85 protein-coding genes and 2 tRNA genes (2 of these 87 cut by a window edge) are annotated in these 115,343 nt (G+C 66.2%); 35 read left to right on the plus strand and 52 right to left on the minus strand.

Going from position 1 to position 115,343, the window contains the following annotated elements; translation table 11 throughout:
- On the minus strand, window positions 1-1,430 hold the 5' portion of the coding sequence (locus CXB49_RS15970) for a heavy metal translocating P-type ATPase (RefSeq protein ID WP_101709318.1). The gene continues 916 nt to the left of window position 1, outside the view; only the first 1,430 of its 2,346 coding nucleotides appear in the window; its start codon is at window positions 1,428-1,430; the stop codon falls past the left edge of the window.
- 126 nt (window positions 1,431-1,556) lie between these two features.
- Here CXB49_RS15970 and pncA point away from each other — a divergent pair, with 126 nt between their 5' ends.
- Window positions 1,557-2,189 (plus strand): bifunctional nicotinamidase/pyrazinamidase, encoded by a 633-nt coding sequence (gene pncA / locus CXB49_RS15975; protein ID WP_101709319.1) that lies wholly within the window; start codon window positions 1,557-1,559, stop codon window positions 2,187-2,189.
- Window positions 2,190-2,246: 57 nt separating this feature from the next.
- Here pncA and CXB49_RS24295 read toward each other — a convergent pair whose 3' ends face one another.
- The 8 genes from CXB49_RS24295 to dnaQ all read right to left on the minus strand — a co-directional run bounded on the left by CXB49_RS24295 (window position 2,247) and on the right by dnaQ (window position 8,659).
- Window positions 2,247-2,684, minus strand: a complete 438-nt coding sequence (locus CXB49_RS24295; protein ID WP_255409572.1) for a CorA family divalent cation transporter — start codon at window positions 2,682-2,684, stop codon at window positions 2,247-2,249.
- Window positions 2,660-3,310, minus strand: coding sequence for a CorA family divalent cation transporter (locus tag CXB49_RS24300; RefSeq protein ID WP_255409573.1), 651 nt, complete (start codon window positions 3,308-3,310; stop codon window positions 2,660-2,662). The genes CXB49_RS24295 and CXB49_RS24300 overlap by 25 nt, the downstream gene beginning before the upstream one ends.
- Before the next feature lie 7 nt (window positions 3,311-3,317).
- Window positions 3,318-4,811, minus strand: coding sequence for an exopolyphosphatase (gene ppx / locus CXB49_RS15985; protein WP_233493106.1), 1,494 nt, complete (start codon window positions 4,809-4,811; stop codon window positions 3,318-3,320).
- Window positions 4,812-4,951: 140 nt separating this feature from the next.
- Window positions 4,952-5,656, minus strand: coding sequence for a phosphate signaling complex protein PhoU (gene phoU / locus CXB49_RS15990; RefSeq protein ID WP_101709321.1), 705 nt, complete (start codon window positions 5,654-5,656; stop codon window positions 4,952-4,954).
- A 113-nt stretch (window positions 5,657-5,769) separates the two neighbouring features.
- Window positions 5,770-6,429, minus strand: coding sequence for a ribose-5-phosphate isomerase RpiA (rpiA, locus tag CXB49_RS15995; protein ID WP_101709322.1), 660 nt, complete (start codon window positions 6,427-6,429; stop codon window positions 5,770-5,772).
- Between the two features lie 326 nt (window positions 6,430-6,755).
- Window positions 6,756-7,232, minus strand: coding sequence for a 2-C-methyl-D-erythritol 2,4-cyclodiphosphate synthase (gene ispF, locus CXB49_RS16000; protein ID WP_101709323.1), 477 nt, complete (start codon window positions 7,230-7,232; stop codon window positions 6,756-6,758).
- A gap of 28 nt (window positions 7,233-7,260) precedes the next feature.
- Window positions 7,261-7,944, minus strand: coding sequence for a 2-C-methyl-D-erythritol 4-phosphate cytidylyltransferase (gene ispD, locus CXB49_RS16005; RefSeq protein ID WP_101709324.1), 684 nt, complete (start codon window positions 7,942-7,944; stop codon window positions 7,261-7,263).
- A gap of 1 nt (window position 7,945) precedes the next feature.
- Window positions 7,946-8,659 carry a DNA polymerase III subunit epsilon gene (gene dnaQ, locus CXB49_RS16010; protein ID WP_101709325.1) on the minus strand — a complete coding sequence of 238 codons (714 nt, stop codon included), beginning with the start codon at window positions 8,657-8,659 and terminating at the stop codon, window positions 7,946-7,948.
- 819 nt (window positions 8,660-9,478) lie between these two features.
- Between dnaQ and CXB49_RS16015 the strand changes: the two genes are divergently transcribed.
- Window positions 9,479-11,140, plus strand: a complete 1,662-nt coding sequence (locus tag CXB49_RS16015; protein ID WP_101709326.1) for a DUF6178 family protein — start codon at window positions 9,479-9,481, stop codon at window positions 11,138-11,140.
- Between the two features lie 52 nt (window positions 11,141-11,192).
- Here the strand turns inward: CXB49_RS16015 and CXB49_RS16020 are convergent, their stop codons facing one another.
- From CXB49_RS16020 to CXB49_RS16100, 18 genes are all read right to left on the minus strand, one after another.
- On the minus strand, window positions 11,193-12,455 hold the full coding sequence (locus tag CXB49_RS16020) for a beta-ketoacyl synthase N-terminal-like domain-containing protein (protein ID WP_255409614.1): 1,263 nt from the start codon (window positions 12,453-12,455) through the stop codon (window positions 11,193-11,195).
- 38 nt (window positions 12,456-12,493) lie between these two features.
- Window positions 12,494-12,745, minus strand: coding sequence for a phosphopantetheine-binding protein (locus tag CXB49_RS16025; protein WP_101709328.1), 252 nt, complete (start codon window positions 12,743-12,745; stop codon window positions 12,494-12,496).
- 56 nt (window positions 12,746-12,801) lie between these two features.
- Window positions 12,802-14,229 carry an MFS transporter gene (locus CXB49_RS16030; RefSeq protein ID WP_158300905.1) on the minus strand — a complete coding sequence of 476 codons (1,428 nt, stop codon included), beginning with the start codon at window positions 14,227-14,229 and terminating at the stop codon, window positions 12,802-12,804.
- Between the two features lie 125 nt (window positions 14,230-14,354).
- Window positions 14,355-15,743 carry a PfaD family polyunsaturated fatty acid/polyketide biosynthesis protein gene (locus tag CXB49_RS16035; protein WP_158300906.1) on the minus strand — a complete coding sequence of 463 codons (1,389 nt, stop codon included), beginning with the start codon at window positions 15,741-15,743 and terminating at the stop codon, window positions 14,355-14,357.
- Window positions 15,698-15,958 carry a 4'-phosphopantetheinyl transferase superfamily protein gene (locus CXB49_RS24485; RefSeq protein WP_369826497.1) on the minus strand — a complete coding sequence of 87 codons (261 nt, stop codon included), beginning with the start codon at window positions 15,956-15,958 and terminating at the stop codon, window positions 15,698-15,700. The genes CXB49_RS16035 and CXB49_RS24485 overlap by 46 nt, the downstream gene beginning before the upstream one ends.
- Window positions 15,885-16,421: a 4'-phosphopantetheinyl transferase gene (locus CXB49_RS23660; protein WP_158300908.1), complete on the minus strand. Its 537-nt coding sequence runs from the start codon at window positions 16,419-16,421 to the stop codon at window positions 15,885-15,887. The genes CXB49_RS24485 and CXB49_RS23660 overlap by 74 nt, the downstream gene beginning before the upstream one ends.
- Window positions 16,415-17,413: an acyltransferase domain-containing protein gene (locus CXB49_RS16045; protein ID WP_158300909.1), complete on the minus strand. Its 999-nt coding sequence runs from the start codon at window positions 17,411-17,413 to the stop codon at window positions 16,415-16,417. Before CXB49_RS16045 ends, CXB49_RS23660 begins: the two co-directional genes overlap by 7 nt.
- Window positions 17,410-18,270, minus strand: coding sequence for an ACP S-malonyltransferase (fabD, locus tag CXB49_RS16050; RefSeq protein ID WP_101709333.1), 861 nt, complete (start codon window positions 18,268-18,270; stop codon window positions 17,410-17,412). Before fabD ends, CXB49_RS16045 begins: the two co-directional genes overlap by 4 nt.
- 34 nt (window positions 18,271-18,304) lie before the next feature.
- A complete protein-coding gene (locus CXB49_RS16055) occupies window positions 18,305-19,084 on the minus strand; it encodes an enoyl-CoA hydratase-related protein (protein ID WP_101709334.1) in 780 nt (259 codons plus the stop codon).
- 15 nt (window positions 19,085-19,099) lie between these two features.
- Entirely contained in the window at window positions 19,100-19,870 is a 771-nt protein-coding gene (locus CXB49_RS16060; RefSeq protein ID WP_101709335.1) for a polyketide synthase, read from the minus strand.
- A complete protein-coding gene (locus CXB49_RS16065; RefSeq protein ID WP_101709336.1) occupies window positions 19,867-23,247 on the minus strand; it encodes a beta-ketoacyl synthase N-terminal-like domain-containing protein in 3,381 nt (1,126 codons plus the stop codon). The genes CXB49_RS16060 and CXB49_RS16065 overlap by 4 nt, the downstream gene beginning before the upstream one ends.
- Entirely contained in the window at window positions 23,247-27,779 is a 4,533-nt protein-coding gene (locus CXB49_RS16070; RefSeq protein ID WP_101709337.1) for a beta-ketoacyl synthase N-terminal-like domain-containing protein, read from the minus strand. The genes CXB49_RS16065 and CXB49_RS16070 overlap by 1 nt, the downstream gene beginning before the upstream one ends.
- Window positions 27,776-34,594, minus strand: coding sequence for an SDR family oxidoreductase (locus CXB49_RS16075; protein WP_101709338.1), 6,819 nt, complete (start codon window positions 34,592-34,594; stop codon window positions 27,776-27,778). Before CXB49_RS16075 ends, CXB49_RS16070 begins: the two co-directional genes overlap by 4 nt.
- A 17-nt stretch (window positions 34,595-34,611) precedes the next feature.
- Window positions 34,612-44,094 (minus strand): SDR family NAD(P)-dependent oxidoreductase, encoded by a 9,483-nt coding sequence (locus tag CXB49_RS16080; protein WP_158300911.1) that lies wholly within the window; start codon window positions 44,092-44,094, stop codon window positions 34,612-34,614.
- A gap of 10 nt (window positions 44,095-44,104) precedes the next feature.
- Window positions 44,105-46,753 carry an SDR family oxidoreductase gene (locus tag CXB49_RS16085; protein WP_158300912.1) on the minus strand — a complete coding sequence of 883 codons (2,649 nt, stop codon included), beginning with the start codon at window positions 46,751-46,753 and terminating at the stop codon, window positions 44,105-44,107.
- A gap of 140 nt (window positions 46,754-46,893) precedes the next feature.
- Window positions 46,894-48,126, minus strand: a complete 1,233-nt coding sequence (locus tag CXB49_RS16090) for a hydroxymethylglutaryl-CoA synthase family protein (RefSeq protein ID WP_101709341.1) — start codon at window positions 48,124-48,126, stop codon at window positions 46,894-46,896.
- 741 nt (window positions 48,127-48,867) lie between these two features.
- On the minus strand, window positions 48,868-49,311 hold the full coding sequence (rnhA, locus tag CXB49_RS16095) for a ribonuclease HI (RefSeq protein WP_101709342.1): 444 nt from the start codon (window positions 49,309-49,311) through the stop codon (window positions 48,868-48,870).
- 10 nt (window positions 49,312-49,321) lie between these two features.
- Complete coding sequence (locus tag CXB49_RS16100) at window positions 49,322-50,086, minus strand: methyltransferase domain-containing protein (RefSeq protein ID WP_101709343.1); 765 nt, start codon at window positions 50,084-50,086, stop codon at window positions 49,322-49,324.
- Window positions 50,087-50,099: 13 nt separating this feature from the next.
- On the opposite strand from CXB49_RS16100, the gene gloB reads away from it, so the two are divergent.
- Window positions 50,100-50,867 carry a hydroxyacylglutathione hydrolase gene (gene gloB / locus CXB49_RS16105; RefSeq protein WP_369826499.1) on the plus strand — a complete coding sequence of 256 codons (768 nt, stop codon included), beginning with the start codon at window positions 50,100-50,102 and terminating at the stop codon, window positions 50,865-50,867.
- Window positions 50,868-51,068: 201 nt separating this feature from the next.
- Window positions 51,069-52,934: a LysM peptidoglycan-binding domain-containing protein gene (locus CXB49_RS16110; protein WP_233492831.1), complete on the plus strand. Its 1,866-nt coding sequence runs from the start codon at window positions 51,069-51,071 to the stop codon at window positions 52,932-52,934.
- Window positions 52,935-52,985: 51 nt separating this feature from the next.
- On the opposite strand, the gene CXB49_RS16115 is transcribed toward CXB49_RS16110, so the two are convergent.
- Window positions 52,986-54,029: an FUSC family protein gene (locus tag CXB49_RS16115; protein ID WP_101709345.1), complete on the minus strand. Its 1,044-nt coding sequence runs from the start codon at window positions 54,027-54,029 to the stop codon at window positions 52,986-52,988.
- A gap of 4 nt (window positions 54,030-54,033) precedes the next feature.
- Complete coding sequence (gene dtd / locus CXB49_RS16120) at window positions 54,034-54,486, minus strand: D-aminoacyl-tRNA deacylase (RefSeq protein ID WP_101709346.1); 453 nt, start codon at window positions 54,484-54,486, stop codon at window positions 54,034-54,036.
- Window positions 54,487-54,596: 110 nt separating this feature from the next.
- Between dtd and yaaA the strand changes: the two genes are divergently transcribed.
- The 6 genes from yaaA (at window position 54,597) to CXB49_RS16150 (ending at window position 59,427) form a co-directional block, all read left to right on the plus strand.
- The gene (gene yaaA / locus CXB49_RS16125) at window positions 54,597-55,370 is read left to right on the plus strand and encodes a peroxide stress protein YaaA (protein WP_101709347.1); all 774 of its coding nucleotides are present in this window, start codon (window positions 54,597-54,599) and stop codon (window positions 55,368-55,370) included.
- A gap of 58 nt (window positions 55,371-55,428) precedes the next feature.
- A complete protein-coding gene (locus CXB49_RS16130; protein ID WP_101709348.1) occupies window positions 55,429-55,800 on the plus strand; it encodes an N-acetyltransferase in 372 nt (123 codons plus the stop codon).
- Window positions 55,801-56,417: 617 nt separating this feature from the next.
- Window positions 56,418-57,464, plus strand: coding sequence for a hypothetical protein (locus CXB49_RS16135; protein WP_101709349.1), 1,047 nt, complete (start codon window positions 56,418-56,420; stop codon window positions 57,462-57,464).
- 27 nt (window positions 57,465-57,491) lie between these two features.
- Window positions 57,492-57,875: a hypothetical protein gene (locus CXB49_RS16140; RefSeq protein ID WP_101710735.1), complete on the plus strand. Its 384-nt coding sequence runs from the start codon at window positions 57,492-57,494 to the stop codon at window positions 57,873-57,875.
- Window positions 57,876-57,966: 91 nt separating this feature from the next.
- Window positions 57,967-59,016, plus strand: coding sequence for a hypothetical protein (locus CXB49_RS16145; protein WP_101709350.1), 1,050 nt, complete (start codon window positions 57,967-57,969; stop codon window positions 59,014-59,016).
- Window positions 59,017-59,043: 27 nt separating this feature from the next.
- Window positions 59,044-59,427, plus strand: a complete 384-nt coding sequence (locus tag CXB49_RS16150) for a hypothetical protein (protein WP_101709351.1) — start codon at window positions 59,044-59,046, stop codon at window positions 59,425-59,427.
- Between the two features lie 377 nt (window positions 59,428-59,804).
- Here CXB49_RS16150 and CXB49_RS16155 read toward each other — a convergent pair.
- The 5 genes from CXB49_RS16155 to CXB49_RS16175 all read right to left on the minus strand — a co-directional run bounded on the left by CXB49_RS16155 (window position 59,805) and on the right by CXB49_RS16175 (window position 65,082).
- A tRNA-Met gene (locus CXB49_RS16155) sits at window positions 59,805-59,881 on the minus strand.
- A gap of 455 nt (window positions 59,882-60,336) precedes the next feature.
- The gene (locus CXB49_RS16160) at window positions 60,337-60,960 is read right to left on the minus strand and encodes a VC0807 family protein (RefSeq protein ID WP_101709352.1); all 624 of its coding nucleotides are present in this window, start codon (window positions 60,958-60,960) and stop codon (window positions 60,337-60,339) included.
- A gap of 125 nt (window positions 60,961-61,085) precedes the next feature.
- Window positions 61,086-61,271 carry a hypothetical protein gene (locus CXB49_RS16165; protein ID WP_101709353.1) on the minus strand — a complete coding sequence of 62 codons (186 nt, stop codon included), beginning with the start codon at window positions 61,269-61,271 and terminating at the stop codon, window positions 61,086-61,088.
- Between the two features lie 342 nt (window positions 61,272-61,613).
- The gene (metG, locus tag CXB49_RS16170) at window positions 61,614-63,683 is read right to left on the minus strand and encodes a methionine--tRNA ligase (RefSeq protein WP_369826501.1); all 2,070 of its coding nucleotides are present in this window, start codon (window positions 63,681-63,683) and stop codon (window positions 61,614-61,616) included.
- A 145-nt stretch (window positions 63,684-63,828) separates the two neighbouring features.
- The gene (locus CXB49_RS16175; protein WP_101709355.1) at window positions 63,829-65,082 is read right to left on the minus strand and encodes an MFS transporter; all 1,254 of its coding nucleotides are present in this window, start codon (window positions 65,080-65,082) and stop codon (window positions 63,829-63,831) included.
- Window positions 65,083-65,350: 268 nt separating this feature from the next.
- Here CXB49_RS16175 and apbC point away from each other — a divergent pair, with 268 nt between their 5' ends.
- The 8 genes from apbC (at window position 65,351) to CXB49_RS16215 (ending at window position 75,445) form a co-directional block, all read left to right on the plus strand.
- Window positions 65,351-66,502: an iron-sulfur cluster carrier protein ApbC gene (gene apbC, locus CXB49_RS16180; RefSeq protein WP_101709356.1), complete on the plus strand. Its 1,152-nt coding sequence runs from the start codon at window positions 65,351-65,353 to the stop codon at window positions 66,500-66,502.
- Window positions 66,503-66,510: 8 nt separating this feature from the next.
- Complete coding sequence (murI, locus tag CXB49_RS16185; RefSeq protein ID WP_101709357.1) at window positions 66,511-67,290, plus strand: glutamate racemase; 780 nt, start codon at window positions 66,511-66,513, stop codon at window positions 67,288-67,290.
- 43 nt (window positions 67,291-67,333) lie between these two features.
- A complete protein-coding gene (locus CXB49_RS16190) occupies window positions 67,334-67,777 on the plus strand; it encodes a ribonuclease domain-containing protein (protein WP_101709358.1) in 444 nt (147 codons plus the stop codon).
- The gene (locus tag CXB49_RS16195; RefSeq protein WP_101709359.1) at window positions 67,768-68,046 is read left to right on the plus strand and encodes a barstar family protein; all 279 of its coding nucleotides are present in this window, start codon (window positions 67,768-67,770) and stop codon (window positions 68,044-68,046) included. The genes CXB49_RS16190 and CXB49_RS16195 overlap by 10 nt, the downstream gene beginning before the upstream one ends.
- A 400-nt stretch (window positions 68,047-68,446) precedes the next feature.
- Complete coding sequence (locus CXB49_RS16200) at window positions 68,447-69,682, plus strand: dicarboxylate/amino acid:cation symporter (RefSeq protein WP_101709360.1); 1,236 nt, start codon at window positions 68,447-68,449, stop codon at window positions 69,680-69,682.
- Between the two features lie 118 nt (window positions 69,683-69,800).
- Window positions 69,801-69,890 (plus strand) — tRNA-Ser (locus CXB49_RS16205).
- A gap of 385 nt (window positions 69,891-70,275) precedes the next feature.
- Window positions 70,276-74,430, plus strand: coding sequence for a response regulator (locus CXB49_RS16210; RefSeq protein WP_158300913.1), 4,155 nt, complete (start codon window positions 70,276-70,278; stop codon window positions 74,428-74,430).
- Window position 74,431: 1 nt separating this feature from the next.
- A complete protein-coding gene (locus CXB49_RS16215) occupies window positions 74,432-75,445 on the plus strand; it encodes a two-component system response regulator (protein ID WP_101709362.1) in 1,014 nt (337 codons plus the stop codon).
- A 45-nt stretch (window positions 75,446-75,490) separates the two neighbouring features.
- Here CXB49_RS16215 and CXB49_RS16220 read toward each other — a convergent pair whose 3' ends face one another.
- Both CXB49_RS16220 and aroC read right to left on the minus strand, forming a co-directional pair.
- On the minus strand, window positions 75,491-76,909 hold the full coding sequence (locus CXB49_RS16220; RefSeq protein ID WP_101709363.1) for an EAL and HDOD domain-containing protein: 1,419 nt from the start codon (window positions 76,907-76,909) through the stop codon (window positions 75,491-75,493).
- A gap of 52 nt (window positions 76,910-76,961) precedes the next feature.
- Window positions 76,962-78,062: a chorismate synthase gene (gene aroC / locus CXB49_RS16225; protein ID WP_101709364.1), complete on the minus strand. Its 1,101-nt coding sequence runs from the start codon at window positions 78,060-78,062 to the stop codon at window positions 76,962-76,964.
- 164 nt (window positions 78,063-78,226) lie between these two features.
- On the opposite strand from aroC, the gene eat reads away from it, so the two are divergent.
- The 3 genes from eat to eutC are packed head-to-tail and all read left to right on the plus strand — an operon-like array spanning window position 78,227 to window position 81,833.
- The gene (gene eat / locus CXB49_RS16230; protein WP_101709365.1) at window positions 78,227-79,648 is read left to right on the plus strand and encodes an ethanolamine permease; all 1,422 of its coding nucleotides are present in this window, start codon (window positions 78,227-78,229) and stop codon (window positions 79,646-79,648) included.
- A complete protein-coding gene (locus CXB49_RS16235) occupies window positions 79,645-81,027 on the plus strand; it encodes an ethanolamine ammonia-lyase subunit EutB (protein ID WP_101709366.1) in 1,383 nt (460 codons plus the stop codon). Before eat ends, CXB49_RS16235 begins: the two co-directional genes overlap by 4 nt.
- Entirely contained in the window at window positions 81,024-81,833 is an 810-nt protein-coding gene (eutC, locus tag CXB49_RS16240) for an ethanolamine ammonia-lyase subunit EutC (protein WP_101709367.1), read from the plus strand. The genes CXB49_RS16235 and eutC overlap by 4 nt, the downstream gene beginning before the upstream one ends.
- Here eutC and CXB49_RS16245 read toward each other — a convergent pair.
- The 9 genes from CXB49_RS16245 to CXB49_RS16285 form a co-directional block, all read right to left on the minus strand.
- Entirely contained in the window at window positions 81,812-82,630 is an 819-nt protein-coding gene (locus tag CXB49_RS16245; RefSeq protein ID WP_101709368.1) for an AraC family transcriptional regulator, read from the minus strand. The two genes, eutC and CXB49_RS16245, sit on opposite strands and share 22 nt — an antisense overlap.
- Before the next feature lie 40 nt (window positions 82,631-82,670).
- Window positions 82,671-83,858, minus strand: a complete 1,188-nt coding sequence (gene manA, locus CXB49_RS16250; protein WP_101709369.1) for a mannose-6-phosphate isomerase, class I — start codon at window positions 83,856-83,858, stop codon at window positions 82,671-82,673.
- Complete coding sequence (gene ptsP, locus CXB49_RS16255; protein ID WP_101709370.1) at window positions 83,855-86,347, minus strand: phosphoenolpyruvate--protein phosphotransferase; 2,493 nt, start codon at window positions 86,345-86,347, stop codon at window positions 83,855-83,857. The genes manA and ptsP overlap by 4 nt, the downstream gene beginning before the upstream one ends.
- 45 nt (window positions 86,348-86,392) lie before the next feature.
- A complete protein-coding gene (locus CXB49_RS16260; RefSeq protein ID WP_101709371.1) occupies window positions 86,393-86,686 on the minus strand; it encodes a PTS fructose transporter subunit IIB in 294 nt (97 codons plus the stop codon).
- Between the two features lie 21 nt (window positions 86,687-86,707).
- A complete protein-coding gene (locus tag CXB49_RS16265; RefSeq protein ID WP_101709372.1) occupies window positions 86,708-87,748 on the minus strand; it encodes a PTS fructose transporter subunit IIC in 1,041 nt (346 codons plus the stop codon).
- A 122-nt stretch (window positions 87,749-87,870) separates the two neighbouring features.
- A complete protein-coding gene (locus CXB49_RS16270; RefSeq protein WP_101709373.1) occupies window positions 87,871-88,500 on the minus strand; it encodes a 2OG-Fe(II) oxygenase in 630 nt (209 codons plus the stop codon).
- Between the two features lie 163 nt (window positions 88,501-88,663).
- Complete coding sequence (locus CXB49_RS16275) at window positions 88,664-89,935, minus strand: RidA family protein (RefSeq protein ID WP_101710736.1); 1,272 nt, start codon at window positions 89,933-89,935, stop codon at window positions 88,664-88,666.
- Between the two features lie 698 nt (window positions 89,936-90,633).
- Window positions 90,634-91,554, minus strand: a complete 921-nt coding sequence (locus CXB49_RS16280; protein WP_101709374.1) for an alpha/beta hydrolase — start codon at window positions 91,552-91,554, stop codon at window positions 90,634-90,636.
- A gap of 58 nt (window positions 91,555-91,612) precedes the next feature.
- Window positions 91,613-92,815 carry an MFS transporter gene (locus CXB49_RS16285; RefSeq protein ID WP_158300914.1) on the minus strand — a complete coding sequence of 401 codons (1,203 nt, stop codon included), beginning with the start codon at window positions 92,813-92,815 and terminating at the stop codon, window positions 91,613-91,615.
- Between the two features lie 73 nt (window positions 92,816-92,888).
- On the opposite strand from CXB49_RS16285, the gene CXB49_RS16290 reads away from it, so the two are divergent.
- Entirely contained in the window at window positions 92,889-94,595 is a 1,707-nt protein-coding gene (locus tag CXB49_RS16290) for an ABC transporter substrate-binding protein (protein WP_158300915.1), read from the plus strand.
- A gap of 116 nt (window positions 94,596-94,711) precedes the next feature.
- Window positions 94,712-95,137 carry an Hsp20/alpha crystallin family protein gene (locus tag CXB49_RS16295; protein WP_101709376.1) on the plus strand — a complete coding sequence of 142 codons (426 nt, stop codon included), beginning with the start codon at window positions 94,712-94,714 and terminating at the stop codon, window positions 95,135-95,137.
- Between the two features lie 65 nt (window positions 95,138-95,202).
- On the opposite strand, the gene pepN is transcribed toward CXB49_RS16295, so the two are convergent.
- On the minus strand, window positions 95,203-97,821 hold the full coding sequence (pepN, locus tag CXB49_RS16300) for an aminopeptidase N (protein WP_101709377.1): 2,619 nt from the start codon (window positions 97,819-97,821) through the stop codon (window positions 95,203-95,205).
- A gap of 94 nt (window positions 97,822-97,915) precedes the next feature.
- Window positions 97,916-99,709, minus strand: coding sequence for a M61 family metallopeptidase (locus CXB49_RS16305; RefSeq protein WP_101709378.1), 1,794 nt, complete (start codon window positions 99,707-99,709; stop codon window positions 97,916-97,918).
- Window positions 99,710-100,170: 461 nt separating this feature from the next.
- Here CXB49_RS16305 and ccoN point away from each other — a divergent pair, with 461 nt between their 5' ends.
- From ccoN to CXB49_RS16335, 6 genes are all read left to right on the plus strand, one after another.
- Complete coding sequence (gene ccoN / locus CXB49_RS16310; protein ID WP_101709379.1) at window positions 100,171-101,595, plus strand: cytochrome-c oxidase, cbb3-type subunit I; 1,425 nt, start codon at window positions 100,171-100,173, stop codon at window positions 101,593-101,595.
- Window positions 101,596-101,611: 16 nt separating this feature from the next.
- Window positions 101,612-102,226: a cytochrome-c oxidase, cbb3-type subunit II gene (gene ccoO / locus CXB49_RS16315; RefSeq protein WP_101709380.1), complete on the plus strand. Its 615-nt coding sequence runs from the start codon at window positions 101,612-101,614 to the stop codon at window positions 102,224-102,226.
- 3 nt (window positions 102,227-102,229) lie between these two features.
- Entirely contained in the window at window positions 102,230-102,421 is a 192-nt protein-coding gene (locus CXB49_RS16320) for a cbb3-type cytochrome c oxidase subunit 3 (protein ID WP_101709381.1), read from the plus strand.
- Entirely contained in the window at window positions 102,418-103,347 is a 930-nt protein-coding gene (gene ccoP, locus CXB49_RS16325; RefSeq protein ID WP_101709382.1) for a cytochrome-c oxidase, cbb3-type subunit III, read from the plus strand. The genes CXB49_RS16320 and ccoP overlap by 4 nt, the downstream gene beginning before the upstream one ends.
- A 108-nt stretch (window positions 103,348-103,455) precedes the next feature.
- Window positions 103,456-104,889, plus strand: a complete 1,434-nt coding sequence (gene ccoG, locus CXB49_RS16330; protein WP_101709383.1) for a cytochrome c oxidase accessory protein CcoG — start codon at window positions 103,456-103,458, stop codon at window positions 104,887-104,889.
- A gap of 3 nt (window positions 104,890-104,892) precedes the next feature.
- Window positions 104,893-105,426 carry a FixH family protein gene (locus CXB49_RS16335; RefSeq protein ID WP_101709384.1) on the plus strand — a complete coding sequence of 178 codons (534 nt, stop codon included), beginning with the start codon at window positions 104,893-104,895 and terminating at the stop codon, window positions 105,424-105,426.
- Between the two features lie 33 nt (window positions 105,427-105,459).
- Here the strand turns inward: CXB49_RS16335 and CXB49_RS16340 are convergent, their stop codons facing one another.
- Window positions 105,460-105,807 (minus strand): hypothetical protein, encoded by a 348-nt coding sequence (locus CXB49_RS16340; protein WP_101709385.1) that lies wholly within the window; start codon window positions 105,805-105,807, stop codon window positions 105,460-105,462.
- Window positions 105,804-106,280: a YbaK/prolyl-tRNA synthetase associated domain-containing protein gene (locus tag CXB49_RS16345; RefSeq protein WP_101709386.1), complete on the minus strand. Its 477-nt coding sequence runs from the start codon at window positions 106,278-106,280 to the stop codon at window positions 105,804-105,806. Before CXB49_RS16345 ends, CXB49_RS16340 begins: the two co-directional genes overlap by 4 nt.
- A 467-nt stretch (window positions 106,281-106,747) precedes the next feature.
- Between CXB49_RS16345 and CXB49_RS16350 the strand changes: the two genes are divergently transcribed.
- The 5 genes from CXB49_RS16350 (at window position 106,748) to CXB49_RS16370 (ending at window position 112,003) form a co-directional block, all read left to right on the plus strand.
- Entirely contained in the window at window positions 106,748-108,124 is a 1,377-nt protein-coding gene (locus CXB49_RS16350; RefSeq protein WP_101709387.1) for a peptide MFS transporter, read from the plus strand.
- Between the two features lie 127 nt (window positions 108,125-108,251).
- On the plus strand, window positions 108,252-109,721 hold the full coding sequence (locus CXB49_RS16355) for a glycosyltransferase family 39 protein (protein ID WP_101709388.1): 1,470 nt from the start codon (window positions 108,252-108,254) through the stop codon (window positions 109,719-109,721).
- Window positions 109,722-109,735: 14 nt separating this feature from the next.
- Window positions 109,736-110,749, plus strand: coding sequence for a glycosyltransferase family 2 protein (locus tag CXB49_RS16360; RefSeq protein ID WP_101709389.1), 1,014 nt, complete (start codon window positions 109,736-109,738; stop codon window positions 110,747-110,749).
- Window positions 110,746-111,135: a GtrA family protein gene (locus tag CXB49_RS16365; RefSeq protein WP_101709390.1), complete on the plus strand. Its 390-nt coding sequence runs from the start codon at window positions 110,746-110,748 to the stop codon at window positions 111,133-111,135. The genes CXB49_RS16360 and CXB49_RS16365 overlap by 4 nt, the downstream gene beginning before the upstream one ends.
- 55 nt (window positions 111,136-111,190) lie before the next feature.
- Complete coding sequence (locus CXB49_RS16370; protein ID WP_101709391.1) at window positions 111,191-112,003, plus strand: ChbG/HpnK family deacetylase; 813 nt, start codon at window positions 111,191-111,193, stop codon at window positions 112,001-112,003.
- A gap of 4 nt (window positions 112,004-112,007) precedes the next feature.
- On the opposite strand, the gene CXB49_RS16375 is transcribed toward CXB49_RS16370, so the two are convergent.
- On the minus strand, window positions 112,008-112,682 hold the full coding sequence (locus CXB49_RS16375; protein ID WP_101709392.1) for a TIGR01621 family pseudouridine synthase: 675 nt from the start codon (window positions 112,680-112,682) through the stop codon (window positions 112,008-112,010).
- A gap of 50 nt (window positions 112,683-112,732) precedes the next feature.
- Window positions 112,733-113,212 carry an acyl-CoA thioesterase gene (locus CXB49_RS16380; protein ID WP_101709393.1) on the minus strand — a complete coding sequence of 160 codons (480 nt, stop codon included), beginning with the start codon at window positions 113,210-113,212 and terminating at the stop codon, window positions 112,733-112,735.
- A gap of 145 nt (window positions 113,213-113,357) precedes the next feature.
- Between CXB49_RS16380 and CXB49_RS23965 the strand changes: the two genes are divergently transcribed.
- On the plus strand, window positions 113,358-114,071 hold the full coding sequence (locus tag CXB49_RS23965; RefSeq protein ID WP_199406704.1) for a putative metalloprotease CJM1_0395 family protein: 714 nt from the start codon (window positions 113,358-113,360) through the stop codon (window positions 114,069-114,071).
- A gap of 105 nt (window positions 114,072-114,176) precedes the next feature.
- On the opposite strand, the gene CXB49_RS16390 is transcribed toward CXB49_RS23965, so the two are convergent.
- On the minus strand, window positions 114,177-115,343 hold the final stretch of the coding sequence (locus CXB49_RS16390) for a heavy metal translocating P-type ATPase (RefSeq protein WP_101709394.1). 1,188 nt of this gene lie beyond the right edge of the window; the window shows 1,167 of its 2,355 coding nt (coding positions 1,189-2,355); the start codon falls outside the window, past its right edge; the stop codon is at window positions 114,177-114,179.

A 115,343-nucleotide genomic window follows, 5' to 3' on the forward strand; every position in this document is an offset into this window, starting at 1 on the left:
TTGCCGGCCTGCTCCAGCGCCGCGGCGTTGCGGAACAGAATGCCGCGCCGCGCGCCGTTGCCGACGCCGACCATCACCGCCGTCGGCGTGGCCAGGCCCAGCGCGCACGGGCAGGCGATCACCAGCACCGCCACCGCGTGGATCAGCGCCGTCGTCCAGCTGCCGAGCAGCCAGCCGCTGAGCAGGAAAGTCAGCAAGGCCACCGCGCTGACCGCCGGCACGAATACCGCCGAAATGCGGTCGGCCAGCCGCTGTATCGGCGCCTTGCTGCCCTGGGCGGCCGCCACCATGCGCACGATCTCGGCCAGCTGGGTGTCGCCGCCGACGCCGGTGGCGCGCACCTTCAACATGCCGTCCTGATTGCGGGTGGCCGCGTAGACCTTGTCGCCGGCCCGCTTGGCCACCGGCCGGCTCTCGCCGCTCAGCATGCTCTCGTCCAGCCAGGCCTGGCCGTCCACCACCTCGCCGTCCACCGGCAGGCTGTCGCCGTGGCGCACGACGACGATGTCGCCGCGCCTCAGCTTGTCCACCGCCACCTCGACCAGCTCGCCGTCGCGCTCGACGCGGGCGGTCTTCGGCGCGAGCTTCACCAGCGCGGTGATCGCCGCCGAGGTCTTGCCCTTGGCCCCGGCCTCCAGCAGCTTGCCCAGCAGCACCAGCGTGATCACCGCCGCGCTGGCCTCGAAATACACATGCTGGCCGGGGATGTCCCACAAGGTCACCGCCGCCGACAGCAGCCAGGCCATGCTGGTGCCCAGCGCCACCAGCACATCCATATTGGCGACGCCGCCCCTCAAGGCCTGCCAGGCGCCGCGATAAAAACGCCAGCCGACGACGAACTGCACCGGCGTCGCCAGCGCCAGCTGCCACATCCTCGGCAGCCAGCCGTGGTGGCCGCCGGCGAACATCGTCGCCATCTCCACCATGAAGGGCAGCGTCAGCAGCGCCGACGCGGCGAACCAGGCGAGCTCGCGGCGATAGCGCGCCGCGGCCTCCGCCCCGCCGCCGCCATCCTCGCGCGGCGACGGCTCGAAACCGGCCTTGCGCACCGCGTCCAGCACCCGGTCGCGGTCCGCCAGGCCCGGCAGGAAATCCACCCGGGCCGATTCGGCGGCGAAATTAACGCTGGCCGCTACGCCGGGCAGCCGGCCCAGCGCTTTTTCCAGCCGGGCCGCGCAGGCGGCGCAGCTCATGCCGCCTATGTCCAGCTCCAGCGTCTGGCGCGGCACGTCGAAGCCGCAGCGGACGATGGCGTCCACCAATTGCCGCGGGTCGGTTTGATCGGGATCGTAGCGCAGTTGCGCGCTTTCATTGGCGAAACTGACCGTCGCCTCGACGCCGGCGATGCGGTTCAGCTGCTTCTCGATGCGGGACGCGCAGGCGGCGCAGCTCATGCCGGCCACCGGCAGCGTCAACAGGGATGGTGTCATCGCGTCCTCCTGCCTTCTTTATACCCCCATGGGGTATATAAGGCAAGCGCGGCAAGACCCCGGCCCCTTTACCGGCGGACGCGCCCGTGTTAACAAGACGGAAGACGACAACAACAAGGTAGTCCCATGCCCCTGAAACGCTATGGTGCCGACTGCGCGCTGCTGGTGGTCGATGTGCAGAACAGTTTCTGCCCCGGCGGCGAACTGGCGGTGCCGGGCGGCGACGAAGTGGTGCCGCTGATCAACCACCTGTCGCTGTTGTTCGAAAACGTGGTGCTGACCCAGGACTGGCATCCGGCCGGCCACGCGTCTTTCGCCAGCAGCCATCCCGGCGGCCAGCCGTTCCACAGCGTGACGCTGCCCTACGGCGCGCAGACACTGTGGCCGGACCACTGCGTCGCCGGCAGCCCAGGCGCAGCCTTCCACCCGGAACTGGAAACGGAGCATGCGCGGCTGGTGCTGCGCAAGGGCATCCACGCCGGGGTGGACAGCTATTCGGCCTTCGTCGAGGCCGACCGGACCACCGTCACCGGCCTGGCCGGCTATCTGAACGCGCTGGGCGTGAAGAAGGTGTGGCTGGCCGGGCTCGCCACCGACTTCTGCGTCGCCTGGAGCGCCATCGACGCCTGCGCTGCCGGCTTCGAGACCTTCGTCGTCGAGGACGCCTGTCGCGCGATAGACATCGACGGCTCGCTGGCCGAGGCCTGGATGCAGATGCGCCAGGCCGGCGTCATCCGGCTGCGCTCGGACGAGGTGTGACGCCGAAATGAAAACGGGGAGAACCGCTCTCCCCGTTTTGCCTTCCCCGCCAATGGATCAAATCCATCGCCGCTTCCAGAACCACCAGCTCATTCCGGCGGAAATGCCGCCCATCGCCAGCAGCACGATGAAGTAGCCGTAGTGCCACTTCAGCTCCGGCATGTACTCGAAATTCATGCCGTAGATGCCGGCGATCAGCGTCAGCGGCATGAAGATCATCGTGATCACCGTCAGCACCCGCATCTGCAGATTGAGCCGGTGCGACTGCGTGGACAGATACAGGTCCATCATGTCGCCGACCATCTCGCGGTTCATTTCCAGCGATTCCAGCACATGGACCACATGGTCGTAGGCGTCGCGCAGATAGATGCGGGTGTCTTCGCCGAAACGCTCCTCGTCGCCGCGGTTCAGCGACAGCAGCACTTCGCGCAGCGGCAGCAGCGCGCGCCTGAGCTTCAGGCAATCGCGCTTCAGCCGCTGGATCTGGCGCAGCACGCCGTTGTCGCGGCCGGCAGCAGCTGGCCGTCAGTGCGCTCCACCTTGTCGTTGAACTGGCCGAGCACGCCGAAGTAGTCGTCGATGATGGCGTCCAGCAGCGAATAGGCCAGATAGTCGGCGCCGCGCCGGCGCAAGGCGCCGCGGCCCTTGCGCAGCCGTTCGCGCACCTGCTCGAACACCCCGGTCGGCTTTTCCTGGAACGACAGCACGAAGCCGTCGCCCAGCACCAGATACATCTGATCCGACTGCAGCCGCCCGCCCTGCTGGTAATCGAACACGCGGCAGGCCAGGAACAGATAGTCGTCGTAGTCTTCCAGCTTAGGCCGCTGGCGGGCGTTGAGAATGTCTTCCTGCACCAGCGGGTGCAGGCCGAAACGCTCGCCTATCGCCTGGATGGCGGCGACGTCGCTGAGGCCGTAGACATTGAGCCACAGCACCTCGCCGCGGCGGCGGTAGTCCGCCAGGTCGACCAGCGGCAACTCGGCCAGTTCTATCGCCTCGTCGGCGCAGAAGTCGAACAGCGACAGCGCCGTGCCCTTGTGCTTGGGCTCGCCGACCGGCAGCAGCGTGCCGGCCTGTTCCCCCAGCGTCGGCAGCCTCTCCTTCAGTTCCGGATGGCGCATCACCGGCCTATTTCTGTACGATGTCGAGCTGGAAGCCGACATTCTTCCACTGGCCCACTTCCTGGCGGAAGCTGCTGGCCGACAGCGGATTGGCTTCCAGCCAGTCGCCGCTCAGCAACAGCGTGAAGCCGCGCGCGTGCTGTTTCAGGTCCAGCTCGGCCGGCAGCACGACATTGATGCGGCTGCGGTAGAACAGCACCGCCACCCGCAACGCCACCACCGCCTGCCACAACGCCGGCTGGCTGATGTATTGCGCCATCTTGCCCATGTCCCCGCGGTGGCCCAGCACGATGGCGGCCAGCGTGGCCTGTTCGCGCTTGGAGAAGCCCGGCATGTCCGCGTTCTGCAGAATGTAGGCGGAATGCTTGTGGTAGGCGGTATGGGCGATGGTCAGGCCGATCTCGTGCAGCTTGGCCGCCCAGCAGAGCCGCTTCAACATGTCCTGGTCGACGTCCTCGCCGGCCAACATCCGGTACAGCCGCTCGGCCAGCAGATTGACGCGCTCGGCCTGCTGCGTGTCCGCGTGGTAGCGGCGCTTGAACAAGGCCACCGTGCTGTCGCGCATGTCCTTCTCCCGCTGCCGGCCCAACAGATCGTATAGCACGCCGTCGCGCAGCGCGCCCTCGGTGACGATCATCTTTTCGACCTGCAGCTCTTCGAACACCGCGATCATGATGGCGAGGCCGCCGGCCAGCACCGGCGCGCGATCGGCCTTCAGGCCGTTCACCTTGATCGCGTCTATGCTGCCCTGCTCGATCAGAACCGCGCGCAGCTGCTCCATGCCGGACAGCGTGATGTCTGAGCGGCTCCAGTCGTTGATCTCCAGCACGTCCCGCAGTGAACGAGCCGTGCCGGAGGTGCCGACGGCGAGCTGCCACTCGCTGGGGCGGTATTCGTGGCGGATGCGCTGGATCTCGTTGCGCGCCGCCAGCACCGCGTCGCGGAAATTGCCGCGGGTCAGCTTGCCGTCCGGGAAGAAGCGCAGCGTGTAGCTGACGCAGCCCAGCGGCAGGCTTTCGGTGACCAGCGCCTTGTAATGGCTGCCGATGATGAATTCGGTGGAGCCGCCGCCGATGTCGACCACCATCCGGCGTTCCTTGGTGTCCGGCAGCGAATGGGCGGCGCCCAGATAGATCAGCCGCGCTTCCTCGCGTCCGGCGATCACCTCTATCGGGAAGCCCAGACGCTCCTCGGCCTCGGCGATGAAGCCGGCGGCGTTCTTGGCGACCCGCAGCGTATTGGTGCCGACGACGCGCACCTGGCCGGGCAGGAAGCCGCGCAGCCGTTCGCCGAAACGGGCGAGACAGGCCAGCGCGCGGGCCTGGGTGTCGTCGTCCAGATGTTTGTCGGCGGTCAGGCCGGCGCCGAGGCGCACGGTCTCCTTCATGACATCCAGCGTGTACAGCTGATCGTCCACCACGCGGGAAACCTGCAGCCGGAAGCTGTTGGAACCCAGATCGATGGTGGCCAGCACGGTGAGTGGGGGCGTGGCGTGTGTCAAAGACACCCCTTTTCTTGTTCGGTTGCGCCCGCGCGGGCGCCTCGGGGCGAACGTCGCCCGGCGCGCCCGGCAAGCAAAATGGCGGTAACCGCGAGATGTTACCGCCATTTTACGTCCAGCGTCATGTCCGGCTCGCCAGGCTAGCGTCCCAGCGACTCGCGCTTCTTGTCTTCCAGCGTGGTGTGGCGGATGTCCTTGCCCTTCACCAGGTAGACCACGTATTCGGAGATGTTCTTGGAGTGGTCGCCGATGCGCTCTATCGCCTTGGAGATGAACAGCGTGTCGATGGACATGCTGATGGTGCGCGGATCTTCCATCATGAAGGTGATCAACTGGCGCAACTCGGACGCGAAGTTCTCGTCCAGCCGCTGATCCTCCTCGGCCAGTTCCAGCGCGGCGCTGGTGTCCAGGCGGGCGAAGGCGTCCAGCGCGCGGCGCAGCATCGCCAGCGCCACTTCGGCCATTTTCTCGATCTCGCGAAAACGCGGCATCTGGAAGCGCTCGGACTGGTGGATGGTCTTGCCCATCCGCGCGATCTTGGCCGCCTCGTCGCCGATGCGCTCCAGGTCGGTGATGATCTTGATCACGGTGAAGACGATGCGCAGATCGCTGGCCGCCGGCTGGCGGCGGGCGATGATGTGCAGGCAGTCGTCGTCGATGCCGACCTCCATCGCGTTGACCAGCGCGTCCTCGGCCATCACCTTGTCCAGGCGGACGACGTCGCCGGCCATCAGCGCGTCGATGGCCGACAGGATCTGTTGCTCCACCAAGCCGCCCATTTGCAGCACCCGGGTCCGGATGGTTTCCAGTTCCAGGTCGAACTGCTTGGAAATGTGTTCTGCCATGTTTGCCTCGGGCTCTCGCGGAAAGGGTAGATTGTAAGACAGTGAGATGACAGTCGCGTGACATGCCATCTTTGCCCGGCCGCGTCCAGCCGGCCGGCCGGGCCGGATTTGCCTCAGCGCAGCACTTCGACGCCGCCCTGCTTGCCCAGCACCAGCACGTCGGCGCGGCGGCGGGCGAACAGGCCGCAGGTGACGACGCCGGCGATGTGGTTGATGGTTTCCTCCAGCGCCACCGGCTGCATGATCTGCAGGCCGTGGACGTCGAGGATCAGGTTGCCGTTGTCGGTGAACACGCCCTGGCGCAGCTCCGGATGGCCGCCCAGCTTGACCAGTTCGCGCGCGACGTAGCTGCGCGCCATCGGGATCACCTCGATCGGCAGCGGAAAGGCGCCCAGCATCGCCACATACTTGTTCTCGTCGGCGATGCAGATGAACTCGTCGGCGACGCCGGCGACGATCTTCTCGCGCGTCAGCGCCGCGCCGCCGCCCTTGATCATGTGCAGATGATGGTTGATCTCGTCGGCGCCGTCGATATAGACCGGCAGCTTCTCCACTTCGTTCAGGTCGAACACCGGGATATGGTGCGCCTTCAGACGGGCGGTGGACGCTTCGGAACTGGACACCGCGCCGCGGATGCGCCCCTTGATGCCGGCCAGTTCCTCAATGAACAGGTTGACGGTGCTGCCGGTGCCGACGCCGATGATGGCGTCCTCCGGCACGAATTCCAGCGCCTTCTGCGCAACGGCGAGTTTCAGTTGATCCTGAGTCAGCATATGGGGCCTCCTGGCATGGGTATGGATTCCGCCGGTCTCCGGCTGCGGCGGCGATGCGCGATTATCCCACAAGCGGCCGGCGCAGGCATGTCGCCAAGGATCAACAATCCAAGCGGCGGATGCGGAAGCCGCCGATCAAACCGCTGAGCCAAGGCGCACCGACGCAGGCAGTACGCATCGTACGACAAGGAGGCGCAGGATAAGGCACTCAAGCGGCGGATGCGGAAGCCGCTGATCAAACCGCTGAGCCAAGGCGCGCCGACGCAGGCAGTACACATCGTACGACAAGGAGGCGCAACGCAGGCTCAGCGGTTTCAGCAGCGGCGCTAGACAGGCATCAGCAGGCAGGCGGCCTGAGCCTCTATCGCCTCGCAGCGTCCGAGATAGCCCAGCTTCTCGTTGGTCTTGCCCTTGACGTTGACCGCGCCGACATCCAGCCCCAGGTCGGCGGCGATATTGGCGCGCATCGCGTCTATGTGCGGCGCCAGCTTGGGCCGCTGCGCGATCAGCGTGCTGTCCACATTGACCGGCCGCCAGCCGGCGGCGCGCACCCGCGCCGCGGCCTCGCGCAGCAGCGCGCGGCTGTCGGCGCCGCGGAACTCGGCCGCTGTGTCGGGGAAATGACGGCCGATGTCGCCGAGCGCCGCGGCGCCGAGCAGCGCGTCGGTGATCGCGTGCAGCAGCGCGTCGGCGTCGGAATGGCCGAGCAGGCCCTTCTCGTGCGGAATCTCCACCCCGCCGAGGATCAGCGGGCGGCCTTCCACCAGCTGGTGCACATCGTAGCCTTGTCCGATACGGAACATATGCGTCCTTCCGCCTTGCGGCGTTCAATCACTGCGCGTCGCGCGCGGCGAGTATCGCGCGCGCCAGCGCCAGGTCGCGCGGATAGGTGACCTTGAAATTCTGCGCGTCGCCCTCCACCAGCTGCGGCTTCAGCCCCAGCCGCTCGATGGCCGACGCCTCGTCGGTGATGTCGGCGCCGCCGCCGTCCAGCGCCCGGCCCAGCGTGCCGGCGCGGAACATCTGCGGCGTTTGCGCCAGCCACAGGCCGTTGCGCGGCACGGTGGCGCTGACCCGGCCGTCGCCGTCGGCGCGCTTGACGGTGTCCGGCACCGGCAAAGCCAGCAGGCCGCCGACCGGATGGTCGGCCAGCGTGGCGATCAGCCTCTCCGTCGCCGCCACCGACAGGCAACAGCGCGCGGCGTCGTGCACCAGCACCCAGTCGTCGTCGGCGCAGGCGAGCGCCGTCAGGCCGGCCGCGACGCTGTCGGCGCGGCTGGCGCCGCCGACGCGATGCACCGACAGCTTGGGCAGTTCCCAGGAGAAGTCGTCGAACCATTCGTCCTGCGGCGAGATCACCACCGCCACCTCGTCTATCGCCGGCACCGCCGCCAGCGTGGCCAGCGTGTGCCACATCAGCGGCTTGCCGTTCAGCTGCAGGTATTGCTTGGGACTGGGCGCGCCGAAGCGGCTGCCGGAGCCGGCGGCCGGCACCAGCGCGATCATTCTCGCCATTTCAGCCCTCCGCCGCTGCCGGCGCCTCCAGGCCGCGCCACAGGCACTGCCCCTTCACCGCCTTGTCCAGCGCGTCCAGATAGGCCTGATGCTCGGCCAGCTCGTCGGCGCTGGCGGCCAGCACCGTCAGCGGCTTGCGCTCGAACTGGATGGCGCCGGCGTCGCCGCCCGGCAACTCCACCTCGATGTCCATCGCCAGGCTTTCCTGCCCGCGCGTCATCCACAGATACACTTCGGACAGCAGTTCGCAGTCCACCAGCGCGCCGTGCAGGGTACGGTTGGAACGGTCGATCTCGAAGCGGTCGCACAGCGCGTCCAGGCTGTTGCGCTTGCCCGGGAACATGTCGCGCGCGTCGCGCAGCGTGTCGATCACGCCGCTGCACAGTTTGCCGATCGGCTCCATGCCCAGCTTGGCGAATTCGGCGTTGAGGAAGCCCACGTCGAACGGCGCGTTGTGGATGATCAGCTCGGCGCCGCGCAGGAAGTCGGCGATCTCCTGCGCCACCTGGCGGTACACCGGCTTGCCGGCGAGAAACTCCAGCGAAATGCCGTGCACCCGCTGCGCGTCCGGGTCGATGTCGCGTTCGGGATGGATGTAACAGTGCAAATGCTTGCCGGTCAGCTTGCGGCCTATCATTTCCAGGCCGGCGAATTCGATGATGCGGTGGCCCTGCTGCGGATCGAGACCGGTGGTTTCGGTATCGAGAATGATCATTCGGTTGGACGTCAAATGTAAATTCCAATCTATCCAATGCATACGCAACCGTCTCATTCTACCACTTGCGATGGCTGTCCATATCGCGGCGTCTCGGCAAGGCGCCGCTCCCCGCCGGGGAATGGGAATGACAATTTCGTAGAAGTCCGCGCGGCGGGACAGTCGCGGCGGGCGCGGTCCGGATTCCGCGACGGCCGGCCGGGCACGCGGCCTCGATGACCTTGCGATCAGCGCCTAATCGCGTTGCCGAAGCGTTCGCCTCCGCGGCGGCCAGGTTCGAGCGCGCCGCGATCCGGCATCCCGGCGATTCCCCTCCACGCCGCAAAATCCTGCGCCGGCCGATTCAATAAAAGACGATTTATTCTAGCACAAACCTTTTCTTGCCAATTACCTGACAGAAAGAACAGCTAGCATATTGCTCAGCCCTGCCTTTCAATAAGCGCCACGCTTCAGTACAAAACAATCAGGCGAATCGGAATGAAAGGAATCATTCCATTCCAGGCCAGGAAAAAACGGCTTCATTAAATCATCATTACAAAATCAGCCAATAAATCATTCGACCAATCAATCAGCCAATCACGACCTTAGAGCCTGTTTACGATCTTTTTACGAGCATCGCAGCCCAGCCAGCAGGTCAGATGCAAGGCGGAGGGCGTAGGCCTTGGTGATTCCAAGGTCCAGCCCGACAACGCCGCAGATGGCCTGCTGGCTGGGCTACCCTCCGATGCCGCAAAAAGATCGTAAACAGGCTCTTAGATTCAAATATCGACCGTAATTAAAGACATATCGATTACTGGATCCATTCTTTCGGACCATGCCATGAAAAAAACGACCAAGCTCGACAAACGCCTATCGACCGCCCCATTGCACAGCGGCAGCGAGCTGATTCGTCAGATCGCCGGCAGTCCGCAGCTGGCCACTTATATTCAGAAGCTGCCCGCCTACACGCTGAACAAACTGATAGAGACGGTGGGGCTGGAAGACAGCCAGGAAATATTGGCCCTGGTCAGCGCGGAGCAATTGAAAGAGGTGCTCGACATCTCGCTATGGCATGGCCAGGGCCTGGGGCAAAGGGAAGAGCTCGACATCGACCAGTTCATGCGCTGGATCGAGACGCTGCGCGAAGATGAAGACATGCTCGCGCCCCGACTGATCGCCCTCGGCGAGGATTTCATCGTGGTATGCCTGGCCAGATTGATATCGGTGGTGGACAGGACGGTCGCGACGCCGGAAGACGACGGCGGGATTTCCATCGACAATTATCAGGTCTTCCCCAAGATCGAAAAGCACTGGCACGTGGTTGTCGAGATGCTGCTGAACCTGTCGCGGCATGCCGCCGACTTCCTGCTCCGCGCGCTGGCGAGATGCGACTTCACCCCCAGCGTCGGCCGACAGAACCAGGAGGAGGAGGGAGAGGAAACGGCGCTGCTGGAAGAGGACCTCACCGGCGAACGCGTCGACGCGCGCTCGGCTTCCGGCTACGTCGATCCGGTCAGCGCGACGCTGTTCCTGATGTCGGCGAAGACACAGCCGCTGGCGTCCCTGCTCAGCCAGCGACACTACGACGTCAACACGGCCGATTTCCTCGAAAAGCAGCGCCAGCGGCTGGCGCTTGCGTTCCGGCCGCCGTCTCCGGCGCCCGACGCGGGCAGCCCTCCCCCGCTGCTCGCGGCCGCAAGCCCGGCGCCCGACCATCCGCAGCCAAGCGAGGCGGAAAGCCGCGAGGCGTTCGCGGCCCTTGACGCCATTCTCCGCAACGCCGGCGTCTTCCCGTCCGAGCAATCGGCAACGCGGCTGCTGACCAGCGATGCCGAACCGCAGCGCTCGCCCTCGTCCTCCTTGCTGACAACGGCCTTGTCGCGCCTTCGGCCGGACATCGCCTCCGAGAGGATGGCGGAGCTGGCTTATCTGTCCAATATCATGATGTCGGGCGCCACCGTCCAGGGGAAAACGATCACGGAAATGGAGGCGGCTCAAATCGTCAGCGCGACCGGCAATCTCGGCGCCTGCTATTTGGCCGAACAATGGGGGGAGGATGCCGCCGGCGCCGGCGCCCGACTACAGCGCGAGCTGGAAAAAGCGCCCGGCGTCGTGCGTCTGTTCCAGATCGGCTATCAGCTGCTTTGCTCGATTCCGGTCCGCTGCGCCGAAGCCATCATTCGCTCCGCGCCGCAAAAACAAGCGTTGCTGGACGAATTCGACTACGAGTACGAGGAAGAGATCGCCGCCCCGTACGACATCATGAAACTGGTAAGGGAAAACCGCTACGGCGAAGCGAAAATGCTGACCGACAATCTGCCGGCCGAATTTCACGGCTCGACCATCGCCGTCCTTCGGACCCTGATCGATGCGACGCCCTGCTTTCCCCACGTGCTAGAAGCGCAGGCGGGATCGAAGAACATTTATGTAAAGAAGGGCTATCGCCATATTTCGACGATGGAGGACATCGCGAAAATCCACGCCTTTCTGCTACGGCTGTAGCCATCCCGGAGCGACCCGGCCAGCCTCGCTTCGCGGCGGCCGGGCCCAAGGCTCAGCCGCTTCCGATCGACAGGGACGGCGAGGCGAGAACCAGGCTGGTATTGATTCCGCCGAAGCCGAATGAATTGCTCATCGCGATCCGGACTCCGATGTCTCGGCTATCGGGCCCCAGCAGCGCGCACGCATGCTCGATCGGCTCCGTCAAATTCAGGTTCCCGTGCAGGAAACCGGCATTGATCTGAACCAAGCAAGCCAGCGCCTCCACCACGCCCGCCGACCACAGGCAATGCCCGCTGATGCTTTTGGTCGAGTTGACCAGCACATTCGGTCCATGGGCGCCGAATGCCCGCTCAATGGCTTTCAGCTCGGTGATGTCGCCCAGACTGGAGCTGCTGCCGTGGGCATTCACGTACTCGACGGCGTCGACGGGCACCCCGGCGTTGGCCAGCGCGCGCCGCATAACGCCGGCCTCGCCGGCGACCGACGGATTGGCGCCGCGGTTGCCGTCTAGCGACATCGCCCCGCCGAGAACGCGCCCCAGCGCCGGCGCGCCGCGGGCGAGCGCGTGGGACTCGGCCTCCAGCACCAGGCACGCGCTTGCCTGCCCGGGAATGAAGCCGTTGTGGCGCCGATCGAAGGGGCGGCAGGCCCGCTCGGGCTCGTCCAGATAGGCCTCGCCGCCAAGGGCGCCCAGATTGGCGAATGCCTGCAACTGGAACGGGGACAGCTCGGCCAGCGCGCCGACCACGACGCAGACGTCGGCGTCTCCGCTGCGGATCAGCCTCAAGCCGTTCAGTATCGCGACGTTTCCGGAGGCGGAGGCCCCGCCGACCGCATAGCCCTCCCCCTGCATGCCGAACACCTCGCTGACGCAGCCGATCAGATCGGAATCGAGCATCTGGATGGCGGCGGACGGACTCAGATAGGCGGGTTCCTCGGCAAAGCGCTCCGACCAGCCGGCTTCAAACGCGTGCGACAGATTCTGTCCGCCGACCACCAGGGCCGTGCGCTCGCCGCCGGCTGGAAAGCCCGCCTGGCACCACGCCTGCGCGACGGCCAGCAAGCCGGCCTGCGCCACCCGCGTCGATCGGCCGCCGACTTTTCGCAGGCGGGCCGCCAGCGACGGCTCGGCCTGCAAGGCCGATGGCAGATGCTCGTCCAGGCGGAAAGGCTCCAGTTCCGCCATCACATAAGCGGGGCGCGACGACGGCGCGGCGCGCACCGCGCTGAAACGGCCGCGTCCATTGCGCAGGGCATCGGTGAAGCGCTCCACGCCGATGCCCGCCCCGCCGACAATGCCCATTCCTGTGACCACCGCATGGCGGCCGCCAGACGGCCGGCCTCCGCTGGCCGTCAAGCCCGAACCTCGGTCTTGCCGTGGAGGATATCGACCAGCCCGCCGATATTCTTCGCCTCCCGCAATTCCAGCGCGGAAGCCTTCACCCGCAATGCCGCCATGCTGCTGACGACGATCTCGGCCCTGTCGACCGAATTGGCGCCCAGCTCGCTCAAACTGCGTTCCGGCGTCACCAGCGAGGCGTCCAGATCCGGCAGCGTATCCAGGATTACCTCTTTCACCGCGGCAAATACGTCATCTTTGGTCATACCCAGCGTTCCTTGCGTGAAGATAATTGACATACGGCAACGTCCTCGCCCGCCATTCAACCGCTTGGCGCCACGGATGCCACCGCTCTCTTTCGACATAACGAGCTTTGAACCGACAATGCCAGGACCAACAAGGTCAGCACCGTCAAACCGATGAATACTTCGCGCAAGGCATCGACTTGATGCTGCGCCAGCGCGCGCGCGGCGCCCTCATGGATGAAGACGCGCCACGACCAGATGATGCCCACCAGGGCCACGCCTATGGTCTGGCCCATCAGCCGCGTCATCGCCAGCAAGCCGGACACGATGCCGGCATGCCCGGCCTCGGCCGCGGACATGATCAAGGCGTTGTTCGGCGACTGGAACAAACCCAGTCCCAGGCCGACGAGGACAAACTTGCAGGCGAATTCCAGCGATGTGGAGTGCGTGGACAGGGTTGAGGCGGCAACGAAGCCGATCGCCATGATGATCAGGCCGACGGCGATGACGCGGTGCGCGCCGAAACGGTCCGCCATGATGCCGGAAACCGGCGCGGCCATCGTCAGCACCAGCGGCGTGATGGCAAGCAGCAAGCCCGTTTTGGCGACCGCGAAGCCCAGCACGTTCTGCAGGTAGAACGGCAGCAGCAACAAAGTCGCGGCGATGCTGACCGAGCTGAGAAACGCCGCCAGCAAGTTCAGGCTGAGGACGGCGTTGCCGAATAAGCGCGCCTCTACGATGGGATGCCCGCTGCGGCGTTCAATCCAGACAAACACCAGCCACATCAGAACGGCGGCGAGCCAGATTCCGCCGCCGCCAAGCGCATCGAGAAATCCCAGCTCTCCGGGTGAAAGCGCAAGCAGCGATAGCGTCAATGCCGCGACCAGCGCCGCCGTTCCAGCCAGATCAAACGGCGGACGCTCGCTTGGCCGGTCTCGATTGAGGTGCTTGAACGCCACGGTGGCGGCACCGACGCACAGCGGGATATTGAGCCAGAAAATGGAGTGCCAGCCCAGCACGGCAATCAGCGCGCCCCCCGCGCTGGGCCCGATGATCACCCCCAGGGCGACCACGGCGCCCATGATGCCGAATGCCCGCCCGCGCTCGCCGGCCGGCACCAGCTCGGTCACCAGCGCCGGGCCGAGCGCCAGGATGATGGCCGCGCCAACACCCTGCACGACGCGGCTGAGCAACAGGCTGGCTATCGATGCCGGCATCGCGCAAGCTGCCGATCCGACGCCGAAAATCACGATCCCCGCCACATAGATGTTTCTTTTCCCCACCACGTCGGCCAGGCGTCCCATCGGCAGCACCAGGGCCGTCAGCGCCAACATGTACGAGAGCACGACCCAGCGGGCCAAACCGAAATCGACATGGTAGGCCTGCGCGATGGTCGGAAGCGCGATGTTCACGGCGCTGCTGTCCAGCATGGCCATGAAGAGGCAGATCAGCACTGCCGCCATTCCCCCCCGCTTATGGCCAGATACCTTGCTGTCGCTATCCATATTGCCTCCTGAAACCCGGCGACGCCGGGACTGTATTCGCCATGCCGACCGGAAGCGTCGTTCCGCCCGACGGCATGGCGCCTGAATTCGAATCCTCATCGCCCGGCCGCCGGCGGCGGCGATGATCATCCGGCGACGGCATCGGCGTTTCGGCTCAAGGCATCGTGGATATATTCCTCCGCTCCTTGCAGCAAAAGCATGCCGATTTCATCGACATGGCGGCACCGCCAGTCTTCATAGCGGCTGCCCTTCACCCAGGTATTGAAAGCGCCCATCGCGGGCCCGCATTGAATTTGATAATCGGCTTTCTGCTCTTCGCCGCCGCGCAGGGCGAGACGCGTCGAATGGATGAAATACCAGCGAAATATCGCCGCCATCCTGGCTTTTGGACTTTGCTCGATCTCGGCGAGGCGCTGGGGATTGCATCTGGCGTAGTACTCCCGCGTTTCCTGCCATACCTGGTCGAAACTGCGGCGGAAATACTTTTCCTGGATCGCTTGACTCACCCTGGGCTCAAGCTCGTCCAGCGACGCATGGCGCCGGTACAGCTCATACAGTTCATTGGCGCGCGGCGGAAACAGCAGGCCGCGGCGCACCACCTGCACGCGCGCGCCCAGTTCGAACATGTCCCCCGCGGGCGCATAGCCGGTGTCGCCGATTTCGACCGTCTGCAGCAGATCCTTGACCTGGCTGCTGGTTCCGGCCTCCACCGTGCACTGGTTGATCGAGCCGGTGACGATGAAATCCGCGCCCATCAGAAAGGCCGCGGCGGCGGCCTCCGGCGCGCCGATGCCGCCGGCGGCGCCGACATTCACCCGCTGCGCGTAACGCCGCTCCCGGCAGATTCGCTCGCGCAGCCTGAGCATCGCCGGCAGCAATACCAGCAGTACGCCCCGGTCGGTATGCCCGCCGGAGTCCGCCTCCACGCAGATATCGCTGGCGACCGGCATCCGGCTGGCGATGTCCGCCTCCGAGGCCGACAAACGTCCTTGCGCCACCAGACGCCGCAGCGCGCTCTCGGGCGGCGGATTCAGAAACAGCGCCGCCACTTCCGGCTGCGATACTTTCGCCAGCACGCGCTGCCGCGCGCATGGCTCTCCGTTCCGCCCGCTGTACGCCCCCTTGAAGCGATACCAGACCAGGCTGTCATGCACCCTCATGAATGCCGATGCCTCGATATTCGGCACGCCCATCGCCAGGCACAGCTCGACGATGGAAAACTCCTGCTCCGGCTGATCCAGATTCGCCAGCAGATTGACGCCGTAAGCCTGCCCGGCCGCCAGCCGCTGCTGAATCTCCAGGATTTCATGCTCGACCCGGTCCAGCCGCATCCCGCCCGCGCCCAGAAAACCCATCATGCCCGAACGCGCCATGGCGACGACCAGATCGCCGGATGAAATGCCCTTGTACATCGAGCCGGCCACATAGGCCTGGCAAACGCCGTATTGCCTTCTGAACTCGCTGGACCCTAACATTCGATTCTTCCTTTTCCCTCTGAGAGCCGGCGCGGCCACGAGACATAAGTGAACACGATGCCGGGCAGGATGCTGTAACAGCCGTCGGCTTCGAAGCCCGCCGCTACCCGGTCGCTCAAATCGGCCAGGACGCGAAAGCGGAACGCCCGATTCCGCGCATCCAGCGCGACGATTTCGACATCAAGAAAGTCGAAATACTTGCCGACCTGCGGGTACAGGCACTTGAAGACGCTTTCCTTGGCGGAAAAAACCATCGTGCAAAACAAGCGATCGGGCCAGATCGAACCATCGCCTCTCAAAGCGCCATTCTCTTTCGCCGACGATTTGATCGCGCAGCAATCGGCAGGTCTGCTCGCCGATGATTCTCTCGGCGTCGATGCCCAGCCCTCTGGCATCGCCGGCGGACGCGACAACGGCCGCGGCCAGGCCCTCGGTATGCGTGATCGAGCCGACCAGTCCGGCCGGCCATACCGGGCTCCGGTCCTCGCCGATCGGCAATTCGCACGGCAGCGGATGCCCGGCCTGCGACAAGGCCTGCATCGCGCAATACCGCCCCGCCAGATAGGCGGCCTTCCGCCGGGCCACCGCCCCCGACAGCGACGGCGGCAGCGCCACGCCCAGGCTGGCATGGCTGGCGGGGCTGTATCGATCGCTGTCGTAAGCGGCCGCTATCAGATTGGGGACCGACAGGCCCACATCGACACGGGCCGTCAGCATGACGGCTCTGGAAATCTTCGCCCCTCGCTCGCCAGCACGCCGCCCAGCATCGCGTCGAAAACCTGCGCGTCGTTTCCATACGGGCTCATCGCGGCAAATATCGCGCGCTGCGATTGGACGCCCAATACATTCCGCGCAAAAGCGGACAAGGTTCCCGACGGGCTCAGATCGACATAGACATGCCCGGCGTGATTCGGTATCGACTGCAGGGTTTCGGCAAACCGTATCGGCGAGCGCAGGACCCGCCAGCCGTGATCGGCGTCGAAACGCGAAACCGGCGCCATGGCCGCAGAGGACCATATCGGCACCCGGGCCTGCGCGGGCTTCAGCGCCAGGCCGGCCCGAGCGGAATCGGGCAAGGCGATCCAGCTGGAATGGAATCCGTAACGAACCGGCAAGCGCTGATGGAGCGCGTTGCGCGCCTGCAGGGCCTTTTCGACCCGGGCCAGGACAGGCCGGCTGGCCGAAATGACGAAATGCCTGGCGTAGTTGACCGCCGCGAGCTCGCAATCGGCAAACAAGGCCGGTTCGGCGTCGAAGAGCTCGACGCCGTCCAGGATCGCCGTCATGCCGGCCTCATCGCAATGCCGGACGATACGGTCGGCCTGTTCCATCACGGCGACAAGCGCGTCCTCGAATTCCGCCAGGCCGGAAATGGCGGCCGCCGCGAACTCGCCCAAGCTGCACCCGACGACCAGATCGGGCGTCAGGCCCCGCTCCGCCAAAGCCTGCGCCAATGCATACTGGATCAGGAAAATGGCCGGATGGGTGTATTCCAGCTGATCGAAACTATCGGATTTTCTTCGGCAGGGATCAAAAATCACATCGAGCAGCGACTCTCCCGCGACGCCATGAAAAATCTCCTCTCCGCGCAGCAGGCAAGCGCGAAAGGCGGCGTTGGCGCCAAACAGTTCTTTCCCCATCTGGAAATACTGCGCGCCTTGCCCGCCGCATAAAAACACCACCTTGGCCCTCGATTCATTGCCGCTCATTGTTTCGAGGTCTCGCTCTTGATGATTTTCCGCAAGAACGGCGTCAGAATGGCCCGCGGCGCCACTTCCTTCCATTCCGTCACGCCCTGCCTCGCCATATAGGCGATGCTCTCCACCCAGCGCACCGGCGCGGTGATCTGCTCGACCAGATCGACCGCCACGCTGCCATTCAGATAAGGCAAGGCCCTTCGATTCGAGATCACCGGCGTATGCAAGGTGTGGAAATAAAATGGCTCGACGAAGTCTTCGAACGCCGCCCTGGCCGGCGCCATGAATCTGGAATGGAATGCGCCGCCAACACTGAGGATGTGATACGAGGCGCCCAGATTCTCAAAAACGCTCTGCGCCATTGCAATATCCTGCGTCGAACCTGAAATGACCACCTGCGTCGGCGTGTTGAAATTAGCCAGATCCACGCCATACAATCCGGCTTCCGACAATGCGTCGAGAATGTCGTCCGCCGACAAACCGACAACCGCGGCCATGCCGCCCCCGTACGAGACGCTTCCCATCAATTCGCCGCGCTTGGCAACCATGCGCAAGCCATCCTCGAAAGAAAACGCGCCCGCCGCCAGCAAGGCATTGTATTCGCCCAGGGAATGGCCGGCATAATAATCCGCCACGCCGGAACCATTGCGAGCCTCTCGCATATGGCTCAGCGCATTGACGACATAGACCGCAGGCTGGGTATACTCGGTTCGATTCAATCGTTGATCCGGATCGGTCAGGCACAGCTCTTCAATCGAATAACCCAAGATATCATCGGCGCGGTCGACCAGATCGGGAAATGCTCCAAACACTTCCGCTCCCATGCCGCGAAACTGGGAACCTTGTCCGGCGAAAATGTATGCAATCATATTGCGGTATCCTTTCAATCCGACAGCGCGCTGCTTAGTTAGATTCCCAGGGAAAAGCCTGTTTCTGGACGAAATTTCTCACGCTCGCGATAACCGACGGCATGGCGGCCAGCCGGCTGGTCTCTTCGACCGCCAGCTGTTCCATTTCCTCGTCTATCATCCACATGCTGCGGAAATACGATTTAAGATTGCCGACCGCCTCTTTCTTGACCCGATTCAATTTGATCCTGAGCCGCCTTTCCAGTTGATCGAGGTCGTCGCCCAGGTAATCGACCAATTGCAGGCGATGCGCCTCGGCGGCCGATAGCGTGTCGGTGGTCAGGCTCATGCGAAACGCGGCCTGGAAGCCCGCCCGCCGGATCAGATACGGGATGACATTGGACGGCAGCAGTCCCCACATCGCCTCGGTCAAGGTGAATTGCGATTCCGGCGTGGCCAGGACCAGATCGCTCGCCGCCACCAGGCCCACCCCTCCGGCGGTCACCGCGCCGGAAACGCGCGAGACGACGACGCACGGGCTTGTCGCGAAGCGCTTCAGCGTGCGCATGTATTTCTCGGTGCTGGCGCGCATCAGATTGATGTCGATCCGGTCCGCCAGCGCGTCCATCTCGTGGAAGTCCATGCCGGAGCAGAAAATCCCGTCTGCCCCCTCGAGCACAAGCATGCGGCAGTCCGGCTGGGACTCCGCCAGATCGAGCGCCTGGTTTATTTCCCGCAGCAGCGTCTGATTGATGGCGTTTTTACTTTCCGGGCGGTTGATCACGGCCCGCATGACGCCGCCGCCGCTCTCGAGCAATAGTGTTTCGAATACCATTTCGGATCGCGCCTTTCAGTGGCCGAAGTGGCGCTCGACCTGAGCGCGGACTTCCGGCAGTTTGAACGTCACATCGTGCATGTCGAGCTCGCGCGCGATCGCCGCGGGCAAGGCCTCGCGCAGCTCCCGCGTCAGGGTCGCCTTCAGCATCCTCAGCGAGGCCTGCGGCTTCGCCGCCAGATCGACGGCCAGCGCCAGCGCCTCTTCCAGCACCTTGGCCCGCTTGACCACCTTGAACGGCGCGCCGCGCAGACTCAGTTCCCGGCCAGTGAATCCATTGGCGCTCAACAGCATTTCGCTGGCCAGCGCCTCGCCCAGCCGGCGGGGGAGCAGGCAGGTGGAGCCGACCCCCGGCGTGAAGCCGTAGCGCATGAAGTTGGCGCTGTACACCGACTCCTCGGCCAGAATCGCGATGTCGGCGTACATGCCGAAAACGAAACCGCCGCCGACCGCGTGGCCGGCCATCGCCGCGATGGTCGGCAGCGGGCAATCGAGCAGCGCCCGGTAGAACTGCCCGATGTCGAACGTCTTCTCCCCCTCGATCAGGCTCAGCAATTCGCTGCGCGTGCCGCCGCAGCAGAAGTACTGGTCCAGGCCGGACACCACCACCACCTTGACGTCGCGGCAAGCCCCGATGTCGGCGAAGGCGCGATCCAGCCCTTCGATCAGCGCGTGGGAAAACATGTTTCTCTCGTCGTGGTCGCGCATCGAGACCTGGGCGACGCCGGCCGCCGGGTAGCTGAGCTGGACGACGCTGTCGCAAACGAGCGCAGTCTGGTCGATCATGAGCGCACCCCGCCGACCAGCACGTGGGCATTGGTCCCGCCGAAGCCGAAGGAACTGACGCCGGCAATGCGCCTGTCGTAGCCGTCGGGCCACGGCTGGCAACGCGTCGGGATGTCCAGCCTGTCATCCTGGCATTCGAGGTAGGGGTTCTTCTTCTGCAAGTTCAGATGCGGGGGGATCACGCCCTTCTGCACCGACAGCACGGTCTTGATCAGTCCGGCGATGCCCGAAGCGCTTTCCAGATGGCCGATATTGGTCTTCACCGATCCGACCCAGCATTGCCGGTCCTCCGGGCGCGCCTCGTTCAGCACCGCCCGCAGCGCGTTGAACTCTATCGGATCGCCCAGCGGGGTGCCGGTCCCGTGCGCCTCGACATAGCCGACCTCGGCCGGCGCCACGCCGGCATCGCCCAGGGCGCGGCGGACCACTGCCTGCTGGGCCGGGCCATTCGGGGCGGTCAGGCCGTTGCTGCGGCCGTCCTGGTTCACCGCGGAGCCCAGCAGGGTCGCCAAGACGCGGTCCCCGTCCCGCCGCGCGTCGGACAAGCGCTTGAGCACGACGACGCCGCAGCCCTCGCCCCGCCCATAGCCGTCCGCGGCCGCGTCGAAGGTCTTGCAGCGGCCGTCCGCCGCCAGCATGCCGGCCTGCGAGAACACCACATTCAGCTCGGGCGTCAGGATCAGGTTGACGCCGCCGACGATGGCCAGGTTCGACTCGCCCAGACGCAGGCTCTGGCAGGCCAGATGGGCGGCGACCAGCGACGAGGAGCAGGCGGTGTCCACCGCCAGGCTCGGGCCGCACAGATCGAAGAAGTACGACAGCCTGTTGGCCGCGATGGCCTGCGAGCCTCCGGTGCCGGAATAGGTATTGACGGTGTCCAGATCGGCCAGGCACAGCCGGATGTAGTCCAGATTGCAGATGCCGACGAAGACGCCGGTCTGGCTGCCGGCCAGCGACTGCGGCGCGATGCTGGCGTTCTCCAGCGCGTCGGCTGCCACCATCAGCAACAGCCGTTGCTGCGGGTCCATCGCCTCGGCCTCGATGGGCGGGATGCCGAAGAAATCGGCATCGAACTGGCTGACGTCCGGCAGGAAGCCGCCGCGCCGGGAAACCATCTTCCCCTGGGTGCCGGGGCGGGGATCGTAGAACTGGCCGACATCCCAGCGCGTGGCGGGAATCTCGGCGATGCCGTCGCGCCCGGCGGTCAGCATGTCCCAGAACGCCGCCGGACTCTCGGCGCCGGGAAAGCGGCAGGCCATGCCGACGACGGCGATCTCCTCGCCGGCGCCCGGCGTCTCGCTCGAGGCCGCCGCGGCGGGCGCCGACGGCGCGGCGCGGGGAATCGCGATGTTGCGGCCCGCGAGATGGCGGCTCAGCGCGGTCAGCGTCGGATAATCGTAGAACAGCGTCGGGCTGAGCGCCGTTTGCAGGCGATCGCCGAGGGCCGCGACCGCCGCGCTGCCCTTCAGCGAGTCCAGTCCGTAGCTTGACCACGGCTCCGCGCAGTCTATCGCCTCCGGACCGATGCTCAGCGCCGAGGCCAGCACCGCGCGCAGCTCCCGCTCTATCTGCTCCGCGCTGAATCGCGCGACCGCGGCGGCGTCCTGATTGGCGGACGGCGGCTCAGCCAGGTCCGGCCGCGGCTGCGCCGTTTTTCTTCCCGCCGCCGCCAGGCTGAGCGTCTGCGCCAGATAATGCCCCTTGGTGGCCTGGCGCTGGATCTTGCCGCTAGAGGTTTTGGGCAGCGAGGCCGGCCTCAGCAGCACCACCTCGTGCGGGATGACGCCATGCCCCTCGTTGACCGCCTGCCGCACCGTCTTGACCACTTGCTCGATATCGAGGCTCGCCAGGGCCTCGCGCCTGACCTCATGCGCGATGACCAGCTTCTCCTCGCCGTCGTCCACGATGGAAAAGGCCGCCCCGCACGTCGGCTGCAGCGCCGGATGCGCCTCGGCCGCCGTCATCTCGATATCGTGCGGATGGTGGTTCTGCCCGCGGATGATGATCAGATCCTTGACCCTGGACACCACGTACAGCTTGTCTTCCCACAGGAATCCGAGGTCGCCGGTGCGCAGGAACGGTCCTTCCCGCGTGTCGCTGGTATAGGCGCCGAAGATCTCGACGTTGAGCGCGTCCTTGTCCCAATAGCCGCCGGCGACGCCGGGACCCGCCACCCAGATTTCCCCGACCTCGCCCGGCTTGCAGCTGCGCCGGGTGTCGGCGTCGGCGATGCGGACCGTCGTCTCGATGACCGGCGCCCCGCAGCTGACCACCGAGTAGGCGTCCGGATCGTCGACGAATTCCGCCCGGTTCGCCTTCAGCGCGTCGCGGGAAAGCTGGAGATAGCGAGAGCCGCCGCGGCGCTCTCCGGAAACGATCAGCGTCGTTTCCGCCATGCCGTAGCAGGGACTCAGCGCCTCCGGCGAGAAGCCGCACTCGCCAAAGGCCTCGACGAAGCGCTCCATGGTCCCCTGGTTGATCGGCTCGGCGCCGCAATACGCCGTGTGCCAACTCTTCAGGTCCAGCCGCGCCTTCTCTTCCGGCCGGATCTTCTGCGCGCAAAGCTCGTAGGCGAAATTGGGTCCGCCGGAATTGGTGCCGCCAAACTCTGTGATCGCCCACAACCAGAGAAACGGCCGCTGCACAAAGGTGGTCGGCGCCATGATCACGCCGTGCTGGCCGACATAAAGCGGGGACAGCACCCCGTCGATCAGGCCCATGTCGTGAAAGCTGGGCAGCCAGGTCACGCTGGCGCCGCCGGCCTGATAGGAGAAGGTGTCCTTCACCGCCTGCAGATTGAACAGCAGATTGCCATGGCTGACCATCACCCCCTTCGGCGATCCGGTGGAGCCCGATGTGTACTGCAGAAAGGCCAGGGAATTGCCGTGGATGACAGGCCGCCGCCAGGACGCCTCCAGGCCCGCCTCGCGCTCGCCATCGGTCAGCAGGACGCGGGTGGCCGCCAGCTTGCTCTCCCCCAGCGCGGCGTTCAGATCGTCCCGCAGCTCGGCGATGGTGAAGACCACCTTCGCGTCGGCGTCGGTGATGATGGCGGCCAGCCGGTCGAAACGGCGCTTGCGCGGCGGATAGGCCGGCACCGGCACCACCCCGCCGTACAGGCAACCGAAGAAAGCGTAGATGAAGTCCAGCCCCTGGGGGAAGATCAGCAGCGCCCGCTCGCCGCCGAGGCCCTCCCGCTGCAATTCGGCGCCGATCGCCCGGCAGCGGCGATCGAGTTCGCCGTAGGTGACCTGGCTGCGCGCGCTCTCGCTCTCGATGAATGTGTAGGCGACGGTGTCCGGCGACTCTTGCGCCCGCATGCGCAACAAGTCCACCAAGGTGCCTACCTGATGCCGCACTTGCATGAGATCGTTCATCACACTGCCTGCTCCGCGTAACGGGTTGCGTCCATGTCGGACTGGATGTGCCGCGCGATCGGTCTGAGCGTCCGCTCTTCCATGATGCTGAAGTGGTTGCCGTCGACGATGCGAATCGACAGGTTCTCGATATAGCGGGACCAACCGTTGTCCGGCTTGGCGCCCAGCCTGTTGAAATCGGCCACCGTGTCCTCGTTGATGAAGGCGTTCAGGTTGTCGATGACCTGGGCCACCTGCTCGCTGGAGTCGCGCTCGACGACTTCCCTGGCCGAGGTCTGGGCCAGCTCCATCGTCTGCTTCGCGGCGCGGGTTTCCAGTTGCTGGTTGGCCTTGAACAGAACCGCCCGGCCCGGATAGGGACGGGGCTGGTAGACGACATTGGAGATGCGTTCGACCGCCAGATTGTTCTTCAGCAGATCGCGGAACGACGCCACGCCGCCGGGCAGCATCGAATGCTTCATCACATTGTCGATGGCGACCGTCTTCTCCTGCTCGTTCATCACATAGCTGTCGAGCAGATACAGCGTCTCGACCCGCTCGCCGGCGTCGAACAGCTGCTGCGCCATTTCGAAGGCGACCATGCCGCCGCGCGACCAGCCGCCGAGGAAGTAGGGACCGCGGGGCTGCACGCCGCGGACATGCTTCAGATACAGCGCGGCCAGTTCGGTGATGGTGCGGATCGGCGCCTCGCCGCTGTAGAGGTTGTAGGACTCGATCGCGTGCACCGGCTGCCCGCCGTCCAGATAATTGGCCAGCTTGATATAGCTTTCCGCTCCCGCCCCGCCCGGATGGACCAGGAAGATGGGCGTGCCCGGCATCGCGTCGTTGAAGCTCAGCATCGCCCGGTAATGGGACGCGGCCGCCGGCGGAGGCGGCGCGGCTTCCGGCGTGCCCTTGAGCACGATCCGCGCCTTCGGCGGCTCCTCCGCCGGCGGCGCGACAGGCTTGAGCGCCGGCCGCGCAAGCGTCTCTACGGGCGCGGCGGCAGGCTGGTCGCGCACGGACGCCGGCGCCGGCGTCTCCTGGCCTGCCACCGCCAGGAACACCACGTCGACCACCTGCCCGACCTGGGAGGCCGAATACAGCGCCGCCGCGCTCAGATGCAGACCGAAGGCCTTGTTGACCGCGACCACGAACTGCATCGTCATGATGGAGTCGACGCCCAGTCCGGCCAGTTCCGCGTCCATTTCGATCTGCTCGGCCGGCAATAGCAGGATCTCGCTGAGGATCCCGATGGCCTTGGCCTCGACCTCGGCGCGATGGACCGTCGCCGCCGCCGGGCTGGCCGCGACCGCCGCCGGTATCGCCTTGACCGGGCGGGCGGCCTCCTCCGGCAAGACTTCCGGCAGGACGACGCCGGTGGCGGCCTCGGCCGGCGCGCGCGCCTGGCGGTCGAACCAGAAGTGCTCGGTCTCGAATGGATAAAGGGGCACGTCGATCGCCGGGCCCTCCGCGCCCAGCCGGCGCCAGTCCGGATTCGCGCCCTCGACATAGCATTGCGCGATCCGCATCAGTTGCCGCCGCGCCTCGTCCGCTCCGCTCGCGGCGTCAAGCGCCTGGTAGAGCGCCGGCAAATCCTCCCCGGCGGACGCCCGCGCCTTGGCGTCGGCCGACACGCCGAACGGCGTTTCCCCCCCGGCCAGCACGGCGTCCAGCGCCTGGATCAGCTCCCGCCCGGACTGCACGACGAAGGCGGCGCGCTTCTCCCAGTGCGCGCGCGTGGCGTTCAGCGTAAACGCCAGCCGCTCGAGATCCGCTTGCTCCCGCCCGTCCAGCCAGGCGCGCAGCTCGGCCAGCCGCGCGCGTTGCGACGCCTTGCTCTTCGCCGAAACGGCGATCAGCGTCCATGGCGCCGCCGCGCTTCCCGCCTGCGCCTGCGCCGCCGGCGCCTCCTCCAGCACCACGTGGGCGTAGGTTCCGCCGAAACCGAAGGAGCTGACGCCGGCGCGGCGCGGCGTCCCGTCCCGCGCCGGCCATTCGAGATTGCCGCGCGGAATGAACACCGGCCCGCGCTCGAGCTTGACATACGGATTCAGGGTCTCGAATCCGTGCATCGCGGGGATGGTCTTGTGCTGGATCGCCAGCACCGCCCGGATGACGCCGGTGATGCCGGCGGCGCCTTCCGTGTGGCCAATCTGGGCTTTCGCCGTGCCCAGCGCGCAGAAAGCCTGCTCTTTGGTGTGTTCGGCGAAGGCGGCCTTCAGCGCCTCGATTTCAATCGGGTCGCCCAGCGGGGTGCCGGTGCCGTGGGCCTCGACATAAGCCAGCGAGGCGGGGTCGATGCCGGCGCGCCTCCAGGCCTCCAGCAATACCTGGGTTTCCATCTTGACGCTGGGCGCCGTCGGCGACGGCGTATGCCCGCCATGCGCCACCGCCGATCCGGCGATGACCGCGTGGATCCGGTCGCCGTCGGCCAGCGCGCGGGCGTACGGCTTCAGCAGCACGACGCCGACCCCCTCGCCCGGCACATAGCCGTCGGCCTGCTGGTCGAACGAGTGGCAGCGGCCGGTGGCGGACAACGCGTTGATGCTGGAGAAATAACGATAGTGCCAGGAGCTGAGCAGCAGATTGACGCCGCCGACGAAGGCCATCCCGCACGCGCCCCGGCGCAGGCTGTCGCATGCCATGTCCAGCGCCACCAGCGACGACGAGCAAGCGGTGTCCAGCGTCAGGCTGGGGCCGCGCAGATCGAGGAAGAACGACGGCCGGTTCGCCAGCATGGTCGCGGCGTTGCCGGTGCCGTCGTGCGGCGCCACCGCCTTGCCCTGCAAGCACATTTCCTGCGCGTAATCGTAGAAGCAGCAACCGATGAACACCCCGGTGGCGCTGCCCCTGATCCGCGCGCCGTAGCCGGCGTCCTCGGCGGCGTGGTACAGCGCCTGCAGCACCAGGCGCTGCTGCGGGTCCATCGTTTCCGCCTCCTTGCGGGAAATGCCGAAGAAGCCGGCATCGAACGCCGCCACGTCGTCGACGAAGCTGCCCCACTTGCAGTAGGTCTTGTCGGCCTGGTTGCGGCGCTCGTCGAACCAGGGTCGATAATCCCAGTGATCGGCGGGCACTTCGGTGATCAGTTCCTTCCCGGCGACGGTGTTTTCCCAAAAGGCCCCGAGATCGGCCGCGTCGGCATACCGTCCGGCCATGCCGATGATGGCGATGCGGTCGTCGCCGCCGGCAAGCGGCGCGTCGATCCGGGAAGCGTCCTCTTTGTCGCCGGCGGCGCTTGCCGGCGCCGGACGCGCCGCCCTGGGCGCCGACGCCGGCTGAGCCGCCGGCACGGCGGCATCGCCCGGCTGGCCGGCGTGGAAATGCGCCCGGAAGGCCTCGCCGTGTTCCCGCTCGAGGAAAGCGGCCAATTCCGCCAGATTGGGGTATTCGAAGAACACTGTCGGATAAAGATCGAAGCCCAGTTCCTTCTCGATCTGCGAGGCCATCGCGATCAGGCCGGACGACTCCGCCCCGAGGTCCATGAAGTTGACGTCGGGCGCGATCGGCCCCGGCCGCCCGATCAGCTCGCTCAGCTTGCCGGTCAGATACTGCTCGATTTGCGCGCCCAGGCCGACGGCGGCGCTCGCCTCCACAGCCTTCTCCTCCGTCCGGCCGTCCTCGCGCGCCGCGCCGGTCCGGATGCGCTTGCAGGTGACGCCGACCATGTCGACCGTCACCGTGCCGTCGGCGTCCAGCAGGCGGATGTCGCACACCGTGACCTCCTCGTTGACCTTGGAAAGGCTGGCGAGGCAGTAGCACGCATTGGCCACCTGGCCATACACCGTCAGTTCGCGGATCATCAGCGGAATGAACGGCTGCGAGCGCGTCTCCGGCGGAAGCAGCACGGCGGAAGCCATGATCGCGCCATCCAGCAGCGACGGATGCAGGCTGCCGTACGGCGGCTCGGCCGCCATCTCGTCCGACAGGACCAGCCTGCCGAGGGCCTGCTCGCCCTTGACGTAAATCTTGCGCACGCTTTGCAGGGACGGACCATGGACGATCTGCTCGTTCTGGCCGTAGATTTCCCGCGCCAGCACCACCTTGGCCGGGGCCGTCATGAACGGCTTCAGGTCCACCGCCGCCGGTCGCGGCGCCGGCCGGGGGTTGAACGCCCCGCGCGCCGCCACGCTCGCGCCGTCCTCGTCAGGCGAGCGATGGCGCGCCGACGCCCGGCACAGCACGGCAAACTCCCCGTCTCCGCCCTGTTCCGACACCGAGACCGAGACCTCGCGGCCCTCCGGCAGGACGACGGGCTCGACAAAGGTCAGCCGGCGAACGCCATACGCCGCGCCATGCGGCGTCTTGGCCCGGACGAAGTCCAGCGCCAGCGCGGCGTGCGTCACGCCCAGCAGGATTCTCTGCCGCTCCACCAGGTGGTCGCGCACATAGGAATCGTGATAGGCATAGCCGCGCGCCGACGGCGACGGCCTGGCCCCGCCCTTGGCCTGCGCGTCCCGCAGCGCGCGTATCCGCTCCAGCGCCCCGGCGCTGGACAGCTCGCTGCGGCCGACCTGGGCGTAAATCTCGCGTAGCAACTCGTTTTTCATCGGTCCTGCCTCCCGCCATCAATATCAAATATCGAGTATTCGGCGCTGCTGAGCCGCACGGCCTCTTCCGCGTCTATCTCCCCGCGCTCTATCCGCTGCAGGATGTCGGCCAGAAAGCGCTCCTCCGAGCTCATGCCGCCGTCGTCCGGCCCGAACCAGAACCGCTTTCGGTCGAAACGGGTCGGCGCAAGCGGCGCGCGCGGCGCGCCGACCGCCGGCGGCGCCTCTTCGACCACCATGTGGCAATTGGTGCCGCCGAAGCCGAACGAGGAAATCGCCGCGCGCCGCACGCCGCGGCGCGGCTGCCAGTCCTGGGTTCGATCGACCGGATAAAACGGGGAAGCGGCGAACTGGAACCGCGGATGCGGCTCGTCGCAATGCAGCGTGGGAACCAGCTCGCGGTGCTGCAGCGACAGCATCACCTTGATGAAGCTGGCGACGCCCGCCGCCCGCATCAGGTGGCCGACATTGGACTTGACCGAGCCAACGCCGCAGTAGCCGGTCTCCTCGGACTGCTTCGCATAGGCGCGGGTGGCGGCCTTGATCTCTATCGGGTCGCCGAGCAGCGTCCCGGTGCCGTGCGCCTCGAAGTACGAGACGGTGTCGGCGCCGACGCCGGCCTTGGCCAGGGCCGCTTCGATCACCTCCTGCTGAGCCTCCTGGCTGGGCACAGTCAGCCCCATCGTATGCCCGTCGTTATTGACCGCCGACCCGAGGATCACCCCGAGAATCCGGTCGCCGTCGTCGACCGCCCGCTGATAGCGCTTCAGCAATACGATGCCGGCGCCCTCGCCCAGCACCAGGCCGTGGGCGTGCTTGTCGAAGACCGAGCAAACGTCGTCGTCGGACAGCACATTGGCGCGGCTGAACGAGACAAATTGCTTGTCGTCGAGCAAGAGGCCGATGCCGCCGGCCACCACCATGTCGGCGGAACCGTTGAGCAGCGCGTCGCAACCGTCGTGGATGGCGATCAGCGAGGAGGCGCAAGCGGCGTCTATCGTCTTGGCCGCGCCCTTGAGGTTGTAGAAATCGGCCACCCGGGCGGCGACCATATTGGAAATCGTGCCGACGACGGCCTTCGCCAGCTGCCGCTCCGACATCAGGCCTTCCGCCCGCTCGATATAGCTGCTTTGCGAGCAACCGAGAATGACGCCGATCCGGCCGCCGTCGACATCGGTCCGGGCATAGCCGCTGCGGTCGAACAGCTCCTGGGTCAGCTCGAGCATGATGCGCTGCTGCGGATCGATGATCAGGGCGTCCTCGTCGGAGATATTGAAGAACCCGTTGTCGAACAGGTCGACGCCGTCGATGAACCCGCCCCATTTCGAATACGACCTGCCCGCCGCCTTGTCGGCGCTGAACGAGCCGTCGACATCCCAGCGGTCGGCGGGAATCTCGCCGACCACGTGCCGGCCGTCCCTCAGATTCCGCCAGAAGCCTTCCAGCGTGGCCGCGCCGGGAAAGCGGCAAGCCATGCCGATCACCGCGATGCGGTCGTCGCGCGCCGGCGCCGCAACGGCGCGCGCTTCCTCGCGCCGCTCAGCGCCATGCGGCCCAGCGTCGGCATCGACGGCGGTGACCGGCGGCGGCGAATCGCTCGCCGCCGGAATCAAGCCGGCCGACTGCAACGCGTCCGCCAGCGAATGCAGCGTCGGGTTGTCGATGATGATGCTGGGCGGAACCACCGTGTCGAAGCGCTGCTCGATGACGGACAGTATCTTCATCATCTGGATCGAATCCAGGCCGAGCAGGTGGAACTCGGTATCGGGATCGAAATCGCCGGCCTCCAGCCTCAGCGTCGCCTGGAAGATAGCGGAAAGCTCCGCCAGGACGCCGCCGGCCGCCGCCGGCGCGGCCTGCCGCCGCTCGGCATCGGGACGCGTAGATCGCGGCTCGGGCCTGGCTTCCGGCGCTTGCCCCACGCCCAGATAGCGCGCCACCGCGTCCGCCTTGCCGCCGACCACCGCGGCCTGATGGCAGCCGCTGGCCAGAATGGCGCGGAAGGCGGACAACCCGTCCTGCGTCGCCAGCGGCTCGATGCCGAAAGCCTCTCTCAGCCGGGCGACGCCGTTCTCGTCGATCCGCATGCCGCCGTCCTGCCACAGCGGCCAATTGATCGAAACCGTATGGCCATGGCACTTGCCCTGCCGCCGCTGCGCCTCGCGCCAGAAGGCGAAGTGGTCCAGGAAGGCGTTGCCGGCGGCGTAATCCGCCTGCCCCACATTGCCCTTGATCGCCGCCAGCGAGGAAAACAGCGCGTAAAAGTCGAGATCGTGCCCCAGCGTCGCCTCGTGCAGCTTTTGCGCGCCCAGCGCCTTCGGCGCCAGGACCCGCTCGATCCCGTCCCAGGTCTTGTTGACCACCAGCGCGTCGTCGACCACCCCCGCGCTGTGAATGACGCCATGCAGCTGGCCGAAATCGCGATCGATCTTCCGCACCAGCGCCTCGAGCTGCGCCCCGGCGGCGACGTCGACGCACTGGTAATCGACCTTGCCGGCCCCCATCGCGCGCAGCGCGTCCAGCTTGGTGTCGATCAGGTCGTCCCGCACCCGGCGGCCAAGCAGAATCAAGCGGGCGCGGAATTCGGTGGCCAGCCAGCTGGCGAACAGATAACCCAGCCCGCCGACGCCGCCGCTGATCAGGTAGACGCCGCCATGCCTGGGCGCGATCTTCCCGCCGGCCTGCGCGATGGCCCCGATCCGCCGCAGCGAGGCCAGCCGTACCCGGTCCGGGCTCAGATACTCGATATGGCGCGGCGCGTTTTCCGCAAACAGCTGCCGCCGCAGAATGTTCAACAGCGCGGCCCGCGCGCGGCAGCCGGCGGCGATGCCGACCACCCGCATATCGTATTGCGGCTTCTCCCGCGGCAGGCTCTCGGCAAAGCCGGACACCATCGCGTCGAAGCACACCGCGTCGGCCTCGCTGTCGTAAGCGTGGACGATGCGGACAGCCCTGACCTTGGCCCGCAGCAGCGCCTGGGTCAGCGCGACCGTGGCCCGCAACGGCTCGAATCGCCGCTCGTCGGCGGCAGGCTGGGCGCGCCCGGCCTGCTCAAGAGACCAGAGCTGCAGCACATGCGACGGCTGGATGCCGCCGGACTCGAGGTCTGCCAGCAACAGCGTGAAATCGCCGGGCCGCGCCGGATCGAGCCGATATTGCCGCGGCCCCTCCTTGGCGAACGCCGCCCCCGCGCCGACGGCGATCACAGGCGGCGTCTCCGCCCCGGAAAACCAGGCTTGCCGGATGACGTCGGCCAGCCCGTCCTGCCCGCCCAGCACCAGCAAACCGCCAGGCGCCACGGCCTCGGGCATGGCGGCGACAAGCGCCGACTCCTCCCGCCTCGTCTCGCAGACCAGCACCTCGGGCGCGTCGCCGCCGCCCGCCGGTTGATAACGCCGCACCGCCAGGCGGCGGATCGCCAGCAACACCTTTCCGTCTTCGGCGCAGATGCGGATGTTGAAGCGGCGGATCGCGTCGCCGGACCGGCCTTCGGCCGCCTCCGGCTCGATCACCGCGTAAGCTTCCCCGGACACCGGCGCGTACAACTGGACCTCGTCCATGCTGAAGGGCAGGAAGGTGGCGTCGTCGCCGCCGGCGTCGTAGCCTATCAAGGCCTGCAGCGCGCCATCCATCAGGCCCGGCGCCAGCACGGCGTCGCCGCCCGCCCCGATCTCGGCCAGCTTGGCCACCAGCGTGCTTCCCGCCCGCCGGACCCAGCGCACGGTCTGGAAGCCGGGGCCGTAGACGATGCCGCGCCGGGCGAAGCCGGGATAGATGTCGGCGGCAGGCACGTCCTCTCGCGCGGCCCTCAGCAAGGACGCCATCTCGGACACCACCGGCCGGGCGCCGCCCGCCGCGTCGGTCCATGCGCCCCGGCAATGCACGACGGTTTCGCCGTCCTGCTCCGATACGAACTCGAAACGGCCGGGGCCCTCGGTCCGCAAGCGCAGCTCGCCGCCGGGAAACGCGAACGGCCTGATCCAGACGCAGCCGCCGAATGACGACGGCGGCTTCCCGTAGCCGGCCAGCGCGCCGCGCGCCAGCTCCAGATACATCACCGCCGGCAGGATGGGTTGGCCCGCGATCCTATGATCGGCCAGGAAAGACTCGCGCCCGGAAAACGCGAAAGCGGCGATCTGCCCGTCGGACGGCAAAGCCTTTCCGCCGGCGACCGGCGCGGCCTCGACCAGCGCGGCCCGGCCCCCGGCGTCGGCCGCGCGGCCGGCCGGTTGCGCCATCCAGCAGCGGCGCCGCTGGAACGGATAGGTCGGCAACGGTATCCGCACCGCGTTCTCGCCGGCGTGCAGCGACGCCCAGTCGATATCGAAGCCTTTGACGTACAGGGCGCCCAGCACCGCCAGCTTGCGCGCGTAAGCGTCGGCGTCCAGCGCGTCCGCCTGCCCGACCTGGGCGCTGACGATGGCGGCCATCTCGGCGAACAGCAGCTCTTCCGCGACATCCATCGTCCGGGACGGTCCGGCGCCCATCATCGCCTGCGGGCCATGGCGGCCGTTCAGCGCCTCGTCGATTCTCGGCGCCAGATCGGCCACCGACGACGCCACCAGCGCGCAACGCCAGGGGAAATGCTCGCGGCCACGGTTCAGCGTGAAGCTGAGCGCGGCCAGATCCGCCGCCTCCGCGCCCTTGTCCAGATAGGCTTTCAGCTCAGCGAGGCGCGCGGTCAGCGCCGCCTGCGTCCGCGCGGAGACCGCCACCAGATACGAGGGCTTGCGCGGCGCGGCGGACGGCGCCGCCAACCGCGGCGCCTCGTCGACGATCAAGTGCGCATTGGTGCCGCTGAAGCCGAAGGAGCTCAAGGCCGCCCGCCGGACGCCGCGGGCCGGCGCCGCCCACTCCGCCAGATCCGTCTGCACGCAAAAGGGGCTGTTGTCGAAATCGATATGCTGGTTGGTCTTGCGGTAGTTCAGCGACGGCACCAGTTGGCGGTGCTTCAGGCACAGCAGTATCTTAATCAGCCCGACCACCCCGGCCGCCGCGGAGGTGTGGCCGACATTGCCCTTGACCGAACCCAGCGAGCAGAAACCCTTTTCATCGGTAAACGACCGGAACGCCGCGGTCAGCGCCTCTATCTCGATCGGATCGCCCAGCTTGGTTCCGGTGCCGTGCGCTTCGACGCACTGGACGCTTGCCGGATCGATCGCGGTTTTTTCGTACAGCGCCTTCAGCAGCGCCGTCTGCGACAGCACGCTGGGCGCCGTGATGCCGTTGGTTTTCCCGTCCTGATTGGTGGAGGAGCCCCGGATCACGCCGTGAATGGTGCTGCCGTCCGCCAGCGCGTCGGCCAGCCGCTTCAGGATCACCACGCCGACGCCTTCGCCGGGGACGATGCCGTCGGCCCGGTCGTCGAACGGCGCGCAGACGCCGCTGGGCGACAGCATGCCCAGCCGGCTCATGCCGATATAGGACGATTCGGTCAGATAGCAAGTGACGCCGCCGGCCAGCATCATGTCGGCCTGTCCGCTGCGCAGCGCCTCGCACGCCAGGTGGATGGCGACCAGCGACGAGGAGCAGGCGGTGTTGACGGTCAGCGCCGGCCCCTTCAGGTTGAGGAAATACGAGATGCGGGACGACATCATCGAATCGGCGATGCCGGTCACGCCGTATTCGCTCAAGTCCTCGCCGGAGCGCAGGATCAATTCGTGATAGTCGTTGTTCATCACGCCGGCGTAGACGCCGGTCCGGCTGCCGCCGATATCGGCCGGCGTGTAGCCGGCATGCTCCAGCGCGTTCCAGCAGCTTTCCAGGAACAGCCGCTGCTGCGGATCCATCCACGCCGCCTCGGTCGGCGAGATATTGAAGAACAGCGGGTCGAACTGGTCGACCTCGTCCAGGAAAGCGCCCCACTTGCTGTACGTCTTGCCCGATGCGCTGGCGTCGGCGTCGAAATACTCGTCGACGCGCCAACGCTCGGCCGGCACCTCGCCGACGGCGCCGACGCCCTGGCTCAGCAATTCCCAGAAGGCCTGCGCGTCGCGCGCGCCGGGCACGCGGCAAGACAGGCCGACGATGGCGATATCGTCGGCGGCGGCCCGCGCGGGCGGACTCGCGGGCGGCGCGGGAGGCTGCCGCAGCTTGATCTCCGCGCGCGGCGGAGCCGGAACCGGAGCGGGGTCGGCCTTCGGCGCGCGCTTCGACTCGGCCTTTTCCTCGCGATGGGCCTGCCGCAAGCGCGCCGGCTGGCGCGCGGCCTCGGCCTGCGGACGAGCCAGGCCGGCGACATGCCGCGCCAGATCATCGATGCAGGGGTAGTCGTACAGCACGCTGGCGCTCAACTTCAGCTCGAACTGGCGGTTCAGGCGCCGGACCAGCTCGACGCCCAGAATGGAGTCGACGCCCATGTCCAGAAAGGTGCTTTTCTCATCCAGGCTCTCGACGTCGACCAGCAGGCACTCTGCCAGCAGTTCGCGCAATGCCCGCCGGCTGTCCGCCAGCAGCCGCGGCGCGCCGGCGGCGCCGTCCTCCTGCCGGCGCCGGGACGCGTCCGGCCGCGCCTCGACAAGCGGCTCGGCCGCCCGCTCCGCGGTGGCAACCGGCTCTGCGCCGCCGGCCTCCGGCTGCGCGGCCGGGAGGCGGCCATCATCGATATGTCGGGCCAGCAACGCGATCGACGGGTAGTCGTAAAGCACCGTGCTGCTGAAGGCCAGACCGAATTCGCGGTTGATTTTCTTGACGATTTCCACGCCGAGGATGGAATCCACCCCCAGCTCGACAAAGGTCTGCTCGGTACCGATGGAGTCCGGCTCAACCATGAGGCTGTCAGAAATAATCCTCTGCAACTGCTGGTTCATTCGCATGCTGGATACGCTCCTCTTCAGAATTTTCTCAAGCGGATTTTCGAGGAGGAGCTGTCAATGACTGACGCATGCCCTGCTCGTCCCGTGGCGACACGGGAGGAATCGACTAAGGTTTTCATGACGATCTTCGCCGGCGTCGCGATGACCGCCTCCTCGACCGGCGGCGACGGAGGCCGGATGGCGTCGAACCAATGGCGTTTCTTTTCAAACGCGTAGCCCGGCGCCGGGATGCGCAGATGCGCCTCCCCGGCGTGCACAGACGGCCAGTCCGGATCGACGCCCTGCCGATAGGCCGCGGCGATGTCTTCCAGCGAGGCCCGGTACGCTTCGGCGCCGTCCTTCAACGCGGCAAGCAAGCCGGCCACCCGCTGGCGGATGCGCTCGGCCTCGATCCTCGGCGGCTGTCCGGCGTCGGCGATCGCCGAGTCGTCCTCCAGCGCCTTCGCCAAAGCCTCCCGCAATTCGAGCGGATCGGCGGCGACGCAGGCGAAGCGGTGCCGATGATGGTCGCGGCCGCAATTCAGCGTGAAACTGAGCGCCTCCAGGTCCCGCGCGTCCCCGCTCCCGAGCCAGCCGCGCAAGTTGTCGAGCATCGCCGACAGCTGCGGGCGCTTCTTCGCCGACAGGCAGAACAGATAAGCCGGTTTGGCCCGTTCGGCCAGCGGCCGCGCCGGCGCCTCCTCCAGGATCGCGTGCGCATTGCTGCCGCCGAAGCCGAAGGAGCTGACGCCGGCCCGCCGCGGCGCGCCGGCCGGCGATTGCGGCCAGTCGGCAAGCTCGGTCGGAATGAAGAACGGGCTGCCGTTCAGATCGATGTAGGGATTGAGGTTCTGCAGATGGGCGTTGCCCGGCAGCTTGCCATGCCGCAAGGCCAGAATGACTTTCAAGAAGGCCGCCATCCCCGCCGCGGCCTCCAGATGGCCGATATTCGCCTTCAGCGCGCCCAGCGCGCAGTGCGCCTGCCGGTCGCTGGCCGCGAACGCCTTCTTGAGCCCGTCTATCTCGACCGGATCGCCGAGCGCCGTTCCCGTGCCATGCGTCTCGACATAGCCTATCGTCGCCGGCTCCACCCCGGCCCGCCTGATGGCCTCGCCGATGACCCGGGCCTGCGCCAGCGCGTTCGGCGCGGTCATCGAGTTCGCCCGACCGCCATGGTTCACCGCGATGCCCTTGATCACGCCATGGATGTGATCGCCGTCGGCCATCGCCTTGGCAAGCGGCTTCAGCAACACGGCGCCGGCCCCCTCGCCCTTGACGTAGCCGTCGGCGCGCTCGTCGAAGGTATGGCAGCGCCCGCTTGGCGACAGAATGCCCAGACGGCTGGCCACCACATAGGACTGCGGACTCAGAATCGCGCTGACGGCCCCCGCCAGCGCCATCTCGCACTCGCCGGTCCGGATGGCCTGGATCGCCCGGTTGATGGCCACCAGGCCGGTCGAGCAGGCGGTGTCCAGCGTTTCGCTCGGCCCGGCCAGATTCATGCAGAAAGAGATGCGGTTGGCCAGCATGCTGCTGTAGTTGCCGGTCGCCAGATAAGCGTGCGACTCGCCATGCTCCGCCAGCATCTGCTGGTACTCGTTGAAATTCATGCCGGCGAAAACGCCGACGGCGCGGCCGGACAGCGACCGGGTCGCGTAGCCGGCGTCCTCGAATGCGTGATGGGCCACTTGCAGGAAAATTCTTTGCTGCGGGTCCATCAGGACGGCCTCCCGCCGCGTGATGCCGAAGAACTCCGCGTCGAACTTGTCGAAATCCGGATGGAAGCCCCCCCATTTCGAGACCGAGTCCTCCACCTTGCCGCCATAGTGCTTGCGCCAGTCCCAGCGCGCCGCCGGCACCTCGGACACCAGATTCCGGCCCTGGACCAGATGCTCCCAGAACTGCTCCAGATCGCGCGATTGCGGCATCACGCCGCTGATCCCGATGACGGCGATATCGCCGCTGTCCGTCTCCGCCGCCGCCCGAGGCGGGCTGGCGGGCCGGGCCGCCTGCGGCCGGCTCGGCGCCGGTTCGACCGGCGCCGGCCGCTGAACCGGCGCATGCGATTCGGCGAGATGCGCCGCCAGCGCCTTCGGCGTTTCGTAGGAGAAGAAAATGCTGGGCATGATCTTGCACTGCAATAGCTGGCCTATCCTGTCCGCCAGCGTCTTCAAGGAGATGGAATCGAAACCCAGGTTCGAGAAGCTTTGCTCCACCTCAACCGCCTCGGCCGGTATTTTCAGGATCTCCCAGGTCAGAGCGCGCAGCTCGGCCTCGAACGGCGGGGCTTCCCCGGCCGAGCCTGCCGGCAAGGCCTCGCCGGCGGGCCGCTCGTCCCGGACGGGCGTCTCGGCGACGCCGGCCGGCCGGCTGTACTGGAAGGCCCCCGCGATGGTGCGCTCGAACACCGCCGGATCGCCGTCTATCACCGTCAAATGGGTATGGGCGGAGGCCAGGCATTGCTCGAAGGCCTGCAGGCCCCGTTCGGTCCGCAGCGGCACCAGCCCCTGGGCCTTGCGCATCCACTTGGAGAGGCTTTCCATCTGGGCCGGCGGCAACTTCATGCCGCCGTCCCGCCACAGCGGCCAGCTGATCGACAGCAGCTTGCGCGACGGCGAGGACGCCGAGTCGGCGAAACCGTCCAGGAAGGCATTGCCGAAAGCGTAGTCGGCGTTTTCCGGATTGCCGATGACCGAGGAGATGGAAGAGAACAGCAGCATGAAATCCAGCGGACGGGCGCCCAGCGCCCGGTCGAGGTTCGCCGTGCCCTGCACCTTGGCCGACAGGACCGCGGCCACGCTTTCGCGGGTCTTGCTTTCTATCGGCGCCGGCGCCCCGACGCCCGCCGCGTGCAGCACGCCGTGGATTTCGCCGAACGCCTGCTCCGCCGCCTGGACCAGGCGCAAGGCGTCGTCGGCCAGGCCGATGTCGGCCTGGACATAGATCGCGTCGCCGCCCAGCGTCTTCAGCCGCTCCAGCAGCCGGCCCGGACCGTCCTGCGGCGCCGAGCGGCCGGACAACACCAGCCTCGCCCGGTAACGGCGCGCCAGATGCTCGGCGAAGATGGCGCCCAACCCGCCGCCGCCGCCGGTGATGATGTAGACCCCGCCGTCGCGCAGCGCCGCGCCGCCGCTTCCGGGCAGCACCGGCGCCATCCGCCGCGCGCGGCGGACGCCGCCGGCGTAGCGGACCTCGGCATCGCTGCCATGCAGCCACTCCCGCCACAGACATTCCGCCAGCCCGTCCTCGTCGACCGCCGGCGCGTCGAAGGCGACGACCCGAAGCGTCAGCGCCGGATGCTCCAACACCAGCGATTTGGCGAAGCCGCCGACCGCGCGATAGGCCGGCTCGGCCGCGTCCTCCGGACCGTGGGCGAACAACACCGGGCATGCCGCCTGATGCGACAGCAGCGCCTGCGCCAGCGGCATCAGCGCGTCGAGACCGGCGCCCAGCCGGGCCGCCAGCCCCTGCTCGCCCTGCCGCGCCAACGCCCATCCGTGGATCACGCCGGCCAGGCGGCCGTGCTCGGCCAGGACCGCCGCGACAAGCCGCGCGTAGTCGTCGGGCCGGTCGGCCGCCAGCTCGTAGCAGCCGGGCCCGGCTTGACGGAAACCCGCGCCCGGACGCACCAGGATCAGCGGCGCGTCGCCGCACAGCCGGCGCCAGCGCCCGGCCGACTCCGCGTCGGCGTCGAACACGACGACGGCCCCGTCCGGCGCCGCGCCGGCCTTCAGCGGCAGGGCGGCCTCGACATACTCGCAGCCATAGTAGACCAGCGAGGTCTCCGGCTGGCCGCCGGCTGTTTTCCCGTTCCGCGCAGGCCAGTAAGCGGTCTTCTCGAACGGGTAGGCCGGCAGCGGAAGCCGCCGGAGGCCGCGCTCGCCGTGCAGTGCGCGCCAGTCTATCGATTCGCCCCGGCAATACAGCTCGCCCAGCGAGGACAGGATACTGCGACGCTGGGCCGGCGCCGTATCACGCGACTTCAGCTTGTCCAGCAGATACCCGGCGTATTCGGCCAGCATGGCCTTGCCGCCCAGCCGCTCCCCAAGCGCCGACGCCTCGCCATCGACGGGCGCCGCCAGATAATCGTCCAGCGCCTGCGCCAGCTCGTCCCGGGAGCCGACCACAAAGGCGCAACGGTAGTCGAAATGGCCGCGGGTGGCGCCGAGGTTGTAGGCCAGCTCGGCGATCGACGCCGAATCGTCCGCCGCCAGCCACTGCCGCAGATCCCCGACCCGGGAGCGCAGGGCGGCGGCGGTCTTGGCGGACAGCGGGAGCAGATGGCAAGGCCGCTCGCCGGCGTTCGCCGCCGGCGCCGGGACCGGGGCCTCCTCCACCACCAGGTGGGCATTGGCGCCGCCGAAACCGAAGGCGCTGACGCCCGCCCTGCGCGGGATGGCCTGGCCGGCCGGGTCGAGCTTGGCGCGCCAGGGCCCGGCCTCGCCGGCGATGACGAACGGCGATCCGGCCAGGTCTATGTAAGGATTGACGGTTTCGACATGCAGGCTGCGCGGAATGAACTTGTGCTGCAGCGCCAGCACCACCTTGAGCAGGCCGGCGATGCCGGCGGCCGGCTCCAGGTGGCCGATATTGGTCTTCACCGACCCCACCGCGCAGGAGCCGGCCAGCAGTGTCGAAGCGGAGGCGAAGGCCTGCTTCAGCCCGTCTATCTCTACCGGATCGCCGAGCTCGGTGCCGGTGCCGTGCGCCTCGACATAGCCTATCGTCGCCGGATCCACGCCGCCGTCGGACAAGGCCGCCGCGATCACGTCCCGCTGCGCCGCGGAATTGGGGGCGGTCAACGAGGTGCACTTTCCGCCATGGTTGACCGCGCTGCCGCGAATCACCGCCCGGATCGGATCGCCGTCGCGCAAGGCGGCGCGCAATGGTTTGAGCACCACCGCGCCGGCGCCCTCGCCCTTGACGTAGCCATCGGCCCTGGCATCGAATGTCTTGCATTTCCCGTCGCGGGACAGCATCCGCATCTGGCTCGGATAGATGAAGCCGGTCGGGGACACCATCAGGCTCACCCCGCCGGCCAGCGCCATTTCGCACTCGCCGCGGCGCAGCGCGACGACCGCGCGGTGCACCGCCACCAGCGAGCTGGAGCAGGCGGTGCTCACCACCTCGCTGGGTCCGCGCAGGTCCAGCAGATAGGAAATCCGGTTGACCAGCAGCGCATCGACATTGCCGGTCACCCGGAAGGCGTTGCGCTCGCCGTTGGCCTCCAGCAACTCCTGATATTCGTTGACCTGCTGGCCGGCGAACAGGCCGATCTTGCGCCCGCCCAGCGACAAGGGATCATGGCAGGCGTTCTCGATCGCGCTCCACGCCACTTGCAGGAACAGGCGGTGCTGCGGGTCCATCAGCTCCGCCTCGCGCGGAGAGATGTTGAAGAACTTGGCGTCGAACCGGTCGATGCCGTCGACGAATCCTCCCCATTTCGAGTACGACTTCTGTTCGTCGCCGCCGGGCTCGCCGAAATGATCTCGCCAACTCCAGCGGCTGTCGGGCACCTCGGTCACCAGATCGCGGCCCGCCTCGAGATGAGCCCAGAACGCCTCGATATTTTCGGACTGTGGCATGACGCCGGCCATGCCGATGATGGCGATGGGCTCCGCGCTGGCCTCCTCCGGCGCGGGCCGGCCGGACGGCTCCACCGATCGCGGCAACTCCGTCGCCGGCGCCCCGGCCGAAGCCGCACCGGCGCCGGCCGGCGGCAGCTTGGGCTGCAGATAAAGGGCCAGCGCGCGCAGCGAGCCATGCTGGAAGAACAGATTGGGCGTAACCGGGATGTGATAGGTCCGCGTCAGCAAGACGGCGAATTCCTTCAACGACAAGGAATCGAAGCCGAAATCGGTCAAGGCCGCGCGCGGGTCGATGTCCGACGCCCTGGCCTTCAATATCCGCGCCGCCAGCCGCGCCAGCGTTCTTTCGACATCGTCGGCGTCGACGGAGGCGGTCAAGCGCTCCGGGACCGCTTCCGCTTGCGGCGCGGCGGAGCGGACCGCCCCCACCGACGCGGCCAACAAGGCGGAGAATCTCGCCTGATCGCCCCAGGCGACGACGATATTCGGCCATCCCTTGTCCAGCGCCCGCTCGAAGGCGGCATAGCCGTCCTCGCTGGACAGCGGCGCCAGGCCCTGGCTTTTCCACATCCACTGGCGCCAGGCCTGCTCGGCCCCATCCGCCGGCCGCATGCCGCCATCGGCCCAGAGCGGCCAGTTGATCGATTGGCTCAGCCCCGCGCCCTGCCTGCGCCGTCTGACGGCGAGATAACCGTCGAGAAAGCCGTTGGCGGCCGCGTAGGCCGAATAGCCCGCCGTCGGCAACACCGCCGCCAGCGAGGAAAAACCGATGAAGAAGTCCAGCGGCAGCTGCCGCGTCGCCCGGTCCAGATTGATCGTGCCCGCCACCTTGCTCGCCAGCGCCCGGCGCATCGCCTCGGCATCCTGCGACAGGACCGGCGCCTCCCCGCCCACGCCGGCGATATGCAGCACGCCATGGATCGCGCCGAACGCCGCGATCGCGCGGCGGACCGCCTCGTCGACCTGCTCCGGCGCCGCGACGTCGCACTCGCAGACCAGCACCTCGGCGCCATCGCGCCGCAAGGCCTCTACCTGCTCCGGACTGGGCTGGCGGCGCGCCAACAACACCAGCCTGGCGCGCCAGTCCTTGGCCAGGCGCTTGCAGAACATCGCGCCCAGGGCGCCCAGCGCGCCGGAAACCAGATACACGCCCTGCTGACGCAGGCCGGCGCCTGTCGAGTCGTCGCCGGCCCGCGCGTCGCGGCTCTGCGTCCAGCGGGCGCCGTCCCGGTAGCGGACCTGCCAGGCCGTATCGGCCGACAGCGCCTCGGCCACGGCGGCCGCCGCGCCCTCCTGGCGCGACATCTCCGGCCCCAGTTCCACGCAGCGGCAGCAAAACGATTCGTGCTCGGCGAACTGGGCGCGCGCCCACGCCGACATCGCCGCCGCCGACGCCTCGGCGGCCTCCCCGGCATGGACGGCGACGACCTGGACGGCGTCGTCCGCGCCGGCGGACAGCCAGGCCTGGGCCAGCCGGGCAAAGGCGATCAGGCCATCGCCGACGGTTTCGGCCAGCGCCGCCGCATCGGCCCCGCACGCCGGCGCATGCCAGACGATGTAGCGCGGCGGCGCGCCCCGTTCGCGCAGCCGCGCGATGACGGGCGCCCAGTCGTCGGCGGCATCGACCGCGACCACCTCCAGCCGGGGCCACTGCGCCCGTATCCCCTCGGCGGCGTCGCCGGCGCCGATCAGCAACAGCGTGCCGCTCGCCGCGGGATGCTTCTCCAGGCCGGCCGAGCGGACGAATCTCGACGGGTAGAAGGCCAGCTCTCCCTGCCGCTCCGCGTCCGGAATCCAGAACCGCTCGCGCTCGAACGGATAGCCCGGCAGCGAAATCCGCCGGAAAGACTCGCCGGCGTAGTGTTCGGTCCAATCGACAGACGCGCCGGCCGTGAACGCGGACGCGGTCGCCATCAAGGCGGAATGCGCGCCGCCGCCCGGGCTCGGCGCGCGAGCGGACTCGCCGCTCGCGCTGTAATTGTCCGGACGACCGCCCGCCAGGACTGTCCGGATCGCCTCGGCCAGCTCGTCCACCGACGAGGCGATGAAGGCGCAACGCTCGGCGAAATCGCTGCCGCGGGTATTCAAGGTGTAGGCCAGATCGCCGAGCGCGACGCCGTCGCCCGCTTCTTGCAGCCAGCGCCCCAGATTGCGCAGCATGCCGGCCAGCGCCGGCTGGCTCCTGGCCGACAGGACGACGAGGCGCGGCTTGCCCACGGCCGCTCCGTCCGCCGGCAGGGCCTGCGGCTCCGGCGCCTCCTCCAGAATCACATGCGCGTTGGCGCCGCCGAAACCGAAGGAGCTGACGCCGGCGCGGCGGGCTTGCCAACCCCCCTGCCCATCGGCGCGCCGCGGCCAGTCGCCCAGGCGGGTGACGATGGACAAGCGGCTGGCCTCCAGCTTCAGATAGGGATTCACCTGCCGCACATGCAGCGACGGCGGGATTTGCTTGTGGCTCAGAGCCAGCAGCACCTTGACCATGCTGGCCACGCCGGCGGCCGCCTCGAGGTGGCCGATATTGGTCTTCAATGAGCCGATTCCGCACGGCTCGACGCCGTCAGCCTCCTGCCACGGCAAGGAGAATCGCTGAAAAGCTCCCTTGATGCCCTCGATCTCGATCGGATCGCCAAGCTCGGTGCCGGTGCCGTGGGTTTCGATATAGCCCAGCGAATCCGGGCCGAGCCGGGCGCGCTTGAGCGCCTCGACGATCACATCGGTCTGCGCGGTCGCCTCCGGCGCCGTCAACGACGAGGTGCGACCGCTGTGGCAGGCCGCGCTGCCCTTGATCACGCCGTAGATGTGGTCGCGATCCGCCAGCGCCCGCTCCAGCGGCTTCAACAGTAGCACGGCGACGCCCTCGCCCCTGACGAAGCCGTCGGCGGCGGCGTCGAAGGTGCGGCAGCGGCCGGCCGACGACAGAATGCCGAGCTGGGCAGTCACGATCTGGGCCCGCGGCGTCAGATGCAGGCTGACGCCGCCGGCGAGCGCCATTTCGCATTCGCCGCTCTGGATCGCCAGCACCGCGCGGTGGATGGCGACCAGGGAGCTGGAGCACGCGGTATCGACAGACTCGCTGGGTCCGCGCAGATTGAACAGATAAGACACGCGATTGGACAGGATCGCATGCGAAGTCCCGGTGGCGGTGTAGCCCTGGTACTCGTGCGCGTCGTGCAGCAATTCCTCGTAGCTATTGAACTGCGCGCCGGCGAAAACCCCGACCCGCCGGCCGGAAAGCAACTTCGGCGCGTAGCCGGCGTCCTCGATCGCGTGCCAGGCCGACTCCAGGAACCGTCGGTGCTGCGGATCCATCAACTCGGCCTCGCGGCGCGATATCCCGAAGAAGGCGGCGTCGAATTCGTCGACCCCGTCGATGAAGGCGCCCCAGCGCGGAATCGGCCTGGGCAAATCGTCCAGCCCCCGGTAAGGCTCGAAGTCCCAGCGCCGCGCCGGCACCTCCCCGACCAGATCCCGGCCCTCCCGCAGATTGCGCCAGAACGCCGCGAGATCGTCCGCCCCGGGAAACACCCCGTTCATGCCGATGACCGCGATGCCGTCCTCAGCCGGCGCCTCGAGCGCACGGCGCGTCCGGCGCGAACCCAGCGGCGCCAGCGCGGCGCCCCGGTAGCGGGCATACAGCGCCCCGCCCCCGGCGAGCGGCGCCGGATCGTCCAGGCACTGCGGGAATGCCGCGCCCAGATGCTCCGCCAGCGCGCTGATCGTGTCGTGGGTGAAAAACACGCTGGGCGCGATGTCGATGCCGAAGGACTCGTTGAGCCGTTTGGCGTAGATTTTCAAGGTGATGGAGTCGAAGCCCATCTCGCGCAGGCCGCGCCGGGGATCGAAAGCGTCGTCCCGGCGATTGAGGATTTCGCAGGCGATCTGGAAAATGGCCTGCTGCAGTCGTTCGGCAGATTGATTCCGCTGGCTTGTCATCGCGCTGGACTCAAGAATGGGTGTGGAAGGACTCGGACAATATCGACGAGATGCGCGCGGGATCGCCGCAGGCGGCCACGACGGCCGGCGCGTCCAGGCAAAGCGCCCGATCGAACAGCGCCAGCCCCGCATCTGTCGCCAGCGGCGTCAATCCCCAGCGGCTCCTGGCCAGCGACTCGTCCTGCCCGGACATGCGCATGCCGCCGTCGCGCCAATAGGACCAGGCGATCGCGCGTGTCGCACCCGACCGTTCCGACGTCGCGCGCTGAGCGTTTCTCAGCTCGGCGAACTCGAGCTGGAACGCGTTGGCCACCGCGTAATCGGACTGCCCGGCATGGCCGGCGACGCCGACGATGGAGGAGAACATGATGAAAAAATCCAGCGGCTCATGGCGGGTGGCCAGATCCAGCTGGACGGTGCCGGCCACCTTGGGCGCCAGCACCGCGTCGAAATCGTCGACGCTCTTGTCCGCCAGCCAGCCGTCCCGCAAGACGCCGGCGGCATGGAGCACGCCGTTGATCGGCCCGTGCTCGGCGCGAATGCGCGCGACCAGCGCCCTGACGCTGTCCGCATCGGCGATGTCGCACGGCATGTAGACCAGCTTGCTCCCCCCGGCGGTCAAGCCGGCCAGTTCGCGCTCCCGCTCCGCCGACAAGGCGGACCTGCCGGTCAACACCAGCGTCACCGGCCCCCTGCTGGCGAAGTGCTCGGCGAAAAGCCTGCCCAGCCCGCCCAGCCCGCCGCTGATCAGATAGACGCCCCGCGGCCGCAGAACCGTCGCGGCGGCGGCGGCCGCCGGCAGCCTGCCGCATGTCTTGCGGAATCGGCCGCCGTCGTCATGGCGGACCTCCGCGTCGCCGTCGTCCCAGTGGCCAAGCTCGTCCGCCAGCATCCGCGCGGCGGCGCGGGCATCGTCGCCCGATCGCCTGTCGTCGATCACTCGCGCCGTCAGTTGCGGCGACTCCTGCGTTAGGGTCTTCAACAGCCCCGCCGCGCAAGCCGATAACGGCTGCGCCGCGCCGGAGCGGTTGCGGTACCAGAACACCAGCCGCGCCGGACGCGGCCACTTCTCCAGAAGCAGGGCCTTGCCGAGCCAGAACAGCGATTTCACGCCCCGCGTCAGCTGCGCAGCCATCGCCGCGCCCAGCGGCGAGAACGCGTCCGCCGCCCAGCGATGCACCAGCGCGGAAGGAAACAGGCCGTCCTGCCGCAGCGAATCGAGCAGGCGGCGATAATCGGCGCCCCGCGCCGGGTCGATGCGGTAGGACGCCGCGCCCGTCTTGCAAAAACCCTCGCCGGGCAGGACCACCACCACTTCGGCCCGCGGATCGGCTTCGCGCATCGCGTCGGCCAGCCGTTCGTCGTTGTCGAACAGCAGCACCCCGCCGGGAAAGGCCGGATGCGGCGCGCGCAGCTCCAGCGGACGCGGCTCGTAATGCGTCAGCGCCATCACCGGCTCGGCGCCGTCGTTGTCGGCGCCGATCGGGAAAACGCCGACATCCTCCATCGCGGCGCAGATCAGCCCGTCGGCGTCGGCGATGACGATTTCGAAACCGCCGCCATCGCGGCGCGCCCTGACATGACGCGCCGCGCCGAGACGGCCCGACAGCGTCATCGAGCCTATCCGCGACACCATCGCCGGATTGGAAGATTGCCGCGCGATCCAGCACTCCAGCACTTGCAGCGCCGCCAGCAAGGCCTGCTCCGCCGTCGCCGGCTGCGGCGCGATTTCGGCGAAAGCGGCGTCGTCGCCGAAGGCGACGCGCTCCACATGGCGGAATGCCGCGTCATACTCGATGCCGGTGCCGGCCAGCAAGGCGAAAACGCCGTCCTTGGAAACCCAGGCCCCATCGCCGTCGAAGGACGCGATCGGCAAGCTGGCCGTCGGCGCCGGCCCCGCCGGCATCCGCGCCACGCCCTGCATCAGAACTTCGGACGCGCCATCGTGCTGCAGCGCGATTTCGAAATCGGCCTCCGTCTGATCGCCCTGCAGCCAGACCGCCAGCGCCTGCGGCTGATCGAGCACCAGATGCTGCGCCCAGGCGCACCGTCGCAGGCGCAGCGACGCGGGATCCGAACCCAGCGTCCGCAACGCGGCGACGGCCAGTCCGATATACGATGCGGCATGCAGCAGCGGCGTGCCCCGCACGCCATAGCCGAACGCGTCCGCCCGCCCGATGCGCTTGGCAAAACCCTGACGCCCGAGCGTGGAAACATCGCGGTCCCAAAATCCCCCTGCGGCGGCGCCGAGCGGCTGACCCCGCGGGGTTTCCGGCTGACGCACCCAAAACGAAGTCCTGGCGAACGGATAGGAAGGCAGATCGCCTATCGGTTCGCAGGCTGCTTGGATTTGCGACCAATCGATGTCGGCCCCGTCCAGATAGCACGCGCCCAAGGCCTCCAGCGCCAGCCTGCGGTCCTGCGCCTTGTCGGCGGCGGCCAGGGCGGCGATCGCCTCGGCCGGCGTCCAGCGCCCCTCCGCAGGCGTCCGGGACAAGACCGCGTCCTCGCCCCGCCGCGCCAGCGCCGTCAGCAAATCGTCAATGGACTCGACAATCCAGCAACGTCTGGTCGCATGGTGCTTGCGGCCGGCATTCAGCGTGCGGCTCAAGGCATCCAGGGAAATGTCCCGGCCCTGGCCTTGCGCCCACCGATGCAAATCCGATATCCGCAAATCCAGGTCTCTTTCATTGCGGGCGGACAGCGTGATAAGCCATATATTCCGCGCCAAAGGCGCCTGACCGGACGAGGGAGAAGAGGATTCATGCTCGGACACACGGAAGAGCAGCGTTCCCATTTTCAAGCCCACCGATATTTTCGATGATAATTGGCATCCACGCTATCCAATACCAGTCGGCCGCTTCCCTCGACATGGCTATCGTAAATTTGCTGGTATGCCGAAACATCCACCGTCAAATCCTTCACGCCAAACAGCAACTTCTCGTTCAGATCAAGCAGCGTTTCATATTCATCCAGATTCAAACCATACCGGGCATCCAGCGCCGACTTTATCTGGATGGCCTGTACTTTTTCCTGCGAGCGAGGCGTGATAATTCCGCTATAAAACTCGGAAGAACAACCCGAGCCATAAGAGAACAAGCCGATTCGCTTCGCGCCGGTCAACTCGACATTATCGATCAGACTGCATAGCGCCATAAATATGGTCGCCGAATAGATATTCCCAACCTCGACGCAATGCGCCAATGAAGGCTGCATCCGTCTTTGAAAGTCATCCTCGATCTGATTGACCGGCACGCGCAAGCTGCGCAGCATGGCGCGATGCGCGCCTTTGACCATGCCGCCAAATGGCGTATGAAATACCAGGTGCTCAAAGGAAGACAGAAAATCGACGCCCTCGACTCGGCTTTCATAATCGGCGAAGCTGTTGCTCAGGCAATCAAGATACGACATCAGCGAAAGATCGGGATCCCCTGTCTCGACGTGCACATCCGGTCGGCAGGTATCCATCACCTCATAACTGTGATAACCGTTGGCGCCAAAATCCAGTTCCAGAATTTCCGGCTTGTTGCTGACCAGCATCGCCACCGCGCCGGTGCCCTGCGAAGGCTCGGCATAGGTGAATTTGGCGGTAGCCCTGGTCACGTCGGTGGCGATCACCAGGACCTTGGCGTTGGGGGAGGCGTTGGAGGCGATGAAGTTGACCGCCATCTGCAAGGCAGCGGTTCCGCCATAGCATGCCTGTTTGATCTCAAACAGGCGGCAACGGCGATTCAAACCGAGATAATCGTGGATATAGGTGCTGAGAGACTTGCCGAAATCCAGACCGGACTCACTCGCCGTGATGACCATCTCAATCCGGTCCCGGTCTTCGGCGTCCAGTGCGTCAATCATGGGCTTGGCCGCATTGACTGCATTTGTCACCGGATCTTCGCAAGGCAGGCTGACCGACTTGCGCTCCATCAGCAGATTTGAAAATCTATGCAAGTCTAATTTGCGGTACTCGAATAGATCGTGAACGCCGATGCAAGCAAAACCAAAAAAGCTACTGATACTTTCGATGCCAATATCCATTCGACTTACCTTCCTCAATACAAAGTACCGCAATGAAGATATGTCTGATTTTGGCTGGAGAATCTGCGAGTTACTCAGGCCCACCTTTCGACTTGCAGAATCTCCCAAGCCAAAACAGAATGCCACGATCGAACAAGCATAATCAAAGATCGATAAATATTCGAGGTAGATAATACAGCCGCCAATCTTCGAACAACACCTGCCCATTCAGACAGTTGAATTAATTTAATGCATCAGATATGCCGATAATGACGAAATGATTTCCAAACAGAACGCAAGGCATTCTCCGGCATTCATTCAACAGCAATATTTCGGGAAGAATCGTGAATAAACGCGGGAGCGCTTCGCATTCGAATAAGACCGCGCATCGCGTGGAAAGTCAGGACAGCTCGGCATTTCAGCCGGCAAGAAAGAATGGCGCTCATGCTTGAGCCGCCAAATTAGAAAATCAAAGCAGAAAATAAGATATACAATCAGCCGACAAGCAATATCGGTACAGAACGAAAGAATTATTCTAGATCAAACAAAAAACCGGCGCCGTCATTCCAGGCATTGCCGATGACATCGATACCACGGATTGCCACAATCCTTCAGCGAAAATGGTCAATCCCGGCGAGCGCCGATCGGCGTCGTCCGAATATCCGGGCACCGTAAAGGGAGGTCAAACGACAAGCGGCGACCGCACCCGCCGTCGCCGCGCAAGAAAAACGGCAGCCCGCCAGGCTGCCGCTTGCTTCAGGTTCAGGCCAGCTCCGCGCCCCTGTTGGCCAGACGATCGGCCCTTTCATTGAACTCATGCCCGGCGTGGCCCTTGACCCAGCGCCACTCCACGTCCAGATGACGATTGCGCTCGGCGTCCAGCTGCTGCCATAGATCGGCGTTCTTCACCGGCTCCTTGGCCGCGGTCTTCCAGCCGCGCGCCTTCCAGCCGTGTATCCACTCGGAGATGCCCTTCTGCACATACTGCGAGTCGGTATAGACCACGACGCGGCACGGCCGGTTCAGGGCCGCCAGGCCCCGGATCACCGCCAGCATCTCCATGCGGTTGTTGGTGGTGCCCGGCTCGCCGCCGAACAATTCCTTTTCCTTGCCCTTGAAGCGCAAAAGCGCGCCCCAGCCGCCGGGTCCCGGGTTGCCCTTGCAGGAACCGTCGGTGTAAATCTCGACCTTGTCTTCGGTAGTCATGCTGTCTCGTTCAATGGCAGGACGATGCGCCGTCCCGCTCGGTTGCATCCGGGCGCTTGTGGGTGTGGTGGCGCTCGTTGCCGGCCACCACGCCGAGCGCGCCCTTGTTCTTGGCCTGCTGTTTCCAGGTCGGGGTGATCAGGCGCATGCCGCGCTGGCGCTTCACCGCCTCTATGCCGTACACCCCGGCCGCCAGCGGCCACCAACGCTCGCCGGCCTCCTCCATGAAGCCGCAGCGCGCCAGCCAGTCTTCGCGCGCGAACGGCGGCGCATAGGCCAGAAAGGCCGCGTCCTCCGGCTCCAGCTCCAGCAGCGCCAGCCAGTCTCGTATCCGCACCTGGGTGAAGAAGTTGCCGTTCCACGGCACCGAGTCCCGCCCCTGTATCAAGCGACGCACGCCCCACAGCGACAGCGGGTTGAAGCCGGTCAGGATCAGCCGGCCCTCCGGCATCAGCACCCGATCGGCCTCGCGCAATACCTGGTGCGGCTGGGTGGTAAAATCCAGCACATGGGGCATCGCCAGCAGATCCAGGCTGCGAGTCTCGAACGGCAGGCAGGCGGCGTCGCAGCGAACGTCGACCTCGCCATAGTCCGCCACCCGGCATTGCCAGGGGATGCGGTTGCCGCGCAGGCAGTCCATCTCCGGCAAGCCCACCTGCACCGCGTGGTAGCCGAACACATCGGCCGCCGCGCGCTCGAAATACGCCTGTTCGCGCTGCAGCAGGTAGCGGCCGAGCTCGGTGCCGGCCAACCAGCCGCCAAACGATTTTTTCATTGAGGAAGGCCTTATGGCAGCCATGTTTAGCGTCACCCCCATCGGGGCGTTCTCCGACAATTATATCTGGCTTTTGCAAAGCGACGCTCGCGCCGTGGCGGTGGACCCGGGCGAAGCCGCGCCGCTGTTGCGCCATCTGGAGGCGCACGGTTTGGAACTGGAGGCCATTCTGGTCACCCACCACCATGCCGACCACTGCGGCGGGCTGCCGGAACTGGCCGAGGCCTGTCCCGGCGTGCCGGTCTACGGTCCGGCGGGCCTCGCCGGCGTCGATCGCCCGGTGCGCGACGGCGACGCGGTCGCGCTCAGCTTCGGACGCGCCGAAGTGCTGGCGGTTCCCGGCCATACGCTGGACCACCTGGCATACCGGATCGACGGGGCGCTGTTTTGCGGCGACACGATGTTCGCGGCCGGCTGCGGCAGGGTCTTCGAGGGCACGCCGGCCCAGATGCTGGCCTCGCTGAAAAAACTGGCGCGGCTGCCGCCGGAAACCAAAGTTTACCCGGCGCACGAATACACCTTGTCGAATTTGCGCTTCGCGCTGGCCGCCGATCAGCATAATCCGATACTCGCGATGCGCCAGAGCCGGGATGCCGCGCTGCGGGAGCGCGGCCTGCCGACGCTGCCCAGCACCATCGCGCTGGAACTGGCCAGCAACCCCTTCCTGCGCTGCGACGAGCCGGCGGTACGCGATAGCCTGCGCGAGCGGGGCGGACGGGACGGCGACGACGAGGCCGCCAGCTTCGCCCTGCTGCGGGCCTGGAAGAACGATTTTCGCTGAAAACCACATGCCGGATACGTAACTTCCCGCAGCCCGATGCCGATTCCCTTTACAGGCGCGGCAAATGGGCTATCAACAATGAAAGCGCATGAAATTATTTGGTTTTTTCAATTGACACCCCCATAGTGCGTGTTTAGCATCAGCCGGAATCGGAATTACGGGCCTGTCTGAATGAAACGCTTTACCCCATTGGCACTCGCCGTGTCGCTCGCATTGCTGTCCGCATCCCCGGCCATGGCCGGCGCGGACGCCGCCGTCCCGTCTTCGGGCGTCGATGAAGGGCTGGCTGCCGGCCTGGACATGATGCTGCTGAACTCCAGCCTGCTGCGCAACGGCGACGACGTCTGGAAACGGGCGCGCGAAGGCTTCCAGCTCGACGAGGTGAACGCCGACGTCGTCCGCCGTCAGGAGCGTTTCTACGCCAGCCGGCCCGAATACTTCAAACGCACACTGGACCGCAGCCGCAAGTATCTGTTCCATATCATGAACGAGGTGGAACGCCGCGGCATGCCGACCGAGATCGCGCTGCTGCCCATGGTCGAAAGCGCCTTCGTCCCCACCGCCAGTTCGCGCGTCGGCGCCGCCGGCCTGTGGCAGTTCATGCCGGCCACCGGCCGCCACTACGGGCTGGAGCAGACCTGGTGGTACGACGGCCGCCGCGACGTGATGGACGCCACCCGCGCCGCGCTCGATTATCTGCAGAACCTGTACGCCCAGTTCGGCGACTGGAACCTGGCGCTGGCCGCCTACAACTGGGGCGAGGGCAATCTGGCCCGCGCGATCGCCAAAGCCCAGGCCAGCGGCCTCGAGCCGACCTACGAAAACATCCGCCTGCCGAACGAGACCCGCAACTACGTGCCCAAGCTGCTGGCGGTGCGCAACATCCTGCTGAACCCGGAAAAATACGGCGTCCGCCTCGACAAGTTCCCGAACAAGCCCTACTTCGTCACGGTCTCCACCGGCAAACACATGAACATCGACATCGCCGCCAAGCTGGCCGGCATCTCGGTGGCGGAATTCAAGGAACTGAATCCGGCGTTCAATCTGCCGGTATACGCGTACAAGGCCGGCCGCCAGATGCTGCTGCCGGCAACCAGGGCCGATCGTTTCGAGGCCAATCTGGAAAAGTGGAACAAACCGCTGCTGACCTGGGAAGTCTACATTCCCAAGGGCGACGAGAACGTCAACGCCGTCGCCGGCGACCACGGCATGAGCACCGGCCAGCTGCTGGCGGCCAACCGCATCAACGGCGCGACGCTGCGTGCCGGGCAGCCGGTGCTGGTGGCCGTCAACAAGCGTCTGAACGACGGCCAGCCGCTGGAGTCGGTCGATACGCCGCTGGCCGACACGCCGGCCGACGTGACGATGATCGCCCAGGCCGAGACCGTTCCGGCCCCGATGCCGGCCATCGCCCGGACGGCCCCGGCCGCCGCGCCCGCCGTCGTCCAGGTCGCCTCGTCCGCGCCGCCGGCTCCCGCTCCTCAATCGACAACGGTCGCGCTGGCGGCCGCGCCGCAAGCGGCTGAAGCGCTCGTCGTCGCCCGACAGGACGCCGCGCCGGCCGCGATCGACGCGTCCTCCACTCGCCAGGCGGTGCTGCTCGCCGCCGCGGCGCGCCCCGACGACGGCCCGGCCCGTTCGCTGGCGGCCCGCAGCCTCGGCAGCTATACCGTCGCCAGCGGCGATACGCTGTACAGCATCGCCCGCCGCAGCAATCTCAGCGTCGACGAGCTCAGAATGCTGAACCAGCTGAACGACAATGTGGTCCAGGTCGGCCAGCAGCTGCGACTGAAGGCCGCGATCCAGGCCGATACCCAGCTTGCCGCCGGCGACGATAACGACGGCGGCAACGAACCGGCGCTGCTGAAAGTCTCCGACAACCGTCCGACCTCGGCCCCGGTCGCGTCGACGCGCCACAGCACCGAATACGTGGTGAAGCGCGGCGACACGCTGTACAGCATCGCCCGCCGCTTCGGCGTCACCCACCACGACATCCACCGCCTCAGCGGCGGACGCCAGGCCACCCACATCCAGCCCGGCCAGAAAGTGAAGATCGTCGGCCTGTAATATCGGCCAAACAGCAAAAACGGCCCGTTTCCGGGCCGTTTTTCATTTCGCTCAGCGTCGCAGCCGGCGCACCAGGCTGCGCGCTGGTGGCGGCGCGGCGATCAGCAGCGGCAATATCAGCTGCAACTCCCTGCGCAAGGCCTCCACCGTCAGCGCCAGCTCCGCCACCAGCCAATGGCAATGCGACGGCCGCAGCATCGCCGCCGGGTTGTCGGCCTCCGGCAGCGGCTCGGACAGCAGCTGAGGCTGGTTGAAGCGCAAGGCGTGGGCGGCCCGCAGCAAGGTGCGGACGATGGCGCGGCGCGGCGAGCGGTCCTCGGCCAGCGCCGGCGTGACCGAGGCCACCTCGGCCATCCGATCGAGCAAGGTCCAGATGCCGCGCTGAAACCCCTGCACCCGCTCCAACTGCGACGAGGACAGCGACGACTCCTGCGTCACCGACGCCATCAGGCCGCGCATGCGGATCAGCCTGTCGTTGAACTGCTCCAGCGCCGCCTCGTCCACCAGCGGAAAGCGCTGGGCGATGCGGTTGTACAGCAGCGCCGCCTCGCGCAGATTGTCGGCCAGCAGAAAGCGCCAGCTGTCTATCGCCCGCAGCGGCAGCGTCGCCGCCGCCGCCATGCCGATCAGCGAACCGACCAGCACATTGCAGCTGCGCCACAGGGCCTCGTTGATCGGCTCGTCGCCGAGTCCGCCGACGATGACCAGCGTGATGCCGGTCAGCAGCGCCAGATAGCCGCCGCGGCCCTGCGCGTGCCAGGTACTCAGCGCGATCACCATCAGCATCCAGCCATAGCAGGCGTACGGCGACACGCCGTGCAACACGATGGCCACCAGGCCGGCCAGCGCGCCCAGCAGCGAACCGCCCATCCGTTCCAGCGCCTTGCGCCTGACCCCGCCCCAATGCGGCACGCCGCCCAACACGATCAATATCGTCACCAGCATCCAGCCGCCGTGCGGCATGCCGCTGGCCACCACCAGCGCCAGACCGGCCAGGAAAGCCAGCGCCACCCGCAGCACATGCACCTGTCGCGCGTAACGATTCAGATAGTAGGGCACCACCAGCACCCGCCACGACTGCTGCCAGCGACTCATCGCGCTACTCCGGATCGCGGCTGTCCAGCCAGATGGTGACCGGGCCGTCGTTGATCAGACTGACCCGCATGTCGGCGCCGAACACGCCGGTCGGCACCGGCTTGCCCAGCGCGGCCGCCAGCGCGGCGACGAAACGGTCGAACAGCGGCTGCGAGATTTCGCCGCGCGCCGCGCGCGAATACGAAGGCCGATTACCCTTCTTCACGCTGGCGTGGAGCGTGAACTGGCTGACCGCCAGCGCGTCGCCGCCGCAATCGAGCAGGCTGCGGTTCATCACCCCGTCGGCGTCGTTGAAGATTCGCAGCTGGCTGATCTTGCGCACCAGCCAGTCGATATCGTCCGGCCCGTCCGCCTCCCCCACCCCGACCAGCAGCAGCGCGCCCGCGCCGATTTCGCCGCGGGTCTCCCCCTCCACCGCAACCGCCGCCTCGCTCACTCTTTGCACCAACACCCGCATACCGGCATTCCTCGTCGTGACACTGGTTTCATTCTACCCACTCCACGGCGGCGGACGCGAGCCGTCCCGCTTCGGTACAATAGCGCCAGTCAAAGAAAAGGAACCGCCGCATGTTGATGGTCATCTCGCCGGCCAAGACGCTGGATTACCAAACGCCTCCCGCCGTCGAACAGCACAGCCAGCCCGACCTGCTGGACCACAGCGCCGAACTGATAGACGTTCTGCGCAGCAAAAGCCCGCTGGACATCGCCAAGCTGATGGACATCAGCGACGCGCTGGCCAATCTGAACGTCGGCCGCTACGCCGACTGGCAGCGTCCGTTCACCGCCGGCAACGCCAAGCAGGCGATCTACGCCTTCATGGGCGACGTCTACGAAGGCCTGGACGCCGGCAGCCTGAGCCCCGGCGCCACCGACTACCTGCAGCAACGCCTGCGCATCCTGTCCGGCCTGTACGGCGTGCTGCGCCCGCTGGACCTGATGCAGGCCTATCGGCTGGAGATGGGCACCCGGCTGGTCAACAGCCGCGGCAAGAATCTGTACGAGTTCTGGGGAAACACCGTCACCGCCAGGCTCAACGCGCAACTGGAGGCGCTGGACCAGCGCACGCTGGTCAACCTGGCTTCGGACGAATACTTCAAGTCGGTGAAGCCGAAGGCGCTGAACGCCGCCATCGTCACGCCGGTGTTCCAGGACAGGAAGAACGGCCAGTACAAGATCATCAGCTTCTACGCCAAGCGCGCGCGCGGCCTGATGGCGCGCTGGGCCGCCGAGCGCGGCGTCGTCGATCCGGAACAGCTGCGCGGCTTCGACAGCGAGGGCTATGCCTTCGACGCCGCCGCCTCCAGCGAACTGAGCTGGGTCTTCCGCCGCGACCGCGAGTAATCTGGCCAAGCCCATCCCCGGCCATTAGCATCATGTTTCTCCCAGACAGGACAAAAGCATGATAGCCGCCGGCCTCACCACCTCCGCCGGCGCCTCCGCGCTGGCCGAGCCGTTCTACCAGACAGACCTGCGCTATTTCGGTCCGGGGCGCGCCGACAGCTTGGCCTCGGCGCGCCATGTCGCCGCCAAGCTGTTCCAGCCGCATTGCGGCCTGCACGTCATGCTGGCGGAGCGCGACGGCGGCGGCAAAGACCTGATGAAGGCGCTAGCACGCCATGCACTGCGATACGACTGCCGGCGAATGGACTGGACCGCTGAACAAGGCAATGCCGCAGCGGTGGATTTTTATCGCCGCCTCGGCGCCGACATCGTCGAGGACAAGATCTATTACCACTTCGCCGGCGAGGCGCTGAAAACCTTCGCGGCCTAAGAGCCTGTTCACGATCTTTTTGCGGCATCGGCCGCTTTCTGCCGGATGCTGGGCGCGAAAACCACCGCCCGGCCAGTGGAGTCCGCGTTTTCCGAGCGGCGCGGGCAATGGCCTCGGCAGAATCGATCATGCCGCCGACAAGCAAAAACACGCGCCAACGCCTTTCCAGGCCATCCGCCTGCGCCAGCTCATTCGACTCCTGGATGGCAGACCCTCCCGCCTCTTCCCCAGCCGCCCTTCCATGCCATGGCGGCAAAAAGCCCGTCCCTGGGATGTCTGAGTCTGCCAGGCCTCGGCATGGCTTTGTCCACCTATCGCTTTGTGGCAGGCATGCGCGGGCGGGCGAAATAAAAAGTTCACTTGTAGCATTTTAGTTCTAGTGCTAACAGTAACAACAATAACTAATAAATCACCAGTGATTCGCAGACAACATAAAACGCGAGGCAGTAGTTGAGTGTGGATCATGCGTATTCCAGCAGCATGCTGGAGTCTGAAGGCGCGCAGCCGCCGGCCGCCTGATTCGCGAATGATGGGCAATGTCAGCAGAAACGAGACCCGCGCCGCCTCACACGACGAGGCGCTGCGGAATGTGACATCTCTCTTTGGAGGAAACAAAGATGAGTACGGTAACAGCGACTGCTCCAAGCTATGAAATCGATAATGGCGTACGCCACCTGATAACGCCGCAAAACCTGAACGAACTTGGTCTCACCTGGGATGCGCTGCAGACTTTCCTCGCGGCCGACGGCCTGAAAGTCGATGGTCAATCGCCGGATGGAATATCGATCAACGAATCCATCTTCGGCAACTATTCCGGCCCAAGCGCATCCACCCTGGGCTGGATGGCCTATCTGAATGTCGGCGAACCGCTGATCGAAGAACGATCAAACATCATTCAACCTCCCGCAGACGTGCTGTCCACGCGTGTTTATGTAAACCGGTCGGGAGAGGCCCGCTCGTTCGACGAGTCGGTCGAATTCTCCATTTCCAATACGATCAGCTGGTCTCTAGAAGGAACGGCTCAACTGACATTCGGCGGCAGCGCCAGCGCGGCCTTGACCGTGAAGCTGCAGCAAAGCCTGGAAAGCAGTCTTGCCAATACGACGTCAAACACGCATATCGAGCACAATCACCCGGAAGAGGAGGGCACCGAAGATCAAAGCAAAACCGCGCAAACGGTGACGACCACAACGACCAACACCGGAACGGGCTCCGCCACGGGCACCGCGGAGGTGTTCGCTCAGTTGATGCTGGGCATCACCGGTTCGGCCAGCGGATCGCTGACAACGTCATGGACATCCAGCTCCTCTCTGTCAGGCCTTATCGTCCCGGGCCGCGTGGAAACGATGGTCACGCAGCGGCGCCAGGTCAGGCAGTTCATCTACGAACTGCCAATAGACGTGGCGGGGTATGTCGCCCTGCACTATCCCAATCCGGTGCCCGTCACCGATGTCCCCCCGCAAAGCCCGACACCGGAGACGAGCAATGTGATCGCGCACAATCTCGCCGCCCTCGGCAATCTGCTGCCGGCCGGCCAGCCCTATCGGTCGCTGGGCATCGTGGAAACGGTATCAGCGCTTAATGTGGAACACTCCGTCTTTGCGACCGAGCCACTATATCCCGTGCCCGACGGGCTCAACATCGCGCGGCCGCATTACCTGTAAGCCACATCGCAGACGAGGATGACAATCATGGTCTTTGACAATATCTTCAGCACCGCGCAAACCGCTTCCCAATCAGGAACGATCGCGGAAGCCGGCATCTCCGGCTATATCCCCAGCACGCCCGCCGAATCCATCACCGTGCCGCCGCACGATCCGTCCCAACCGTTCACGCCGGGCCCGCAGGATCCGAAAATCGTGCGAGAGACCTCACCCCAGGCCTTGCTCGTATTCAATCTGATTGGCTCGCTGACTCAAACCATGGGACAGGCCGCCGGACAACAGAATGCGATCTTCAACGACCCGTCCACAACCTTGGATACTGCCGCGCCGATCGTGAGCCAAGGCGATCCGATCACCAGCAAGTACCCGGGCACCGTCCAGCAGCCACCCATCCCCACGCAGCCCGCCTGACGGACGGGCAATGTCGACAATGATGGGCTCGCGCGGCTTCATCCGATGAAGCGCTGCGGAATGTGGCATCTCTCTTTGGAGGAAACTAAAGATGAGTACGGTAACAGCGACTGCTCCAAGCTATGAAATCGACAATGGCGTACGCCATCTGATAACGGCGCAAAACCTGGTCGAACTCGGCCTCACCTGGGACGCGCTGCAGACTTTCCTGGCCGCCGACGGCCTGAAAGTCGACGGCCAATCACCAGATGGGATATCGATCAACGAATCCATCTTCGGCAACTATTCCGGCCCAAACGCATCCACACTGGGCTGGATGGCCTACCTGAATGTCGGCGAGCCGCTGATCGAAGAGCGCTCCAACATCATCCAACCGCCGGCAGACGTGCTGTCCACCCGCGTCTATGCGAATCGGTCGGGGGAAACCAGATCGTTCAAAGACGCGATCAAATTCACCGTCTCCAATACGATCAGCTGGTCTCTCGCAGGAACCGCCCAACTGACATTCGGAGGTCGCGCCAGCGCAGAGCTGGAGGAAGAGTTGCAAGCAAGCCTAGCCAGCAGTCTTGCCAATGTGACATCGACGACGCATATCGATATCCATCACCCAAAAGGCGTAGGCCACGATGACGAGAGTCAAACCGAGCAAACGGTGACGACCACGACGACCGAAACCGGAACGGGCTCCGCCAAGGGCACCGCGGCGGAATTCGCCCAGCTGCTGCTGGGCATCACCGGTTCGGTCAGCGGATCGCTGACGACATCCTGGAGTTCGGCATCCTCGCTGTCGGGCGACATCGCGGCGGCAAACCGCGTGGAAACGATGGTTACGCAGCGACGCCAGATCAGGCAGTTCATCTACGAACTGCCCATCGACTTCGCGGGGTATGTCGCCCTGCACTACCCCAATCCAGTGCCCGTCACCGATGCCCCCCCGCAAAGCCCGACGCCGGCGACGAGCAATGTGATCGCGCACAATCTCGCCGCCCTCGGCAATCTGCTGCCGGCCGGCCGGCCCTATCGGTCGCTGGGCATCGCCGAGACGGTGTCGGACCTCAATGTGGAACACACCGTCTTCGCGACCGAGCCGCTAGCTCCCGTGCCCGACGGACTCAACATCGCACGGCCGCATTACCTGTAAGCCACATCACAGACAAGGATGACAATCATGGTCTTTGACAATATCTTCAGCACCGCGCAAACCGCTTCCCAATCAGGGACGACCGCGGAAGGCGGCATCGCCGGCTATATTCCGGGCACGCCCGCCGAGTCCACCGCCGTGCCCCCGCACGACCCATCGAAACCGTACACGCCGGGCCCGCAGGATCCGAAAATCGTGCGAGAGACCTCGCCCCAGGCTCTGGACGTATTTAATTTGATCGGTGCACTGACTCAAACCATGGGGCAGGCCGCCGCGCAACAGAACACGATCTTCAACGATCCGGCCACCACCGTCGACACCGCCTCGCCGATCATGAGCCAGGGCGATCCTATCACCAGCAAGTACCCGGGCACCGTCCAACAGCCGCCCATCCCCAAGCAGCCCACCTGACGGACGGGCTCCGCCATTGGCGGCATGGCTACGCGACATGACGCCGCAACCCGGCCGCGCGCAATCGCGCGCGACCGCATTCATTCCGCAATGCGGCTCCTCAGCCCAGAGCCCGGCAGGTACCCCGCTTCGCGTCAAAACCATCGCGTGCGAAACCCGCCCCCTCCGCCTTATGCGGATCCCACGGACCATTCGGCCGACAATAGCTTGAAGACAATCGGTTTGACGAAAAGGATGCTGGAATCGTACCCCGCGAGATGCGCCGCCCAGCCTAGGGAATCCACCCCTGCCGAAGAGGCCCTAAGCCGCCGATGCGGCGCCTTCGCGGTTCGGAAATGCAAAAAGGCCAACTCCGAAAAGTTGGCCTATTGCTTTATTGGTTGCGGGGGCAGGATTCGAACCTACGACCTTCGGGTTATGAGCCCGACGAGCTACCAGACTGCTCCACCCCGCGTCTGAATTCTTTTCTGCGTCTCGTGCAGAGAAGTGAACTATACGCCAGCTAAAACTTCTCGTCAACACCCTGTGCAAAAAAAGCGTTGGCCGGGCCGCCAGGAGGCTACACATTCTTTAACAGTTGGCGACAGCAAACACATAAGCGGTCAACAAAAGACCGCTACATTGACAGCGTGGTCGGCAACGACGCGAAAGCGGCGCTGCAACCGCCTCCCGGATTCGATCTGCCAATCGGTTCAGGAAGCGAAACCGGCCCTGTGCATTTTGACGGGCGTTGCGCTCTGTCAGCGACTGCCAGCGCGGACAGATTTGGTAATGCCTGTTCTCCTAAGTGTTCATCACGGAACTTCGGGCCGCCTAGTGCGGCCCATTTTTTTTGTCTTCACTCAGGCCCAGGACTGAGCTTGATGATATCCGAATTCAATAATTAATGCCAATCAGGCACCACTTTTGTCACATTTCCGCCGCCGCGGCCAGGCCACCCGCCAGGCGTCGGCGCAACAACCAAGTCGCCGCGCACAAGCTCCCCATCACCGCGTAGCCGACCCACGGCAGCAACAGCAGCGAGCGCTCCACCGGCCAGTGCCAGGCCAACCAGCTGCGCAACAGCATTTCCAGCACCAGCCCGCAGCCCCACAACAAGGTCATCACCCGCATGCCGCGGCGAAACAGCGGCCGCTGCCACAGTTGCTCGCAATGCTCGCGCCCATCGTCCCGCTGACGCTCCATCGTCGCGCGGGCCAGATAAAACACCAGCGGCCGCGGCAGCAGCAAGGACAACAGGAAGGCCGCGCCGAACAAGCCGCCCAACAACGACTCCCGCAACAACAGCATCCGCTCGCCGCCGCCCAGCGCCATCGCCGCCAGCGACAACACGATGCCCAGCAAGACCAGCGCGCTCAAGGCGTCGACCCGGCGCTCCCGCCACAGCTCCCAGCCGCTCCACAACAACGGCGGCAGCGCCGACAGCAACAGGCCGCCCATTTCGCCCCAATGCGGCCGCGCCCAGCGATAGCACAGCCACGGCAGCAGGAAATTGACCAACAGCTCCAGCAACAGCCTGACTCGTTTAGGCATGACAAGGACATTTCTGGATAAAACCGAGAAATTGCCGCCTTTCGGCGTCGCCGTCAAGCACAAGCCCCGCATTTGCGGGGCTTGGTCTGGCATTCCGGCTCCGGACGGAGCCGGAGAAAATGGGTTCAGGCCGCGGCCTGGATGAAACCATTCGCGGGATACATCGCGCTGGCCAGGCCGAGCGCGGACTTGAAAGTCACTTCAAACATCTTGCCAACCTGGCGGATGCTGACCACTTCGTAGTGGACCACGCTGCCGCCGTCTTTATGTTCGAACACTTTGTAGCCAGGCTTCAATTGCGAGATTTTCATATCTGCTTCCCTTTTTCTTTTTTTCACTAAAAACATACACATATCTGATGTTAGTCGCCGACGTTTCCAAAAAGTTCCAGCCGGCGCGGCGACCCGGGACAATCCCTCTGCGCACTGTAGCAAGCGCTGATGACAGCACCGTGACGCCGCCCAGAGCCTGTTCAAAGTCTTTTCGCCGACAGGAAAAACGCAGTCCTCGACGACGCCCTCAAGCAGGCTCTCAATGCAAGACCCCAGCTACCAATATGGCGGCCGGGGTCCGGATAACCAAGATTCAGCAAACTACTTGGTGGTACTACCTATTTGCCATGATCTGTATCAAGCCATGGCGAGACAGGCGTGTCAACCGACACGCATGCCCGGCTTGACGCCGGCGTCGACGTCCAGCAAGAACAAGCCTTCGCCGTCGTCCAGGCCGGACGCGCAAACTATCATGCCCTGGGAGACGCCGAAGCGCATCTTCCGTTCGGCCAGGTTGGCGACCACGATGACATGGCGACCGACCAGCTTTTCCGGCTCCTGATAGGCCTTGCGGATGCCGGAGAAGATGTTGCGGGTCTCGAAGCCCAGGTCGACCTTGAACTGCAACAACTTGTCCGAACCTTCGACGAAGCCGCACTCCAGCACCTTGCCTACCCGCAGATCCAGCTTGGCGAAGTCGTCGATCTTGATGGTTTCGGCCAACGGCTCGTGCGCGGCGACGGCCGGCGCGTCTTGGGTAGCTTGCATATTCTGTTTGTTCGCTTCTATCAGTTTGTCGATCAGCACCGGGTCGATGCGCTGCATCAGGTGCTGGTAGGCATTGATCTTCTTGCCCAGCAACAGGGTTTCGGCGTCGCCCCAGGCGAGCGGCGCCACGTCCAGGAAGGCTTCCACGTCCTCGGCCAGCTTGGGCAATACCGGCTTCAGATAGATCGTCAGCAGGCGGAAGGCGTTGATCAACACGGTGCAGACATCCTGCAGCCGCGCGTCCTGGCCGTCCTGCTTGGCCAGCTCCCACGGCTTGTTGGCGTCGACGTAGCCATTGACGATGTCGGCCAGCGCCATCACATCGCGCAGCGCCTTCGCGTATTCGCGCGCCTCGTAGGCGGCGGCCAGCTCCCCGGCCGCGGCCTGCAGCTTGGCCAGAATCTCGCCGTCGGACACCTGGGCGGCCAGCACGCCGTCAAAGCGCTTGGCGATGAAGCCGGCGGAGCGGCTGGCGATGTTGATGAACTTGCCGACCAGATCCGAGTTCACCCGCGCGACGAAGTCGTTCAGGTTCAGGTCGATGTCCTCGATGCGGCCGTTCAGCTTGGCGGCGATGTAGTAGCGCATCCACTCCGGATTCAGGCCGCAATCAAGATAGCTCTTGGCCTGGATGAAGGTGCCGCGCGACTTGGACATCTTCTGGCCGTCGACGGTCAGGAAGCCGTGGGCGAACACGCCGCTCGGCGCGCGCAGGCCGGAGTAGTTCAACATCGCCGGCCAGAACAGCGCGTGGAAATACAGGATGTCCTTGCCGATGAAGTGGTACATCTCGGTCTGGCTGTCCTTGGCGAACCACTCGTCGAAGTTCAGCTTCAGCCGCTCGCACAGGTTCTTGAAGCTGGCCATATAGCCGATGGGCGCGTCCAGCCAGACATAGAAATACTTGCCTGGGGCGCCCGGAATCTCGAAACCGAAGTACGGCGCGTCGCGGCTGATGTCCCAATCCTGCAGGCCGCCGCCTATCCACTCGTTCATCTTGTTCAGCGACTCGGGCTGCAGGTGCGGCTGCACGGCGCCGTCGGCGCGGCGGCTGGAACCGCTGGTCCAGGCCTTCAGGAAGTCCGCGCATTCGCCGAGGCGGAAGAAGTAGTGCTCGGAGGTCTTCAGCACCGGCTTGGCGCCGGACACCGCCGAGTACGGGTTCTTCAGCTCGGTCGGCGCGTAGGTGGCGCCGCATACTTCGCAGTTGTCGCCGTACTGGTCCTTGGCGCTGCACTTCGGGCACTCGCCCTTGACGAAGCGGTCCGGCAGGAACATCTGCCGCTCGGGATCGAACAGCTGCTCGATGGTGCGGCAGGCGATCTTGTCGTCGGACTGCAGCGCCAGATAGACCTGCTCGGCCAGCGCCTTGTTCTCCGGGCTGTTGGTGCTGTAGTAGTTGTCGTGGCCAATCAGGAAGCCCTGGGAATCGGCGACATGCAATTCGCGCACCTCGTTCACCAGCTGCTCGGGAGTGATGCCGCGCTTTTCGGCGGCCAGCATGATGGGCGCGCCGTGGGTGTCGTCGGCACAGACGTAATAGCATTCGTGTCCGCGCATCTTCTGGAAGCGCACCCAGATGTCGGTCTGAATCTGCTCCAGCATATGGCCCAGGTGCAGCCCCGCGTTGGCGTAAGGCAGTGCGCTGGTCACCAGAATCTTGCGTTTGGTCATTCGGATCATTCCCCAGTCAGGCAATCTCAAGCGGTCGATTATAGAGACAGAACGGACAGGCGGCCATCGCGCCGCGCCGCCGCCATCGCCGCGCGGAAAAAACACAAGCCCGGAACGCGCGGCGACCGGGCTTGTGACGGCGAAGACGGTGGAATCAGGCGCTCTGGCCCGCCAACTCGCCCATGACCGGCGCCTCGCGCTCGGCCATCGCGACGCCAACCATCTTGCGCCCCAGCGCGACATAGGCCAGCGAGAAGCACAGCGCCAGCACGGCGAAACCGGCCAGGCCGCCGGCCTGGTACACCAGACGGAACAGCTCGATGCCGACGGCGTAGCCAGCCATGGCCAGCATGCTCATGCTGGCCGAGATGGTGCCGCGGCCCGCGCGGTCGGTGGCCATCAGCGCGAAACGGTACAGCACGCCGAAGGCCAGGCCCTCGCCGAAGGCCATCAGGCTCATGCCGGCCACCATCCAGTATTGCGGCGCCGAAGACAGCAGCACGCCGCCGACCATCAGCGTCAGGCCGCCGACGATAGGCCACATGCCGATCAGCGCGGAACGGCCCAGCGGCCAGCGGTCGGCGATCACCGCCAGCGCCAGATTGCCGGCGATCAGGCCGCCGAATACCGGCAGCTGCATCAGGCCGTACTCGACGGTGCTCATGTGCAGGTCCCGCACCAGCAGCACCGGCGACAACGCGATCCAGCCCATCAGCGGCAGCGCCAGCAGCGGAATGCACAGCGCGGCCAGCACGAAGCGGCCGTGGCCGAACACTTTCAGATAGTCGCGGCCCATGCTGGACAAGGGCAGCTTCTCGCCGCTGGCCTCAACGGTCTCCGGCATCTTCAGATACAGGCCGATCAACGACAGCAGCGACAAGGCGGCGATGAACAGGAAGCAACTGCGCCACGGCGCCAGCTCCACCAGCGCCGCGCCGGCCAGCGGGCCGACCAGCGGCGCGATCAGCGCCACATTGGCCATCAGCGCGGTGACGCGCACGGCGGCGGTCTCTTCGAACGATTCCTGCAGCGAGGCGTAGCCGACGGCGTTGATGAAGCACAGGCCGACGCCCTGCAACAGCCGCAGCGCGATGAAGGCCTCGATCGAGCTGACCAGATAGGTGGCCAGGCAGACGACGGTGAAATAAGCGACGCCGAACAGCAGCACCGGGCGACGGCCGATGCGGTCGGACAGCGGGCCGGTCAGCCACGGCAGCAGCGCGCCGCCGATCAGAAAGGCCGTCATCGACGACGGCGCCCAGGAGGCGTCGACCAGAAACTCGCGGGTAACCGACAGCATCGCCGGCTGGATCATGTCGTTGCAGATGTAGACGGCGAATTCGAACAGCACCAGGGCCAGGGGGAACAGCAGATTGGACAGGGTGAGCTTGGCGTGTTTGGACTGCATGAAGGGGGAGGCCTTTCCGATTCTAAAGAACAGGATCCGGCCGGACGGGGCCGAATCATGGGCGCAGCTGGCGGAAAACTTTGCGCCAAACAGACAATTCTACTGTATTCAAGGACTTTCATCAAAAAAATCTTATATAAGCGTCAACTGAACATCGTCGCCCCCTGCCTTTCCCGATCGCACAGGAGTAAGATGAGTCAATCCGGCGCGGCCCCGTTCGCGCCCCAACCCGACAACACTATTCGGCAACTCCGCTCCGGAACGCAGCATGTTCTCCAAAATCACCCGCCTGTTCAGCGGCCAAGCCGGCCAGGCCACGCAGAACGAAACCATGGCACAGCTCGAAACCCAGATTCTAGAAGCCCTGAAACCGCTGATCGACGCCAATACCGGCAAGGGCTATGTCGCGGCCAAGAACGTCAAGAACCTCAAGTGCGGCGACGCCGAGATCAGCCTGGACGTGGTGCTGGCCTATCCGGCCAGGAGCCAGTTCGACGCGGTGCGCCAGCAGTTCGAGCAGGCGCTGGCGCCGCTGGCCGAAGGCCGCGCGCTGAAGGTGGAGGTCAGCAGCCAGATCGTCAGCCATTCGGCCCAGCGCGGCGTGCCGCTGTTGCCCGGCGTCAAGAACATCGTCGCCGTCGCCTCCGGCAAGGGCGGCGTCGGCAAGTCCACCACCGCCGCCAACCTGGCGCTGGCGCTGGCCGACGAGGGCGCCCGCGTCGGCTTGCTGGACGCCGACATCTACGGGCCGTCGCAGCCGCTGATGATGGGCCTGCAGGGACAGCGCCCGGAAACGGCCGACGGCAAGCTGACGCCGCTGTCCAATCACGGCGTGCAGACCATGTCCATCGGCTACTTGGTGGATGCCGATCAGGCGATGGTATGGCGCGGCCCGATGGTCAGCCAGGCATTGCAGCAGCTGCTTAACGACACCCGCTGGGACGAGCTGGATTATCTGGTGATAGACATGCCGCCGGGCACCGGCGACGTGCAGCTGACGCTGTCGCAGAAAGTGCCGGTCACCGGCGCGCTGATCGTCACCACGCCGCAGGACATCGCCCTGCTGGACGCGCGCAAGGGCGTCGCCATGTTCCAGAAGGTCGGCGTGCCGATACTGGGGCTGGTGGAAAACATGGCGATACACATCTGCTCCAACTGCGGCCACGCCGAGCACATCTTCGGCGAGGGCGGCGCGGCCAAGATGGCGCAGGACTTCGGCGTGGAGCTGCTGGGTTCGCTGCCGCTCGATCTGGCGATCCGCCTGGCGGCGGATCAGGGCAAGCCCAGCGTCGCGGCCGATCCGGCAGGCGCGCCGGCCGAGCTGTACCGCGCCATCGCCCGCCGCGTGGCGGTCAGGGTCGGCGAGAAGGCGCAGGACTTCTCCGGCAAGTTCCCGAAGATCGTGATCCAGAACAACTGAGCCGCAGCATGATCGCAATGTACGATTCCGGCCTGGGCGGGCTGTCGGTGTGGCGCGCGGTCCGCACCGCCCTGCCCGACTGGCCGATCACCTATCTGGCCGATCAGGCCTATTGCCCGTACGGCCAGCGCAGCCGCGACGAAATCATCGAACGCGCGCTGAAGGTCGGCCGCCACCTGGTCAGCCAGGGCGCCACGCTGCTGGTGGTGGCCTGCAATACCGCCACCACCGCCGCCATCGCCGCGCTGCGCGCCGAGCTCTCCATCCCCATCGTCGGCATCGAGCCGGCGATCAAACCGGCCGCGGCGATGAGCCGCACCGGCCGCATCGCGGTGCTGGCCACCGAATACACCTTGGCCAGCGAGCGCGTCAGGACGCTGCTGGACGACCATGCCGACGGCGTCGACGTGCTGCGCCGCGCCGGCCACGGCTGGGTGGAACAGGTGGAGGCCGGCGAGCTGTCCAGCGATCGCACCCGCGCGCTGGTGCGCAGCGTGGTGGAGCCGCTGATCGGGGAAAACGTCGATCACATCGCGCTGGGCTGCACCCACTACCCGTTTCTCGAGCCGCTGATCCGCGAGATCACCGGCGACGGCATCCAGCTGTACGATCCGGCCGAGGCCATCGCCCGCCGCGTCGGCGACCTGCTGCGCCGGCACGGCTGCGACAGCCAGGGCGACCATTATTACCGCTTCATCACCACCGCGGCCGACGCCGGCGAGATGGCGTTGCGGCTGCCTCAGCTGATCGGCCATCCCTATCCGGTGGAATCGCTGCCGCTGGACTAGCCGCGCCGGCACGGCGCGGCCCACTTTCGCAATCGGACCCGCAATGAAAACAAGACTGTTATGGACGCTGCTGGCCGCGCTGAGCCTGCCGGCCCACGCCGCCCCCTCCTGCCGGGCCGCCGCCGAGCAGGTCAATCAGCAGACCGGGCGCAAGCTCGATGCCGCCGAATTGGCCGACGCGCTGCAAAGCCTGAACCGCGATGGCCGCCTGCCGGACAAATTCGTCACCAAGCGCCAGGCGCAGGCCGCGGGCTGGAAGCCGGGCCGCAGCCTGTGGAGCGTGCCCCAGTTGCACGGCAAGGCGATGGGCGGCGACCGCTTCGGCAATTACGAGAGGCACCTGCCCGCCGGCCAATGGCAGGAAGCCGACCTCAACTACAAGGGCGGCAAACGCGGCGCCAGCCGGCTGGTATTCAGCCGCCAGGGGCAGCGCTTCGTCAGCGTCGATCACTACAACCGCTTCGTCGAGGTGGCGCCATGCCGCTAAGCCAATGCGAGCTGCACGCCATCGCCAGCCTGGAACAATTGTTCGACCAGTTGAGCCGACAGCTGCCGCTGCCGCCCCACTTCGGTCGAAATCTGGACGCGCTGTACGACTGCCTGGCCAATGAGGTGCCGGGTCCGCTGCGGCTGGTCTGGCACGACGCCGCGGCGGCGGAACGGGCGCTGGGCGCCGACGTCTACGCGACGGTGCTGGACATTCTGCAGACGGTGGCCGACGAGCGCGACGACGTCGCGCTGGACATCCGTCGTTAAACGCGCTTCCGTATCGCGACAGGGCAGCCCGGGCTGCCCTTTTCATGCCTCGCCGCTGGCAAATTCAATGCTAAAGGCAATTGTTTTTGAAATAAAAATCCAATAATCATCAATCATTGGCCAGCATATTCGAATACGAAACGCAATTGGCGAAATCCTGCCAAGACAAGCTGTCGCTAACTCACTATAATCGCTAACCTTCGGCGGCTACTTCCTGTCCGACAAAAACAGGAAACAAGCCTGAAAACCTGGCTAAAAACAATAAAGTAGCTGGACCGCTGCAAGGCGAAGCATGCCGGACACACGGCGCCCACGCATGACCACCTCACCCTATCAGATGTCATGTCATGAAAATGCGACGCTCGTTTTGAATCGTCTCCAAACAGGCAGGAACAACTCAATGAAGTCGAAAAAACTTACGGTCTTTATCCTGGCCGGAATGCTGCTGGGCATTCTGGTCGGCTATCTGTTCCGTCAGTACGCCGGCAACGACGCCGCCGCCATCAAGTCCTTCGCCGATGGCATGTCCATCCTGACCGACATCTTCCTGCGGCTGATCAAGATGATCATCGCCCCGCTGGTGATCTCCACGCTGGTCGTCGGCATCGCCAAGATGGGCGACGCCAAGTCTGTCGGCCGCATCGGCGGCAAGACCATGGCCTGGTTCATCGGCGCATCGCTGGCGTCGCTGACGCTGGGCCTGATCATGGTCAACGTGCTGAAACCGGGCCTGGCGCTGAACCTGCCGCTGCCGGACCTGCACGCCGACTCCGGCATCAAGGGCAGCGCCATTTCGCTGAAGGACTTCGTCACCCACGCCATTCCCAAGAGCGTGTTCGAGGCGATGGCGAACAACGAGATCCTGCAGATCGTGATCTTCTCGGTGTTCTTCGGCAGCGCGATGGCCGCGCTCGGCGAGCGCTCCAAGGCCTTGATCGACGTCATCGACGTCGTCGCCCACGTGATGCTGAAAGTCACCAGCTATGTGATGAACTTCGCCCCGCTGGCGGTGTTCGGCGCCATCGCCGCCACCGTCGCCAAGGAGGGCCTGTCCATTCTCGGCACCTACGGCAAGTTCATGGCGGAGTTCTATCTGTCGATCGGCATCCTGTGGGCGCTGCTGATCGCCGTCGGCGTGCTGATCGTCGGCCCGCGGCTGCTGCACCTGATGGGCATGATCAAGGAGCCGCTGCTGCTGTCGTTCACCACCGCCAGCTCGGAAGCCGCTTATCCGAAGACGCTGGAGCAGCTGGAGCGCTTCGGCGTGTCCAACAAGATCGCCAGCTTCGTGCTGCCGATGGGCTACTCCTTCAATCTGGACGGCTCGATGATGTATTGCACCTTCGCGGTGATCTTCATCGCCCAGGCCTACGGCATCGATCTGACGCTGGCCCAGGAAATCTCGATGCTGCTGATCCTGATGCTGACCTCCAAGGGCATGGCCGGCGTGCCGCGCGCGTCGCTGGTGGTGATCGCCGCCACGCTGTCGCAATTCCACATCCCGGAAGCCGGCCTGCTGCTGCTGCTCGGCATCGACCACTTCCTGGACATGGGCCGCTCCGCCACCAATGTGGTCGGCAACTCCATCGCCACTGCCGTGGTCGCCAAGTGGGAAGGCGAGCTGAAGCGCCACTGAGCGCCGCCGCCGCCATCGAACGCCACCGTATCCGGTGGCGTTTTTCATGCAAGATTCCGCAACTTCAGTATTGACAGCGAGGAATGCCCAATCTAGAATGCGTTCCTCGACTGAAGCCGGAGAGGTGGCAGAGTGGTCGAATGTACCTGACTCGAAATCAGGCGTACGTGCGAGCGTACCGAGGGTTCGAATCCCTCCCTCTCCGCCAGTCACCCAATAGGATCAAGGCTCTGCTAAACGCAGGGCCTTTTTTCTTGCCTGCTCGACTTCCCCTGCTCAGGCAGACCCGTGACGTTTTCGCGCCGCGCCGAAACGCCCTTCCCATGCCGCATTACTTGGCGCGCCGCCGCCGGATGCGCAGCGTGCCATCCCCCCTCCCGCCGCTTCCCGACCACGCCATTTTTCGCCCTCCGCGTCCCAGCGGATAAAACAAGCCGCTCAGGCAGATGCAAAAATGGCTTGTCATAGACTAACTTGAATGGGTAAAGCCACTCGAATCATCTCCGGCCAACGCCGCGACGAGTGGAGCCGCGCGCCCGAGCCGCGGCGACGCATGCAGCCTGTCTCCCTCTCCGATATCGATGGAGCGCGCAATGGAAGCCAGACCGTCCAGCAGGATATTCGGTTTCGACAAGCGGATAGCATTGTACGGCCTGCTGTTATGGGGCCTGCTGGCGGCGGCCGTCACCTGGATCGCCGGCGAGCACGAACGCGAGCGCGCGCTGACCTCGATGCACAACCGTCTGGCGTCGCTGGCCCAGCTGCGGCTGGAGATGCTGAGCCAGAGCCTGGAGCGCTACAGCCAGAGCCTGCTGTTCCTGGCCGACACGCCGCCGGTGGCCGGCCTGACCCGCACCAGCCTGCACAACGACCTGGACCTCGGGGAGCAAAGCACCTCCGACCTGTGGCGCAAACGCATGGCCCTGCTGTTCCGCTCCTACGCCGTCACCGCGCCGGAGACGCTGCAACTGCGACTGATCGGCAGCGCCGACAACGCCCGCGAGCTGGTCCACGTCATCAACGGCCGCAACGGTCCGGTCGATCAGCCGCCGGCGCAACTTCAGCACAAGGGCGACACCGACTACTACCGGCAGGCGCTCCGCCTGAAGGCGGGCGAGGTCTATCTGTCCGATATCCGGCTCAGCCACGACCGCAGCCAGGACGGCAAGGAGCCGCCGTTGCCGGTGCTGAGGCTGGCCACGCCCATCTACGCCGACGGCAAGTTGTTCGCCGTGATGTCGATAAATCTGGATGCCCGCCACCTGTTGTCCTATCTCCGGGTCGGCAGCGGCGAGCGCAATGTGCGCGTCTACGTCACCAACCAGAACGGCGACTTCCTCGACCATCCGAACCCGGACAAGACTTTCGGCCAGGATCGCGGCAAGCGCTGGCGCTGGCAGGACGAATTCCAGCCATTGCCGGCACCGGACGGCCAGGACGGCCTGCAGCGCTTCCAGTCATCCGCCGGCGAGGTGTACACGGTGATGCGCCGACTGGAGCTGGCGCCGCAGCAGCACGACGGCCGCTACCTGGTGATCGCCGAGGCCCTGCCGGAATCCATCATCGCCGGCGCCGTCTCCACCGCCCGCCGCGACACGCTGCTGTCGATGTGCCTGGGCGGCCTGCTGGTGGCGGCGCTGTCCTGGGTATATCAACGCCAGCGCAATCGGCTGCACGAGCAGATTCGTCAGAACAACGCCTCGCTGGAAAACCAGGTTCAGCAACGCACCCAGGAAATCCAGCGCTACGCCGCGCTGCAGCGCGCCATCCTCAGCGACGCCAGCTACGCCATCATCGCCACCGATCAGTCTGGCCTGGTGACGATGTTCAACCCGGCGGCGGAAACGCTGCTGAGCGAGTCGGCCGACGAAGTCGTCGGCCGCCGCCACATCACCGACTGGCTGGACCTCGCCGAATTGCAGGAACTGTCGCGGCAGCTGGCGCAGGAAAGCGGCACCATCCCGGCCAATCCGTTCGAGGCGCTGGTCTCGCGCTCGCGCAGCGGCCAGTCCAACCAGCTGGAATGGACCGTCACCGCCAGCGACGGCCGCAGCGTTCCGGTCTCCATCGCCCTGACCTCGCTGCGCGACGACGACGGCAGGCTGCAGGGCTTCCTCGGCATGGCCGCCGACATCTCCGCCCAGCAGAAATACCAGCGCGAACTGATGAGCGCCCGCGACCAGCTGGGCAAGGCGGCCGAGGTGGCCGAGCTGGGCATCTGGACCTGGTGGCTGGCCGACAACGCGCTGGAGTTGAACACGCGGATGTTCGAGATGTACCGCTACCCGCCTGAGCTGCGCAACCAGGTGAACTATCAACACTGGCGGGACCGGCTCCACCCCGACGATGTCGAAGCGGTCGAGCGCGAGCTGTTCGACGCCGTGGCCGGGCGCGGCATCTACTCCCCGGTGTTCCGCATCGTGCTGCCGGACGGGCGGATTCGCTACATCCAGGCCGGCGCGCTGGTCGAGCGCGACGACGATGGCAAGCCCTGGCGCGTCACCGGCATCAACCGCGACATCACCGAACAGCACGAGCTGGAAATGACGCTGCGCGCCGCCAAGGAAAGCGCCGAGGCCGCCAGCCGCGCCAAGGCCGACTTCCTGTCCAATATGAGCCACGAGATCCGCACGCCGATGAACGCGGTGCTGGGCCTGGCCTATCTGCTGGAAAAGCACGGACTGCCGGCGGAGGCGCTGGACCTGGTGCGCAAGATCCGCATCGCCGGCCGCTCCTTGCAAAGCATCATCAACGACATCCTCGACTTCTCCAAGATCGAGGCCGGCAATCTGGAAATCGAGCAGGCGCCGTTCCGGCTCGGTGACGTGCTGGACAATATCTCCACCATCATGAGCGCCAATGTCGGCGAACGCGAGATCGAACTGATCATCGCGCCGCCGCCGGCCGACATCAACCACCTGCGCGGCGACGCGCTGCGGCTGGAGCAGGTGCTGATCAACCTGACCAGCAACGCAATCAAGTTCACCGAACGCGGCTATGTCGAGGTCGCCATCGACGTGGCCATGGCCCAGCCGCAGCAGACCACGCTGCGCTTTTCGGTGATAGACAGCGGCATCGGCATTCCGCGCGACAAGCAGCAGGAACTGTTCGAGCCGTTCACCCAGGCCGACGCCTCCACCACCCGCCGCTTCGGCGGCACCGGGCTCGGCCTCGCGATCAGCCGCCGGCTGGTGGCGCTGATGGGCGGCGAAATCGGGCTGATCAGCACCCCCGGCCACGGCAGCGAGTTCTGGTTCACCCTGACCTTCCCCCGCGAGCCGAACGGCCGCTTGTCGGTGCCGGAAATGGCCGGCCTCAATGTGCTGATCGCCGACGACAACCCGATCGCGCGCGAGGCGCTGCACATCACCGCCAGGGAGCTGGGCTGGAGAGTGGCGACGGTCGAGTCCGGCCGCCAGGCCTTGCAGCAGGTATTGGAGGCGCTGGGCGGCCAGACCTCGGTCGACGTGGTGATACTGGACTGGAAGATGCCGGACATGGACGGCCTGGAGGCCGCCCACGCCATCCGCCAGGCCTGCGACGGCCGGCACATGCCCATCATCCTGATGGCCACCGCCTACTCGCGCGAAAAGCTGCTGGCCGAACCGAGCGCCGATCTGATCACCGAAGTGCTGAACAAGCCGGTGACGCCGTCCAATCTGTACAACTCGGTGGCGCGCTCGCTGCGGCTGCGCCAGGGCGAGGCCCCCGTGATGCCGACCGGCCCGGGCAGCAGGCTGGAGGGGCTTCGCCTGCTGGTGGTCGACGACAGCGACATCAACCGGGAAGTGGCGCAACGCATTTTCGAGGGCGAAGGGGCGCGCGTGTCGCTGGCCGGCGACGGCAAGCAGGCGCTGGTCTGGCTGGCCGCCAACTACCGCGACGTCGACATCGTGCTGATGGACGTGCAGATGCCGGTGATGGACGGCTACCAGGCCACCCGCGAGATCCGCGCGACGCCGGAGCTTAGCCATCTGCCGGTGGTGGCGCTGACCGCCGGCGCCTTCCAGACCCAGCAGGACGCCGCGCGCGCCGCCGGCATGACCGACTACATCGCCAAACCGTTCGATGTGGAAATGGCGATCTCCCAGCTGCGCACGCTGTCCGGTCGCAACGGGCGCCAGGAAGCGCCCGCGCCGATGGCGGAACCGGCCGGCCAGGCCCCGTTGCAGCGCGATCTGCCCGGCCTGGCGGTCAGCCACGGCCTGGAAATCTGGCGCGACGAGACCGTGTACCGGCAATACCTGCGCAAATTCGCCCGCGACTACAGCGACAGCGCCGCCACCATGCGCTTGGCCGGCAAGGTGATCGCGCAGTCGCTTGCGCACAAGCTGAAGGGCGCCGCCGGCAACCTGGCGCTGAACGAGGTGTCGGCCGCCGCCGGCGAAGTGGATCAGCTGCTGCAGGAGGACGAAGACGCCACCGCCGCGATCGACGCGCTGCAGGCGGCGCTGACGCAGACGCTGTCGTCGATCAGCCGCTACGCGCCGGCCCCGCGCGACGCCGAGCCGCCAGCGGCGAAGGAGGCGGACAAGGACACGCTGGGGCCGCTGCTGCTGAAAGCGCTGGCGGCGTTCAACGCCGACGATCCGGCGGCTGTCGAGCCGGTGTTGCAGGCGCTGGAACCGCTATTGCTGGCGGATCAACTGTCCCCGCTGCAAAGCGCGGTGGAAAACTTCGATTTCCGCGGCGGCGAAGCGGCGATTCGGGCGCTGGCCATCGAGCTGGGCCTTCCCAGGATGACATGATATGCAGCACGCTCCCCTGCTCATCGTCGACGACGAGCCGCAAAACCTGGCGGCCTTGCGCCAGGTGCTGGCGCCCCATTACCCGCTGGTGTTCGCCCGCAACGGCGTCGAGGCGCTGGCCGCCGCCGACAAACATCATCCGGCGCTGATCCTGCTCGACATCGAAATGCCGGACATGGACGGCTACGCCGTCTGCCGCCGCATCAAGAGCGACAGACAGATAGGCGCCACCCCCGTCATCTTCGTCACCTCGCTGTCCGAAGCCGGCAACGAGGCCGCCGGCTTCGAGGCCGGCGCGGTCGATTACATCGTCAAGCCGATCTCGGCGCCCATCGTGCAGGCCCGGGTGCGCACCCATCTGTCGCTGGTGCAGGCGACCCAGTTGGAGAAAAGCCACCGCGACGCCATCTACATGCTGGGCCAGGCCGGCCACTTCAACGACACCGACACCGGCGTGCACATCTGGCGGATGGCGGCCTACGCCGCCGAACTGGCGGCGGCCTGCGGCTGGGAGGCCGACGCCTGCCACCAGCTGGAGCTGGCGGCGCCGATGCACGACACCGGCAAGCTGGGCATACCGGACGCCATTCTGCGCAAACCCGGCCAGCTGACGCCCGAGGAATGGGAAATCATGAAGACCCATCCGCGCATCGGTCACATCCTGATCCGCAGCGAGGCGCCGGTGTTCCGGCTGGCGGCGGAAGTGGCGCTGCGCCACCACGAGAAATGGGACGGCAGCGGTTATCCGGACGGTTTGAAGGCGCTGGCCATTCCGGAATCGGCGCGCATCGTCGCGCTGGCCGACGTGTTCGACGCGCTGACGATGCGACGGCCATACAAGGAGGCCTGGTCGCTGGAAATGGCGCTGGACGCGCTGCAAAAAGGCTGCGGCACGCATTTCGAGCCGCGGCTGGTGGAGATGTTCCAGTCCATCCTGCCGCATATCCTGGAAATCAAGGACAGCTGGGACGAGCGCGCGCGTTACGCCGACAGCAGCGAGCTGATGATGTTCTAGCTGAGTGGACGACGCGCGCCGGCCTGAACGGCGCGGCCGACGCCGCTACACCGCCTCGACGTTGTTGTGCACCTCGCTGTCGCGCAGCACCACCTGCGCCCACACCACCGCGTCCAGGTAGTACTGGTTGGTCAGGTCGAGGTCGAAGTCCAGCACCTTGGCCAAGGCCTCGATGCGGACGTTGTCGCCGTGCTCGCAGGCCAGCGCCAGCGACAGATAGGGCGCGAAAATGCCTTTCTGCTCCACCACCGCCTCGCGCACCGTCAGCGGCAGCTCCAGCGGGTCCAGCACGTCCGGAAACGGAATGTTCAGCAACACGTCCAGCAAGGAGAACATGCCGGTCAGGAACAGGTGCTCGGCTTCCAGCTTGTTGCCGCGGTAGCCGCCGAGCTTCTCCATGAAACGGGCGCGGATCAGCGACTTCTCCAGCAGCGCGACCGCGGTGCCGTCGTCCTTGCGCGAGGTGAACAGCAGCATCGATAGCCACTTGAACAGCGTCTCACGCCCGAGCAGCAGCAATGTCTCCTCTATCGTCTGCACCTTGCGCGACAGGCCGTGTATCGGCGAATTGATGAAACGCAGCAGCTTGAACAGCAGCACGGAGTCCAGCTTGAACTGCGCTTCCACTTCCTTGGGATCGGCATTGGCGCGCAACAGCCGCATGATCTGCAGCACCCGGGTCTGGCTGGTGTCGACCTTGCCGCCCTCCAGCGCGTGCGCGGTCAGCACGAAGGGGCCGTGGAACAAGGCGAAGCGGTTGCTGCCCGGCGCGCGCAGGCAGACGTCCAGATCCTCGGCGGTGCCGACATTGCGCGCCATCCATCGCGCGCCCGGATAACGCTTCGGCAGCTGGTCCAGTATCGGCGCCAGCACCCGGGTCGACGGACCGGCGAAATCCAGCACCATGAAATCGACGCGGCTGAACAGATCGGCCTGCAGCGCCGGACTCAGCACGCCCTGGTCGTACGAGGCCGGCTCCAGCGCGAAGCGCAGCCCGAGCTTCTGCAATTCGTCCAGCTGCGCCAGCATCTGCTCGGTCACCACCAGGTCCGGCACCACTTCCAGCACGAAGATGACGCTGCCGGCCGGCATGCCGCGCAACAAGGGCTCGTCCAGCGAGGTCATCGAAATGTGGACGAAGGCGCGGCGGAAGGCCAGCAGGCGGAAGATGTCCATGTTCTGCAGCGTGGACAGCAGCAGGCGGTCGAACTCCTGCTGCTTGTCGGCGACATTGCGCTTGCCCAGCCGGACGAAGAAATCGTAGGCCACCACCCGCTGCTGGCGGTCCATCACCGGCTGGTGCGACACGAAACCCAGCGTGGCCGGCAGATCGGCCGGCGCCTCGTCATCCGGCAACGGCATGACCGTGTCCGCTTCCTGGCGGACCGGAGGCAGCGCCTCCTCGTCCGCTTCGGGGTTCTTTTTCCGGCGTCCAGCCAAGCCATCGATCAGACTTTTCAGCATGATGCCATCCTATGTGAACCGGCCCGGCCCCGCGGCCACTGTCTGTTAAATTCTAGCCGATGCGTCCGGCAATTCTCGGAGTTTCCACCTTGACGTCGCCGCATTGGGCGCGGTGGCGCAAGGCGTGGTCCATCAACACCAGCGCCAGCATCGCCTCGGCGATCGGCGTCGCGCGGATGCCGACGCAGGGGTCGTGGCGGCCGTGGGTTTCCATCGTCACCGCCTCCCCCCGCTTGTTGATCGAGCGGCGCGGCTGGGCGATCGACGACGTCGGCTTGATCGCGATCGACACGTCGATCTGCTGGCCGGTGGAGATGCCGCCGAGCACGCCGCCGGCGTGGTTGCTGGCGAAGCCCTGCGGCGTCAGCTCGTCGCCGTGCTCGCTGCCCTTCTGGGCCACGCAGCCGAAGCCCGCGCCTATCTCCACGCCCTTGACCGCGTTGATGCTCATCATCGCGTAGGCGATGTCGGCGTCCAGCCGGTCGAACACCGGCTCGCCCCAGCCGACCGGCACATTGTCGGCCACGACACGCAGCCTGGCGCCTATCGAGTCCAGGCTCTTGCGTATGCTGTCCATATAGTCCTCCAGCCGCGGCACGATGTCGGGATCGGCGCTGAAGAAGGGATTGGCGCCGACATGTTCCCAGCTCTTGAACGGGATTTGCACCTCGCCGATCTGGGTCATGTGGCCGCGGATCACGATGCCATGGCGCTCGTTCAGCCATTTCTTGGCGATGGCGCCGGCGGCGACGCGCACGGCGGTCTCGCGCGCCGACGAGCGGCCGCCGCCGCGCGGATCGCGCACCCCGTATTTGTGCCAGTAGCAGTAATCGGCATGGCCCGGACGGAAGGTGTCGGCGATATTGCCGTAGTCCTTGCTGCGCTGGTCGGTGTTGCGGATCAGCAGCGCGATCGGCGTGCCGGTGGTCTTGCCCTCGTAGACGCCGGACAGGATTTCCACGGTGTCCGGTTCGCGGCGCTGGGTGACGTGGCGGCTGGTGCCAGGCTTACGCCGGTCCAGCTCGGCCTGGATGTCCGCCTCGCCAATCGTCAGCCCCGGCGGGCAGCCGTCGACGACGCAGCCTATCGCCGGACCGTGGCTTTCGCCGAAGGAAGTTACCGTGAACAAGCGACCCATGCTATTGCCAGACATCTGCTATTCCCCTGTTGCGTATCGCCATCGATTCTAGCACGGCGGACCGCGGCTCCGGCGATGGCCCCGGGCATTGAATCCCGGCGCGTTCGCTGGCATTCTTTTTGCATAAGCGGCGACATCCTTCCATCACGGAAGACCCTCCATCCTGAACAGGAGTCCGCATGAACGCATCGACACCCGGCCTCGCGCGCAAGCTCGGCGGCTGGCAGTTATGGGGCATCGCCGTCGGCTTGGTGATTTCCGGCGAATACTTCGGCTGGAGCTACGGCTGGGCCGCCGCCGGCACGCTGGGCTTTCTCTGCGCGACGCTGTTCGTCGCCGCGATGTACACCGCCTTCATCTTCAGCTTCACCGAGCTGACCACCGCCATCCCGCACGCCGGCGGCCCGTTCGCCTACGCCCGCCGCGCCTTCGGTCCGCTGGGCGGCTTCATCGCCGGTTTCGCCACGCTGTGCGAGTTCGTGTTCGCGCCGCCGGCGATCGCGCTGGCGATAGGCGCCTACCTGAATGTGCAGGTCCCGTCGCTGGCGCCGAAATGGACCGCCTGCGGCGCCTACCTGGTCTTCATGGCGCTGAACATCGCCGGCGTCGGCATCGCGGCGATGTTCGAGCTGGCCGTGACGCTGCTGGCCATCTTCGAACTGCTGGTGTTCATGGGCGTGGTGGCGCCGGGTTTCAGCTGGGCGCACTTCCTGCACCACGGCTGGGCGGGGCGGGACGATTTCCACTGGGGCGCGGTCGGCGGCATGTTCGCCTCGGTGCCGTTCGCGATCTGGTTCTTCCTGGCGATAGAGGGCGCGGCGATGGCGGCCGAGGAGGCCAAGGACCCGGCCCGGACGATTCCGCGCGCCTACATCGCCGGCATCCTGACGCTGGTGGCGCTGGCCTTCGGCGTGATGGTGATGGCCGGCGGCGCCGGCGACTGGAGCCGGCTGGCCAATATCAACGATCCGCTGCCGCAGGCGATGAAACTGATCGTCGGCGAGCACAGCGGCTGGCTGCACATGCTGGTGTGGCTGGGCCTATTCGGCCTGGTCGCCTCCTTCCACGGCATCATCATGGGCTACTCACGGCAGATCTTCGCGCTGGCCCGCGCCGGCTACCTGCCGCGCGCGCTGGCCGCCGTCCATCCGCGCTTCAAGACGCCGCACCGCGCGATACTGGCGGGCGGCGTCGTCGGCATCGCCGCCATCTTCAGCGACGATCTGGTGCAGATCGCCGGCCAGCCGCTGACCGCCAACATCGTCACGCTGTCGGTGTTCGGCGCCATCGTCATGTACATCGTGTCGATGCTGGCGCTGTTCCGGCTGCGCGGCCGCGAGCCGGCGCTGCCCCGGCCGTTCTGCGCGCCCTGTTATCCGTGGCTGCCCGCGCTGGCGCTGGGTTGTTCGCTGATCTGTCTCGCCGCCATGGTCTATTACAACCGGCTGCTGGCCGGGGTGTTCGCCGCGATGCTGACCGCCGGCTATCTGTACTTTCTCGCCACCGCCGGCCAGCGCGCGGCGGCCGCCGCCGACGCGCAATTGCTGGGCGCGACCGAATCCCCGGCCGCAGCCGGCTCCGCCGCGAGGAGCCTGACATGAGCCACGCCATCTCGATAGGCGCGCGCCGCTACCGCTTCGCCGACCTGAAGACGCTGCTGGCGCGCGCGAGCCCGTTGCGCTCCGGCGACCAGCTGGCCGGGATCGCCGCCGCCAGCGCCGAGGAGCGGGTAGCGGCGCAGATGTGCCTGGCCGACCTGCCGCTGAGCGTCTTTCTCGACCAGGCGGTGATTCCTTACGAGGACGACGAGATCACCCGGCTGATCATAGACAGCCACGACGCGGCCGCCTTCGCCGCCGTGTCCCAGCTGACGGTCGGCGGCCTGCGCGACTGGCTGCTGTCCGACGCCGCCACGCCGGAATCGCTGGCCGCGCTGGCGCCCGGCTTGACGCCGGAGATGGTGGCGGCCGTCTCCAAGCTGATGCGCAACCAGGATCTGATCCTGGCGGCAAAGAAATGCCGCGTCGTCACCGCCTTTCGCAACACCCAGGGCTTGCCGGGCCGGATGGGCGTGCGGCTGCAGCCCAACCATCCGACCGACGACGCGCGCGCCATCGCCGCGGCGATGCTGGACGGCCTGCTGTACGGCGCCGGCGACGCGGTGATAGGCGTCAATCCGGCCGGAGACAGCCCGGACGACATCCGCGGCCTGCTGACGCTGATCGACGAGGTGCGCCAGCGCTACGCGATACCGACCCAAAGCTGTGTGCTGACCCATGTGACCAGCACGCTGGAGCTGATCCGCCAGGGCGCGCCGGTGGACCTGGTGTTCCAGTCCATCGCCGGCAGCGAAAAGGCCAACGCCAGCTTCGGCGTCAGCCTGTCGCTGCTGGACGAGGCCCATCAGGCGGCGCGGGAACTGAGGCGCGGCGCCGTCGGCGACAATGTGATGTATTTCGAGACCGGCCAGGGCAGCGCGCTGTCGGCCGGCGCCCACTGGGGCGTGGACCAGCAGACCTGCGAGGCCCGCGCCTACGCGGTGGCGCGGCGCTACTCGCCGCTGCTGGTCAACACCGTGGTCGGCTTCATCGGCCCGGAGTACCTGTACAACGGCAAGCAGATCATCCGCGCCGGGCTGGAGGACCATTTCTGCGGCAAGCTCTTGGGCCTGCCGATGGGTTGCGACATCTGCTACACCAATCACGCCGAGGCCGACCAGGACGATATGGACGCGCTGTTGACGCTGCTGGGCGCCGCCGGCGTGCACTTCATCATCGGCGTGCCCGGCGCCGACGACATCATGCTGGGCTACCAGAGCACATCGTTCCACGACGCGCTCTACCTGAGGAATGTGCTGGGCCTGAAGCGCGCGCCGGAATTCGAGGACTGGCTGGAGGCGATGGAAATCACCCGCGGCGGCAGGCTGCTGCCGCAGGACAGACGGCAGCGGCTGCTGTCGCTGATGGAGGGCGTCGCATGAGCGATCACGCGATCACCGAGGACGGCTGGAGCGAACTGTCGCGGCTGACCGCCGCCCGCATCGCGCTGGGCCGCGCCGGCAACAGCCTGCCCTGCCGCGAGACGCTGCGCTTCGCGCTGGCGCATGCGCAGGCGCGCGATGCCGTGCATACGCCGCTGGACGCCGCCGCGCTGGCCGCCGAGCTGGAGGCCGACGGCCTGCGGACGGTGGAAATCCACAGCGCGGCGGGCAGCCGCGCCGAATACCTGCAGCGGCCGGATCTGGGCCGCAGGCTGGACGAGGCCAGCCGCGAGCGGCTGCTGGCGGAATCCGGCAAGGGCTGCGATCTGCTGATCATCGTCGCCGACGGTCTGTCCTCGCGCGCCGCCGCGCAGCACGCGGCGCCGCTGCTGCGCGAGCTGGCGCCGCGGCTGCGGGAGATGGGGCTGACGGTCGGTCCGGTGCTGATCGCCCGCGAGGCGCGGGTGGCGCTGGGGGACGAGGCCGGAGAGGCGCTGCAAGCGAAGATGACGGCGATGCTGATCGGCGAGCGGCCCGGTCTCAGCTCGCCGGACAGCCTGGGCCTGTACCTGACCGCGTCTCCGCGCGTCGGCCGCAGCGACGCCGAGCGCAACTGCGTGTCCAATGTGCGGCCGGACGGCCTGCCCTATCCACTGGCCGCGTTCAAGCTGGCCTGGCTGATGGCCGCCGCGCGGCGCCAGCCGACCGGCGTCGGCCTGAAAGACGGCAGCGTCGCCGATCCGCGCTGGGCCGCGCTGCTGGCCGGCCAGGCCGCGCTGGCCGCTCAGGCGAACTCCCGGCGATAGGCGCACGGCGTCATCGCGCAGCGCTGCTTGAACACGCGGTGGAAGTAGTTGACGTCGGCATAGCCGCAGCGGGCCGCCACCGCGCTCAGCGGCAGCTGTCCCTGGCGCAGCAGCGCCTTGGCCAGGTCCAGCCGCCGCTGCGCCAGGAACGCGCAGAAACCCTGGCCCAGATGCAGGCGGAACAGCCGGGACAGCTGGGTCGACGAGATGCCGAAGCGCAGCGCCACGTCCTCGCGCGTCAGCGGCGCGTACAGGTGCTCGCCGATGTACAGGCAGATGGCGCGAAAGCGGTTGCCGCCCTGCTGCCACTGGCTGTCGCGCGCCTCGTCGTACAGCGTCTGCAGCAAGGCCAGCAGCGCCTGGCCCTGCAAGCGCATCACTTCCGGATCGGCGCCGTCGCGGCACAGGCCGGCCAGCACGTCCAGCATGCCGTTCAGGCAGCCGCGTTGCGCCAGCACCATGCTTTCCTTGTGGGTGCTGATCACGCCCTGCGGGCCCGAACGCACCAGGCTGAACCCTATCCGGGCGTAATCGAACAGGATGTGCAGCACCTCGCCGTTGGCGCACCAATTGGGCAGCGTCCAGTGCTCGGCCGGGATGAACAGCGCCTCCTGCGCCGACAGGCAGGCATTCTCGCAACCCTCGTGGCTGTAGTGGTAGCGATTGGACAGGACCAGCTCCAGCCGCGGAAAATGCACCTGGTAGGCGCCGGCCGGCACATGCTTGCCGGCCGGGGCGTGGCACAGCCGCGCCAGCGCGGACGGCCAGCTCAGGCGGAAGGACGGGAGCGACGCCATGTCTTCTATCCGGTCTCGGTCTGGACTGTCGCCCACCTTATCACTTGCCGGCCAGCGGACAAAACGCGCGGTAGGCCAGCGCCAGCCGTCCGGCCTCCGCCTCGCACTGCAGCCCGGGCTGCAGCAGGGCGCTCTGCCCCTGCTCCAGCGCCAGCTCGCCGTCGCGGTGGCGCAGCCTCAGGCTGCCGTCCACCACCAGCAACACCTCCGGCCCCTCGCAGCGCCAGGTCTCGCGCTCGCCGCCGCCCAGCAGCAACTGGTCCAGGGCGAAGTAATCGCCGCCGCAACGCGGATACGCCGCCAGGCCGCAACCGGCCGGCGCCGCCAGCACGGCCGGGCGCACCGGCGCGTCGTCCATCACCTCCAGCAGCGCCTCCACGTCGACCGGCTTGTCGGTCAGACCGGCGCGCAGCACATTGTCGGAATTGGCCATCAATTCGATATTGCGGCCGTGCAGATAAGCGTGCGGCAACCGCGCCGGCTGGCAGATGGCCTCGCCCGGACGCAGGCCGACCAGATTCAGCAGATAGCAGGCGAACACGCCCCGGTCGCCGGCTCGGGTATCGGCCAGCCGCCGCGTCCAGTGGTCCGGATCGTCCGGCCCGACGTCGCCGGCCAGCGCCAGCCTTTCCCACAACGGCCGCAGCAACGCCGCCATCTGCGCTTGCGGCAGCCTCAGCAGATAACGGTACAACGCCGCGCCCCCTTCCCGCTCCAGCCGGACCCGCAGCGAGCCCCATTCGGGCTGCCGCCTCAGCAAGGCGTCGATTTCGCCGTCCGGCCTCAGGCCATGCAGCAGCCAGAACGGCGACAGCGCCACCATCATCTCCGGTTTGGGATACGGGTCTCGATAGTGGCGCCGGTCGTCGTCTGCGGCCAGGCCGGCGGCGTTGTCGCGGGCGAAGCCCGCCCGCGCCTGCGCCTCGTCCGGATGCACCTGGACGGACAACGGCGCGTCCAGCACCTTCATCAGAAAGGGCAGCCGCTTGCCGTGACGGCGGCTGACCGCCTCGCCGAGAAAGGCGGCCGGCTGGCGGGCGATCGCGTAATGCAGCGGCTGCGGCCCCTGCGGCGTCGCGATCACCGACGGCGCGTCCTCGTGCGCGCCCAGCCACCACTCGGCGAAACGCCGTTCCTCGGCATTGTCCAGGCCCAGCATGCGGGGGATGAAGCGGCGCCCGCCCCAGGCGTAGTGCTGGGCCAGGCCGTACAGCGGGAAGGCGCTCATGCCTCGCGCTCCAGCCGCTCCCGCAGCAAGATCAGCAGGCGCTCGGGATCGCGCTCGGCGCGCAGCGCCCGGCGGAAGTCCTCGCGCATCACCAGCCTGGCCAGCCGCGAAAAGAATTTCAAGTGCGCCGAGCCGGCGTCGGCGGCGTTGAAGGCCAGCAACAGCACCATGTCCACCGGCTGCCCGTCGCTGGCGCCCCAGTCCACCGGTTCGGCCAGCCGGGCCACGCACAGGGTCGGGTGCAGCACATGGCCGGACTTGGCGTGCGGGATCGCGAAACCATGGCCGAGGCCGGTGGAATAGGCCTGCTCGCGCAGCCACAGGTCCTCCTCCATCCCGTAGCGGTCGTCGCAGCGCTCCAGCAGCCACAGCCGGTCCACCATGCCCTTGATGACCGCCGCCTTGCTGCGCCAGGCGGCCGCGGGCATCAGGCAGTCGGCGGTCAGCATCGGCAGCGCCGGCCGGACGGCGTCGCCGTCCACCAGCGCCCTCACCTCGACGCCGTCGACGCATTGCAGCGCCCTCGCCAGCAGCGCCCGGCAACGGCCGGCGTCCAGCTCACGCAGCCGGCGCCGGCACGGCTGCAGCGACGGCGCGCTCATGCTCAATTCGTCGAAACCGATGCCCAGCAGCAGCGGCAGCGCTTGCGGCGCGGCGGCGGCCTCGCCGCACAGGCCTATCCAGCGCCCGTGGCGGTGTATCGTGGCCACCGCCTGGCTCAGCGCCGCCAGAAAGGCCGGATGCAGGCTGTCGTACAGCTGCCCCACCCGCTCGTTGTCGCGGTCCGCGGCGAACAGATACTGCGTCAGATCATTGCTGCCGACGCTGAAGAAATCGACTTCGCGGCAGAAGGCGTCCAGCTGGAACAGCACCGACGGCACTTCCAGCATGATGCCCATCGGCACGGCCTCGGCCACGCCCAGCGCGTCCCGCTCCTCGTCCAGCACCCGTCGCGCCCAGCGCGCCTCGCCCAAGGTGGCGACCATCGGAATCATCAGCTTGACCGGCCCCAGCTCGCTGGCGCGCAAAACGGCCCTGAGCTGGGCGCGGAACGCCGCCTGCTGGTCCGGATACATCCGGATCGCGCGGTAGCCGAGGAAGGGATTGGCCTCCGGCGGCGCCGGCAGGCAGCGCGCCGGCTTGTCGCCGCCGATGTCGAAGCTGCGGATGATCACCGGCCGGCCGGCGGCCAGCCTCACCACCTCGGCGTAGCACTGGAATTGCGCGTCCTCGCTCGGCGGCGCATCCGCGTCCATGAATAACGCCTCGGTGCGGAACAGCCCCACGCCGTCGGCGCCCTGGGCGAAGCCCAGCTGCGCCTCGGCGGCGGAGGCGATATTGACGGCCAGCTCCAGCCGCTGGCCATCGGCGCTGGTCGATGTCCCGCCGCTGGCTTGAGCCAGCCGCAGCCGCTTCGAAGCCAGCAGCGCCTCCTCCTCCCGGTAATAGTCGAGCACCGCCGCGTCCGGGTCCTGGAACAACGCGCCCAGGCCCGCGTCCAGCACCGCGGTCCTGCCGACGCCGCCGGCGATGGCGGTCCGGGGCACGCCGGTCAGCACCGGCAGCGAGAACGCCCGCGCCAGGATGACGGTGTGCGAGCTCGCGCCGCCGCGCGCCAGCAGCAGGCCCCGCACCCGGCCGCGGTCCAGCGCCAGTAACTCGCCGGGCGCCAGTTCCTCGGCCCACAGCAGCGCCGCAGCCGGCCATTCTGCCTCGGCCGGCGCCTCTTCCGGCAGCAGCATGCCCAGCAGACGCCGGCCGACGTCGCGGATGTCGATCTCCCGCTCGCGCAGATATTCGCTGGCCGACCCGGCCAGCTGCGCGCGGTAATGGGCGACCGCCGCCGCCACCGCCCGCGCGGCGCCGCCCCCCGCCGCCACCACGGCCTCCAGCCGGGCGCGGAAGTCGGGATCGCGGACGATGGCCAGGTGGGCGCGCGACACCGAGGCCGCCTCGCCGCGCAACCGTTCGGCCTCTCGCTGCAGACGCTCGGCCAGCGCCTGGCAGGCGGCCTCCAGCGCCTCGCGCTCGAGATCCGGCTCGCCGGACAGCGGCAGCCGCTCCGGTTCCGGCATCGAAAAACCCTGGTGCACGCGCAATTCGCCTATCGCCACACCCTGGCCGGCCGGTTGGCCGAAACAAGGCAACGGCGACAGCTCAGCCAGGCCGCGCGGCAAGGCCCGGCAGGCCGCCGGCTCGGCTGCCAGCGGCGCGTCGCAATGCGGCAGCGTCTGCCTCAGGAAACGGCCCAGCTCGATGGCCACCAGCTCCGACGCCTCGCCGGCGATTTCGATGTCGACGACATCGTTGAACAGGATGTCCCCGCCTATCAGGCTGAGCACGCTCTTGGCGTCGGCCAGCTGGCCGTTGCGCTGGTTGCGCCAGCGTATGGCTGCGCCGAAACCGGCGCAGAATTCGGCTATCCGGCTGGCCGGACGGGCATGGATGCCGTTGGGCAGCGGACAGATCAAGGTGAGGCTGTGCGACATTGGGCGACCTTCCTTATGCGCCGGGCCGATCGGACCCGACCGGGTTCACAGCAGCGCGAAAACCGCATTGGCGTCTTTCAGCACCTTCTGGATCGGCACCCGCACCACGCGCTTGTCCTCGAAGCGCTCCTCCCCCTCGATGGCGATGTCCACCGCCAGCAGCACCACGTCGGCCGCCTGTATGTCGCGGCGCGACAGCTCGTTCTCTATGCCTATCGCGCCCTGGGTTTCCACCTTGATGTCGTGGCCCAGCTGGCGGCCCAGGCTCTCCAGTTTCTCGGCGGCCATATAGGTGTGGGCGATGCCGGTCGGGCAGGCGGTGATGGCGACGACTTTCATGATCGTTTCCTTGCGTGGGAGTCAAATGGAGGCGGGAGACTCGGCCGGCGCGCCGGCCCTGGCCTTCAGCAGATTGATGGTGACGGCGACCAGCAGCACACCGGCGACGATGGCCAGGCCGAACATCAGCCGGTTGTCCACCACCGGCAGCACGATGGGGCCGCCGTGCGGCGCGTGGTCGCCGACGCCGCCCAGCATCGCGATCATCCCGCCCAGCGCCGAACCGGCGACGATGGTCGGTATCACCCGCAGCGGATCGGCGGCGGCGAACGGGATGGCGCCCTCGGTGATGCCTATCATGCCCATGCCCAAAGCGGCGGAACCGGCCTCGCGCTCCTGCTCGCTCCACAGCGACTTTCGCAGCTTGGTGGCCAGGCCCAGGCCCAGCGGCGGGATGCAAACGGCGGCCGCCACCGCGCCCATCACCTGGTATTGCCCCTCGGCTATCATGCTGGCGCCGAAGAAGAAGGCCACCTTGTTGACCGGGCCGCCCATGTCGAAAGCCACCATCGCGCCCAAGAGCGCGCCCAGCGCCATCGCGTTGGCGCCGCCCATGGCCTTGAGCCAGGTGCCCATCGCCACCATCAGATTGGCGATGGGCACGCCCAGCACCTCGAACATCAGCGCGCCTATCGCCAGCGACGACAGTATCGGAATGATCAGGATGGGCATCAGCGGCCTCAATGGCTTGGCCACCGGCATCTTCTTCAGCCGCTCCACCAGCCAGCCGGCCAGCAGGCCGGCGATCAAGGCGCCGAGAAAGCCGGCGTTGACGGTATGGGCGATCTGGCCGCCGACCATGCCGGCGACCAGCGCCGGCTTACCGGAGCGAGCGTAGGCGATATAGCCGGCCAGCACCGGCAGCAGCAGCGCGAAAGCGCTGCCGCCTATGTCCAGAATCAGTTTGAGCAGCGGGGAATGGCTGAAGTCCGGACCATGGACGGTCATCGGCGCCAGCGAGATCGCCAGCGCGATCAGAATGCCGCCGCTGGCGATGAAGGGGATCACGTGCGATACCCCGGTGAGCAGATACTGCTTCCATTGTTCCAGTCGGGCCTGCATTTCTCTCTCCATCCTGTTGCCGGATGGAGAAAGGCTACCGCAGGCCGCGGGGCGCGATATAGTGGCGAGATCGGGCCGGACTGGACTTTTTTGACATCAGCGGCGCGCCGGCCGGCGGCCGGCTACCAGGGCAGGCTGCCGCCCTGTCGGCGATACCAGCCGGTGACGGACAGCCGCCGCTGTCTGGCCGGCAGCACCTCGTGCCAGAAACGGTCGGCCAGGAACAGCACCAGCGTGCCGGCCTCGGGCTCGACGTCGACGAAACGCTCGCAAGCGTCGTCCAGGTACAGGCGGATCTGGCCGCCGCCGTCGGCCGGCCAGTTTTCATTCAGATAGAACACCGTGGTCAGCGCGCGGGCGTCGTCGTCGCGGAAGCGGTCCAGGTGCTTCTTGTAGAACGCGCCTTCCGGGTAGACGGCGAAATGCGACTCCAGCTCGGTCAGGCCCAGGTACAGGCCTCGATTCACCGCCTGCATGACTTCGGCCATCGCCGCGTTGTAGTCGCGCACCGCCGGCAGTTCGGCCACCTGGTCCAGCCACAGCACCGAGTCGGAGCGGATCTCGGCGCGACGCGCCTGGCCGCCGGCGCGGCCGGTGGCCGCCTCGTGGAAGCGCCCCTCGTCCCAGACCTGCAGGCAGGCTTCGCGCAGATTGGCGACCAGCTCCGCCGGCAAGGCGCGGGGAATGACGATCCAGCCCTGGTCGGCCAGGGTGTCGAGTACGGCGTCGAGTTCGAATTGCAGCGCGGTCATGTCTGTCTTGCTCAAAAAACGGGCTGACGCTTTCTACCACAAGCCGCCCCCGCTGGCGAATGTCAAAGATCAACCCTTTGGCGACGAAGCGCCGGACGACGCGGACGGCGCCATTGAAAAAGGGGCCGAGCGATGCCCGGGCCCCCGTTCGAAAAACGGCGCCCTATGCTTCCGGCGGCGTGCCTTCGGCGTTGGCCACCACGGCGTCGATCTGAATCATCGCGCCGCGAGGCAGCGCGGCGACGCCCACCGTCCTGCGCGCGGGCACGCCGTCCGGGAAGAATGCCGCATACACCCCGTCCACCGCGTCGATATCGGCGATGTTTTTAAGAAAAACATTCACCTTGACCACATCGCTCATCACATGACCGATGCTTTCGACGATGGCCTTGAGATTGCTCAGGCACTGCCCGGCCTGCTCTTTGACGCCGCCGGCGACCACCGCGCCAGTTATGGGATTCAAAGGCAACTGAGCGGAAATGTGATTGTAATGGGAGAACGCCACCGTTTGCGTGGAAAGCGCGCATCGAGGCGCAGCCGAGGTATTGTGCGCTTTTATCACAATCCCATGCCTGTCCTCGACGGCCTGCGGCGGCGTGCCGTCTCCATGCGATGCCACCGCTTCAATCTGGACCAGCGCATCCATCGGCAGCGCCGACACTTCCACAACGGTGCGCGCCGGAGCATAGGCGACGGCGCGGGCGATGGCCGAATCGGGAAAGAACGCGCGGCACGCTTCGTTCACCGATTCGATATCCGACAGGTTTTTCAGGAAAATATTGATTTTGACGATATCGTCGAACGGAACGGCGATGTTTTCCAAAATCGCCTTGATGTTCTGCAAGCATTGAGCCGCCTGCTCCTTCGCGCCGCCGGCCACCAGCTTCCCGGACTGAGGATCAATCGGCAACTGCGCCGAGAGATTGTTGTAGTGGGAAAAGGCCACCGATTGCGTGGACAGCGGACTGGTCGGCGCCCGATTGGTATCGCTGGCGATCTTGATCAGGTCCCCGGCTTGAGGCGCGTCGGGAATGGTGCCCTCGCCATTGGAAACCAGCGCTTCGACTTGCACCAGCGCATCCAGGGGCAAGGCTGCTACGGCGGCTACCGTCAGCGTCGGAACATAATCGTGGAAGAAGCTTGAATAGACCCGGTTGACGACATCGATATCCGCGATGTTTTGCAGAAAAATAGTGATCCTGACCACATCGTCCATTACATGTCCAATGCTTTCGACGATGGCCTTGATGTTTTTAAAACACTGCTCGGCCTGCTCCTTCGCGCCGCCGGCGACCAGCGTGCCAGTCATCGGATCCACCGGCAACTGGGCGGACAGATTATTGTAATGAGAGAAAGCGACGGTCTGGGAATATGGCCCGATTCCCTTGGGCGCGTTTTCCGTATTTCTTGCCAACACCGTATTGAAGCGACTCATGATGATCATTACCTGTTCAGTTTGAATTTAGCCCGCAGCATCGCCATATCTATATCGCCTCGCCAATCGACAGTGCCATGGCTCTATCAATTCGGCAGGTATCGCGTCCGAGCGGATGCAGAAAACTCGAGATCGACAACACAAGCCTCATCAGAGCTGGCTTAGCGAAGCGCCGGAAGCAACGCAATCACAATTTCGGATTTTATCGATTCCCTACCTGGGGCTGTCAATACAGTTTCCAGGCAAAAGAAACGCCAGCCAAAAATTCAAACTGAGTAAAACAAGGCCATTATTGGCCGTACTTATTCATCATGTCCCATATTTGAATAAAACAGCGCTTTAACTCCTGTCGCGTTTATCGGAAATTATCGTTTACCTTATCGGTTCGCGGTCGGAATACATTCAAAACCAAACATATTTAAAACAGACAAGACTTGATAATGATCAACATCAATCAAATACAGCAGGCGCCAATATTAATCCGCCAATTCGGCTAAAAAAGCAGAAAGCGTCAAAATCGCTTCCCGGCCATTTTCTCGCACGCTTCGCCAGCAGGCATTTCCACTATCGACACCGATTTTGATGAAGCATGCCGCGCGGGGATTTTCACCGAACGCCTGGCATCCGCAGCGACGGAGGGGGCCGCGGCCGGAGAAGACCGGGCCGATGGCCGGCCCGCCCCTGCCGGCCGAACAGGCTCAATAATTCTCCGCCACCTGGTCGTAGCGTCCGGCCAGCCAGTCCAGGGCCAGCGGGAAGTGGTCGCGCGGCGCGTCCGGATGGGTCAGCAGCGACACATGGTTGTAGTCGTGCAGATTGCCGGCGCGCTTCGCCAGCAGATGCAGCCGCGACACATGCGGACCGGACTCGTCGCGGAAACGGCGAACGTCGTCCGGATGGCCGCGGCAGGGGTCGGCGGCGGCGGCGAAATACAGTATCGGCGGCAGATGGCCGCCCCGCGCGGCGGCGGCGTAATCGAAACCGTCGTCGCTGTCCACCCAGGGCCTAGGCTGCGCCCACAATTTGCTCTGCAGATGGCTCTTGTCGCTCTCGTCGTCGGCGCCCAGGCCGATGCGCCGCGCCGGCAGATAACCGCAGGCCTTGATCAAGCAGCGCGCGGCGATGCTCCACAGGAAATCGACCTCGATCCACTTGTTCAGATTGCGCACCCGGACGCTGCGCTTGGAACCGAAATACACCGCGTTGGCCACCTGGGCGGCGATAGACGGAAAGCGCGCCAGACAGCTCGTCATGTGCACGCCGCCCCAGGAGTGCGCGATCCAGCGCACGCGCCTGCCGCCGCCGTGCTCGCGGACGAAGGCATGCAGCGCCGGCAGGTCCTCGCAGATGGTCTCGGTCTGGCCGTGACGCGAGCGCGGGCCGGTCTTCGGCGTGCTGCGGCCTCGGCCGCGCAGATCGGCGACGTAGACATCGTAGCCTGCGTCGGCCAGATAATGGGCCAGGCCCTTGCCCGACTCGGTATAGAAGGTACGGCCGTTGGCCATCACGCCGTGCACCATCAGCACCGGCTCGCCGCCGACTCGGCCGCAAATGCGTTTCAGGTACAGGCGCTCGCCGTCGCCGACCGGCACCCACAAATCCTGCTGCAGTTTCTCCATGGTCTCCTCGCTCGGTGATGCCCTCGCCGTCTGCGCGGCGATTCAAGCAAACGATTGATCATGACAAAGAACCCGGCAAAGGAAAAGCCGCCCGTGCGTCGCCCCGCCGCAAGCGCTCGCCGAACAGCGCCAGCCCCGCGCCGGCCACGCACAGCAAGGCCAGCATCGCGAACACCACCCAGGACGGTCCATGCGACAACAGCGCGCCGACCATCGCCGGCCCCAGCGCGCCGCCGAGCGAGGCCAGGTTCTGCGCGCCGTAATAACTGCCTTTCAGCGCGTCCGGCGCGATCGCGTCGATATACAGATACTCGGCCGGCACCAGCACGATCTCTCCCAGCGTGAACAAGACGATCGCCGCGCACATCCACGGCAGACTGTCCACGCTGCCCAGCCACAGCATGCCGGCGCCGATCAGCAGGAAGCCGCCGACGATGGCCCGCATCAGCCGGTTCGGCTTCAGCAGCCGGCCCAGCGGGTATTGCAGCAGCACCACGACGACGGCGTTGCAGCTGATCAGCGCCGACATCCATCGCATCGCCTCGGCCTCGTCCATCCGCGTCAGCAGGTACAGCGGCAGGTAGCCGGAAAAACGGCCATAGACCACGTAGGCCAGCAGACTGCTGACGGTGAACCATACCAGCACCCGGTCGCCGGCCAGCGTGCGCAGCGTCGCGGCGAAACCGTCGGGCAGTTCGGCCGGATCGTGCCGCCGCTCCGGCAGCCTGGGCTGGGCCGCGAGGCCGGCCAGCGCCAGCAGGCCGCCCAGCCAGTACGGCGCCGTCTCGTGCCAGAACAACATGCCGGCGCACAACATCGGTCCCAGTGCCCAGCCGACATTGGCCAGCGTGTAGCGCATCGAAAACGCCTTGCTGCGCCATTGCTCGGCCACCACGTCGCTGAGTATCGCCTTCACCGCGATGCCGTACACCACCATCGCCAGCTCGCCCGCCGCCAGCGCCGTCACCACCGTCGCGTAACTGTGGCCGTAAGGCAGCAAGACGCTGCCGGCGCCCATCGCCACCGCCGCGCCGCGCAAGGCCGGGCCGCGCGGCAGCCGGTCCAGCCAGTAGCCGCCATACAGGCCGAGCAGGGCCGAGGCGAACAGCACCGCGGCCAGCAAGGCGCCGGTGGCCTGCACCGACAACTGCAATTGCTTGCCCAGCGCCAGGACCAGCAGCGGAGAAATCACCGCCCGCGACAGGGACAGCAAAAAGGAAGACAGCAGCACGCGCCGCACCACGGAAGAACGCAGATCCACGACAACACCTTGTAAAGCAAAGGGAACCGCTGCAGTATTGCCGATAAAGCGGAATGTAAAAATGGATGCACCCATGAATAAATACTTCCGCTTTTATCCTACCCACCCACCAGGAACGGCTATGCGGCTGCAGCAGCAATATCAGCAACTCTATGCGGCCTATGGCGATGCCCCGGCCCAGCCCGGCCTGCCGCAGCTGGCCGAACTGTGGCGCTGCGGCGAGCGCAACGCCCGGCTGCAACTGGCCAGGATGCGCGAACGGGGCTGGCTGGAGTGGCGGGCCGGCCGCGGACGCGGCCACCGCTCCACGCTCAGGCTGCTGCAGCGGCCGGACGAACTGGAATGGCAGCAGTTGCAAGGCATGCTGGCGCGCGGCCAGCTGGAACAGGCTTTTTCCCGGCTGGAACCGGCCCGGCAACAGCGCTTGCTGGCCGCCCTGCCGCAGCACCTTGGCGCCGGCGACAGCGGGCGCAGCCTGCGCATCCCGATACCGCACGCGCCGTTGACGCTGGATCCCCAGCACGTCGACTCCCGGCTGGAATCGCATCTGGTGCGGCAGATATTCGACCGCTTGTGCCGCCACGACCGCCTGGGCCAGGAACTGCGGCCGGCGCTGGCCCATCACTGGGAAGCCGACGCGGCAGGCCGGAACTGGCGCTTCTGGCTGCGTCCCGGCCTGCGTTTCCACGACGGCGGGCCGCTGGACGCCGAAACCGCCGCCGCCAGCCTGCTCAGACTGAAGCGGCCGGACAATCCCTACCACTCGCTGTACGCCCACTTGCAACGGGTGGACGTGCACGACGCGCTGTCGTTCAGCTGCCGGCTGTCCGAAGCCGACCGGCTGTGGCCGCAGCGGCTGGCCACCGCCAATTCGTCCATCGTGCCGATGCGGCGCGGCGCCGATTTCGAGCGCATGCCGGTGGGCAGCGGGCCGTTCCGCGTCGAGCTGCTCAGCCCGCAACGGCTGAAACTGGCCGCCTTCGACCAGCACTACCGCGAGCGCGCGCTGCTGGACGCGATCGAGTTGTGGATCATCCCGTCCCCGGCCGAACAGGATTTCCACCTGCGGCTGGAATACGGCAATCTGCGCGGCGCCACCATGCTGCAATCGGCCTGCACCTATCTGCTGCTGTCGCCGCGCAGCATCCGCGTGGCGGCCGAGCAGCGCTTGCCGCTGATGCGCTTCCTGGCCGAGCCGCATCCGGTGGCCGATTGCGACGAGCGCGCGCCGGCCTTGGGGCTGCAACCCGGTTGGCGTCATCCGCGCCCGGCGCCGGCTCCGCCGCCGCGGCTGGACGGCGCGCGGCTGACGCTGTTCCATTACGATCTGCCCTGCTTCCCGCCGCTGGCCGACGCGCTGGCGAAACGGCTTGCGCAGTCGGGCATCGCGCTGGAGATCCATGGTCTGTCGCGGCGCGAATTCTTCGGCAGCGCCGGCTGGCGCGACCGCGCCGACCTGATCCTGTGCAGCGAGCTGCTGCACGACGACCGCGACTACGGCATGTTCGAATGGCTAAGCGGCTGCAGCACGCTGCAGCTGGGCTTGTCGCCCGACGCCTCCGCCCGCCTGGCCCGGGACATGCGCCGCCTGCAGGCCGAGCCGGAATTCGCCGCGCGCGAGGACGGCTACCGCCGCGCCGGCGACTGGCTGGTGGCCGAAGGCTGGATGCTGCCGCTGTCGCACGAGACGCTGGGCCACGACGCCAGCCCTCAGTTGGCCGGCCTGCAGCTGGGCGGCAACGGTTGGACCGACTTCGCCGGCTTGTGGCTGCGCGGCTGAATTGACGCGCGTCAAATCCGGACGCGCACCGCCTCTTGAAAGCGCGGACATGCGCCTCATCTTTGGCTACAGGACGGCGAATCCGTCGTAAGCCCATGAACTGAAAGGAGAAGCAAATGAGCATGCTGCCCGCCCGCCATAGCCTGTTTGACGAGTTTTTCCGCGACTTCACGCCGGGTTTCCTGGTCAAGCCCTTGCACGGCGACGCGCTGCCGGCGCAGATCAAGATGGACGTCAAGGAAACCGGCGAGGCTTACCAGGTCGAGGCCGAGTTGCCCGGCGTCGGCAAGGAGGACATCCATGTGGAGATCGACGGCGCGCTGGTGACGATCAAGGCCGAAGTCCGGCAGTACGACCAGCAGGGCAAGGACGAGCGCCCGCTGCGCAACGAGCGCTACTACGGCCTGGTGTCGCGCAGTTTCCAGCTGCCGCAGGACATAGACCGCGAAACCGCCAGCGCCCGCTACGAGAACGGCGTGCTGAACCTGACGCTGCCGAAACGGCGCAACGGCGGCGCCGGCCAACGGCTGCGGATCGAATAAGCAGGCTGCGGCAATAAAAAACGCGCCGGTTTCCCGGCGCGTTTTTTGACGACATCAAAGCGGGATCAGGCCAGGATCTTGGACACGATCTCGTAGACGTCCTTCGACAACTCGGCCTTGGCCAGCCGCTCCAGCTCGGCGCGCATCTTCGCCTGCCGGCCCGGCTCCAGCTTCAGCAGCCGGCGGAAGGCGCGGCTCAGACCGCTGGCGACCTGCGGATTGATCGCGTCCAGTTCCAGGATGCGGTCGGCCAGGAAGCGGTAGCCGCTGCCGTCCTCGGCGTGGAAGTGGAACAGATTGCCGCCGAAGGCGCCCAGCAGCGCGCGCACCTTGTTCGGGTTGCGGATGCTGAACGCCGGGTGATGCAGTGCTGCCTGCACATGCTGCAACGTGCCTTCCAGCTGGCTGCTGCCGATCAGCGTGAAGAACTTGTCCATCACCAGCGCCTCTTGCTGCCAACGCGAACCGAAGGCGGTGAAGCAGGCGTCGCGCTCCTGGCCGTCGCGGTCGCGCAGCGCCAGCAGCGCGCCCATCTGGTCGGTCATATTGTCCGCGTCCAGGCACTGCTTGCCGGCGACCTCGGCCGGCCAGGCGTCGTCCAGCCGGTTCAGCATCCACAGCGCGCGGTTCTTCAGACTGCGCTTGCCGGAGTCCTGCGGCTTGTAGTCGCGGGTCAGGTTCAGCTCGTAAGCTTCGCGCCATTCGCCGCGCAGCGCCTGCGCCAGCTGGTCCAGCACGAATTCGCGCACTTGATGGATCACCGCCGGATCGGCGTTGTCCACCATCTCCAGAATCTCGCTCTCGGCCGGCAGGCTCAGCATCAGCGCCTTGAACGCCGGGTCCAGGCTCAGGTCCTTCAGCACCGAGCGGAAGGCGCCGACGAAGGTGGCCGACAGTTGCAGTTCGCGGCCGGCGGCGGCGTCGACGATCAGCTGCTTGAACAGGCGCTCGGCGAAAATCTGCCCGGCTTCCCAGCGGCAGAAGCTGTCGCTGTCGTTGGCCATCAGGAACACCAGCTGCTCGTCGCGCCAGTCGTACTCCAGCTTCACCGGCGCGGAGAAGCCGCGCAGCAGCGACGGCACCGGCTCGGCCGGGACGTCGACGAAGGTGAAGCTCTGCTCGGCGGCCTTGACGTCCAGCACGCGCGAGACGCCGACGGCCTCGGCCTCGCCGGCCAGGCGCAGCGGCAGATCGCGACCGTCGGCGCCGACCAGGCCCAGCGCCAGCGGAATATGGAAGGGCAACTTGTTCTGCTGTCCCGGCGTGGCCGGGCAGCTCTGCTTGACGGTCAGCGTATAGCTTTGCCCGGCCGGGTCGTAGCGGGACGACACGGCGAGGCGCGGCGTGCCGGCCTGGCTGTACCACAGCGCGAACTGCGACAGGTCGGCGTCGTTGGCGTCGGCCATCGCGGCGCGGAAGTCGTCGCAGGTGACGGCCTGGCCGTCGTGGCGCTTGAAGTACAAGTCCATGCCCTTGCGGAAGCCGTCGCGGCCCAGCAGCGTCTCGTACATCCGCACCACTTCAGAACCCTTTTCGTACACGGTCATCGTGTAGAAGTTGTTCATCTCGATATAGCTGTCCGGGCGGATCGGGTGCGCGGTCGGGCCGGCGTCCTCGGGGAACTGCGCCATCCGCAGGCCCTTGACGTCCTCGATGCGCTTGACCGCGCGGCTGTAGATGTCGGCGCTGAATTCCTGATCGCGGTAGACGGTCAAGCCTTCCTTCAGCGACAGCTGGAACCAGTCGCGGCAGGTGACGCGGTTGCCGGTCCAGTTGTGGAAGTATTCGTGGCCGATCACCGCCTCGATATCCTCGAAGTCCGCGTCGGTCGCGGTATCCTGGCGCGCCAGCACATACTTGGTGTTGAAGATGTTGAGGCCCTTGTTCTCCATCGCGCCCATATTGAAGTCGCCGACGGCGACGATCATATAGATGTCGAGGTCGTACTCCAGGCCGAAGCGCTCCTCGTCCCACTTCATCGAGTGCTTGACCGACTCCATCGCGTGGGCGGTCTTGTCCTGGTCGGCCGGCTCGGTCCAGATCTCCAGCGCCACCTCGCGGCCCCGCATGGTGACGAACTTGTCCTTCAGCGCCACGAGCTTGCCGGCCACCAGCGCGAACAGATAGGACGGCTTGCGGTAGGGATCGACCCATTTGACCCAGTGGCGCTTCTTGTCGACCATGCCCTCGCCGACCTTGTTGCCGTTGGACAGCAGCACTGGGTACTTCTGCTTGTCGGCCTTGATCGTCGTGGTGAACTTGGCCATCACGTCCGGACGGTCCAGATAATAGGTGATCTTGCGGAAGCCTTCCGGTTCGCACTGGCTGAACAGATTGCCGCCGGACGCGTACAGGCCCATCAGGCTGGTGTTGGCGGCCGGGTCTAGCTCGGTCTCCACTTCCAGAATGAAGCTGTCCGGCACCTGACTCACCGTCAGCACGTCGTCTGCGAGACGGTAGCGGCCCTCGTCCAGCCTCTCGCCGTCCAGCAGCACCGACACCAGCTTGGCGCTGCCGTCCAGCTTCAGGTCGGCATCGACGCTGCCGTCGTTGCGAGTCACCACCAGCCGCGACTGCACGCGGGTGAACGCGTCTTCGATGTCGAACACCAGATCGACGCGGTCGATCAGGAAGGCCGGAGCCCGGTAATCGTTGCGATATTTCACTTCTGGCTGCTGCGCCATGTATCCTCCTTGGGCCGGCGTCCCCGCCGGTCTCATTCATAGACAGCGCGGCGCCTGATCGACGCCGCTTATTGTCGACATGCCGGCCGCTTGGTCAGCGGCCCGCAATCCATTTGCCGCCGCCTGCCGCCAGTTTCAGGCGGCAGGTATCGTCGGACGCCGCTTGCGCAACGAGCTCGAAAGTCATCAACTCGTCGCGGCGGAAGGCATGCAGCTTGATCGTGTCGCCGGCCTGAAGCCGGGCAAGCTGCTTGTCCAAATCGTAGGCGCGCAGCTTGTCCACCGCCACCACCACGTCGCCGCCGGACAGGCCGGCCTGCTGGGCGGCGCCGCCGTCCAGCACCTGGACCAGCCGGACGCCGGCGGCATCGGCCGCGGTCCTGGCGCCCAGCGTCAGCGGCGCCGGCTTGCCGGCGAAGGCGTCGACGACGCCGCCGCGGTCGGACGCGCCCTGCGCCGCCTCGAATTTCAGCTCCACGCCCTGGCTCGCCAACAGCTCGGCCAACGGCAAATCCTCGGTGCTGCGCAAGGCCAGATCGAAGAACGGTTTCAGTTTCAGGCCGGTGGTCTCGATCGCGATCTTCTCCCACTCGTCCTCTTCCAGGCCCTTGCCGTCGGCCAGCCACTTGCTCCACAGCGCGCGCATCACATCGTCCAGCGATTGCTTGCCCTTGCTGTCGCGACGAATGACGAGATCCAGCGCCAGCGCCGCCAGCGAACCCTTGGTGTAATAGCTGACGATGCTGTTCGGGCTGTTCTCGTCCTGGCGGTAGTATTTGGTCCAGGCCTCGAAGCTCGATTGCTCCAGCGTCTGCTTCAGTCTGCCGGCGCCGCGTTGCACGCCGGTGATGGTCTCGGCCAACAGACCCAGATAGCGCTTCTCGTCTATCAGGCCGCAGCGGACCAGGGTCAGGTCGTCGTAGTAGGAGGTGATGCCCTCGAAGGCCCACAGCAGACGGGTCATGCCCTCGCGGTTCAGGTCGTACGGCGCGAACGCCGCCGGCTTCATCCGTTTGACGTTCCAGCTGTGGAAGTATTCGTGGCTGATCAGGCCCAACAGTTTCAGGTAGCCGTCGCCGATCTCGGCCGCGCCCGGCGCCGGCAGATCGTCGCGGTTGGCCACCAGCGCCGTCGACGCCCGATGTTCCAGACCGCCGTAGACATCCTTGCCGACGAAGAGCATGAACACATAGCGATCGAACGGCGCCGGCTCGCCGAACAGCCTGATCTGGTATTCGCAGATCTTCTTGCAGTCGTCGGCCAGCCGCTTCAGATCGGCCTGGAATCGGCCGGAGACGACAAACTCGTGCGGCACGCCGCAGGCCTTGAAGCTGACCTTGTGAAAATCGCCCAGTTCCACCGGATGGTCGATCAATTCGTCGTAGTCAGCCGCCCGGTAAAGACCGAAGCCGCTCTTCTTCTTGACGTCGACCGCCGGCAGGCTGGTCGCCACTTTCCAATTGGCATGAAATTTTCCGTCCGGCGCCTGGATGTCCACGGTGCAGGACTCGTTCTCGTAGCCCTCGGCCGCCAGAAACACGCTGGTGCCGTTGAAGAAGCCGCGCTCGCCGTCCAAATAGGCGCCACGCACCGACAGGTCGAAGGCGTAGACCTGATAGCGCAGCGTCAGCTCGCCCTTGGCCGGCGCCGCCTGCCAGCGGTTCTTCGCCAGCTGCCGCAGCGGCACCGCCTTGCCGCCAGCCTCCGCGGCCAGGCTGACGATGTGTTTGGAAAATTCACGGATCATATAACTGCCGGGAATCCACGTCGGCAAAAAAAACACCTGGCCATTCTTGGCCGGGTGCGTGACTGTGACGGTGACATCGAACAGATGCGCCTGCGGCGAGGCCGGACGCAGCGTGTAGTGTACGGGAGCGGAGAGGGTCATGAGCAGCCTGCAAGCGTTGCAAAACCTGATGATTCTAGCATCGGCGCGTATTTAGCGCCGTCATTTATGCCGTATTGATCCATATCAATGAGTGGCGCCGACAGACCAATACAATTGCATGAGTGGCAATATGAACTGTTCACATCGCTACTCTTGAAACGACGCAGGAAAAGACATACCGGGACCGATCATGCTGATTATGCTTCTGGCTCGCACATTGCAATTGTTTTAGAATAACGGCATTGGTCAAGTGGAAATTTGGTGCTGTCGAAACGGCCTGCGAACTGCTAATACAGACATCAAAGCCTATCGATACAGGTCAAGCACCTGGTTCAACTTTGCAGATTCGGTTCCCCGCGGCTTGCCTCTAGCCTTCCCCTCCAGATTGGGTTGCAGGCGCGAAGTTCAAGCCGCCATGGTTTGTCGTGTTCTGAAGTTAGCAACCTTGGAGATAACCTTAAATGGAAACGCAACCCACTTATAACTATAAGGTGGTGCGCCAGTTTGCCATCATGACCGTAGTTTGGGGCATAGTCGGCATGCTGGTGGGCGTCATCATCGCGGCCCAGCTGGTCTGGCCCGAACTCAACTTCGGCCCGTGGTTCCACTTTGGCCGGCTGCGCCCGCTGCACACCAACGCCGTCATCTTCGCCTTCGGGGGCTGCGGCCTGTTCGCCACATCCTATTATGTGGTGCAGCGCACCTGTAACGTCCGCCTGATTTCCGACAAGCTGGCAGCCTTCACCTTCTGGGGCTGGCAGCTGGTCATCGTGCTGGCCGTGATCACCCTTCCGCTCGGCTACACCTTCGCCAAGGAATACGCCGAGCTCGAGTGGCCGATCAAGCTGTTGATCGCCGTGGTCTGGATCGTGTACGCCATCGTGTTCTTCGGCACCATCGCCATCCGCAAGGTCCAGCACATCTACGTGGCCAACTGGTTCTACGGCGCCTTCATCCTGGCGGTGGCGCTGCTGCACATCGTCAACTCCGCCTTCGTGCCGGTGACGCTGTGGAAGTCCTACTCGGTCTATGCCGGCGCCGTCGACGCGATGGTGCAATGGTGGTACGGCCACAATGCGGTGGGCTTCTTCCTGACCGCCGCCTTCCTCGGCATGATGTACTACTTCGTGCCCAAACAGGCCGGCCGCCCGGTGTATTCCTACCGGCTGTCGGTGGTGCACTTCTGGGCGCTGATCTTCACTTATATGTGGGCCGGTCCCCACCACCTTCACTACACCGCGCTGCCGGACTGGACCCAGTCGGTCGGCATGGTGTTTTCGCTGGTGCTGCTGGCGCCGTCCTGGGGCGGCATGATCAACGGCATCATGACCTTGTCCGGCGCCTGGCACAAACTGCGCACCGACCCGGTGCTGAAGTTCCTGGTGGTATCGCTATCCTTCTATGGCATGTCGACGTTTGAAGGTCCGATGATGTCGATCAAGACCGTCAACGCGCTGTCGCACTACACCGACTGGACCATCGGCCACGTTCACTCCGGCGCGCTGGGCTGGGTGGGCTTCATCACCATCGGCTCGATGTACTACCTGATTCCGCGCCTGTTCGGCCGCGACACCATGTACAGCGTCAAGCTGATCGAGGCCCACTTCTGGCTCGCCACCGTCGGCGTGGTGCTCTACATCGCCGCGCTGTGGATTTCCGGCGTCACCCAGGGCCTGATGTGGCGCGCGCTCAATGCGGACGGCACGCTGACCTACGCCTTCGTCGAGGCGGTCAAAGCCACCTATCCGTACCACTTCGTGCGCTTCCTCGGCGGCGCCCTGTATTTGTCCGGCATGCTGCTGATGGCCTACAACACCTTCCGCACGGTATCGGCCGGCCGCGCCGTCGATGCCAAGATTCCGGCCATCACCGCGCAAGCACACTAATCGGACAAGAACAATCATGGACAAAATCCAGAAACTGATAGAAGAACATGTCGGCTGGCTGATCGTACTGACCCTGCTGGTGGTCAGCGTCGCCGGCCTGGTCGAAATCCTGCCGCTGGCCTTCCAGAAGTCGGTCACCGAGCCAGTAGCCGGCGTCAAGCCGTACACCTCGCTGCAGCTGGCCGGCCGCGACATCTATATCCGCGAAGGCTGCTACAACTGCCACTCGCAGATGATCCGCCCGTTCCGCGCCGAAACCGAGCGCTACGGCCATTATTCGGTGGCCGGCGAGTCGGTGTACGACCACCCGTTCCAGTGGGGCTCCAAGCGCACCGGTCCGGACCTGGCCCGCGTCGGCGGCCGCTACTCCGACGAATGGCACCGCGTGCACCTGACCAATCCGCGCGACGTGGTGCCGGAATCGAACATGCCCGCCTTCCCGTGGCTGGCCAAGAACCTGGTGGACGCCGACGTGATGCCGCTGAAGATGGAGGCGCTGCGCAAGGTCGGCGTGCCTTACACCGACAAGGACATCGCGGAAGCCAAGGCCCAGGTCGAAGGCAAATCCGAGATGGACGCGCTGGTCGCCTACCTGCAGGGCCTCGGCCTTGCGCTGAAGAATGTGCGCTGAGCCATGGACTGGGTTACGTTCGGACGTTCGCTGTTCACCGTGGTCTGCTTCGCGTTCTTCATCGTGGTGCTGATCATCGCCTATAGCAAACGCTCCAGGAGCCGGTACGAGGAGGCAGCCAACCTGCCCTTCCTCGATGACGACAAGGTAGAGGAGGCCGGACGCGAGCAGGCCTCCAGCGGAGCAAGAAAATGAGTCAATTCACAAGCGATTTCTGGAATATCTGGATTATCGTGATCGTGTTGGGCGGCCTGATCTGGCTGACCCTGCTGGTATTCACCCAGTCCAAGACCACGGTCAACAAGGGGGAGGAAGTCCAGATCACCGGCCATGTCTGGGACGGAGACCTGGCCGAGTACAACAATCCGCTGCCGCGCTGGTGGATGTTGATGTTCTACCTGACGCTGCTGTTCGCCGTCGTCTACCTGGTGCTGTATCCGGGCCTGGGCGACTTCAAGGGCTACTTCAAGTGGACCTCGCTCGGCCAGTACAAGGAAGAACGCGCCAAGGCCGAGGCCAAGTACCAGCCGCTGTACGACAAATTCCTGAAACAGGACCTGAAGGCGGTGGCGGGCGACCCGCAGGCGCAGGAAATGGGCAAGCGCCTGTTCCAGACCTACTGCGTGCAATGCCACGGCGCCGACGCGCGCGGCGCCAAGGGCTTCCCCAATCTGGTGAATCATGACTGGCTGTACGGCGGCTCGCCCGACACCATCAAGACCACCATCCTGCACGGCCGCCACGGTCAGATGCCGGCCTGGGGCGCGGTGCTCGGCGAGGAGAAGGTCAAGGACGTGGCCAACTACGTGCTGTCGCTGTCGGTCACCAAGAAGAAGTTCGACGCCGAGCGCGCCACGCGCGGCAAGGAGACCTTCGCCACGCTGTGCTCGGCCTGCCACGGCCCCGACGGCAAGGGCAATCAGCAACTGGGCGCGCCCAACCTGACCCACCCGTCCGGCAACTGGCTGTACGGCGGCACCGAAAAGACCATCATCGAGACCGTCACCAACGGCCGCAACAACCAGATGCCGGCCTGGAAGGACTTCCTCGGCGAAGGCAAGGTGCATCTGCTGGCCGCCTATGTCTGGAGCCTGTCCAACAACCCCAAAGCCCCGCAGTAAACCCGGCCCGCCGCCCGCCCGGCGGGCGGCGCCCCTCTCCTGCTCCACCACGGGCCCCGGCCGGCGGCATCGTTTGACGCCGCGCCGGGTCCCGTTCAGGAAAACGCAATGTCCGACTCGTTGAATAAGATCCCCGTCAAGGTCGAGACCGCCGGCAGCGACGGCGCCACCGTCTCGCTGTACGAAGCCCAGAAGAAAATCTACCCGCGCGCGGTCAGGGGCATGTTCAACAATTTCCGCGTCCTGTTCGTGCTCGGCACCCAGCTGGCCTATCTCGGCCTGCCCTGGCTGCAATGGAACGGTCGCCAGGCGGTGTTCTTCGACATGGTGGGCCGCAAGTTCTACCTGTTCGGCCTGACCATCTGGCCGCAGGACTTCGTCTATCTGGCGGCGCTGTTGATGTGCTGCGCCTTCGGCCTGTTCACCTGGACCACCATCGCCGGCCGGCTGTGGTGCGGCTATTCCTGTCCGCAGACGGTCTACACCGAGATCATGCTGTGGATAGAACAGTGGGTCGAAGGCGACCGCGGCAAGCGGATGAAGCTGGACGCCGCGCCGATGAGCATGAGGAAGCTGAGGCTGAAAACGATCAAGCACGCGATCATGATCGCGTTCTCGCTGTGGACCGGCTTCACGCTGGTCGGCTACTTCACGCCGATACGCAGCCTGACCGCGGCGCTGCCGACCTTCGGCTACGGTCCGTGGGAAATGTTCTGGATGTTCTTCTACGCCGGCTTCACCTATCTGTTCGCCGGCTTCATGCGCGAGCAGGTGTGCAAGTATATGTGCCCCTACGCCCGCTTCCAGGGGGTGATGTTCGACGCCGACACGCTGATCATCTCCTACGACGAGGCCCGCGGCGAACCGCGCGGCTCGCGCAAGAAGGGTTCGGACCCGCAGGCGCAGGGACTCGGCTCCTGCATCAATTGCAGCATCTGCGTCCAGGTGTGCCCGGTCGGCATCGACATCCGCAATGGCCTGCAGTACGAGTGCATAGGCTGCGCCGCCTGCATCGACGCCTGCGACGAGGTGATGGACAAGATGAGCTACCCGCGCGGCCTGATCCGCTACACCACCGAAAACGCGCTGGAGGGCAAGTATCCGGAAAAAGCCATCGCCTCGCGGCTGAAACGGCCGCGGGTGGTGATGTACGTGCTGGTGCTGGCCATCGTGTTCGGCGCCGCCATCACCTCTCTGGCGCTGAGGAAGCCGTTCAAGGTGGACATCATCCGCGACCGCGCCTCGCTGGTGCGCGAAACCGAGGAGGGCTGGCTGGAGAACACCTATACCGTCAAGATCATCAACACCACCGACAGCGAGCAGCGCTTCCGCATCTCGGCCACCGGCTTGCCGGCGCTGAAGGCCAAGGCGGAAACGCCCGAGATCCGTGTCGGCGCCGCCGACGCCGCCTCGGTCACCGTGCATGTCGAGGCCGACCCGCAGTACGCCACCAAGGGCAGCCACGAGATCCACTTCGTCATAGAATCCGTCAACCACCCGCCGTTGCGCGTGGAAGAAAAATCCAGCTTCATCGGAGAGTAATGCATGCAGCACACCGCCCACCACCCGCCCCGCCCCTGGTACAAGGAACCCTGGCCGTGGATATTGTTCGGCATCCCGCTGGTGTCCATCATCGTCGGCATCTTCTTCCTGGCGGCCGCGATCAAGTCGGATGACGGCCTGGTCACCGACGACTATTACAAGAAGGGCAAGGCCATCAATATGGAGCTGCGCCGCGACAAGGCCGCGGCGCAGATGGGCCTGAGCGCCCAGCTGATGTTCGGCAACGACGGCCGCAGCCTGCGCCTGATCACCAGCAGCAAGGTCAAGCTGCCGGACACGCTGGCGCTGCGCATGGTGCACCCGGCCCAGGACGACTTCGACGAGAACGCCGAGATGACGATGGCCGGCCCCAATCTGTACCAGGGCATCCTGGCCAAGCCGCTGGTCAACGCCAACCACTGGTATGTGTTGGTCGAGGACCACGGCAAGACATGGCGCATCACCGGCGAATGGAAGACGACGCAAGGACCGGTGATGCAGCTGGGCCAGCCCAAGCTGGAGCCGGCTGCGAACTGAAGCGGGACGAGACGGCCCGCAGGCGGGCCGCCGTCAGATGGTCGCGTCCGAGTGGTAACGCAGCCAGAAGGCCTCGCGGCAGCCGCTGTCGAAGCTCTTGCGCGGCGGGGCGATGCCCGGCGAGGCCCCCAGCGCCAGCACCTCGTAGCTGATCCAGCATTCGGAGCAGGCCAGCTCGCTCGGGTAGTCGTCGACCTCGATGCTGCGGCGTATCGCCACGCCGTTGTCGAAACGGTAGACGCACTCCCTCAGCGTCACCTCGCAGTCCGCCTCGCGCCAGCTGCGGCGGCTTTCCTCGCGGCCGACGACGCGCTCGGCGCCGGCGCCGCCCATGATGGCCCGCGCGTAGCCCGCCAGCGCTTCGAACCCCGCCTCGCTCATGGCGCCTCCTTGCGGATGTCGGCCAGCAACGGCTGGGCCAGCCGGCGGTAGTCGTCGCCGTCCAGCACGATGGACGCGTCCAGCCGGCCGGCGTTGAAGGCGATCTCGCGGTAGCGCGCCAGCAGCTGCGGGTCCGCGACCAGGCGGATCGCCGGATCGAAGCTGAACGGCGGAATCGAACCGATCACGCAGCCGGTGACGGCCTCGGCGTCGGCCGCGTCGGCCAGCTTGACCTTGCGCGCGCCAACGGCTGCGGCCACCTTGGCGAAGTCCACCCGCTCGTCGCCGGGCAGCACCGCCAGCACATAGTGTCCGGGCGCGTCGACGACGCGGCACAGCATCGCCTTGGCGCCCTGCCCGATCTCGGTGCCGCGCAGCGCCGCCACCGCGTGCGAGCCGCCCTCAGCCGGATGCTCGACCACCCGGAAACGGGCGCCGCCGGCCTCCAGCCACTGCCGCAAACGCTCAAACATGTCTTCCCTCCTGCCGGTGCGCCCAATGCGGCGCGATATCGCCAACATGGCGGCAAGCGGAGGCAAAAGCAAGACCGCCTCGCGCCGGCGGCGGCATCGAAGACCCGGCGGCCGTCTTGGCGGAAAAACGACAGCGGCGGACCGGTCCGGCGGCCGCCGGCGCCCCGTCGCCGCCGCAAGAAATCGATACAGAAATCGTATTGACGTATCAAGTTGTATACAGTCTACGATGAACGATATGAGAAAAACGCATGAAAACCGGCTTTATCCTTTGGCAAAAATCATCAAAAAACCAAAGTCAATGCTCTAAATATTACAACGTAATTAATAATTCTCTAAAAAAATTTTCACATCTCAACATTTCCTCGATATGATCTTGCGCTGCCTACAAAATCCAAGGCAATCATAAAAAACATAAAACATCGCTCGTTGCTGGTGATGTCCCAAGTCACTCGAAGGAAACCCTTATGTCTACACAATCGCATCCCAGGGGGCTTTATCTGCTCTTTGTGACGGAGATGTGGGAGCGCTTCAGCTACTACGGCATGCGCGCCATCTTCACGCTGTACATGATCAAAGCGCTGCTGTTCGACAAGGCCCATGCCTCGGACATCTATGGCACCTACACCGGCCTGGTCTACTTCACTCCGCTGATCGGCGGCTACATCGCCGACCGCTACTGGGGCAACCGCCGCTCCATCCTGGCCGGCGGCGTCCTGATGGCCCTCGGCCAATTCATGCTGTTCTTCTCCGGCTCGCTGCACGAGACCAATGTTCCGACCGCCTCGGCGCTGCTGTACGGCGGCCTGGGCCTGCTGATCGCCGGCAACGGCCTGTTCAAGCCGAACATTTCGTCCATGGTCGGCCAGCTGTACGCCCCGGGTGACAAGCGCGTCGATTCCGCCTTCACCATCTTCTACATGGGCATCAACACCGGCTCGCTGATCGCGCCGCTGGTATGCGGCACGCTGGGCGACACCGGCAATCCGGGCGACTTCAAGTGGGGCTTCATGGCCGCCGGCATCGGCATGCTGCTGTCGCTGGCCGTGTTCTCGCTGTTCAAGAACAAATACCTGGTGACGCCGGAAGGCAAGCCGATCGGCCTGGCGCCGAAGCGCCACCACGAGAGCGGAGAAAAAGTGGTCCACGCGCCGCTGACCGCCATCGAGAAGCAGCGTCTGGCCGTGATCCTGATCGTGTCCGCCTTCGTTATCTTCTTCTGGTCCGCCTTCGAGCAGGCCGGCGCCTCGCTGACCTTCTTCGCCGAAGAGCAGACCAACCGCAATCTGCTGGGCTACGTGGTTCCGGCCTCCTTCTTCCAGTCGCTGAACCCGGTTTCGGTGGTGATCTTCGCGCCGATCTTCGCCTGGATCTGGACCAAGCTGGGCCACAAGGGCATGGAACCGTCGTCGCCGGCCAAGATGGCGCTCGGCCTGTTCTTCCTGGCGCTGGGCTACCTGGTGATCGCCTTCGGCGTCGACGGCCTGGCGCCGGGCGTCAAGGTCAGCATGCTGTGGCTGGTCAGCCTGTATGTGCTGCACACCTTCGGCGAACTGAGCCTGTCGCCTATCGGCCTGTCGCTGGTGGTGAAACTGTCGCCGGCCCGCTTCACCGGTCTGATGATGGGCATCTGGTTCCTGTCCTCCGCCGCCGCCAACAAGTTCGCCGGCACGCTGTCCGAGCTGTACCCGGATCCGGCCAAGCCGGTGCCGTACTTCCTCGGCCACGCCATCACCAATCTGCACGACTTCTTCATGCTGTTCGTGATCATGGCCGGCGCCAGCTCCATCGTGCTGTTCGCGCTGTCCTCGGTCTTGAAGAAGATGATGCACGGCCGCCAGTAAGCGCGCGCCATCCGCACCGAAACGCCACCTCCGGGTGGCGTTTTTGCTGGATCAACGGGCAGACGCCGACTGCGGTCTGTGATAGCCTTGCGCCGATCCTGTACCCCGTTTGAAAACAAGATTACGGATGACTACCGCTGCAACTTCCTCCTGGCGGAAAACCGCCGGCTATGCCCTGCTGGCGCTGCTGGCCATCCGCCTGCTGGCGCTATGGGCGATCCCGCTGACCGACACCACCGAGGCGCGCTACGCCGAGATCGCCCGCAAGATGCTGGAGACCGGCAACTGGGTGACCCCGCTGCACGACTACGGCGTGCCGTTCTGGGCCAAGCCGCCGCTGTCCACCTGGCTGTCGGCCGCCTTCATGGGCATCTTCGGCGTCAACGAGCTGGCCGCCCGCCTGCCGGCGCTGCTGCTGGCGCTGGCCACGCTGTGGCTGACGGCCGGCCTGATGCGCCGCCGCGCCGGCGACGACGCCGCGATGGCCGCCGCGCTGATGCTGGCCGGCGGCCTGCTGTTCTACGGCGCGGCCGGCACCGTGATGACCGACCCGTCGCTGATGTTCTGCGTGACGCTGAGCCAGGTCGCGTTCTGGCGCGCGATGCACGGCGGCGGCCGGCTGTGGCGCTACGCCTTCTTCGCCGGCCTGGGCCTGGGCATGCTGGCCAAGGGTCCGCTGGACGTGGTGCTGGTCGGCATGCCCATCTTCTTCTGGGTGCTGATACGCAATGAATGGAAGCGGCTGTGGCGCGAGCTGCCGTGGATTTCCGGCACGCTGCTCGCCGCCGCCATCGCCGCGCCGTGGTACGCCTGGGCCGAAATCCGCACGCCGGGCTTCCTCGACTACTTCATCATGGGCGAGCACGTCAGCCGCTTCCTCGACGCCGGCTGGAAGGGCGACAAGTACGGCTTCGCCCACGCCACGCCGCGCGGCATGATCTGGCCGTACGCGCTGGGCGCGCTGTTCCCGTGGTCGCTGGCGATGCTGGCCTGGCTGGCCTGCCGCGCGCGCCGGCTGCCGGCCATCGTCCGCGCCGGCGACAATGACGGCTGGCTGCTGTATCTGTCGCTGTGGACCGTGATGACGCTGCTGTTCTTCACGATGTCCGGCAACATCATCTTCCCATACTCGCTGCCGATGCTGCCCGGCGCGGCGCTGTTGATGGCCGAGCTGTGGCGCCGCGACCCAGGCCCGCGCGCCGGCCGCGCGCTGCCGTGGCTGGCGCTGGCCTCCGGCGTCCTGGTGCTGGTCGCCATCGGTCTGCAGCGCCATGACGGCGCCCGCTACTTCCGCACGCAGAAGCCGGTGATCGCCGCCTGGCAGGCCGGGCAGCCGTCGCCGGACGCGATGCTGATGTACTGGGACAGCCGCCGCGAATTCTCGGCCGAGTTCTACAGCCAGGGCAAGGTGCGCACCACCGCCAAGCCGCAGGCGCTGGCCGACTTCCTGGCCGCCCATCCGGGCAGCTGGATCGCCACCGAGCAACGCGACTACGCCAGCCTGCCGCCGGCCGTCGCCGCGGCCTATGTCCGCGCCGCCGAGTTCCCGGTGATGAAGGACCGCATGCTGCTGCTGAAACCGGCCGCCGGCCACTGACTCCGGACAGAACCATGACCGACACCCGCACTCCCGGCTTCGTCCCGCCCTATCTGCTGGCGCTGCACGCCGCCGAACGGCCGGCCGACCCGCTGGTCAGCTGCCTGATCCCGGCCTACAACGAGTCGGAAAACATCGTGCCTATGCTGGAGACGCTGCACCGGCTGCTGTCCGAGCGCGGCTACCGGCACGAGCTGGTGGTCGTCGACGACGGCAGCCGCGACGACACCGTGCCCAAGGTGCTGGAGGCCGCCACCCGGCTGCCGGCGACGCTGATCCAGCTGTCGCGCAACTTCGGCAAGGAAATCGCGCTGACCGCCGGCATAGACAATATCGCCGGCGACGTGGCGGTGCTGATAGACGGCGACTTCCAGCACCCGCCCGAAATGGTGCCGGTGTTTCTGGACAAATGGCGCGACGGCTACGACATGGTCTACAGCGTGCGCGCCAACCGCGACAACGAGACGCTGGCCAAGCGCGCCTTCACCCGCGTGTTCTACGCGCTGCTGAACACCGGCGCGCCGCTGAAGATTCCGGAAAACACCCAGGACTTCCGGGTGCTGGACAAGAGCATACTGGAGGCGCTGCGGCAGATGCCGGAACGCAACCGCTTCATGAAGGGCCTGTACAACTGGGTGGGCTTCACCCAGCTGGCGATGGAGACGCAGACGCGGGAGCGCCGCGCCGGCAAGAGCAGCTTCAATTTCCGCAGCCTGCTGGGCCTGGGCCTGACCGGCCTGACCTCCTTCTCCAATATGCCGCTGCGCATCTGGACACTGATAGGCTGCGTGATCTCGCTGCTGTCGATAGGCTACGCCTTGTGGGAGCTGGTGCACACGCTGCTGTTCGGCAACCCGGTCAGCGGCTGGCCGACGCTGGTAGTCGCCGTCACCTTCCTCGGCGGCGTGCAGTTGCTGTCGATAGGCATACTCGGCGAGTACGTCGGCCGCATCTTCAACGAGGTCAAGGGCCGCCCGACCTATCTGATCAGCCGCATCAGCAAGCCCAGGGACGACGAGCGAGCATGAGCCGGCAACTGTTCTGGTTCGGCGTCGTCGGCGTGTCGGCGATGCTGCTGCATTTCGCGCTGGTGACGCTGGCGCTGGTGCCGCTGGGCGTGCCGCCGCTGATCGCCAACGCGCTGGGCTTTCTCGGCGCCTTCCAGATCAGCTACTGGGGCCACCGCCATTTCACCTTCGAGGCTCGCCACGTGCCGCACCGCCAGGCGCTGCCGCGTTTCTTCGGCGTGTCCTGCCTGAGCTTCTGCGTCAACGAGGCGGCCTACTTCCTGCTGCTGCGCTACGCGCCGCTCGATTACCGGGTTTCGCTGGCCATCGTGCTGTTCGGCGTCGCCGCGCTGACCTTCGCGCTGGGCAAGCTGTGGGCCTTCGCCTCGACGCCTCAAACAAATTAACCATGGCCCGGCGGCGCCCGCTAAACTTTTGCCTCAGGCCGTAGTCATACCGTCCATGACAAAACGATTGACACTCTGCGCCGACGACTTCGCCCAGTCCGGCAGGATCAGCGCCGGCATACTGCAGTTGATCGACGCCGGCCGCCTGTCGGCCACCAGCGTGCTCAGCCAGTCCCCGCGCTGGCCGGAGCTGGCGGGCGAGTTGAAGGCCAGGGCCGATCGGGCCGACGTCGGCCTGCACTTCAATCTGACCCACGCCTTCGAGACGCCGGCCAAGCCGCTGTCGCACTGGCTGATGAAGAGCCAGCTGCGCCAGTTGTCGCTGGCGGCGCTGCGCGACGAGGCGCTGTCGCAGATAGACCGCTTCGCCGAACACTTCGGCCGGCTGCCGGACTTCGTCGACGGCCACCAGCACGTGCACGCGCTGCCGGTGATACGCGACGCGCTGTTCGACGCGATCCAGCGCCGCTGGCAGCAGAATCCGCTGCCCTATCTGCGTTCGCCGGACAGGCTGGGCCATCCCGGCGACAACCGGCTCAAATCGCTGGTGCTGCGCAGCGTCTGCATCAATTTCGACGAGCAGGCCCATGAGCGCGGCTTCGCCACCACGCCGTGGTTCGGCGGCATGTACTCGCTGACGCCGCAGGCCGACTTCGCCGGCCTGATGCAGGCCTGGCTGGCCCGCTGCCCTGACCGGGCGCTGATCATGTGCCACCCCGGCCTGCCGGCAAGCGACGCCGACGATCCGATCGCCGCCTGTCGCGGCCGCGAGTTCGACTATCTGGCCGGCGACGCCTTCGCCGAACTGTGCCGCCGCCACCAGATCGCCATCGCCCGCTTCCCGGTAGAGACCGCCGTCGCGGCGTAAACGCTCACGCGTCCGGCCACGGCTGCGCCCACGGCTCGGCCAGCTCCGCCAGCCTGGCGAGGCACGGCTCCGCCGCGAAGCGCTCGCCGGCGGCGGGCGGGCGGACGAAGGCGAAACGCTCGCCGTCCAGCTCGAAACGCAGCGCATAGGCGTGCAGATAGCCGCGGTCGGCGGCGCTGCCGCCGTATAGCGCGTCGCCCAGTATCGGCGCGCCCTGCGACTTCATCGCCACCCGCAACTGATGGGTCTTGCCGGTGCGCGGCCTCAGCAGAAACAGCCTGAGCCCCGGCTGCAGCGAATAGCTGAAGAACTGCGTGACGGCCGGATGGTCCCGGCCCGCCGTCAGCCGCCAGGCGCCGCCCCTGCCCTTTTCCATGTCGCCGGCGACGCGGCCCTGCTTTTTCAGCGGCTTGCGGTCCGACAGCGCCAGATAATATTTCTCCACTTCGCGCGCCGCCAGCGCGTCGCCGAGCAGCCGCGCCGCCTCGGCCGAGCGCGCCACCAGGATCAGGCCGGACGTGATGCGGTCCAGCCGGTGCACCGGCCACAGCGCCTCGTCGCCGAGGCTGGCGCGCAGCGCGTCCATCAGGCCCGGCTCCTCGCCCTCGCGGTGGAAACCGACGCCGGGATGCTTGTCCACCAGATAGAAACGGGGATCGCTGTGGATCAGCGTGTACATCGATCCGCGCGGGGAAGGGGAAACCGCCGTCTCGGCGCCTGCCTCCGGCCTCACTGCCCGGCATCCTTGCGCTGCTGCAACTCGATGCGCAGCTGCTTGCGGATCTCGGCGGCGCGGAAACGCTGGCGCTGCTCCTCGGTTTCCAGCACCAGCGTCGGCACCGCCACCGGCTTGCCGTCCTGGTAGGCCACCATCGTGAAGTAACAGCTGTTGGTGTGGCGCTGGCCGCGGGTCTGGATGTTTTCCGCCACCACCTTGATGCCGACCTCCATCGAGGTGCGGCCGACATGGTTGACGCTGGCGAGGAAGGTCACCAGCTCGCCGACGTGTATCGGCTGCTTGAACAGCACCTGGTCCACCGACAGCGTCACCACATAGCTGCCGGCGTAACGGCTGGCGCAGGCGTAGGCCACCTGGTCCAGCAGCTTCAGCAGCACGCCGCCGTGGACATTGCCGGAAAAATTGGCCATGTCCGGCGTCATCAATACCGACATCGTCAGTTCGCGTTGTCCCTGGGCCTGCTCGCTCATTGCTGTCTCCTGATTTCAAGGCCGACATTTTGCCACGCCGATTGGAATCGGGCAGCGTCGCTTCTATACTGAAATAGTAGAGCCTGTTCACGATCTTCATGCCGGAAAAAGATCGCGGGCAGGCTCTGGAGAAGGAAGTTCTTCCATGTCCATTTCCAGCATCTCCGGGGGCTACGGCGGCTACTCGGCCCCGATGCACGGACCGAACTGCCAATGTCCAGCCTGCCAAGCCTTGTGCTCGCAGGCTGCGCCCGTTTCCAGCGCCGGCGACGCCGCCGCGCCTCAAACCGCCAACGCCGCCGCGCCGCCCTCGGCCGGCGACAAGACCGGCGGCGACGCCTCCGGCCAGAACGGCTCCGGCAATGCGCAAACCGCCCAGCAGACCAATGCCGCCGCGCCCAAGGCGCCGGACGGCAAGCCGCTGAACGACGCCCAGCAAAAGGAAGTGGAAGAGTTGAAGTCGCGCGACACCGACGTGCGCCGCCACGAGGCCGCCCACCAGGCCGCCGGCGGCGCGCTGGCCGGCGCGGCCAGCTTCACCTATCAGCAGGGGCCGGACGGCAGGCAATACGCGATAGGCGGCGAGGTGCCGATCCGGCTGAGCCAGGGCCACACGCCGCAGGAAACGATACAGAACGCCCAGACCGTGCGCGCCGCCGCGCTGGCGCCGTCGGACCCGTCCGGCCAGGACCGCGCGGTGGCGGCCGAGGCCTCGCAGATGGAGCAGCAGGCGCGCTCGCAGTTGCTGCAGCAGCAGAACGGCAATCAGAACCTCAGCCCGCTGCAGAAAATGCAGCAGGCCTCCGCCCCGGCCGGCAGCCAGCAGGCCAAGGGCGGCAATGTCGACACCTACGCCTAAATCTTTTTGCGGCATCGGCGGTTTTCTGCCGGATGCGCCACCTTGCATCTGGCCTGCTGGCCGGCCTGCGATACTCGTAGAATGATCGTAAACAGGCTCTAAGGTCTAAACCCGCCGCGCCAGCCGCAGGCCGTTGGCGATGACGATCAGGCTGGTGCCGACGTCAGCGAACACCGCCATCCACAAGCTGGCCACGCCGGCCAGCGCCAGGCCGAAGAAAACCAGCTTGATGCCGAGCGCGACGGCGATATTGAATTTCAGCACCCGCGCGCTGCGGCGGGCGTGCTCGATCAGGTCGGCCAAGCGCGACAGCCTGTCGTCCATCAGCGCGATGCCGGCGGTTTCCAGCGCGCTGTCCGAGCCGGCCGCGCCCATCGCGATGCCCAGATCGGCCCGGGCCAGCGCCGGCGCGTCGTTGACGCCGTCGCCGACCATCGCCACCTTGCCGCCGGCCTGCAACTGTTCGATGAAGCGCAGCTTGTCCTGCGGCAGCAGGCCGCCGTGCGCGGCGGAAACGCCGGTCAGCCGCGCCACCGAGCGCACCGCCTGCGGGCTGTCGCCGCTGAGCATCACCGAGCGCACGCCGAGACGGTTCAGCCGGGTAATGGTCTCGGCCGCCTCCGGCCGCACCTGGTCGGCCACCGCCAGCACGCCCAGCGCCCGCTCGCCGTCCAGCAGCACCAGCGCGCCCTCGCCCGCCACATCCAGCGCCTGCAGCGTCTGCTCCAGCAACGGCGACAGCGCACCCTGCTCCTCGGCCAACCGGCGGCTGCCCAGTTGCAGCGCGCGGCCGTCGACGCGGCCGCTGACGCCGCGACCGATCAGCTCGCTGACCTGCGCCGCCGCCGGAGCCGCCACCCGCCGGCGCGCCGCCTCGTCCAGCACCGCCCGCGCCAGCGGGTGGGTGGAATGGGCGTCCAGCGCCGCCGCCTGGGCCAGCACCGCCTCCTCGCCGCCGCCGTCCAGCGCGATCACGCGGGTGACGCGCGGCTCGCCGCGGGTCAGCGTGCCGGTCTTGTCGAAGCAGACGGTGTCGATGCGGGCCGCCATCTCCAGCGGCGCGCCGCCCTTGACCAGCAGGCCGTGGCGCGCGGCCGAGGCCAGCGCGCTGACCACGGTCACCGGCGTCGCGATCACCAGCGCGCACGGGCAGGCGATCACCAGCATCACCAGCGCGCTGTAGATCGCCTGGTGCCACGGCATCAGGCCCAGTAAGGGCGCGGCGACGGCGAAGGCCAGCGCCAGCATCAGCACCACCGGGGTGTAGACCGC

Source organism: Chromobacterium sp. ATCC 53434 (genome assembly GCF_002848345.1).
Taxonomy (GTDB): domain Bacteria; phylum Pseudomonadota; class Gammaproteobacteria; order Burkholderiales; family Chromobacteriaceae; genus Chromobacterium.

Bases quoted from the DNA above. Each gene is read 5' to 3' on its own strand.
- pncA (WP_101709319.1), top strand. From the start codon at position 1,557: ATGCCCCTGAAACGCTATGGTGCCGACTGCGCGCTGCTGGTGGTCGAT.
- CXB49_RS24300 (WP_255409573.1), bottom strand. From the start codon at position 3,310: ATGCGCCATCCGGAACTGAAGGAGAGGCTGCCGACGCTGGGGGAACAG.
- phoU (WP_101709321.1), bottom strand. From the start codon at position 5,656: ATGGCAGAACACATTTCCAAGCAGTTCGACCTGGAACTGGAAACCATC.
- rpiA (WP_101709322.1), bottom strand. From the start codon at position 6,429: ATGCTGACTCAGGATCAACTGAAACTCGCCGTTGCGCAGAAGGCGCTG.
- ispF (WP_101709323.1), bottom strand. From the start codon at position 7,232: ATGTTCCGTATCGGACAAGGCTACGATGTGCACCAGCTGGTGGAAGGC.
- ispD (WP_101709324.1), bottom strand. From the start codon at position 7,944: ATGGCGAGAATGATCGCGCTGGTGCCGGCCGCCGGCTCCGGCAGCCGC.
- dnaQ (WP_101709325.1), bottom strand. From the start codon at position 8,659: ATGATCATTCTCGATACCGAAACCACCGGTCTCGATCCGCAGCAGGGC.
- CXB49_RS16015 (WP_101709326.1), top strand. From the start codon at position 9,479: ATGAAAAAAACGACCAAGCTCGACAAACGCCTATCGACCGCCCCATTG.
- CXB49_RS16025 (WP_101709328.1), bottom strand. From the start codon at position 12,745: ATGACCAAAGATGACGTATTTGCCGCGGTGAAAGAGGTAATCCTGGAT.
- CXB49_RS16030 (WP_158300905.1), bottom strand. From the start codon at position 14,229: ATGGATAGCGACAGCAAGGTATCTGGCCATAAGCGGGGGGGAATGGCG.
- CXB49_RS24485 (WP_369826497.1), bottom strand. From the start codon at position 15,958: ATGGTTTTTTCCGCCAAGGAAAGCGTCTTCAAGTGCCTGTACCCGCAG.
- CXB49_RS23660 (WP_158300908.1), bottom strand. From the start codon at position 16,421: ATGCTGACGGCCCGTGTCGATGTGGGCCTGTCGGTCCCCAATCTGATA.
- CXB49_RS16045 (WP_158300909.1), bottom strand. From the start codon at position 17,413: ATGAGCGGCAATGAATCGAGGGCCAAGGTGGTGTTTTTATGCGGCGGG.
- fabD (WP_101709333.1), bottom strand. From the start codon at position 18,270: ATGATTGCATACATTTTCGCCGGACAAGGTTCCCAGTTTCGCGGCATG.
- CXB49_RS16055 (WP_101709334.1), bottom strand. From the start codon at position 19,084: ATGGTATTCGAAACACTATTGCTCGAGAGCGGCGGCGGCGTCATGCGG.
- CXB49_RS16060 (WP_101709335.1), bottom strand. From the start codon at position 19,870: ATGATCGACCAGACTGCGCTCGTTTGCGACAGCGTCGTCCAGCTCAGC.
- CXB49_RS16065 (WP_101709336.1), bottom strand. From the start codon at position 23,247: ATGAACGATCTCATGCAAGTGCGGCATCAGGTAGGCACCTTGGTGGAC.
- CXB49_RS16070 (WP_101709337.1), bottom strand. From the start codon at position 27,779: ATGAAAAACGAGTTGCTACGCGAGATTTACGCCCAGGTCGGCCGCAGC.
- CXB49_RS16075 (WP_101709338.1), bottom strand. From the start codon at position 34,594: ATGCGAATGAACCAGCAGTTGCAGAGGATTATTTCTGACAGCCTCATG.
- CXB49_RS16080 (WP_158300911.1), bottom strand. From the start codon at position 44,094: ATGACAAGCCAGCGGAATCAATCTGCCGAACGACTGCAGCAGGCCATT.
- CXB49_RS16090 (WP_101709341.1), bottom strand. From the start codon at position 48,126: ATGGATATTGGCATCGAAAGTATCAGTAGCTTTTTTGGTTTTGCTTGC.
- rnhA (WP_101709342.1), bottom strand. From the start codon at position 49,311: ATGACTACCGAAGACAAGGTCGAGATTTACACCGACGGTTCCTGCAAG.
- CXB49_RS16100 (WP_101709343.1), bottom strand. From the start codon at position 50,086: ATGAAAAAATCGTTTGGCGGCTGGTTGGCCGGCACCGAGCTCGGCCGC.
- gloB (WP_369826499.1), top strand. From the start codon at position 50,100: ATGGCAGCCATGTTTAGCGTCACCCCCATCGGGGCGTTCTCCGACAAT.
- CXB49_RS16115 (WP_101709345.1), bottom strand. From the start codon at position 54,029: ATGAGTCGCTGGCAGCAGTCGTGGCGGGTGCTGGTGGTGCCCTACTAT.
- dtd (WP_101709346.1), bottom strand. From the start codon at position 54,486: ATGCGGGTGTTGGTGCAAAGAGTGAGCGAGGCGGCGGTTGCGGTGGAG.
- yaaA (WP_101709347.1), top strand. From the start codon at position 54,597: ATGTTGATGGTCATCTCGCCGGCCAAGACGCTGGATTACCAAACGCCT.
- CXB49_RS16130 (WP_101709348.1), top strand. From the start codon at position 55,429: ATGATAGCCGCCGGCCTCACCACCTCCGCCGGCGCCTCCGCGCTGGCC.
- CXB49_RS16135 (WP_101709349.1), top strand. From the start codon at position 56,418: ATGAGTACGGTAACAGCGACTGCTCCAAGCTATGAAATCGATAATGGC.
- CXB49_RS16140 (WP_101710735.1), top strand. From the start codon at position 57,492: ATGGTCTTTGACAATATCTTCAGCACCGCGCAAACCGCTTCCCAATCA.
- CXB49_RS16145 (WP_101709350.1), top strand. From the start codon at position 57,967: ATGAGTACGGTAACAGCGACTGCTCCAAGCTATGAAATCGACAATGGC.
- CXB49_RS16150 (WP_101709351.1), top strand. From the start codon at position 59,044: ATGGTCTTTGACAATATCTTCAGCACCGCGCAAACCGCTTCCCAATCA.
- CXB49_RS16160 (WP_101709352.1), bottom strand. From the start codon at position 60,960: ATGCCTAAACGAGTCAGGCTGTTGCTGGAGCTGTTGGTCAATTTCCTG.
- CXB49_RS16165 (WP_101709353.1), bottom strand. From the start codon at position 61,271: ATGAAAATCTCGCAATTGAAGCCTGGCTACAAAGTGTTCGAACATAAA.
- metG (WP_369826501.1), bottom strand. From the start codon at position 63,683: ATGATCCGAATGACCAAACGCAAGATTCTGGTGACCAGCGCACTGCCT.
- CXB49_RS16175 (WP_101709355.1), bottom strand. From the start codon at position 65,082: ATGCAGTCCAAACACGCCAAGCTCACCCTGTCCAATCTGCTGTTCCCC.
- apbC (WP_101709356.1), top strand. From the start codon at position 65,351: ATGTTCTCCAAAATCACCCGCCTGTTCAGCGGCCAAGCCGGCCAGGCC.
- murI (WP_101709357.1), top strand. From the start codon at position 66,511: ATGATCGCAATGTACGATTCCGGCCTGGGCGGGCTGTCGGTGTGGCGC.
- CXB49_RS16190 (WP_101709358.1), top strand. From the start codon at position 67,334: ATGAAAACAAGACTGTTATGGACGCTGCTGGCCGCGCTGAGCCTGCCG.
- CXB49_RS16195 (WP_101709359.1), top strand. From the start codon at position 67,768: ATGCCGCTAAGCCAATGCGAGCTGCACGCCATCGCCAGCCTGGAACAA.
- CXB49_RS16200 (WP_101709360.1), top strand. From the start codon at position 68,447: ATGAAGTCGAAAAAACTTACGGTCTTTATCCTGGCCGGAATGCTGCTG.
- CXB49_RS16210 (WP_158300913.1), top strand. From the start codon at position 70,276: ATGGAAGCCAGACCGTCCAGCAGGATATTCGGTTTCGACAAGCGGATA.
- CXB49_RS16215 (WP_101709362.1), top strand. From the start codon at position 74,432: ATGCAGCACGCTCCCCTGCTCATCGTCGACGACGAGCCGCAAAACCTG.
- CXB49_RS16220 (WP_101709363.1), bottom strand. From the start codon at position 76,909: ATGCTGAAAAGTCTGATCGATGGCTTGGCTGGACGCCGGAAAAAGAAC.
- aroC (WP_101709364.1), bottom strand. From the start codon at position 78,062: ATGTCTGGCAATAGCATGGGTCGCTTGTTCACGGTAACTTCCTTCGGC.
- eat (WP_101709365.1), top strand. From the start codon at position 78,227: ATGAACGCATCGACACCCGGCCTCGCGCGCAAGCTCGGCGGCTGGCAG.
- CXB49_RS16235 (WP_101709366.1), top strand. From the start codon at position 79,645: ATGAGCCACGCCATCTCGATAGGCGCGCGCCGCTACCGCTTCGCCGAC.
- eutC (WP_101709367.1), top strand. From the start codon at position 81,024: ATGAGCGATCACGCGATCACCGAGGACGGCTGGAGCGAACTGTCGCGG.
- CXB49_RS16245 (WP_101709368.1), bottom strand. From the start codon at position 82,630: ATGGCGTCGCTCCCGTCCTTCCGCCTGAGCTGGCCGTCCGCGCTGGCG.
- manA (WP_101709369.1), bottom strand. From the start codon at position 83,858: ATGAGCGCCTTCCCGCTGTACGGCCTGGCCCAGCACTACGCCTGGGGC.
- ptsP (WP_101709370.1), bottom strand. From the start codon at position 86,347: ATGTCGCACAGCCTCACCTTGATCTGTCCGCTGCCCAACGGCATCCAT.
- CXB49_RS16260 (WP_101709371.1), bottom strand. From the start codon at position 86,686: ATGAAAGTCGTCGCCATCACCGCCTGCCCGACCGGCATCGCCCACACC.
- CXB49_RS16265 (WP_101709372.1), bottom strand. From the start codon at position 87,748: ATGCAGGCCCGACTGGAACAATGGAAGCAGTATCTGCTCACCGGGGTA.
- CXB49_RS16270 (WP_101709373.1), bottom strand. From the start codon at position 88,500: ATGACCGCGCTGCAATTCGAACTCGACGCCGTACTCGACACCCTGGCC.
- CXB49_RS16275 (WP_101710736.1), bottom strand. From the start codon at position 89,935: ATGAGTCGCTTCAATACGGTGTTGGCAAGAAATACGGAAAACGCGCCC.
- CXB49_RS16280 (WP_101709374.1), bottom strand. From the start codon at position 91,554: ATGGAGAAACTGCAGCAGGATTTGTGGGTGCCGGTCGGCGACGGCGAG.
- CXB49_RS16290 (WP_158300915.1), top strand. From the start codon at position 92,889: ATGAATAAATACTTCCGCTTTTATCCTACCCACCCACCAGGAACGGCT.
- CXB49_RS16295 (WP_101709376.1), top strand. From the start codon at position 94,712: ATGAGCATGCTGCCCGCCCGCCATAGCCTGTTTGACGAGTTTTTCCGC.
- pepN (WP_101709377.1), bottom strand. From the start codon at position 97,821: ATGGCGCAGCAGCCAGAAGTGAAATATCGCAACGATTACCGGGCTCCG.
- CXB49_RS16305 (WP_101709378.1), bottom strand. From the start codon at position 99,709: ATGACCCTCTCCGCTCCCGTACACTACACGCTGCGTCCGGCCTCGCCG.
- ccoN (WP_101709379.1), top strand. From the start codon at position 100,171: ATGGAAACGCAACCCACTTATAACTATAAGGTGGTGCGCCAGTTTGCC.
- ccoO (WP_101709380.1), top strand. From the start codon at position 101,612: ATGGACAAAATCCAGAAACTGATAGAAGAACATGTCGGCTGGCTGATC.
- CXB49_RS16320 (WP_101709381.1), top strand. From the start codon at position 102,230: ATGGACTGGGTTACGTTCGGACGTTCGCTGTTCACCGTGGTCTGCTTC.
- ccoP (WP_101709382.1), top strand. From the start codon at position 102,418: ATGAGTCAATTCACAAGCGATTTCTGGAATATCTGGATTATCGTGATC.
- ccoG (WP_101709383.1), top strand. From the start codon at position 103,456: ATGTCCGACTCGTTGAATAAGATCCCCGTCAAGGTCGAGACCGCCGGC.
- CXB49_RS16335 (WP_101709384.1), top strand. From the start codon at position 104,893: ATGCAGCACACCGCCCACCACCCGCCCCGCCCCTGGTACAAGGAACCC.
- CXB49_RS16340 (WP_101709385.1), bottom strand. From the start codon at position 105,807: ATGAGCGAGGCGGGGTTCGAAGCGCTGGCGGGCTACGCGCGGGCCATC.
- CXB49_RS16345 (WP_101709386.1), bottom strand. From the start codon at position 106,280: ATGTTTGAGCGTTTGCGGCAGTGGCTGGAGGCCGGCGGCGCCCGTTTC.
- CXB49_RS16350 (WP_101709387.1), top strand. From the start codon at position 106,748: ATGTCTACACAATCGCATCCCAGGGGGCTTTATCTGCTCTTTGTGACG.
- CXB49_RS16355 (WP_101709388.1), top strand. From the start codon at position 108,252: ATGACTACCGCTGCAACTTCCTCCTGGCGGAAAACCGCCGGCTATGCC.
- CXB49_RS16360 (WP_101709389.1), top strand. From the start codon at position 109,736: ATGACCGACACCCGCACTCCCGGCTTCGTCCCGCCCTATCTGCTGGCG.
- CXB49_RS16365 (WP_101709390.1), top strand. From the start codon at position 110,746: ATGAGCCGGCAACTGTTCTGGTTCGGCGTCGTCGGCGTGTCGGCGATG.
- CXB49_RS16370 (WP_101709391.1), top strand. From the start codon at position 111,191: ATGACAAAACGATTGACACTCTGCGCCGACGACTTCGCCCAGTCCGGC.
- CXB49_RS16375 (WP_101709392.1), bottom strand. From the start codon at position 112,682: ATGTACACGCTGATCCACAGCGATCCCCGTTTCTATCTGGTGGACAAG.
- CXB49_RS16380 (WP_101709393.1), bottom strand. From the start codon at position 113,212: ATGAGCGAGCAGGCCCAGGGACAACGCGAACTGACGATGTCGGTATTG.
- CXB49_RS23965 (WP_199406704.1), top strand. From the start codon at position 113,358: ATGTCCATTTCCAGCATCTCCGGGGGCTACGGCGGCTACTCGGCCCCG.